The sequence below is a fragment of the Sphingomonas arenae genome (genome assembly GCF_016924655.1).
In the GTDB taxonomy this organism is placed as follows: Bacteria; Pseudomonadota; Alphaproteobacteria; order Sphingomonadales; family Sphingomonadaceae; genus Sphingomicrobium; species Sphingomicrobium arenae.
On record NZ_JAFFJU010000002.1, the window covers coordinates 340985 to 454388 of the forward strand.

Annotated in this window: 110 protein-coding genes and 1 other RNA gene (1 of these 111 only partly in view); 47 read left to right on the forward strand and 64 right to left on the reverse strand. The window is 66.0% G+C overall.

The window, feature by feature from the left end; genetic code table 11:
• The first annotated feature begins 65 nt into the window (after positions 1-65).
• The 8 genes from pspA to JT720_RS07800 are packed head-to-tail and all read left to right on the forward strand — an operon-like array spanning position 66 to position 3191.
• Positions 66-734 carry a phage shock protein PspA gene (pspA, locus tag JT720_RS07765; RefSeq protein WP_205480603.1) on the forward strand — a complete coding sequence of 223 codons (669 nt, stop codon included), beginning with the start codon at positions 66-68 and terminating at the stop codon, positions 732-734.
• 3 nt (positions 735-737) lie between these two features.
• A complete protein-coding gene (gene pspB / locus JT720_RS07770) occupies positions 738-1067 on the forward strand; it encodes an envelope stress response membrane protein PspB (RefSeq protein ID WP_205480604.1) in 330 nt (109 codons plus the stop codon).
• Positions 1067-1456, forward strand: a complete 390-nt coding sequence (gene pspC / locus JT720_RS07775) for an envelope stress response membrane protein PspC (protein ID WP_205480605.1) — start codon at positions 1067-1069, stop codon at positions 1454-1456. The genes pspB and pspC overlap by 1 nt, the downstream gene beginning before the upstream one ends.
• A 15-nt stretch (positions 1457-1471) precedes the next feature.
• Positions 1472-1783: a hypothetical protein gene (locus tag JT720_RS07780; protein ID WP_205480606.1), complete on the forward strand. Its 312-nt coding sequence runs from the start codon at positions 1472-1474 to the stop codon at positions 1781-1783.
• 8 nt (positions 1784-1791) lie between these two features.
• On the forward strand, positions 1792-2070 hold the full coding sequence (locus tag JT720_RS07785) for a hypothetical protein (RefSeq protein WP_205480607.1): 279 nt from the start codon (positions 1792-1794) through the stop codon (positions 2068-2070).
• The gene (locus JT720_RS07790) at positions 2067-2315 is read left to right on the forward strand and encodes a hypothetical protein (RefSeq protein ID WP_205480608.1); all 249 of its coding nucleotides are present in this window, start codon (positions 2067-2069) and stop codon (positions 2313-2315) included. Before JT720_RS07785 ends, JT720_RS07790 begins: the two co-directional genes overlap by 4 nt.
• Before the next feature lies 1 nt (position 2316).
• A complete protein-coding gene (locus JT720_RS07795; protein ID WP_205480609.1) occupies positions 2317-2769 on the forward strand; it encodes a SufE family protein in 453 nt (150 codons plus the stop codon).
• Entirely contained in the window at positions 2766-3191 is a 426-nt protein-coding gene (locus tag JT720_RS07800; RefSeq protein WP_205480611.1) for a hotdog fold thioesterase, read from the forward strand. Before JT720_RS07795 ends, JT720_RS07800 begins: the two co-directional genes overlap by 4 nt.
• A 3-nt stretch (positions 3192-3194) precedes the next feature.
• On the opposite strand, the gene JT720_RS07805 is transcribed toward JT720_RS07800, so the two are convergent.
• The 9 genes from JT720_RS07805 to JT720_RS07845 all read right to left on the reverse strand — a co-directional run bounded on the left by JT720_RS07805 (position 3195) and on the right by JT720_RS07845 (position 10856).
• A complete protein-coding gene (locus JT720_RS07805) occupies positions 3195-3728 on the reverse strand; it encodes a J domain-containing protein (protein ID WP_205480612.1) in 534 nt (177 codons plus the stop codon).
• 41 nt (positions 3729-3769) lie between these two features.
• An RNA gene (gene rnpB, locus JT720_RS07810) (RNase P RNA component class A) lies at positions 3770-4145 on the reverse strand.
• A 121-nt stretch (positions 4146-4266) separates the two neighbouring features.
• Positions 4267-4950 carry an N-acetylmuramoyl-L-alanine amidase gene (locus JT720_RS07815; protein WP_205480614.1) on the reverse strand — a complete coding sequence of 228 codons (684 nt, stop codon included), beginning with the start codon at positions 4948-4950 and terminating at the stop codon, positions 4267-4269.
• 57 nt (positions 4951-5007) lie between these two features.
• Positions 5008-5853 carry a CheR family methyltransferase gene (locus tag JT720_RS07820; RefSeq protein WP_336511967.1) on the reverse strand — a complete coding sequence of 282 codons (846 nt, stop codon included), beginning with the start codon at positions 5851-5853 and terminating at the stop codon, positions 5008-5010.
• Entirely contained in the window at positions 5844-6938 is a 1095-nt protein-coding gene (cheB, locus tag JT720_RS07825) for a chemotaxis-specific protein-glutamate methyltransferase CheB (protein ID WP_237219837.1), read from the reverse strand. The genes JT720_RS07820 and cheB overlap by 10 nt, the downstream gene beginning before the upstream one ends.
• Positions 6939-6948: 10 nt before the next feature.
• Positions 6949-7314, reverse strand: a complete 366-nt coding sequence (locus JT720_RS07830) for a response regulator (RefSeq protein WP_205480616.1) — start codon at positions 7312-7314, stop codon at positions 6949-6951.
• A 60-nt stretch (positions 7315-7374) separates the two neighbouring features.
• On the reverse strand, positions 7375-7812 hold the full coding sequence (locus JT720_RS07835) for a chemotaxis protein CheW (protein WP_205480618.1): 438 nt from the start codon (positions 7810-7812) through the stop codon (positions 7375-7377).
• Complete coding sequence (locus tag JT720_RS07840; protein WP_205480620.1) at positions 7809-10154, reverse strand: chemotaxis protein CheA; 2346 nt, start codon at positions 10152-10154, stop codon at positions 7809-7811. Before JT720_RS07840 ends, JT720_RS07835 begins: the two co-directional genes overlap by 4 nt.
• Before the next feature lie 57 nt (positions 10155-10211).
• The gene (locus tag JT720_RS07845; protein ID WP_205480622.1) at positions 10212-10856 is read right to left on the reverse strand and encodes a histidine phosphotransferase family protein; all 645 of its coding nucleotides are present in this window, start codon (positions 10854-10856) and stop codon (positions 10212-10214) included.
• 86 nt (positions 10857-10942) lie between these two features.
• Between JT720_RS07845 and JT720_RS07850 the strand changes: the two genes are divergently transcribed.
• From JT720_RS07850 to JT720_RS07860, 3 genes are all read left to right on the forward strand, one after another.
• Complete coding sequence (locus JT720_RS07850; protein WP_205480624.1) at positions 10943-11896, forward strand: RluA family pseudouridine synthase; 954 nt, start codon at positions 10943-10945, stop codon at positions 11894-11896.
• Positions 11897-11958: 62 nt separating this feature from the next.
• On the forward strand, positions 11959-12864 hold the full coding sequence (gene rpoH / locus JT720_RS07855; protein WP_205480626.1) for an RNA polymerase sigma factor RpoH: 906 nt from the start codon (positions 11959-11961) through the stop codon (positions 12862-12864).
• A gap of 143 nt (positions 12865-13007) precedes the next feature.
• Positions 13008-13499 carry an NUDIX hydrolase gene (locus JT720_RS07860; protein WP_205480628.1) on the forward strand — a complete coding sequence of 164 codons (492 nt, stop codon included), beginning with the start codon at positions 13008-13010 and terminating at the stop codon, positions 13497-13499.
• On the opposite strand, the gene JT720_RS07865 is transcribed toward JT720_RS07860, so the two are convergent.
• Entirely contained in the window at positions 13476-14780 is a 1305-nt protein-coding gene (locus JT720_RS07865) for a YihY/virulence factor BrkB family protein (RefSeq protein WP_205480629.1), read from the reverse strand. The two genes, JT720_RS07860 and JT720_RS07865, sit on opposite strands and share 24 nt — an antisense overlap.
• A gap of 148 nt (positions 14781-14928) precedes the next feature.
• Here JT720_RS07865 and JT720_RS07870 point away from each other — a divergent pair, with 148 nt between their 5' ends.
• On the forward strand, positions 14929-16956 hold the full coding sequence (locus tag JT720_RS07870; RefSeq protein WP_205480630.1) for an elongation factor G: 2028 nt from the start codon (positions 14929-14931) through the stop codon (positions 16954-16956).
• Positions 16957-17043: 87 nt separating this feature from the next.
• Here JT720_RS07870 and JT720_RS07875 read toward each other — a convergent pair whose 3' ends face one another.
• Positions 17044-17835 (reverse strand): TIGR01459 family HAD-type hydrolase, encoded by a 792-nt coding sequence (locus JT720_RS07875; RefSeq protein ID WP_205480631.1) that lies wholly within the window; start codon positions 17833-17835, stop codon positions 17044-17046.
• A gap of 81 nt (positions 17836-17916) precedes the next feature.
• On the opposite strand from JT720_RS07875, the gene JT720_RS07880 reads away from it, so the two are divergent.
• Entirely contained in the window at positions 17917-19242 is a 1326-nt protein-coding gene (locus JT720_RS07880) for a dicarboxylate/amino acid:cation symporter (protein ID WP_237219836.1), read from the forward strand.
• Here the strand turns inward: JT720_RS07880 and JT720_RS07885 are convergent.
• From JT720_RS07885 to speB, 3 genes are read right to left on the reverse strand one after another with little or no spacing between them, the layout of a single operon-like run.
• The gene (locus JT720_RS07885; RefSeq protein ID WP_205480632.1) at positions 19239-20519 is read right to left on the reverse strand and encodes a M24 family metallopeptidase; all 1281 of its coding nucleotides are present in this window, start codon (positions 20517-20519) and stop codon (positions 19239-19241) included. The two genes, JT720_RS07880 and JT720_RS07885, sit on opposite strands and share 4 nt — an antisense overlap.
• Positions 20506-21129 (reverse strand): glutathione S-transferase family protein, encoded by a 624-nt coding sequence (locus tag JT720_RS07890; RefSeq protein WP_205480633.1) that lies wholly within the window; start codon positions 21127-21129, stop codon positions 20506-20508. The genes JT720_RS07885 and JT720_RS07890 overlap by 14 nt, the downstream gene beginning before the upstream one ends.
• A complete protein-coding gene (gene speB / locus JT720_RS07895) occupies positions 21129-21923 on the reverse strand; it encodes an agmatinase (RefSeq protein ID WP_336511968.1) in 795 nt (264 codons plus the stop codon). Before speB ends, JT720_RS07890 begins: the two co-directional genes overlap by 1 nt.
• Positions 21924-22017: 94 nt before the next feature.
• Between speB and JT720_RS07900 the strand changes: the two genes are divergently transcribed.
• Positions 22018-23283 (forward strand): multidrug effflux MFS transporter, encoded by a 1266-nt coding sequence (locus tag JT720_RS07900; protein WP_205480634.1) that lies wholly within the window; start codon positions 22018-22020, stop codon positions 23281-23283.
• Between the two features lie 138 nt (positions 23284-23421).
• Here the strand turns inward: JT720_RS07900 and recA are convergent, their stop codons facing one another.
• From recA to dapA, 7 genes are all read right to left on the reverse strand, one after another.
• The gene (gene recA, locus JT720_RS07905) at positions 23422-24495 is read right to left on the reverse strand and encodes a recombinase RecA (RefSeq protein ID WP_205480635.1); all 1074 of its coding nucleotides are present in this window, start codon (positions 24493-24495) and stop codon (positions 23422-23424) included.
• A gap of 288 nt (positions 24496-24783) precedes the next feature.
• A complete protein-coding gene (locus tag JT720_RS07910) occupies positions 24784-25137 on the reverse strand; it encodes a response regulator (RefSeq protein WP_205480636.1) in 354 nt (117 codons plus the stop codon).
• A gap of 39 nt (positions 25138-25176) precedes the next feature.
• Positions 25177-27564, reverse strand: a complete 2388-nt coding sequence (locus JT720_RS07915; protein WP_205480637.1) for a hybrid sensor histidine kinase/response regulator — start codon at positions 27562-27564, stop codon at positions 25177-25179.
• Positions 27565-27568: 4 nt separating this feature from the next.
• Positions 27569-29632, reverse strand: coding sequence for a M13 family metallopeptidase (locus JT720_RS07920; RefSeq protein ID WP_205480638.1), 2064 nt, complete (start codon positions 29630-29632; stop codon positions 27569-27571).
• An 18-nt stretch (positions 29633-29650) separates the two neighbouring features.
• Positions 29651-30220, reverse strand: a complete 570-nt coding sequence (locus tag JT720_RS07925) for a DUF2062 domain-containing protein (protein WP_205480639.1) — start codon at positions 30218-30220, stop codon at positions 29651-29653.
• The gene (gene smpB, locus JT720_RS07930; protein WP_205480640.1) at positions 30213-30695 is read right to left on the reverse strand and encodes an SsrA-binding protein SmpB; all 483 of its coding nucleotides are present in this window, start codon (positions 30693-30695) and stop codon (positions 30213-30215) included. Before smpB ends, JT720_RS07925 begins: the two co-directional genes overlap by 8 nt.
• 50 nt (positions 30696-30745) lie before the next feature.
• Positions 30746-31621, reverse strand: a complete 876-nt coding sequence (dapA, locus tag JT720_RS07935) for a 4-hydroxy-tetrahydrodipicolinate synthase (protein WP_205480641.1) — start codon at positions 31619-31621, stop codon at positions 30746-30748.
• A gap of 87 nt (positions 31622-31708) precedes the next feature.
• Here dapA and JT720_RS07940 point away from each other — a divergent pair, with 87 nt between their 5' ends.
• Both JT720_RS07940 and greB read left to right on the forward strand, forming a co-directional pair.
• A complete protein-coding gene (locus JT720_RS07940; protein ID WP_205480642.1) occupies positions 31709-33685 on the forward strand; it encodes a lytic transglycosylase domain-containing protein in 1977 nt (658 codons plus the stop codon).
• A 10-nt stretch (positions 33686-33695) separates the two neighbouring features.
• On the forward strand, positions 33696-34181 hold the full coding sequence (gene greB, locus JT720_RS07945; RefSeq protein WP_205480643.1) for a transcription elongation factor GreB: 486 nt from the start codon (positions 33696-33698) through the stop codon (positions 34179-34181).
• A 608-nt stretch (positions 34182-34789) separates the two neighbouring features.
• Here greB and chrA read toward each other — a convergent pair.
• From chrA to aspS, 3 genes are all read right to left on the reverse strand, one after another.
• On the reverse strand, positions 34790-35962 hold the full coding sequence (gene chrA / locus JT720_RS07950) for a chromate efflux transporter (RefSeq protein WP_205480645.1): 1173 nt from the start codon (positions 35960-35962) through the stop codon (positions 34790-34792).
• A 26-nt stretch (positions 35963-35988) separates the two neighbouring features.
• Positions 35989-36753, reverse strand: a complete 765-nt coding sequence (locus tag JT720_RS07955) for a polyphosphate kinase 2 family protein (protein WP_205480646.1) — start codon at positions 36751-36753, stop codon at positions 35989-35991.
• 69 nt (positions 36754-36822) lie between these two features.
• Entirely contained in the window at positions 36823-38613 is a 1791-nt protein-coding gene (aspS, locus tag JT720_RS07960) for an aspartate--tRNA ligase (protein ID WP_205480648.1), read from the reverse strand.
• Positions 38614-38804: 191 nt separating this feature from the next.
• On the opposite strand from aspS, the gene rnd reads away from it, so the two are divergent.
• Both rnd and JT720_RS07970 read left to right on the forward strand, forming a co-directional pair.
• Positions 38805-39983, forward strand: coding sequence for a ribonuclease D (gene rnd / locus JT720_RS07965; protein ID WP_205480649.1), 1179 nt, complete (start codon positions 38805-38807; stop codon positions 39981-39983).
• Positions 39980-40273 carry an I78 family peptidase inhibitor gene (locus JT720_RS07970; RefSeq protein WP_205480650.1) on the forward strand — a complete coding sequence of 98 codons (294 nt, stop codon included), beginning with the start codon at positions 39980-39982 and terminating at the stop codon, positions 40271-40273. The genes rnd and JT720_RS07970 overlap by 4 nt, the downstream gene beginning before the upstream one ends.
• A 4-nt stretch (positions 40274-40277) precedes the next feature.
• On the opposite strand, the gene JT720_RS07975 is transcribed toward JT720_RS07970, so the two are convergent.
• Genes JT720_RS07975 through JT720_RS07990 form a run of 4 tightly spaced genes read right to left on the reverse strand, consistent with a single transcriptional unit; the run spans position 40278 to position 45757 of the window.
• Positions 40278-41753 (reverse strand): Ppx/GppA family phosphatase, encoded by a 1476-nt coding sequence (locus JT720_RS07975; protein WP_205480651.1) that lies wholly within the window; start codon positions 41751-41753, stop codon positions 40278-40280.
• Positions 41753-43906: an RNA degradosome polyphosphate kinase gene (locus JT720_RS07980; protein ID WP_272873196.1), complete on the reverse strand. Its 2154-nt coding sequence runs from the start codon at positions 43904-43906 to the stop codon at positions 41753-41755. Before JT720_RS07980 ends, JT720_RS07975 begins: the two co-directional genes overlap by 1 nt.
• Before the next feature lies 1 nt (position 43907).
• Complete coding sequence (locus JT720_RS07985) at positions 43908-44528, reverse strand: HdaA/DnaA family protein (protein WP_205480654.1); 621 nt, start codon at positions 44526-44528, stop codon at positions 43908-43910.
• A complete protein-coding gene (locus JT720_RS07990; RefSeq protein WP_205480655.1) occupies positions 44528-45757 on the reverse strand; it encodes a heavy-metal-associated domain-containing protein in 1230 nt (409 codons plus the stop codon). The genes JT720_RS07985 and JT720_RS07990 overlap by 1 nt, the downstream gene beginning before the upstream one ends.
• A gap of 175 nt (positions 45758-45932) precedes the next feature.
• Between JT720_RS07990 and purM the strand changes: the two genes are divergently transcribed.
• Both purM and purN read left to right on the forward strand, forming a co-directional pair.
• Entirely contained in the window at positions 45933-47018 is a 1086-nt protein-coding gene (gene purM, locus JT720_RS07995; RefSeq protein WP_205480656.1) for a phosphoribosylformylglycinamidine cyclo-ligase, read from the forward strand.
• Between the two features lie 108 nt (positions 47019-47126).
• Complete coding sequence (purN, locus tag JT720_RS08000) at positions 47127-48095, forward strand: phosphoribosylglycinamide formyltransferase (protein WP_205480657.1); 969 nt, start codon at positions 47127-47129, stop codon at positions 48093-48095.
• A gap of 23 nt (positions 48096-48118) precedes the next feature.
• Here purN and JT720_RS08005 read toward each other — a convergent pair whose 3' ends face one another.
• Positions 48119-49255 (reverse strand): glycosyltransferase, encoded by a 1137-nt coding sequence (locus JT720_RS08005; protein ID WP_205480658.1) that lies wholly within the window; start codon positions 49253-49255, stop codon positions 48119-48121.
• 79 nt (positions 49256-49334) lie between these two features.
• Between JT720_RS08005 and JT720_RS08010 the strand changes: the two genes are divergently transcribed.
• Positions 49335-50273 (forward strand): polysaccharide pyruvyl transferase family protein, encoded by a 939-nt coding sequence (locus JT720_RS08010; protein ID WP_205480659.1) that lies wholly within the window; start codon positions 49335-49337, stop codon positions 50271-50273.
• A gap of 58 nt (positions 50274-50331) precedes the next feature.
• On the opposite strand, the gene ndk is transcribed toward JT720_RS08010, so the two are convergent.
• The 3 genes from ndk to JT720_RS08025 form a co-directional block, all read right to left on the reverse strand.
• Positions 50332-50754, reverse strand: coding sequence for a nucleoside-diphosphate kinase (ndk, locus tag JT720_RS08015; protein ID WP_205480660.1), 423 nt, complete (start codon positions 50752-50754; stop codon positions 50332-50334).
• A gap of 75 nt (positions 50755-50829) precedes the next feature.
• Positions 50830-51267: a DNA polymerase III subunit chi gene (locus JT720_RS08020; RefSeq protein ID WP_205480661.1), complete on the reverse strand. Its 438-nt coding sequence runs from the start codon at positions 51265-51267 to the stop codon at positions 50830-50832.
• A 100-nt stretch (positions 51268-51367) separates the two neighbouring features.
• On the reverse strand, positions 51368-52834 hold the full coding sequence (locus JT720_RS08025) for a leucyl aminopeptidase (protein WP_205480662.1): 1467 nt from the start codon (positions 52832-52834) through the stop codon (positions 51368-51370).
• Positions 52835-52965: 131 nt separating this feature from the next.
• Between JT720_RS08025 and JT720_RS08030 the strand changes: the two genes are divergently transcribed.
• The 4 genes from JT720_RS08030 to rsmA all read left to right on the forward strand — a co-directional run bounded on the left by JT720_RS08030 (position 52966) and on the right by rsmA (position 58555).
• The gene (locus tag JT720_RS08030; protein ID WP_336511970.1) at positions 52966-55230 is read left to right on the forward strand and encodes an LPS-assembly protein LptD; all 2265 of its coding nucleotides are present in this window, start codon (positions 52966-52968) and stop codon (positions 55228-55230) included.
• 97 nt (positions 55231-55327) lie between these two features.
• Entirely contained in the window at positions 55328-56680 is a 1353-nt protein-coding gene (locus tag JT720_RS08035; RefSeq protein WP_205480664.1) for a peptidylprolyl isomerase, read from the forward strand.
• A gap of 40 nt (positions 56681-56720) precedes the next feature.
• Positions 56721-57731: a 4-hydroxythreonine-4-phosphate dehydrogenase PdxA gene (gene pdxA / locus JT720_RS08040; protein WP_205480665.1), complete on the forward strand. Its 1011-nt coding sequence runs from the start codon at positions 56721-56723 to the stop codon at positions 57729-57731.
• Positions 57728-58555, forward strand: a complete 828-nt coding sequence (gene rsmA, locus JT720_RS08045; protein WP_336511971.1) for a 16S rRNA (adenine(1518)-N(6)/adenine(1519)-N(6))-dimethyltransferase RsmA — start codon at positions 57728-57730, stop codon at positions 58553-58555. The genes pdxA and rsmA overlap by 4 nt, the downstream gene beginning before the upstream one ends.
• Before the next feature lie 51 nt (positions 58556-58606).
• Here rsmA and JT720_RS08050 read toward each other — a convergent pair whose 3' ends face one another.
• The 4 genes from JT720_RS08050 to JT720_RS08065 all read right to left on the reverse strand — a co-directional run bounded on the left by JT720_RS08050 (position 58607) and on the right by JT720_RS08065 (position 62697).
• Positions 58607-59110, reverse strand: coding sequence for a hypothetical protein (locus JT720_RS08050; protein ID WP_237219834.1), 504 nt, complete (start codon positions 59108-59110; stop codon positions 58607-58609).
• A gap of 32 nt (positions 59111-59142) precedes the next feature.
• Positions 59143-60297 (reverse strand): RsmB/NOP family class I SAM-dependent RNA methyltransferase, encoded by a 1155-nt coding sequence (locus tag JT720_RS08055; RefSeq protein ID WP_205480667.1) that lies wholly within the window; start codon positions 60295-60297, stop codon positions 59143-59145.
• A gap of 3 nt (positions 60298-60300) precedes the next feature.
• Positions 60301-61779: an IMP dehydrogenase gene (gene guaB / locus JT720_RS08060; RefSeq protein WP_205480668.1), complete on the reverse strand. Its 1479-nt coding sequence runs from the start codon at positions 61777-61779 to the stop codon at positions 60301-60303.
• Positions 61780-61902: 123 nt separating this feature from the next.
• The gene (locus tag JT720_RS08065; protein WP_205480671.1) at positions 61903-62697 is read right to left on the reverse strand and encodes an HpcH/HpaI aldolase/citrate lyase family protein; all 795 of its coding nucleotides are present in this window, start codon (positions 62695-62697) and stop codon (positions 61903-61905) included.
• A 66-nt stretch (positions 62698-62763) separates the two neighbouring features.
• Between JT720_RS08065 and JT720_RS08070 the strand changes: the two genes are divergently transcribed.
• From JT720_RS08070 to JT720_RS08080, 3 genes are read left to right on the forward strand one after another with little or no spacing between them, the layout of a single operon-like run.
• Entirely contained in the window at positions 62764-63729 is a 966-nt protein-coding gene (locus JT720_RS08070; RefSeq protein WP_205480672.1) for an SPFH domain-containing protein, read from the forward strand.
• Positions 63729-64184, forward strand: a complete 456-nt coding sequence (locus JT720_RS08075; RefSeq protein ID WP_205480673.1) for an NfeD family protein — start codon at positions 63729-63731, stop codon at positions 64182-64184. The genes JT720_RS08070 and JT720_RS08075 overlap by 1 nt, the downstream gene beginning before the upstream one ends.
• 16 nt (positions 64185-64200) lie before the next feature.
• The gene (locus JT720_RS08080; RefSeq protein WP_205480674.1) at positions 64201-66078 is read left to right on the forward strand and encodes a DUF885 domain-containing protein; all 1878 of its coding nucleotides are present in this window, start codon (positions 64201-64203) and stop codon (positions 66076-66078) included.
• A 65-nt stretch (positions 66079-66143) separates the two neighbouring features.
• On the opposite strand, the gene JT720_RS08085 is transcribed toward JT720_RS08080, so the two are convergent.
• From JT720_RS08085 to JT720_RS08095, 3 genes are all read right to left on the reverse strand, one after another.
• Positions 66144-66827 carry an aquaporin gene (locus JT720_RS08085; RefSeq protein WP_205480675.1) on the reverse strand — a complete coding sequence of 228 codons (684 nt, stop codon included), beginning with the start codon at positions 66825-66827 and terminating at the stop codon, positions 66144-66146.
• Positions 66828-67152: 325 nt separating this feature from the next.
• Positions 67153-67575 (reverse strand): hypothetical protein, encoded by a 423-nt coding sequence (locus JT720_RS08090; RefSeq protein WP_336511972.1) that lies wholly within the window; start codon positions 67573-67575, stop codon positions 67153-67155.
• A gap of 43 nt (positions 67576-67618) precedes the next feature.
• Entirely contained in the window at positions 67619-69229 is a 1611-nt protein-coding gene (locus JT720_RS08095) for a phosphoenolpyruvate carboxykinase (protein ID WP_205480676.1), read from the reverse strand.
• 177 nt (positions 69230-69406) lie between these two features.
• Here JT720_RS08095 and JT720_RS08100 point away from each other — a divergent pair, with 177 nt between their 5' ends.
• Genes JT720_RS08100 through JT720_RS14150 form a run of 9 tightly spaced genes read left to right on the forward strand, consistent with a single transcriptional unit; the run spans position 69407 to position 76082 of the window.
• Positions 69407-70129: a response regulator transcription factor gene (locus JT720_RS08100; RefSeq protein WP_205480677.1), complete on the forward strand. Its 723-nt coding sequence runs from the start codon at positions 69407-69409 to the stop codon at positions 70127-70129.
• The gene (locus JT720_RS08105) at positions 70116-71681 is read left to right on the forward strand and encodes a sensor histidine kinase (RefSeq protein ID WP_237219833.1); all 1566 of its coding nucleotides are present in this window, start codon (positions 70116-70118) and stop codon (positions 71679-71681) included. The genes JT720_RS08100 and JT720_RS08105 overlap by 14 nt, the downstream gene beginning before the upstream one ends.
• Complete coding sequence (locus JT720_RS08110) at positions 71678-72115, forward strand: HPr kinase/phosphorylase (protein WP_205480680.1); 438 nt, start codon at positions 71678-71680, stop codon at positions 72113-72115. The genes JT720_RS08105 and JT720_RS08110 overlap by 4 nt, the downstream gene beginning before the upstream one ends.
• Positions 72115-73035, forward strand: coding sequence for an RNase adapter RapZ (gene rapZ / locus JT720_RS08115; RefSeq protein WP_205480681.1), 921 nt, complete (start codon positions 72115-72117; stop codon positions 73033-73035). The genes JT720_RS08110 and rapZ overlap by 1 nt, the downstream gene beginning before the upstream one ends.
• 22 nt (positions 73036-73057) lie before the next feature.
• Complete coding sequence (locus JT720_RS08120) at positions 73058-73465, forward strand: PTS sugar transporter subunit IIA (RefSeq protein WP_205480683.1); 408 nt, start codon at positions 73058-73060, stop codon at positions 73463-73465.
• Positions 73462-73734: an HPr family phosphocarrier protein gene (locus JT720_RS08125; protein WP_205480684.1), complete on the forward strand. Its 273-nt coding sequence runs from the start codon at positions 73462-73464 to the stop codon at positions 73732-73734. Before JT720_RS08120 ends, JT720_RS08125 begins: the two co-directional genes overlap by 4 nt.
• A 50-nt stretch (positions 73735-73784) precedes the next feature.
• Positions 73785-74585 (forward strand): TrmH family RNA methyltransferase, encoded by an 801-nt coding sequence (locus JT720_RS08130; RefSeq protein ID WP_205480686.1) that lies wholly within the window; start codon positions 73785-73787, stop codon positions 74583-74585.
• Between the two features lie 10 nt (positions 74586-74595).
• Entirely contained in the window at positions 74596-75384 is a 789-nt protein-coding gene (locus JT720_RS14145; protein WP_205480687.1) for an META domain-containing protein, read from the forward strand.
• Positions 75385-75434: 50 nt separating this feature from the next.
• Positions 75435-76082 carry an META domain-containing protein gene (locus tag JT720_RS14150; RefSeq protein ID WP_205480689.1) on the forward strand — a complete coding sequence of 216 codons (648 nt, stop codon included), beginning with the start codon at positions 75435-75437 and terminating at the stop codon, positions 76080-76082.
• Positions 76083-76086: 4 nt separating this feature from the next.
• Here JT720_RS14150 and JT720_RS08145 read toward each other — a convergent pair whose 3' ends face one another.
• Positions 76087-77493: a DNA recombination protein RmuC gene (locus JT720_RS08145; RefSeq protein ID WP_205480690.1), complete on the reverse strand. Its 1407-nt coding sequence runs from the start codon at positions 77491-77493 to the stop codon at positions 76087-76089.
• Between the two features lie 110 nt (positions 77494-77603).
• Here JT720_RS08145 and JT720_RS08150 point away from each other — a divergent pair, with 110 nt between their 5' ends.
• Entirely contained in the window at positions 77604-77996 is a 393-nt protein-coding gene (locus tag JT720_RS08150) for a four-helix bundle copper-binding protein (RefSeq protein WP_205480692.1), read from the forward strand.
• Here JT720_RS08150 and def read toward each other — a convergent pair.
• Both def and recR read right to left on the reverse strand, forming a co-directional pair.
• Positions 77993-78550, reverse strand: coding sequence for a peptide deformylase (gene def, locus JT720_RS08155; RefSeq protein WP_205480694.1), 558 nt, complete (start codon positions 78548-78550; stop codon positions 77993-77995). The two genes, JT720_RS08150 and def, sit on opposite strands and share 4 nt — an antisense overlap.
• A 163-nt stretch (positions 78551-78713) precedes the next feature.
• Positions 78714-79310, reverse strand: a complete 597-nt coding sequence (recR, locus tag JT720_RS08160; RefSeq protein ID WP_205480695.1) for a recombination mediator RecR — start codon at positions 79308-79310, stop codon at positions 78714-78716.
• Between the two features lie 46 nt (positions 79311-79356).
• Between recR and fmt the strand changes: the two genes are divergently transcribed.
• Both fmt and truA read left to right on the forward strand, forming a co-directional pair.
• The gene (gene fmt / locus JT720_RS08165; RefSeq protein ID WP_205480697.1) at positions 79357-80268 is read left to right on the forward strand and encodes a methionyl-tRNA formyltransferase; all 912 of its coding nucleotides are present in this window, start codon (positions 79357-79359) and stop codon (positions 80266-80268) included.
• Entirely contained in the window at positions 80265-81029 is a 765-nt protein-coding gene (gene truA / locus JT720_RS08170; protein ID WP_205480699.1) for a tRNA pseudouridine(38-40) synthase TruA, read from the forward strand. Before fmt ends, truA begins: the two co-directional genes overlap by 4 nt.
• 97 nt (positions 81030-81126) lie before the next feature.
• On the opposite strand, the gene trxB is transcribed toward truA, so the two are convergent.
• The 4 genes from trxB to tpiA form a co-directional block, all read right to left on the reverse strand.
• The gene (gene trxB, locus JT720_RS08175) at positions 81127-82092 is read right to left on the reverse strand and encodes a thioredoxin-disulfide reductase (protein ID WP_205480700.1); all 966 of its coding nucleotides are present in this window, start codon (positions 82090-82092) and stop codon (positions 81127-81129) included.
• Between the two features lie 145 nt (positions 82093-82237).
• Positions 82238-83872 carry a CTP synthase gene (locus JT720_RS08180; protein WP_205480701.1) on the reverse strand — a complete coding sequence of 545 codons (1635 nt, stop codon included), beginning with the start codon at positions 83870-83872 and terminating at the stop codon, positions 82238-82240.
• Positions 83873-83952: 80 nt separating this feature from the next.
• Positions 83953-84375 (reverse strand): preprotein translocase subunit SecG, encoded by a 423-nt coding sequence (gene secG, locus JT720_RS08185; protein WP_205480702.1) that lies wholly within the window; start codon positions 84373-84375, stop codon positions 83953-83955.
• A gap of 66 nt (positions 84376-84441) precedes the next feature.
• Positions 84442-85191: a triose-phosphate isomerase gene (gene tpiA / locus JT720_RS08190; protein ID WP_205480703.1), complete on the reverse strand. Its 750-nt coding sequence runs from the start codon at positions 85189-85191 to the stop codon at positions 84442-84444.
• A gap of 109 nt (positions 85192-85300) precedes the next feature.
• On the opposite strand from tpiA, the gene JT720_RS08195 reads away from it, so the two are divergent.
• Genes JT720_RS08195 through JT720_RS08210 form a run of 4 tightly spaced genes read left to right on the forward strand, consistent with a single transcriptional unit; the run spans position 85301 to position 88887 of the window.
• Positions 85301-87232, forward strand: a complete 1932-nt coding sequence (locus tag JT720_RS08195; RefSeq protein WP_205480704.1) for a peptidylprolyl isomerase — start codon at positions 85301-85303, stop codon at positions 87230-87232.
• Positions 87233-87240: 8 nt separating this feature from the next.
• Entirely contained in the window at positions 87241-87828 is a 588-nt protein-coding gene (locus JT720_RS08200) for an anthranilate synthase component II (protein WP_205480705.1), read from the forward strand.
• A gap of 52 nt (positions 87829-87880) precedes the next feature.
• A complete protein-coding gene (lexA, locus tag JT720_RS08205) occupies positions 87881-88540 on the forward strand; it encodes a transcriptional repressor LexA (RefSeq protein ID WP_205480707.1) in 660 nt (219 codons plus the stop codon).
• A gap of 2 nt (positions 88541-88542) precedes the next feature.
• Positions 88543-88887: a VOC family protein gene (locus tag JT720_RS08210; protein ID WP_205480709.1), complete on the forward strand. Its 345-nt coding sequence runs from the start codon at positions 88543-88545 to the stop codon at positions 88885-88887.
• Here JT720_RS08210 and JT720_RS08215 read toward each other — a convergent pair.
• The gene (locus tag JT720_RS08215; RefSeq protein WP_205480710.1) at positions 88841-91009 is read right to left on the reverse strand and encodes a ComEC/Rec2 family competence protein; all 2169 of its coding nucleotides are present in this window, start codon (positions 91007-91009) and stop codon (positions 88841-88843) included. The genes JT720_RS08210 and JT720_RS08215 overlap by 47 nt on opposite strands.
• Positions 91010-91065: 56 nt before the next feature.
• Here JT720_RS08215 and gltX point away from each other — a divergent pair, with 56 nt between their 5' ends.
• Positions 91066-92484 (forward strand): glutamate--tRNA ligase, encoded by a 1419-nt coding sequence (gltX, locus tag JT720_RS08220; RefSeq protein ID WP_205480712.1) that lies wholly within the window; start codon positions 91066-91068, stop codon positions 92482-92484.
• Positions 92484-93776, forward strand: a complete 1293-nt coding sequence (locus tag JT720_RS08225; protein ID WP_205480713.1) for a citrate synthase — start codon at positions 92484-92486, stop codon at positions 93774-93776. Before gltX ends, JT720_RS08225 begins: the two co-directional genes overlap by 1 nt.
• Before the next feature lie 3 nt (positions 93777-93779).
• Here JT720_RS08225 and JT720_RS08230 read toward each other — a convergent pair whose 3' ends face one another.
• Genes JT720_RS08230 through JT720_RS08240 form a run of 3 tightly spaced genes read right to left on the reverse strand, consistent with a single transcriptional unit; the run spans position 93780 to position 97296 of the window.
• Entirely contained in the window at positions 93780-95066 is a 1287-nt protein-coding gene (locus tag JT720_RS08230) for a sensor histidine kinase (RefSeq protein WP_205480714.1), read from the reverse strand.
• Positions 95059-96057, reverse strand: a complete 999-nt coding sequence (locus JT720_RS14155; RefSeq protein WP_205480715.1) for a DUF2336 domain-containing protein — start codon at positions 96055-96057, stop codon at positions 95059-95061. The genes JT720_RS08230 and JT720_RS14155 overlap by 8 nt, the downstream gene beginning before the upstream one ends.
• Positions 96058-96111: 54 nt before the next feature.
• Entirely contained in the window at positions 96112-97296 is a 1185-nt protein-coding gene (locus JT720_RS08240; protein ID WP_205480716.1) for a hypothetical protein, read from the reverse strand.
• Between the two features lie 74 nt (positions 97297-97370).
• Here JT720_RS08240 and JT720_RS08245 point away from each other — a divergent pair, with 74 nt between their 5' ends.
• Positions 97371-99662 (forward strand): coiled-coil domain-containing protein, encoded by a 2292-nt coding sequence (locus JT720_RS08245; protein ID WP_205480717.1) that lies wholly within the window; start codon positions 97371-97373, stop codon positions 99660-99662.
• Here the strand turns inward: JT720_RS08245 and JT720_RS08250 are convergent.
• From JT720_RS08250 to nuoF, 14 genes are all read right to left on the reverse strand, one after another.
• On the reverse strand, positions 99659-99919 hold the full coding sequence (locus tag JT720_RS08250; protein ID WP_205480718.1) for a DUF1467 family protein: 261 nt from the start codon (positions 99917-99919) through the stop codon (positions 99659-99661). The genes JT720_RS08245 and JT720_RS08250 overlap by 4 nt on opposite strands.
• Positions 99916-101553 (reverse strand): ribonuclease J, encoded by a 1638-nt coding sequence (locus JT720_RS08255; RefSeq protein WP_205480719.1) that lies wholly within the window; start codon positions 101551-101553, stop codon positions 99916-99918. Before JT720_RS08255 ends, JT720_RS08250 begins: the two co-directional genes overlap by 4 nt.
• A 46-nt stretch (positions 101554-101599) precedes the next feature.
• On the reverse strand, positions 101600-102385 hold the full coding sequence (locus JT720_RS08260; RefSeq protein ID WP_205480721.1) for a type III pantothenate kinase: 786 nt from the start codon (positions 102383-102385) through the stop codon (positions 101600-101602).
• A gap of 61 nt (positions 102386-102446) precedes the next feature.
• Positions 102447-103142, reverse strand: a complete 696-nt coding sequence (locus tag JT720_RS08265) for a biotin--[acetyl-CoA-carboxylase] ligase (protein ID WP_336512001.1) — start codon at positions 103140-103142, stop codon at positions 102447-102449.
• Entirely contained in the window at positions 103139-104569 is a 1431-nt protein-coding gene (gene nuoN / locus JT720_RS08270; protein WP_205480723.1) for an NADH-quinone oxidoreductase subunit NuoN, read from the reverse strand. Before nuoN ends, JT720_RS08265 begins: the two co-directional genes overlap by 4 nt.
• Positions 104569-106122: an NADH-quinone oxidoreductase subunit M gene (locus JT720_RS08275; protein ID WP_205480725.1), complete on the reverse strand. Its 1554-nt coding sequence runs from the start codon at positions 106120-106122 to the stop codon at positions 104569-104571. The genes nuoN and JT720_RS08275 overlap by 1 nt, the downstream gene beginning before the upstream one ends.
• A gap of 115 nt (positions 106123-106237) precedes the next feature.
• On the reverse strand, positions 106238-108280 hold the full coding sequence (gene nuoL / locus JT720_RS08280; RefSeq protein ID WP_205480727.1) for an NADH-quinone oxidoreductase subunit L: 2043 nt from the start codon (positions 108278-108280) through the stop codon (positions 106238-106240).
• Positions 108281-108283: 3 nt separating this feature from the next.
• Entirely contained in the window at positions 108284-108589 is a 306-nt protein-coding gene (nuoK, locus tag JT720_RS08285; protein ID WP_205480728.1) for an NADH-quinone oxidoreductase subunit NuoK, read from the reverse strand.
• Positions 108586-109197: an NADH-quinone oxidoreductase subunit J gene (locus JT720_RS08290; protein ID WP_205480729.1), complete on the reverse strand. Its 612-nt coding sequence runs from the start codon at positions 109195-109197 to the stop codon at positions 108586-108588. Before JT720_RS08290 ends, nuoK begins: the two co-directional genes overlap by 4 nt.
• 15 nt (positions 109198-109212) lie before the next feature.
• On the reverse strand, positions 109213-109698 hold the full coding sequence (gene nuoI, locus JT720_RS08295) for an NADH-quinone oxidoreductase subunit NuoI (RefSeq protein ID WP_205480730.1): 486 nt from the start codon (positions 109696-109698) through the stop codon (positions 109213-109215).
• Positions 109695-110747 (reverse strand): NADH-quinone oxidoreductase subunit NuoH, encoded by a 1053-nt coding sequence (nuoH, locus tag JT720_RS08300; protein WP_205480731.1) that lies wholly within the window; start codon positions 110745-110747, stop codon positions 109695-109697. The genes nuoI and nuoH overlap by 4 nt, the downstream gene beginning before the upstream one ends.
• Complete coding sequence (gene nuoG, locus JT720_RS08305) at positions 110744-112756, reverse strand: NADH-quinone oxidoreductase subunit NuoG (RefSeq protein ID WP_205480732.1); 2013 nt, start codon at positions 112754-112756, stop codon at positions 110744-110746. Before nuoG ends, nuoH begins: the two co-directional genes overlap by 4 nt.
• A complete protein-coding gene (locus tag JT720_RS08310; protein WP_205480733.1) occupies positions 112749-112973 on the reverse strand; it encodes a hypothetical protein in 225 nt (74 codons plus the stop codon). The genes nuoG and JT720_RS08310 overlap by 8 nt, the downstream gene beginning before the upstream one ends.
• Positions 112970-113404: the 3' end of an NADH-quinone oxidoreductase subunit NuoF gene (gene nuoF, locus JT720_RS08315; RefSeq protein ID WP_205480734.1), read on the reverse strand. Its footprint extends 873 nt past the window's final position; only the last 435 of its 1308 coding nucleotides appear in the window; its start codon lies beyond the right edge, outside the window; the stop codon is at positions 112970-112972. The genes JT720_RS08310 and nuoF overlap by 4 nt, the downstream gene beginning before the upstream one ends.

Consider the following 113404-nt stretch of genomic DNA (forward strand, 5'->3'; position numbering starts at 1 on the left):
AAATGGCACGAACCCTGCATAGTCTTTCATCGACAGGACCCTTCTGCCTTGCGAGGTACGAATAGATGAGCATCTTTTCCCGGACACGGGACATCATGGCAGCCAATTTCACGGAGCTGCTCGACCGGTCGGAAGACCCCAGCAGGATGATCCGCATGATCATCCTGGAAATGGAGGAGACGCTGGTCGAAGTCCGTGCATCGGCCGCGCGCTCCATTGCGGATGCCAAGGAAATGCGCCGGGCGATCTCCCGGCTCGACGGGCTGACCGAAAGCTGGACCGAGAAGGCCGAACTGGCTCTGAGCAAAGGCCGCGAGGATCTCGCGAAGGCGGCGCTGATCGAGCGTCAGAAGGCCGCCGACATGGCCAAGGGGCTCGAAGCCGAAATCAAGGTCGTCGACGACACGCTGAAGAGCTATGAAGCGGACATCGCCAAGCTCCAGTCGAAACTGCGTGAGGCGCGGGCTCGGCAGAACGCATTGGCGACCCGGATGGAGAGCGCCGTGACCCGCGCCAAGGCCCGCGAAGTGCTGAACGGAAGCCGGACCGAAGACGCGTTCAGCCGCTTCGAGCTGCTGGAGCGCCGGGCGGACTTCGCAGAAGGGCGGGCCGAGGCTCTCGGAATGACTGGACCCAAGAGTCTCGAGGAAGAGATCGCCGAACTTCGTGCCGAAGAAGCGGTCGACGCGGAACTGGAAGCATTGAAGGCCAAGCTGGCCGGCAAGGGGAAGTAAGGTATGGAAACTGGGGAATTTCTCGCCCTGTGCGTCACATTGGGCATTCTCTTTATCGGTCTGCCATGGCTGATCTTTCACTACATCACCAAGTGGAAGACCGCTGCGACGCTCACGTCCGGGGATGAGAAGCTGCTCGACGACCTCCACGACCTCGCCCGGCGGCTGGATGACCGGCTGTGCTCGATCGAGCGCATCATGACTGCCGAGAACCCGAACTGGCGTCAGCAGTGCCTGCCGGAATCCTCTCGCTTGCTCGGGACGGATCGCAGCCTCGACGAGGATCTGGGCAGGATCCGCACCAACGCACCCACTAGCAGGGAGTATCGCTGATGCCGACCCAGCCTCCGAGCAGGACGCGCTTCTACCTCGACAAGCGCAATGGAAAGGTGATGGGCGTTTGCTCCGGCGTCGCCGACTATACCGGGTTCGACGTCACCCTCGTCCGCATCATCTTCGTTGCCGCGGTGCTGATGGGCAGCGGTATGCCGCTCCTCATCTACCTCATCGCCGGCATTGTCGCGAAGGACAAACCTTCTGAACTGCGGAGCGGCGATCCGGAAGAGGAGCGCTTCTGGCAGGGCGTGCGCCAGTCGCCGGCCCGCACCGCTCGCGACATCCGCTCCCGTCTTCGCGACATCGACCGGCGCCTCGGGGATGTCGAGCACTACGTCTTGACCGAAAATCGCTCGCTCGCCCGCGAGATCGAGCAACTGCGTTAAGGAAGGGCACGACCAATGTTTCCATTCGAGACCTTCGCACCCGTGGCTGCGATCGTAGGCTTGGCTGCAGTGATTGGCTGGGTCGTCACGACCTGGATGCGGATCAAACACGGTTATCCGCTGGAGGGTTCGTGGGGCCAGCAGGTTCACCCGAGCAGCAGCAAGGAATCGCAGGAGCGGATCAAGCTGCTCACCCAGGAGAACGCTCAGCTGAGGGCGGAGATCAGCTCGGTCAAGGACCGGCTCGCCACCGTGGAGCGGATCGTGACCGATGAGAGCCACCGCCTGGCTCGCGAGATCGACAGCCTCGCCATCACCAAGAACTGAGGTCGGCCATGAACAATATCGCCAGCTGGATCTGGGTCCTCATCCCCTTGGCTGCAATCGGCATCGCACCGTTTCGCATGTGGCTCCGCCTCAAGGAAAAACAGCTTGATCGGCAATCCGATCTGGCGGCGGAGAAGGCGGCGCAATATGCTTCGCATACGGCAGAGCTGGAGCAGCGGGTCCGGGTGCTCGAACAGATCGTCACCGACCGCGGCTTCGACACCGCCGCCCAGATCGAGGCCCTGCGCAGCACGCCGGCCCGCAAGACGGAAGAAAGCGTAAGATGAACCCCTTCGAGTTCGTACTTGTCCTGATGCTGATGATCTTCGGCTTCACGATCATCAAGCACCGCATGGGCATCACGTCGCGCGGCGACAAGGCCGATCGCATTCCCGCCGGTCCCGACCCCGAGAAGCAGCAACTCCTGCAGGAGGTTCGCCAGCTCAAGGAACGCGTGCAGGTGCTCGAGCGGATCACGGTGGAGAAGGAAAACTCCCTCGCGAGGCAGATCGAAGAGCTTCGCGACCGTTAAGATGGGTGACGCTGCAGGCGAGAGCGACTATCTCGCCCGCGTGACCACCCTCCCCCGCCTCCCCGACGTCCTCGACGATTATGAGCTGCTCGACAGCGAAGAGCGCTACCGGCTCCTGATCGACCTCGGCCGCACGCTCGAACCCATGCCCGATGCGCTGAAAACCGACGCTACCAAGGTGCGCGGCTGCTCGGCCTCCGTGTGGGTCTATCCGACGCGGCTCGACGATGGCCGGCTGCACTTCCTGGCCGACAGCAATGCGGCGATCACCAAGGGCATCGTGGCGCTGGTCCTGAGCGCCGTGCAGGACCGAACCCCTGAAGAGATCGCGACCACCGACATCGCGCAGCAACTCGCGCCGTTCGAGCTTTCCCGTCAGCTGTCGTCCAACCGCACCCAAGGCGTCCCCAACATGATCGCCCTCATCCAGGACACGGCGAAGCGCTACCGGTGAGCGAGGGGTTCGATCCGGAGCGCTTCTTCCAGCTGGCGCGGAAAGTTGGGCACGGCAGGGCGCTGGGCCTCGAATATCATTCCAAGGGTGACAACTGGGTGGAACTCGCGCTTCCCTGGCGCGAGGAATTGGTCTCCCTGCCGGAAACCGGCGTGATGGCCAGCAGCGCCATCGTCAGTCTGATCGACACGTGCAGCGGCACTGCCGTGTGGCAGCGGCTCGGCGGATTTCGCCATATCGCGACCATGGACCTGCGGCTCGACTACCTTCGGCCGTCGGTCCAGGGCGAAACGGTGATCGCCCGCTGCGAGTGCTACAAGCTCACCCGCCGGGTCGCCTTCGTCCGTGGCGTGGCCCACGGCGGTGATCCGGATCGGCCCATCGCACATAGCGCCGCGACCTTCATGATCCGCGACGACTAAGCCCTACTTGTCGCTTCCGCGGCGCTCCTCCGCCTTGCGAAGAACGTCATATGCGGCTTGCACCTTCTGGAAACGTGACGCGGCCTCTTCGTCGCCCGGCGTCAGGTCCGGATGGTTCGCCTTGGCGAGCCGCCGGTGCGCAGCCTTGATGTCGTCGAAGCTCGCATCACTTTCGAGCTCCAGCGTATCCAGCGCCCGCATCTCGTCCCGGCTGCGGCTGCCGTCCCCCGGTCCGCCCCATGCCCAATGGGCGGAATGGCGAAAGCCGTTCGCACTGGCCCGCTCGCTGCGTTCCCGCTCCTCCGCGTCAGCGGCGCCCAGCCCTTCGAAATAGTTCCAGTTCTTGTTGTACTCGGCGGCGTGAGCTTCGCAGAAGTGCCAGCGGTCGGGGCTGTTCGGGGCCTTGGGCGCGGGACGGTCGCCCGGGAGGTCACAACCCTCCCGATCGCACAGACGAACCCGCGTCGCCTCGCGAGAAGCGCCGTATGCCCGCCACCGCGGAAAACCCCAGTCGTTGGAACGTGTCTGCCTGGCCATTGCGTCCTAACTAATAAGCCGCCCCTCCTGATGCGAGGGTGAATGCCAGAGGGCCTGTAAGCCGGGTTCTGTCCAGCGCATTGCTGCACCTGGGCGACCATTCCTCTAGGCCTGCCGTTGCCGACAGGCTCAAGCGACCAACCCGGGCGACGAGCCGGAACCAGCCCATGTGCCGCCCCTATTCGGTCTTGCACCCGGTGGGGTTTACCATGCCGCCGCCGTTGCCGGAGACGCGGTGCGCTCTTGCCGCACCCTTTCGCCCTTACCCGACCGAAGCCGGGCGGTATCCTTTCTGTGGCACTTTCCCTGACCCCTCGACACGCTCGGGGCCGCCGGGCGTTACCCGGCACCGTTGTTCCGTGGAGCCCGGACTTTCCTCGCGCCCCCGAAGGAGCCCGCGGCCGCCCAGCCCTCTGACGGGGTGCGGTATAGCTTAACTAAATACGCAAACCAATGCGCTCATCCTGAGCTTGTCGAAGGGTGTTGGAGACCACGCTTCCTCAGCACCCTTCGACAGGCTCAGGGTGAGCGCTCCTGTTCACGGCTCCCCCATCGGCCTTGGCAACAGGAGCGCCAGCAACTTCGCCCGGCACTCCCCATCGATGATCCCGTCGATCCGCTCCGGCCGGAATCGCCGCTGAAAGGCGATCACCGCCTTCCAGCTGTCGGTGACATCATAGCCGAACCGCTCCAGCGCCAGCAGGAAGGCGGCGTCGGACCAGAACGGATCGATCAGGTTGCGGGTTGGGCTCGGGAGCGCCAGCCGGCGCTTCGCCAAGGCCTCCCAGGGGAACAGCTCACCCGGATCCTCCTTGCGGGCCGGCGCGATGTCGGAGTGTCCCACCACATTGCCGCGGCCGATCCCGTGCCGCTCCTTGATGTCCGCAACCAGGGGTATGAGCGCTGCGATCTGCTCGTCAGGGAAGGACCGGTAGCCGAACTCGTGCCCCGGGTTGACGATCTCGATGCCGACGCTCGCCGAATTGACGTCGCGGATGCCGCGCCAGTAGCTCTTGCCCGCGTGCCAGGCGCGGCGCTCCTCGTCTACGAGCTGATAGACTGTGCCGTCCTCATCGATGCAATAATGACTGCTGACCTTGGCTTCGGGCGAGGTCAGCCGGTCCAACGCCCCCTGGCAGTCCGGCATTCCGGTATAATGCAGCACGATCATCGTGACCGGCAGCTGGCGCTCGTCGTGATTGGGCGAAGGAAGATCGATCATGTCCACGCTTCCGCATGAGGCACATGGGCCAGCGGACGGGTCAAGCCTTCAGGCGGATCAAGCCGTCTTGAGCAGATCGCCTGTGGCGCCCGCGTGACGGTATAAGCCGCGCTTCTCACGATCCGCCTCAAGCCGGTTCGTCTGGCCGATCACCGTCTCCCCCGCACCCAGCATCAACCACCCATCAGGGGCAAGCGCCGCGGCAAGGCGGTCGAACGCCTTCGCCCGGGTCGTTTCGTTCAGGTAGAGCAAAACGTTGCGGCACAGGACGATGTCGAACTCGCCCGGGTGCGGCGGCGGCTCCAGGAGGTTGTGGACCTGGAAGCGGACCGTGCGACGCAGCGCCTCGACCGCGCGCCAGCCTTCGGCGGATTCCTCGAACCACTTGATCATCTGCTGGATGCCAAGTCCGCGCTGGACCTCGAACTGCGTGTAGGCGCCGGCTCGCGCCCGGTCGATCACGGATGCGGAAACGTCGGTGCCGAGGATGTCGATCGTCCAGCCGGCCCACTTCTGCGGCTGCTCCGCAAAGAGCATCGCCAGCGAATAGGCCTCCTGCCCCGTCGAACAGCCGGCCGACCAGACGCGGATCCGACGGGTCTTGGCGCGCCGCTGAGCCAGGGCCGGAAGCGCCTGCTGCGTCAGCAGGTCGAACGGCAGGCGATCCCGGAAGAAGTAGGTCTCGTTGTTCAACAGGGCCTCCACCACGCGTGTGGCCAGACTAGGCTCTCGCCCCATGACGAGGATGGTGATCAGCTCGTCGATGCTGCTGATTGCCCGCTCGCGCAGGATGCCGGACAAAGCGGTCTCCAGGCGCCAGCGTCTGCTCATCGTCAGTTGCTGACCAGTCCGCGCCTCGAGCAGGCCGGCGAGGATGCGGCAGCTGCTGTCGCTTATTTCCACGCAACATCCCCGGCTCGGGACGCAACACGCCGGGCGATCTTGTCGGGCGGCAGGATGGCACAGGCGAGCCCCGCCTCGGCTACCGCGCGCGGCATTCCCCACACGGCGCTGGAGGCTTCATCCTGGGCGATCACCGCACCGCCGCAGGCCACCAGCTTGGCGGCACCCTCGGTGCCGTCGCGGCCCATTCCGGACAGCACCACGGCAACTGCTGCAGTGCCGTAGATCGGGCCGAGTGAGGCCAGCATCGGGTCCAACGAAGGAAGGCAGCCACTCGACACGCTCTGCCGCATCAGATGCACCTGCTGGCAACCGCCAACGCTCTCGACAGTCAGATGGGCGTCCCCTGGCGCGATCAGGATCTGGTCCGGCAGGAGTTCCATCCCTTCCTGTGCAATCCGGGCTTCCCGGCGTGCGCTGGTGCCGAGCTGGCGAGCGAATACCTCCATGAAGGGGACCGGAAGATGCTGGGTCACCAGGATTGGCACTCCCAGGACCGGCGGAAGCGCCTGGAAAAAGGTTCCGAGGGAGTGGATACCGCCGGTGGATGCACCGATGGCAAGAACGCCGAGGGCATCGTTGCTCATCGCCCGCAGCGGGGTCGAAGGTGACTGCTTGGAGCGGGCCGGTTCCACCCGGTCCTCGGCATGGCCGAGTGCCCGCAGCTTCGAGAGCAGGACTTCGGAAAAGCGGCCATTGAACCGCCCGGTGCCCGGCTTCGGGAGCGTATCGGCAGCGCCGAGCGCAAGGGCCGCGATCGTCTCTTCCGCGCCTTCCTCGGCCAAAGAGGAGACGACGATCACCCGTGCGCCGCGCGCGGTTGCGAGAATCTTCGGGATCATGGTCAGGCCACCCGCCCCCGGCATCTCCAGGTCGAGCAGGACGACGTCTACCCGGACGTGAGCCAGCGCGTCGACGGCATGCTCGGCCGTGCCGGCCACGGCCACGATCTCGAACCCGCCGTCACTCTCGATCATGCGCGACAGCACTGCCCGCGCGACCATCGAATCATCGACGATCATCAAGCGGATCGGTCGGGTGGGCCTGTGGACTCCCTCCCGCCTCGTGGCGAGCGCCGGGCTCATCGGCCGGGCCTTACGCTACGCCGACGAGTTGGAGCTTGATGTGCAGGGTTTCGCGGTCGAATGGCTTCATCACATATTCGTCGGCGCCGGCCTCGAGCGCGGCGCGGATGTGCGCCATGTCATTCTCTGTCGTACAGAATACAACCTTGGGCTGGTCGCCATGTCCGCGCTGCCGCAGCAGCTTCAGGAATTCCATCCCGCTCATCACCGGCATGTTCCAATCGAGCAGGACCACGTCCGGCATCTTGTCTTCGCACCGCTCCAGAGCCTCGCGGCCGTCACCAGCCTCTTCGACGGTGAAATCGAGTGTTTCGAGGATGTGCCGGGCAACCTTCCGGATGACCTTTGAGTCGTCGACGATCAGACAGGTTTTCATGGACACGTAATTCCTTGGGTTCGGCAGCCGATTTGTAGATTGCGAAGGGTAACGAAGAGCTTAAGCCGCTCGGGCTTCGGCAGCGCCCAGGACCAACGCCGCCACGTCCACCAGCAGGAGCGCGCCTTCTTCGGTCTCCACCATCCCGACGGACACACGTTCCCAGCCCGGCCCCATGGCAGCGCGAACGGGGGACGGATCGGAAAGCGCCTCCACCACGTCTTCGACGCTGTCGACGATCAGGGCATAATGGTGGCCGTCCACTTCGACGACCGCCGCTTCGACCAGGCCCTCGGTCCGGCTCACGCCCAGTTCAAGGCTTCGCATGCAGTCGATCACCGTCAACACCCGGCTCCGAAGAGCGGACAGGCCGGCGACATGGGGAACCGCGCGCGGCACGGGGATCAGCGTGTCCAGCTCGACGACGCTCTCCACCGCAGCTGCCGGAAGAGCCACGCGCTGCTCCGCGATCGTCACAATCAGCAGGAGTTCGTTCACTTGACCCCTCCAGCGGCAGTCTTGAGCGCCATCATCAGCCCGGCGCGATCATAGCGATAGATGCTGCGCGGATCGGCGTCGGCCGCCTCCGGATTGCTGCGCAGCCACAAGGTTCGCTCCGCCTCCTGCGCCGGCGGCTCGCCCGGATCGGATGCGATGATGAGGTCCGCTTCGACGTCCCCCTCCCCGCTCACGACCACGTAGCCGGCAGCTTCGACGATGGGCCGGAGCATGTGCTGCATCCAGGCGTCGCCTTCGGGCAGGCGACAGACCGGCTGCCGGCCGGATGCAATTGCCGGATTGCTGAACCTCGCGAACAGCCAGTGCGCGTCGATCAGCTCGGCCGGCTGACCATCGATCAGCGTGACGCCCTGAACCAGCCCCGGCGACTGCGCCGGAATGACCTCGGCCGCGATCTGCGACAGATCGATGACCTCACGGAAGGCCAGCCCGATCTCCATCATCCCATCGTTGAGGCGGAAGATCCGCGTCTTCTCGCCAGGGGGTGGCGGTGTTTCCATTCCGGCCAGGGGAAGGATCGCTTCACCCAACTGAACCCGCAGCTGACCCGCGCCGATCTGGATCGCCTCGGACGGCACCTCCTCGATCCGGTCGACGACGGCCAGGCGAATGGCACGGCGTGCCCCATCCAGGCTGCGGAACAGCAGCACGGACACCCCGGGCTTGACCGAGGCTCCACTCTCCTCCGCGACGCGGCTGCTGCGTTCCTGAGCCTCCAGCCGCACACCCCCGACACGGGCAAGGCCTGCCGGGTCGAACAGCAGGATCGGCGACCCGTCGTCGGCGAGCGTCGTTCCGGCATAAAGCCCCGTTGCCATCACCGCCGGCGCGGCTGGCTTGACCACCAGTTCTTCGTGGTCATGCACCCTATCCACGGCCAGCGCATAGACGTCCCCACCCGCAGGCTTCAGCACGATCAGCGTGCGCTCTTCATCGGACAGCGGGCTCGGCAGGCCGAGCACGTCCGCCAGCGCGATCTCCGGAACGCGACGGCCCCGGATCGTCGCAACCCCCGCCCCGCCGATGCGTGACAGGGCGACACTCTCCCCGTTCGCGCGAACGATCTCCTCGATCGCCGAGCGCGGGATCGCGAAATGCTGGTTGCCGATAGAGACGGTCAGCGCCGGAATGATCGTCAGCGTCAGCGGCACGCGCAAGGTCATGCGAGTGCCCTGTCCCGGCCTCGACTCCAGCTCGACGATGCCGCCGATGCGTTCGACGTTGGAACGCACCACGTCCATGCCGACGCCCCGCCCCGAGATCTGGGTCACCCGCTGCGCAGTCGACAGGCCGGGCTCGAAGATCAGCTGCAGCCGCTCCTTGGCCGTCAGCTTGGCCGCGTCCGCAGCCTCGAGGATGCCGGCCGCGACCGCCTTCTCGACCAGCTTCTTGCCATCGATCCCGCGGCCGTCGTCGGCGATGTCGATGAGGATCTGGTTGCCGGACTGGCGAGCGGAAACGCTCAGCATCCCGATCTCGCGCTTGCCGGCCTTTAGCCGGTCCACCGGCTTCTCGATGCCATGGTCCACCGCATTGCGCACGATGTGGGTGAGCGGATCACGGATCATCTCGATCATCTCGCGGTCCAGCTCGACGTCGCCGCCGTCGATGTCGACCAGCACCTGCTTGTCCAGCTCTCCACACAAGTCCCGGACCATCCGCGGCAGGCCGACGAACAGGTTCTCGATCCGCTGCATCCGCGTGCGGGTGATCGCATCGCGCATCTCCGCGATGATACCGCTCAGCCGCTCGAACGCTCCGTCCACCGCCACGTCGGAATTCCCGTCGCGCAGCCGGCGGGCGAGTTCGTTGCGCGCCAGCACCATGTCGGAGACGCCGCTCATTACGCGGTCCAGCAACTCGACCGAAAGGCGGATGGTACGCGGGGCAGCGGCCTGGGCACCCTTCGCCGTGTCCCCGACCACGGGAGCGGCAGGCGCTTGGGCAGCCTCCGCCCCTTCGGCTAGCGCCTCGATCAGGGCGCTGTCGTCTCCCTCCGGCAGCTTTTCGCCCCTGGCGATGACATCCACCATCTCGCCGATCCGGTCGATAATCGCGAGCACGGCACTGACCAGGGGCGCATCGGCGCGCCGGCGGCCCGCGCGCACATCGGCCAGGGCATCCTCGGCCGCATGACTCAGCTGCTCAAGCCGAGGGAAGTCGAAGAAGCCGCAATTGCCTTTGACGGTATGCACGAACCGGAAAATGTTATCGAGCCGCGCCCGGTCGTCCGGTTGCGCTTCCCAGGCGACGATCTCACCGCCCAGGCTCTCGAGCATTTCCCGGCATTCGGCGACAAAATCGGCAATCAGATCGTCCATCGGCCCCAACCCGGCTGCAGTTGCAAGCGGAGTAGCGGGGCAGAAGTTAAGGCGGCGTTATCCTTGCCGCTTCGGAAGATCGGCACCGATCAGAAGGACCTGCTCCTCGGGACCGGCAACCTTGATCGATCCTCCTGCGCCTGCCGCCAGGCTATGGGCGAGCCAGGCGCCGGCCGCTCGGGGCTCAATCGTTCCTGCTGACGATCCGCGCTGGAGGGTTTCGCGCAAGCTCGGGTCGAGCAGCAGCCGAGGCCCCTCGGCCCGGATCACCAGCTCAATGCCCCTGTCCGATCGCTCCGTCCCGATGTCCAGGCGGCCGCCTCGGACCAAGGCATCTCCGGCGATCAGCGCCAGGTTCAGCAGCAGCTTGATGGCATCCTTGGGCAGCCGCTCATCGGCCACCAGCCACCCCAGCTCGATTTTCTTCTCCCCCCCGAACAGCCCCTCGAGGGCGCTGCGGGCCTCCCGGGTGTCGATCTCCTCGCCGAAACCGCCGGCTGCTCCGAACGCCAGCCGAAAGAACTTGAGCTTGTTGGCGGACGCCCGCGCGCTCTCGCTGAGCAACTCTAGACAGCGCTCCCGCATGTCCGGGTCCTGCTCATCGGCCAGCAGTTCGATGCCATTGTTCAGCGCCCCGACCGGGGACAGCAGGTCATGGCACAAGCGGGAGCAAAGCAGACTGGCGAGATCGATCGCGTTCATGCGCGCGTTGGTGGAGGATTAGGACTCTGCGTGCAAGCCCGGGAACCATCTTGAAAGCGTCGGCGATCTCCCCATCTCTCCCTCTCATGGCCGGGGGGCAACAGATCATCGACGTGGCTTTACGGCCGGAGCATGCGGGATGGCGGCTGGACCGCGCGCTTGCCGACTCCATTCCGACGCTCTCGCGGGAACGGCTGAAGGCGCTGGTCCAGTCAGGCGCGCTTGAGCGGAACGGCGCCCTGTTTCGCGATCCTAGCCTGAAGGTCCATGGCGGCGAAGCATTCCGACTGTCCGTGCCGGAGCCTGCGCCCGCCCACAATGAGGCGCAGGACATTCCACTCACGATCGTGTTCGAGGACGAACATCTGCTCGTGGTGGACAAGCCGGCCGGGCTGGTCGTCCACCCCGCCGCCGGCAACGCCGACGGAACGCTCGTCAACGCGCTGCTGCACCATTGCGGTGGAGGCCTGTCCGGGATCGGCGGAGTGGCGAGGCCCGGGATCGTGCACCGGATCGACAAGGACACCTCGGGCCTGCTGGTCGTAGCGAAAACCGACGTCGCACATGAAGGGCTCGCCCGGCAGTTCGCGGCCCACAGCATCAACCGTCGTTATCTTGCGGTCGTTGCCGGAGTTCCGACGGAGGCGGAGGGAATTGTGGACGCGCCCCTCGCCCGCTCGGCCACCGACCGCAAGAAGATTGCGATCGTGCGTGGTGACCGGGGGAAGCGCGCGGTGACTCACTGGCGGCGGCTGAAGAACTGGCGTGACGCGGCTCTCGTCGAATGCCGGCTGGAGACCGGGCGCACCCATCAGGTTCGGGTGCACATGGCCTCCATCGGCCATCCGCTGCTGGGCGACCCGGTCTATGGTCGGTCTGGCAAGCGCTTGAAAGACGTGCTGAATCGGCTCGGATTCAAGCGGCAGGCGCTTCATGCGGCGGTGCTCGGCTTCACGCACCCCGTAACGAAAGTCCGTCTGTCGTTCGAAAGTGCCGTCCCGGAGGATATGCAGGAACTGTTCACGGCACTTGGTGTATAGGTTTTGGTTCGGCTAGGGACGCTGCTCAAGACGGCCCGGCCCAGAGAGGACGCGAACTCATCATGGCACAGGCGAAGGCAGTATCGATCCCCGCAACCGGCGGTGAGGCAGGCCTCAACCGTTATCTGTCGGAGATCAAGAAGTTCCCGATCCTCGCGCCGGAGGAAGAGTATATGCTCGCCAAGCGTTGGCGCGAGCATAACGATACGGATGCGGCCGCGAAGCTGGTCAACAGCCACCTGCGACTCGTGGCGAAGATCGCCATGGGCTACCGCGGCTATGGCCTGCCCGTCAGCGAACTCATTTCCGAGGGCAACATCGGCCTCATGCAGGGTGTGAAGAAGTTCGAGCCCGACCGGGGTTTCCGCCTGGCGACCTATGCCATGTGGTGGATCCGCGCTTCCATCCAGGAATTCATCCTGCGCTCGTGGAGCCTGGTGAAGATGGGCACCACTGCCGCGCAGAAGAAGCTCTTCTTCAACCTGCGCCGGATGAAGAACCAGATTGACGCCTTCGAGGAAGGCGACCTCAAGCCCGAGGACGTAACCAAGATCGCTACCGATCTCGGCGTCACCGAGGACGAGGTCGTGTCCATGAACCGCCGCATGGCGATGGGCGGCGACACCTCCCTCAACGCTCCGCTCAAGGGCGACGAGGGCGCGGAAAGCCAGTGGCAGGACTTCCTGGTCGATAACGGCCCGCTCCAGGACGAGATCGTCGCGGAGGACGAGGAGCGCCGCGTCCGGCACGAACTGCTCCAGCACGCGATGGAGTCGCTCAACGACCGGGAAAAGCACATCCTGATGGAACGCCGCCTGGCTGACGAGCCGAAGACCCTGGAAGAACTCAGCCAGGTCTACAACGTCAGCCGGGAGCGCATTCGCCAGATTGAGGTCCGGGCCTTTGAGAAGCTGCAGGCCGCGCTCCTGCGCAATGCTGGCGAGCGGAAGCTGCTCCCGGCCGCCTGAGTTCTCGATTTGGCAAGAGATTCCGCTCGTCCCGAGCGGACCCCGGACTTGATCCGGGGGAAGTCGAGGGGCGTTTGCGTGAGCCAGCGCCCTTCGAATACGGCTTTTTGAGCCTCCGCCCAGGACGAGCGGTTGCTCCCGCGATGACGCTCCTCTCACCCCTCTTCCGGTTCCTCTACACCATCGAAGTCCCACGCGACCCCACCACGCGCCGCCCGCTTCAGACCGGAGTGGTTCCCTGGCGGCCAACATCAAGCGGCGTCGAAGTCCTCCTCGTCACCAGCCGCTCGTCCGGTAAATGGATCATCCCAAAAGGCTGGCCCATGCTCTTCCGCACCTTGGCCGACGCGGCCGCCTGCGAGGCCTATGAGGAAGCCGGCATTCGCGGTCGCACCTCGGTCGAACCTCTCGGTCGCATCGACGCACCGAAGACCTACCGTTTTGCCGGCACCATCGACTGGTTGCTGGTGGTCCATGCTATGCAGGTCACGGAAGAACTCTCCGCCTGGCCCGAGCAGCACCAGCGCCGCCGCGAATGGCTCAGCATCGACGAAGCCGCGAAGCGCATACGGCCGAAGGCGCTCGCCCCGCTGATCCGCGCCCTGCCGAGTTTAGTCGCGCCGCAGCAACGCTAGGCCCGCCGCTGTCGCCAGCAGCGCCGCGCCCGTCCCCGCCTTGCCCTTCTTGCGCAGGAACCCGAGCCCGAACGTCGCCAGCGCCGAGCTGATCATCCCGATCTTCTTCGCCCCGACCAGACGGTCCACCCGGTTCGCGACCCGGGAGACAAGATAGGGATGCTCACCGCCTTGCTCCTCCCTGTCGTGCCCACGACGGGGAGACGGCAGCGCGCCAGCGGCGGCTCGGCCCGCGCGCCCCGCCCCCACATTCTGCTCCGGTGTCGCCCCAGCCTGCGCCGGCTTGTCCGCATCCGTCTCACCGGCCGCCACATGGTCCGCCGACCAGGCGCCCCGGGCACCCAGCGGCTTGTCGCTCGGCTGGGCGGTCGTATCCTTCGCCGTCTGATGCTCGATCTCGCTGTTGAGCTCGGCGGCGAACAGCAGCACGTAGCTCGACAGGTACAGCCAGGTGAGCAGCACCACGATCGCACTCAGCGAGCCGTAGGTCGCGCCATAGTTGCCGAAATTCGACACGTAGAAGCCGAAGCCCAGCGTCAGCAGGATCCATGCCGCCGCGAAGATGATCGAGCCCGGCGTCAGCCAGGTCCACTTGGCCTTCTCGCGCGAAGGTCCGTACCGGAACAGCGTCGCCGCCGCAGCCGCTGCCGCCGCCCCCAGGAGCACGTAGGTCACGATCCGCCAGAACAGCGCACCGATCGGTCCCATGTCCGGGAACAGGTGCTGGATGTAGCCCAGCACCGCCATCGCCGCACCGGCCAACAGCGCCAGCAGCACCGCGCCAACCGTCATGCCGATCGCCAGGAGGTTCGTCTTGATGAACCCGCGCTTCTCTTCCTCTTCATAGGCGATGTTGAGCGCGGTCACGACGGAGCTCGCAGCGTTCCGCGCCCCCCAGATCGCAACGGCCAGCGCGATGACCAGCCCCAGCCCTTTCTTCCCGCCCGAGGTCTGCACCACGTTGATCAGCTGCTCGCTGATCAGCTGCCCACCTTCGCCCGGCACCATGCTGGTGATCGACCCCGCATGCCGGAGCACCGTCTGGGGCTCCACGAACAATCCGTACGTCAGGACGATGGCGCCCAGCAGCGGCACCAGGGCGAGGAAGCCGTAGAAGGCAACGCCCGCCGCCACGATCCCGATATTGTCCTTGCCACCCTCCTTCCACGTCCGAAGCGCGATCTCCTTCCAGCCCTGCGCCGGAATCTCGGTCGGCTTGTCGGCATTCTGGCCGCTTTCCAGCGGCCGGGTTCGGGTGGGCGGCGGTAGCCATGGACGCATTCACTCCTTTGCGCGCCCAACTGCCCGGAAGTCAGGGCGTTCCCCTCTTGCCAACTCCGGCGAACAGTCCGACGCTCCTGTTGTCAGTGGCGCGTTGAGGCGCCTTGCCAGCGACTCGCCGCCCGAACTTCGGACGAAGGAGAGTCGCATGCGCGAGGCTGTATCTGGCACCCGAGCAATCGCGCTGGTCGGACCGGCCGGCGCGGGAAAGACCTGCCTTGCCGAGGCGCTGCTGTTCGCCGCCGGCACCATCGATCGCCTGGGCTCCACGGGGGCCGGCACCAGCGTCGGCGACCATAGCCCGGAGGCACGGGCCCGTGGTGGCTCGACCGAACTCAATCTCATGCACTTCGACTATCTGGGCGAGAAGTTCGCGTTGATCGACGTGCCCGGCTCCACCGGCTTTGCCGCGGACGGGGCGCGTGCGCTGGCGGTTGCCGACCTCGCCATCGTCGTGGTCGACCCCGATCCGGCTCGCGCTCCCCTCGCCGCTCCGGCCTTGCGCATGTTGGACGAATTAGGCCTGCCTCACGTCGTTTTTGTGAACAGAATCGATCAAGCACGGGGCTCGATACGTGCACTTTTGGGCGCACTTGAGCCACTCAGCGTGTCACCATTGATCGCTCGCCAGATCCCCATTCGCCAAGGCGACAAGGTTACCGGCTTCGTCGACGTCGCCCTGGAACGCGCCTTCCGCTACGTGCCCGGCAAGCCCTCCGAGCGCATCGAGATCCCCACCGAAGTCGCCGAACGCGAGCAGGAGGCCCGCACCCACCTCCTTGAACAGCTCGCCGACCATGACGACGCGCTGCTCGAACAATTGCTGATGGACGAGACGCCCGAACCGCAGGTCGTCTTCGGCGATCTCGCCCGCGAAACTCGCGAAAATCTGGGGGTTCCGGTGCTGTTCGGCTCGGCCGCCAACAGCTGGGGCGTGCGCCGGCTCCTCAAGGCGCTGCGCCACGAAGCACCCGGCCCGGACAGCACCGCCACCCGGCTCGGCGTCACCAATTCCGCGCTGTTCGCCTTCAAGGTCAGCCACGGCAGCAACATGGGCCGGGTCGCCTTCGCCCGCCTACTCGGTGGCAACATGGCCGAAGGGGCCGAGGTCCACGACGCCGACGGCCGCACGACGCGGCTAGGCGCGCTCTTCGCCGTGCAGGGCGAGAAGATGACCAAGCTCGCCAGGGCTGACGACGGCGACGTGCTGGCGCTTGCCAAGCTCGACAGCGTCAAGGCGGGGCAATGGCTCGGCGCCGGTACCCTCCCGCCCCCGCCGGACGTGCCCATGCCCGCCCTCAACTGCGCCATTGCGATAGAGCCCGCCGACCGCAAGGACGACGTGAAGATGTCCGGTGCTCTCGCCAAGCTGCTGGAGGAGGACCCCTCGCTCAAGCTCGAGCAGGACGAGGCCAACCACGAGATCCGGCTACGGGGCGTCAATGACGAGCAGCTGCAGAACGTCATTTCCAAGCTGAAGCGCCGCTACGGCGTGGAGGTGCGTCACCGCTCGCCCACGATCGGCTATCGCGAGTCCATCCGTCGTTCGGTGACCCAGCGCGGCCGCCACAAGAAGCAGTCGGGCGGCCACGGCCAGTTCGGGGACGTGGTGATTGAAGTGCGGCCGCTCGGACGCGGCGAAGGCTTCCAGTTCGACGAGAAGATCCACGGCGGCGCCATCCCGCGGCAGTACATTCCCGCGGTGGAGCAGGGCATCCGCGACGCCCTGCTGAAAGGGCCGCTCGGCTTCCGGGTGGTCGACGTGGCAGTCACCGTGACCGACGGCAGCTACCATAGCGTCGACAGCTCGGAGATCGCCTTCCGCACCGCCGGCCGCATCGCCATGCAGGAGGCGCTCGCCGCCGCGCAGCCGCACCTGCTGGAACCGGTGCACCGGGTGACGGTGGTCTCCCCGACCTCTGCCACCAGCCGCGTCAGCTCGGCCGTGGCGTCCCGCCGCGGGCAGATGCTCGGCATGGGACCGCGCGACGGCTGGACCGGCTGGGACCGGGTGGAGGCGCTGATCCCCGAAGCGGAACTCAGCGGCCTCGAGGCAGAGCTGCGTTCGCTCAGCCAGGGCCTGGCCACATACGAGGCCGCGTTCGACCACCTGGCCGAGCTGAACGGCACGCTGGCCGAGAAAGTGATCAAGCAGCGCGAGCCGGAGCACGCCTGAAAGCCGCCGTCATTGCGAGCGAAGCGAAGCAATCCAGCAGCCCCCTGGATTGCTTCGTCGCTGTGCTCCTCGCGATGACGAACGGGGTCACAGTCCAGCGACCGTCGCGATCGGCGCCCAGTCACCCGTCCCGTGCCGCTGCCCGAAGTCGCTCGGGAAAGGCTCGCCGGCATGGACACCGCTGGTGACGTAGACCGCGTCTATGCCCTGCAGCGCCGCGCCGAGCATGTCGGTGTGCAGCCCGTCCCCGACCGCCAGCACCTCGCTCTTGTCCGGGTAACCCGCCAGGCGGAACGCCTCGCGATAGACCTCGGGGTAAGGCTTGCCATACCAGTGTACCGTCCCACTGAGCCGCTGATACTCGTCGGCCACCGCCCCTGCACACACCATTCGCTGGCGGCCGTGGATAACGATGCGGTCGGGGTTGAGACAGTGAAGGACAACCCCCTGCGCTGCCCACTCCCGCAGCTCGCCAGCAAAGTCGGCAACCTCCGGCCGCTCCTCGGTCAAACCCGCGCAGGCGACCTCGTCGAAGCCGTCGTCGATCAGCGTCAGCCCGCGCTCCACCAGGTCTGCCCGGTCTGCCTCCGTGCCCATGAAGCCGACAGGCCGCCCGCGCAGCTCGGCGACGCCCGCCTCTCCGGCGGTCATCACGCCGTCGAACAGCTCTGCCGGGACTCCAAAGCGGACCAGTTCGCGCGAAACGATGCCGGGGCTGCGCGGAGCATTGGTCAGGAACAGCACCGTCCGCCCCTCTCCCTTCCACCGCCGCAGCCGCTCGATCACGCCGGGAAACAGGGTGTAGCCGTCGTGCACTACCCCCCACAGATCGCACAGGATGACGCGATAGCGGCGCGGAAGGTCGGGAAAGCTCTGCATACCGGTGTCCCATGCCGCGAGGGTTGACGCCTGTCGAGCTAAGCGCCACCCCGGCGCCAAAGCTTAGGGGAAGAACACAAGATGGACGAAGTGCAGGCGAAGGGCCTCGGCCTGCAATGGCAGATGCTGATCGGCTTCGTTGTCGGCCTCGCGGCAGGCCTGATCGCCAATGCGGCCGGCGGCGGTGACGCCGCGTGGGTGGAGTTCCTGACAACCTACATTACGGGTCCAATCGGGCAGATCTTCCTCCGTCTGCTGTTCATGCTCGTCATCCCGCTCCTGTTCTCGGCCCTGGTCGTCGGTATCGCCGAAATGGGCGACATCCAGGCGCTCAAGCGGGTCGGCTTGCGTACCCTGTTCTTCACCGTCCTCGTCTCTGCGCTCGGCGTGGTGATAGCACTCACTTATGCCAACGTGCTCAAGCCCGGCGTCGGCTTTGATCAGGCGCTCGTTGCCGAACAGATGGCGGGAGCACGGGAGCGCGCGGGAGCGATCCTCTCCAGCCAGGCCGACAAGCCTACGGGCGTCGACGCCGTGCTGGCGATCATTCCGTCCAACGTCATCACCGCGATGAGCCAGAACGACATTCTGGCGGTAATGTTCTTTGCGCTGATCTTTGGCATCGGTCTGCTGATCACCAACAGTCGGCCCGCCGAGCAGCTGCAGAGCGCGATCGAGGGCGTGTTTCACGTCACCATGCGGCTGATCAGCCTGATCATCCGTGCCGCACCGATCGCGGTCGCGTGCTTCATGTTCAACCTGGCGGCAGTCTTCGGCTGGGACCTTCTGATCCGCCTGGCCATCTATGTCGGCGTCGTGCTGCTGGCGCTCGGCACCCACATGTTCGTGGTCTATCCCATCCTGCTGCGGCTGTTCGGCGGCGTCTCCCCGATCTGGTTCTTCCGGCAGAGCCAGGAGGCGATGGTGATGGCCTTCTCCACCGCATCGTCGAACGCGACACTTCCGACCGCGTTGCGGGTTGCCGAACAGAAGCTGCACCTGCCGCCTCGGATCGCCCGATTCGTTCTCACAATCGGCGCGACGGCCAACCAGAACGGCACGGCCATTTTCGAGGGCGTGACGGTTCTCTTCCTGGCGCAGATCTTCGGCGTGGACCTCAGTCTGGGGCAACAGGCCGTCGTGCTGATGATCTGCATTCTCGGCGGGATCGGCACAGCCGGAGTGCCCGCAGGCTCCTTGCCGGTCGTTGCGCTGATCCTCGGCATGATCGGAGTGCCGCCGGAGGGCATCGGCCTGGTGCTCGGCGTAGACCGGTTCCTCGACATGTGCCGCACCACGCTGAACGTCACCGGCGACCTGACGCTCGCAACACTGGTTTCCCGAGGTGAGTCCACCCCGGGCGAAGCGGCCGACGACCGGCCCGACCTCCCGCCTCAGCCGGTCTAGTCGAAGGGCCGGTCGATCGATGGCGGCGGCGTGGTGAACCACTTCGGCCCGCTCGCCGTCATGAAGAAGCAGTCTTCCAAGCGGACACCGAACTGCCCCGGCAGGTAGATGCCTGGCTCGTTGGAAAAACACATGCCCGGTGCGAGCGGCATCGTCTCCCCGTGGACCAGGTTCACCGGCTCATGCCCTTCCATGCCGATGCCGTGACCAGTGCGGTGGGAAGTGCCCGGCAGTTTGTAGCGCGGCCCATAACCCCAGGCCTCGTACGTCCGCCGCACCGCGTCGTCGACGGACCCTGCAGGCGCTCCGATCTTGGCGGCCGCCATCGCGATGTCCTGCCCGCGCCGGACCTGCTCCCAAACCTTGCGCTGCAGCGGTGTCGGCTCCGCACCCCAGACGAACGTCCGGCTGATGTCCGCCTGATATCCGCGGAAACCGCACCCGCAGTCCATCAGGACGACACTGCCGTGTTTCACCTGCTGCGGCTTGCCCGAGCCGTGCGGCAGCGCGGACGCCTCGTCGATCAGCACAAGGCTCCAGGGCTCTTCTCCACCAAGCGCAGAGACATTCTTTTCGAAGCGCTGGCCGATCTCAGCGTTGGACATTCCCTCACGCACCTCGGCGTGAGTCTGTTGGAGCGCATCTCGAGTGATGTTGGCGGCATGCTGCATCAGGGCAAGCTCCGCCGGCGACTTGATCATGCGGGCGGCCCGGACCACCGGGTTTCCGCTGACCACCCGAGCATTCGGAAGCGCCTGCTTCAGCCGATCGAGGATGAAGTAGCGGTTCGTTTCTTCGAGCGCGATTGGCGCGGTGGCAAGGCCTCCTGCGGCAAGGAAAGCCGCAACCAGCCTCAGCGGGTCCTCGTCTTCCTCCCACGTGCGGATTTCGGCCGAAACATCCAGCGTCTCTTCGACGCTGGGCCGCTCAAAGAACGGCGTGATCACGAGCGGATTGCCACGGACCGGGATCAGCACTCCCGTCACCCGCTCGCTCCGCCACCAGCGAATACCGGTGAAATAGTCGAGACTGGGGCCAGACTCGATGAAGGTGGCGCCGATACCATGCTCGGCCATCAGAGCGCGCGCTCGACCAAGCCTTGCCAGCCGCTCTTCCCGGCTGATCGGCGCTGGCGGGGACCCGGCCGGCATAGGTGAGCGCGTGACCGCTTCCTGCAGAACAGCTGCCGTGACACTCGGCCCAGTGACAAACGACACAGCGGCTCCGGCCAGTGCGCCACCCATTAGGCCACGCCGGCTGAATTCACGCGAAATCATACTTTCCCCCGACCTTCAGCGCGGCCTTGTAGGCAGGCCTCGCATGGATGCGCTCCAGCCAGTCCCAGAGGTGGTGATATTCAGGTGTCAGGCCCGCCCGCTGCTTCGCCGCCTCCAGCGGGAAGCTCATCATGATGTCGGCTGCGGTCAGCTCCTGGCCGGCAAAGTAGGGTCGGCCACTCAATTCCGCGTCGCACCATTCCAGATGCCGGTGGAACATGGAGAGCAAGGGCTTGCGCGCGGGACGGCCGAGCAATCCCAGGCGGCGAACCACCAGCAGCGCGAGCAACGGCGGCATCAGCGACCCTTCCGCGTAATGGAGGAACGTACGGTAGCGAAGCGTGCCGCATTGATCGGCTGGCGCGCCAAGCCGGCCACCAGCCTTCTCGACCAGATACTCCACGATCGCTCCGCTTTCGGCGATCACCAGCTTGTCGTCCTGGATCACCGGAGACTTGCCGAGCGGATGCACCCGCCGCAGCTCCGGCGGCGCCAGCATGGTGCGGGGGCACCGCGCGTAGCGTTTCACCGTGTAGGGAAGCCCGAGTTCCTCCAGCAACCAGAGGATGCGCTGGGAGCGACTATTCTCGAGATGGTGGACAATAATCATCAGCGGCTTCCTTGTGCCGCAAGCGCGGCCAGTTCCTTGACTAGCTTCGCCGCAAGCGTTGCCGTCATCCCGTTGATATCGCGAGATGGATTCAGCTCAACCACGTCCGCGCCCACGATGGGAGTCCGTATCCTGCGTATTACCCGCAAGACTTCGCGGGTCGTCATGCCCCCCGGTTCGTGATGCGAAACTCCCGGCGCGTAAGCCGGATCGATTCCGTCAAGATCGATGCTGATGTAGAGGGGCGCTTCCGGGATAGCGACGTCATCGGGAGAAAAATCGCGCATCTCCACGATTTCGACCTTGTAGCGCCCGGCTTGCTCCCGACAGTGAGAATTCAGGGTCCGGATGCCGACCTGAACCAGCCGCTTCGCCAATCTGTGTTCCATGATCCGGGCAAAAGGCGAGGCATGGCTCAGCGGATCGCCGTCGAAGTCCTCGTAGAGGTCCGGATGCGCGTCGAAGTGCAGGATGTTCACCGGTCCATGGACTTTCGCGACACCCGCGACGGCAGGGTAGGTCACCATGTGGTCGCCCCCCAAACAAATGGGCACGTGACCGTCAGCCGCAGCATCTTCCACGGCCCTGCGAATGCGCTCGACGTCCGTGGCGCCGCCGTCAAGAGCAACGTCGCCACCGTCCTCGAGAGCGATGTCCCGTCCAAGCTCCAGCCCATCCTCCGTAGCCATGTTGCTGTGATCACTGCGTAGCGCCCGACGAATGGCATCGGGACCTTCGGCGGCCCCGCGGAGGAAGGAGCTATGATGATCAGTCGGAAGACCGATCAGCTTCACGCTGGCGCGAATAGGAAGGATGGATCCCTCGTCCGGTTGCGATTGGTTCGGAACAAGTGTTGCACGCAGCGCTTAGAGACGCCAGCACCCAGCCATGCCCTTCACCTCTCGCCACCTGCCCGGTTCCGGGCCGCGCCCTGGATCGCGTGAAACCGTCGCCCTGCTAGCAGGGCTGATGGCGCTGAATGCTTTTGCGATCGACGCCATGATTCCTGCCTTGCCGGCAATCGGCGCCGATCTGGGCGTCGCCGACGATAACCGTCGTCAGTTGGTGGTGGTCGCCTACATGTTTGGCTTCGGGTCTACCCAGCTGATCTGGGGACCGCTTGCGGATCGCTTCGGGCGCAAGCCGATCCTCGCGGCCGGCATCGGCCTCTACGCGGTGTTTGCGACCTTATGCGCGCTGGCCTGGACCTTTCCACTCCTGGTCCTTGCCCGCGCCCTCCAGGGCGCCTCTGCTGCGGTCACGCGTGTCCTCGTCGTCGCAATGGTCCGCGATCTGTTCGAGGGGGAGGCCATGGCAAGGGTGATGAGCCTTGTGTTCATGGTCTTCATGCTCGTGCCTGTTCTTGCGCCCAGTGTTGGGCAGCTGATTCTTCTGGTTGGCGAGTGGGAGGCGATCTTCGGCGTGCTGGCGGCCTATGCGCTGATCATGCTGCTCTGGTCATTGCGGCGTCTGCCCGAAACGCTCCATCCCGAGTATCGCAGGAGCCTGTCCTTTCGCGACATCGGACAGGCGATGCGGCTGACGCTGACGGAGCGGCAGTCGCTTGGCTATACCCTGGCGCTGACCGCGGTGTTCGGTGGTCTCACCGCCTATATTGCGTCCATTCAGCAGATCGTGTTCGACGTGTTCGATGCGCCAGCAGCGATCGGCCTGGTGTTCGCCGCCGTTGCTGCTCCCATGGCAGTGGCGTCGTTCATCAACAGCCGCGTGGTCGGGATCTTCGGTTTACGGCGCGTCGGCCACGCGGGAACATTCGCGTTCGCCATTGTCACGGTGAGCCACGCTCTGATCGCGACGGCTTCGGGGGAACCGCTATGGCTCTTCACCCTGATGCAGGCACTGGCGATGTTCACATTCGCCTTCTGCTCGTCAAACATGGGAACTCTGGCCATGGAGCGCATGGGGGCCATCGCAGGAACCGCCTCGTCCGTCCAAGGTGTTATCGGAACCATCGGCGGTGCCATGATCGGGCTCGTCATCGGGCAAAGCTTCAATGGCACGCAGCTGCCGTTTCTATGGGGCTTCGCCATCTGCGGAGTGATCAGCGCGGTTCTGGTCGTCGCAACGGAACCGCGCCGCCTGTTGGAACGCATCCCGCCGAAGGTCGCCGGCGAAGAACTCCCAATCGGTTAGCGAACCCCCGGGGGCAAGCTGCGCCGCCTAAGGCTGCTCTGCCCCCAAGTGCGGCCCATCGAATAGCCGACCGTCGTGCTGAAGCCGCGCCTGGGTCGAGACCTGTCTCGGCCCCAGACCCAAGCGCGGCTTCAGCGATCAGGCGTCGTCCTCGCCGCTGGGGCCAACCATCAGAGCTTCGCCCACCTCATCCTTGGACTTGCGGATCGATTGCTCAAGCCGCGCTGCCATCTCCGGGTTCTCGCGCAGATAAGTCTTGGCGTTTTCTCGGCCCTGCCCGATGCGCACCGAATCGTAGCTGAACCACGCGCCCGATTTCTCGACCAAGCCCGCCTTCACACCCAGGTCCAGGATCTCGCCGACCTTGGACACCCCTTCGCCATACATGATGTCGAACTCGACCTGCTTGAACGGCGGCGCGACCTTGTTCTTGACCACCTTCACGCGGGTCGTGTTGCCAACGATATCGTCCCGATCCTTGATCTGGCCAGTCCGGCGGATGTCGAGGCGCACGGAGGCATAGAACTTCAGCGCGTTGCCGCCCGTCGTCGTCTCCGGGTTGCCGTACATGACGCCGATCTTCATGCGAACCTGGTTGATGAAGATGACCGTGCAGCGCGAGCGGCTGATCGAGCCCGTCAGCTTGCGCAGCGCCTGGCTCATCAGGCGGGCTTGAAGGCCGACGTGGCTGTCGCCCATCTCGCCCTCGATCTCGGCCCGCGGCACAAGCGCGGCAACCGAGTCCACCACTAGCACGTCGATGGCGTTGGAGCGCACCAGCGTGTCCACGATCTCCAGCGCCTGCTCACCCGTGTCGGGCTGGGAGACGATCAGCTCGTCGATGTTGACGCCGAGCTTCTTCGCGTAAACCGGGTCGAGCGCATGCTCGGCATCGACGAACGCCGCGGTCCCACCAACCTTTTGTGCCTCCGCAATGGAGTGCAGCGCCAGAGTGGTCTTGCCCGAGCTTTCAGGCCCGTAGATCTCGATGATTCGTCCGCGCGGGAGTCCTCCGACGCCAAGCGCAATGTCAAGCCCAAGGCTGCCGGTCGACACCGTCTCGATCTCGATTTTCTCGCGGCTGCCCAGCTTCATTGCCGAGCCCTTGCCGAACGCCCGATCGATCTGCGCCAGAGCTGCCTCCAGCGCCTTCTGCCTGTCCATGTTTCCTGCTTCCCCGCCTGATCCGACGACCTTCAGATTCGTTGCCATGACCTCACTCCCAAGCCTCGTCAATCGGACGGCTTCGGCTTCCCGCCCCGACATGGACGTACGATATATGTTCTCATGGAACAAGAGAAGAACATCGTTAATGTGCAATGCGGCGGGTAGGAGCCAAGGCCACCAAAGCGGCCAATTCCGTCCAGTTGGCCCGAGCAAATGCAAGAGTTATCGAGCACGACCGCCTGCCGCCAGTGACCTCCGGGTCACAGCGCGGATAATTGTCTCACCTCATCAGAGTCCCTCAGCGCCACCCCCGGGAGAGCGGCATCCGACCACTCAGGCGGTAACCCGCTCCAGGACGGGTGTGATCCGGTCGATGGTGTAAGGCTTTTCAAGCATCGGAACGGAGGCGAACTCGGCCGGAGGCGGCTCGACGTGACCGCCCGATGCGATCACGAAAGGAACACCCTTTTCCTGCAGGCGCTTTGCGACCGGCCAGACCGCTTCCCCCTTCAGGTTCACATCCAGGATCGCGACGTCGAACCCACCGGACTCGCACGCGCCCAGCGCCGCCGAAACGTTGTCGCAGCTCGCATGAATGCGATGACCCAATGTCTCGAGGAAGTCCTCAAGCATCATCGCGATCAGTGGCTCGTCTTCAACGACGAGAATGTTACGCCCCTCGCTCACTTCGCGTTGCATAATCGGCGGAGCCGCCCGCGCAAGTTTTTATTTTGCGGAGAGCACCTTACGGGCTGCCTCGGCCAGTTCCTGGACCGAGAAGGGCTTGGGAAGAAACGCACAATTGTCGATGTCGATCGACTTGCGCAACTGCTCCTCGGCGTAGCCGGACATGAACAGGATCGGGAGTTCCGGACGGGTCTTGCGCGCTTCGCGGACCATGGTGGGTCCATCCATGATCGGCATCACCACGTCCGAAATGAGGAGGTCGATCGGCTCGCCCCGGCCGATTACCTCCAACGCTTCCTCGCCATTGTTCGCGGTCACGACCGTGTAGCCCTGCCGTGTCAGAGCCCGCTCCGCCACCGTGCGAACCATGGGCTCGTCTTCCACCAGCAAGACCGTCCCGGTGCCCCAGAGATCCTCCTTCTTCGGCGCGGGCACGACAGGTGCCGGACCCTGCCCCTTCTCTTCCTGATGGACGGGAAGGTAGATCACGAAGGTCGTTCCCTGACCGACCTTCGATTCCGCGAAGATGAAGCCGCCCGACTGTTTCACGATGCCGTACACGGTCGACAGCCCGAGGCCCGTGCCCTTGCCGACCTCCTTGGTAGTAAAGAACGGCTCGAACACCTTGCCGAGAACATTCGGGGGGATCCCAACCCCCGTGTCGGTGATCGAGAACGCGACGTAATCCGCGATGGGCAGGATTTCGCTGCCCAGTTCGGCGACCTGGCTCGCACTCACCGCATAGGTCTGAATGGTGAGATCCCCACCACCCTTGGCCAACATGGCGTCCCGGGCATTGACCGCCAGGTTGACGATCACCTGCTCCAGCTGTCCGGGATCGGCTCTTACGGATCCCAGGTTTCTACCGTGCTTCACGGTCAGGGTGACGGTCTCACCCAGCAAACGCTTCAATAGGTGAGACACTTCCGAAACCACGTCGGGAAGCTGCAGCACTTGTGGCCGCAACGTCTGCTGCCGTGAGAAGGCGAGCAGCTGCCGGGTCAGGCCGGCGGCACGGTTCGAATTCGACTTGATCTGCTGGATGTCGTCATAGTCGCTGTCGCCGGGCGTATGGCGCATCAACATCAGGTCGCAGTGACCGATGATCGCCGTCAGGATGTTGTTGAAGTCGTGGGCCACGCCGCCAGCGAGCTGACCGACTGCCTGCATCTTGGTCGCCTGTGCGATCTGACGCTTGAGCTTGGCTTCCTCGCTATTGTCCTTCAGCAGCAGCAGCACGGCTGCATCGCCCAGCCCGCGAAGTCCCGCAATGGTCAGCGCCACCGGCTCGGTCGGCTGGTGGCCAAGTCGCACCGCCAGGTCGCCCGACATCGCTGGTCCGCGCGCATTGCGCCGAACCGCGTCGGCCACCGCCGCCTTGTCCTCCTTGACGACAAGGTCGCTCGGAAAGGCCGGCCGAGTTCCTTCCACGATCCCGCCAGCGACGCGGAAGGCCTTGTTGGTGGTCAGGAATCGCCCGTCCCGGTCGACGAGCGCCAGTCCGATCGGAAGAATATCGAGCAGCGCCTGAAGATTCGTGGGCTCCGTGATGTCGGCCGCTTCGGTCGTGTCGAACAGGAGAACTTGGGCAGAACTCACAGTTCCACCCGAGCCGAGTGGCACGTGCAGCAGCCTCAGCGGACGCGCAGATTCCCCCTCCGACAAGAACCGAACGCGTCCATCCTCGGAGGGCAGCAAGAGATCGGACAGAGTTGGCCCAGGCGCCCCTTCCTCCACGTTCAGTCCCGTGCGCTCTGCCATCAGGCTGTTGATGGCGAGCAGTCGGCCCTCTCCATCAATCACGGCCGCGAGCACGCCGCTCTGAGCGAGGATTTCCCCTTCTGCGCCTCGCATCCTGCGTGCGGCAATGCGGGTCCGATCGGGCTGCGGCCGCGGGAAGCGCCACAGCAATTGATCGCCGCGGGAACCGACCCGCTCCACTCCGACCGCCACCTGGCCCGCGGACGTCGTGATTCCCGCGGCGCAGCCTTGTCCATCCCGCCAGGCGAGCGATCGCGCCAGCCCGAGGGCAGCGCTGGCTTCCTCGTCGATGCCGATCCCGGTCGGAGCCGGCGCACCGGCGAACCGTTCCCGATATGCAGCGTTCGCCGTAATGAGGCGTCCGTCACTGTCGGTGAGGACGGCCGGGTCCGGGCACAGGCTGAGACTGGATGCGACCAGGGCGTAATCAGGGCTGACCGCCGGAAAGACGGTGCGAGAGGCAGCAGTGGGTCGAGCCGAGAGGATCGCCGCTCCGCCGGAAAGCAAAGTGCCCAGGCCGAGCAGCAAAGCAATCCGTGGGTGGCCAACAACAAACGCCAGCAATGCTCCGCTGACTAGCGCCAGGACCACCAACAATGGGATCAGCCAGGACTCGCCGCGAGGAAGCGGTTGAGCGTCAATCGCAGCGAGCCGGCTGTGGATCATCACCTCACCATACGCGGACACGCTGCTCCGGCGCCAGATAGAGCTTCTGCCCTGCCTGGACATTGAAGGCGGGGTACCAGGGGTCGAGATTGCGAACGACGAAGGTGCGCTGCTCGGACGGGCTGTGCGGGTCGGTGATCAAACGCTGGCGGAGATTCGCCTCACGATAGTTGCGACGCCACACCTGTGCCCAGCCGAGGTAGAAGCGCTGATCGCCGGTCGTGCCATCGATGGTCGGCGCGGCCTTGCCATCGAGGCTGTGCTTGTAGGCGTCATATGCCACCGTGAGTCCCGCCAGATCCCCGATGTTCTCGCCTAGCGTGAAGGCGCCCTTCACGTTTGCGCCGGGAAAGATCTCGTAAGCATCATATTGCGCAACCAGCTGCTTGGTCGCAGCCTCGAACGCCTGCTTGTCGGCAGCGGTCCACCACTCGTTCAAGCGCCCGTTCTCGTCATACTTTGAGCCCTGGTCGTCGAAGTGGTGGCTGATCTCGTGGCCGATAACGGCTCCGATCCCGCCATAGTTGACCGCCGGGTCGGCATTCGGATCGAAGAACGGCGGCTGGAGGATCGCCGCCGGGAACACGATCTCCTGCATGCCGAAGTTCGCGTAGGCATTCACCTCCATCGGAGTCATGCCCCATTCCCAGCGATAAATCGGCTGCCCCAGCTTACCGACGTTCCACGCATAATCGAACCGGTTTGAGCGCATGGCGTTGCCGAGCAGGTCATCCTGCCGAATTTCCAGCGCGGACATGTCGCGCCAACGGTCCGGATAGCCGATCTTTGTCGTGAAGTTGGCGAGCTTGGCGCGGGCGCGCTGCTTCGTCTCCGGCGCCATCCAGGCAAGCCCGTCGATCCGCCGGCCCATCGCCGCAACGACTTCCTTGACCAGAGCATCGGCCGCCGCCTTTGTCTCGGGCGGGAAGTAGCGCGACACATAGAGCTTACTGACGTCATCCTGAAGCACGCCCACGGTGAAGTTCACCGCGCGCTTCCATCGGGCTTCCTGCTCGGGCGTGCCCGACAGGGCCGTGCCGTAGAACGCAAACTGCTCCTTATCGAACTTGCTCGGCAGGAACGGCGCATAAGCGTCCAACGAGCGAACCAGCAGCTGATCCTTGAGCACGCCAAGCGGCGCGGCGCGGATCGCCGAAGAGATGCCGGCGATCGCGCTAGGCTGCGCAACGATCAGGGAGTCGCCACGGACGTCCCGCTCCTGCAGCAAGCGAGCGAAGTCGAACCCCGGCGCACGCTTCTGAAGCTCTGCGACGGAAAGCTTGTTGTAGGTCTTGTCAGCGTCTCGGCTGTCCACCCGGTTCCAATGCGCCTGCGCGACCTTGGTCTCGAACGCGACAATGGCTTTCGCCCGCGCCGCGGCGTTAGCTTCGCCCGCCAGGTTCAGCATATTGGTGAGGTGCTGGAGGTACTTGGCCCGTGTTTCCGCGATCTTGGCGTCCTTGGACAGGTAATAATCCCGATCTGGCATGCCGATGCCCGCCTGATACATCGACAGGATGTACTGATCCGGGTTCTTGTCGTCCTGACCCACGTAGGTGGCGAACGGAGTGGGTACGCCGATCTTGGCCGCCTCTCCATAGATGGCAGGCAGGTCCGACTTGCTGTCGATCGCCCGGACCTGTCCAAGCCACGGCTCGAACGGCGCCAAGCCCTTCGCCTCGACCGCTGCCTCATCCATGAAGCTGGCGTAGGTCGCGCCAATCCGGCTGTCGTTTTCCTTGGCCTGCTCCTCGATCAGCGTCTTGGTGCGCTCCTTCGACAGGTCGTCGAGCATCGTGAACATGCCGTAGTTCGACTTGTCGGCCGGGATCGGAGTGTTCTTCGCCCAGGTGCCGTTCGCGAAGCCATAGAAATTGTCACCGGCTTGCACTGTGGTGTCCATGCCTGCCGTGTCGAAACCATAGGTGCCAAGCTGCGGCTTTGGCTTGGCAGCTTCGACCGGCACGGGTGCCTGCTCGGCGGCGGCGGCGGTCTCGACGGGAGTGGAAGTGGTGGAGCAACCGGCCAGAGCGGTCGAGGCGACGAGGAACAAAACGATACGCTTCATGATCTTGGCAGACTCCGATCAGGAACGATGGGAAAAGAGTTCAGGTCGTGTTCGCCTGCGCCACTTGCGGTGCACCCACCAGCGCCAAACGACAATCGACACGCCATATCCGACGAACGCACATCCCAGCGCGATGATGAACAGGCCGGACATCATGGCTGGCGCCGCGTCCGACAGCAGCCAGCGCAGCCACTGCCCCGCGCTCGCACCGCTCGCATAGAGCGCGTTGAAGGTGTCGAGGTCCGCGTGGAATCCGAGCTTGTTTCCGACCAGGATGGACGCGGCCAGGAAAAACGGGGTCGTCGCCGGGTTGGACAGGAAGGTCATGGCAGCAGCGATGGGGATGTTGCCCCGCAACGGCACCGACATGAGCGCCGCGCCAACGATCTGAAGCCCCGGGATCATCAGGAAGATGCCGATGAACAGGCCCGCGAAAACCCCGCGAGGAACCGACCGGCGGGTGAATCGCCACAGGTCCGACTGTCGGATGCGCTTGCCGAACGGCTTCAGCCAGCGGCTCTCGAGCACTTCCTCGCGAGAGGGCGTGTGCTTGGCCGCGAGCCGGGAGAAGAAGTTGCCCTCAGCCATGGCTGCGGAGCAGTCGCCCCTGTTCACGCTTCCAGTCGCGTTCCTTGATGGTCTCGCGCTTGTCGTGCACCTTCTTGCCCCGCGCGACCGCCAGTTCGACCTTCGCGCGTCCCTTGCCGTTGAAGTAGATGGACAAGGGTACGATCGTGAGCCCCTGCCGCGTAATCGCTCCCTGCAGCCGGGCGATCTCCCGGCCCTTGAGGAGCAGCTTGCGGCGGCGCCGCGGCTCGTGGTTCATCCAGCTGCCCGCCCCATATTGCGGAATGGAGGAGTTGATCAGCCAGACCTCGTCACCATCGACGGTGGCATAAGCCTCGGCAATGGATCCTTCGCCCGAGCGAAGCGCCTTCACTTCGGTGCCTTGGAGCGCGATCCCCGCCTCCAGCCGGTCCTCGACGAAATAGTCGAACCGTGCGCGCCGGTTCTCGGCAACGACCTTCTGCTTGTCGAATGGTGTGGGCAGCGGTTTGGACATCGGCAGGCGCCACTTAAGGACTGCACCGGCCTGTGACTAGCGTGTTTGCGTCAGGCGAGCCCCGCCACCTCTAGAGCGGCATCCACTGCCCGCTTCGCCGTATCGCTCGGCTCCGTCAGCGGCAACCGGAGCTCCTGCGGGAAGCCGGGCCGCACCCGGCCAAGGGCGTACTTTGCGGGCCCCGGCGAGGCATCTGCGAACATCGCCGTGTGCAGGGCGAAGAGGCGATCCTGCAGACCAAGCGCCTTGTCCCAGTCCCGCTTCAATGTCGCCGCCTGGAACTCGGCGCAGAGTCGCGGGGCCACGTTCGCGGTGACGGAGATGCAGCCGACCCCACCCATGGCGTTGAAGCCGAGCGCCATGTCATCGTTGCCGGAGAGCTGGCAGAAGTCCTCGCCACAGGCGAGGCGCTGCGCCGTCACCCGCGCCAGGTTGCCGGTCGCATCCTTGATTCCCACGACCGTGGGCAGCTTGGCTACCTCCGCCAGCGTCTCAACGCTGATATCGGCCACCGTTCGGCCCGGCACGTTATACACAACGATCGGCAGGTCCGAGGCTTCCGCTAGAGCCCGAAAATGGGCCGCAATGCCCGTCTGGCTCGGCTTGTTGTAGTAAGGCACGACCACCAGCGCCGCTGCCGCCCCGGCCTCTTTCGCCACCCGCATCTTCTCGGCCGAGGCCGCCGTCGAATAGCTCCCGCACCCCGCGATGACCGGCACCCGTCCCCTCGCCTGCTCGACGCAGAGGCGCACGACGCGGGCGTGCTCCTCGGCCGAGAGTGTCGCCACCTCGCCCGTGGTCCCGCATGGCACCAGGGCACTCGACCCCTCGACAATCTGCCATTCGACGAGGTCCCGGAACGCGTCTTCATTGACGCGGCCTGCGGTGAACGGTGTCACAAGTGCGGGGATTGAGCCAGAAAACATTGCCTTACCCCCTTCACCGGGATTCACCCGTCACGTACCAACAACGGTTAACGGCGTTCAGCACTTGATAAGGACCAGCAAGCGAACATGTCCAGCATGAGGCGAGTAAGCTACCTCCTTCCGCTGGTCCTCGGGTCCGCGGCCATCGCGAGTTCGACCCAGCTGGTGCCGGTGCGGACGCAACCTGCGGCAGCTTACCCGGCCCTTGGTGCCTATGACGTCAACGCCGCGCTGGCCGATTGGCGGCGGCTACGGAGCCAGGAAGGCTGGGCCTTCGCGGACTACGCCCGCTTCCTGCTCGCCTACCCCGACTGGCCTGGCGAGAGCGGGATGCGCCGAGCGGCCGAGAAGTCGATGCGCCCCGGCGAGAACCCGGCGACGGTGATCACTTTCTTCCGCACGGACAAACCCCTGACTGCCAACGGCTATGCTCGCCTTGCAGACGCCTACGCAGCGCAAGGGCGGACCGCGGACGCGGTGCAAGCGGCCCGCGATGCATGGAGCGCCCCGGGCCTCTCAGCCACGGACGAGATCGCGCTTTACCAGCGCTTCGGCTCCAGCTTTACGAGCGCGGATCACGACCGCCGGATCGATCGACTGCTGATCGATCGCGACCCGCAGGATGCTCAGCGCATGCTCCCGTCGGCAAGTGCCGCTCGCCGCCCGGCCTTTGCGGCCCGTGTCGCGATGCAGCTCCGCTCGCCGGACGTCGAAGCGCTCTATGCTGCCGTCCAGAACCAGGTGACCGCCGACGCCGGCCTGATGCAAGACCGCGCGCGCTACCTGCGAGAGGCGGGCTGGCACATCCCGGCGCGGCAACTGCTCGCACGGCCGCATACTTTTACCTACCGGCCCATCGACGTCGACAAATGGTACGAGTTGAAGCTGCTTCACGCGCAGGAAGCGGCCGCCGCGGGTCAGTACAGCCTTGCCTACAACATCGCCCGGCAGGTGGACGATGCCGTCAACTTCGGCGCCGATCTCAGCCTTCAACCCCTTGGTATCCGGGACAAGTATACGTCACTGACCTGGCTGGCAGGCACCCTCGCCTTACGTTCCCTGAACCGACCAGCGGACGCGGTGGCGCTGTTCGATCGCTACTCCAAGGGCGGCCGCTCGCTCCAGGTTCTCACCAAGGGCGCCTACTGGGCCGGTCGCGCGGCCAGCCAGGCGGGTCGATTCCAGGAAGCGACGGCTCACTTCAACCGGGCAGCGGCCTATCCCGACCTCTTCTACGGCCAGCTTGCGCTCGAGCGCGTCGGGCGGCAGGTTCCGGCGCCCAACGCAGCACCGGTCATCGCACCCACGCCCGACCAGCGGCAGGCTTTTCAGCAGAGGGGCCTTGTCCGTGCGGTCCGGCTGCTCGGGCAGCAGGGGCGGCGCGACGAGCAGGCCCTTTTCGTCCGCGCCCTTTCGGAAGCGGTCCACGACGATGCTGGACGTTCCCTCTCCATCGAGCTTGGCAACCAGATTGGCCGCCAGGACCTGGCCGTCTGGACCGCCCGCTCCGCCCGCAACGATGGCTCGCCCTTCTACTTCCGCTCTGCCTTCCCCACCATCGGGGCCGGCTTGAGCGATCAGCGGCTCTGGAGCCTCGCTCACGGGATCACGCGGCAGGAAAGCTCCTTCGACCGAACCGCCGTCAGCCATGCCGGCGCACGCGGAATGATGCAGCTCATGCCCGGCACCGCCCAGGAACAGGCCGGCAAGATGGGCGTCGGCTACGACTACGGCCGGCTCACATCCGACCCGGCGTACAATGTCATGCTCGGCTCCGCCTACTTCCGCCGCCTGCTCGATCAATGGGACGGCAACTATCCGCTGGCTGTGGCGAGCTACAATGCGGGCGCTGGCAACGTCCGCAAGTGGGTGCGCAACAATGGCGACCCGCGGCGGCCCGGAGCGGACATCGTCAGCTGGATTGAGGACATCCCGTTCAGCGAGACTCGCGGCTACGTCCAGCGAGTGCTCGAAAACACGGTGGTGTACGAGCGGCTGAACCCGCAGCCGCAGACCCAGCCGCGCCAGCTCAGCCACTTCCTCGGCAAGCCGCGGCTGGGCTAAGCGGGTCGGCATGTCCGGCCTCCCGCCCCGCTTTATCACGCCCGACGGCTTCGCCCGCCTGCGCGCCGAATACCAGCAGCTGTTCGGCGAGGAGCGGCCGAAGCTGGTCGAAACGATCAGCTGGGCCGCGGGCAACGGCGACCGGTCGGAGAACGGCGACTACATCTACGGCCGCAAGCGCCTGCGCGAGATCGACCGACGCATCGGCTATCTGTCGCGCATCATGAAGGCCGCCAAGGTGGTGAACCCGGCCGAGCAGCCCGACAAGGACGTGGTCCGCTTCGGCGCCACGGTGGAGCTCGCCGACGAGTTCGACGCGCGACGGGTGGTCACCATCGTCGGCGACGACGAGACCGACGCCTCCGCCGGCCGCATCGGCTGGTCCGCCCCTCTCACCCGCGCGCTTGTCGGAGCGCGAGTCGGTGACGAACGGGTGGTGCGGCTCCCCGCGGGCGAGAAGTGGTATGAGGTGGTGGGGATTAGTTATCCGGGGTGAGGCAAGTAATGTATGCTTGCGACCCATTGCGGACGTCTAACGCTAGGTTAAACAGAGCCGCATGGTAAGACAGATCTCGGCTTTCTTGCTGCTGTGTCTCGCGTCGGCTTGCGACACCGACTTGTATTATGACACATCAGCTTGTCGCGATGGAGACGCGAATACTGTCTGCCCCATTGATGGCTCAAGACAAGGCGACGACAGTGCCAAACCGAGCCACTTCGCTTCGGGGGAAAAGAATCCGGAGCTCTTGAAACGGATACAGAACTCGGTCGAGGGGACGATCAGCTTCGCAGGTCACTACTCTACTGCCTACGTCCCATGCGGCACGGGATGCGGCAGCTACTGGTTTGTAGACCGCCGCAATGGAGCGGTCATTCCTGCTCCGGATGAGGCCGCCGAGGGACAGATGGCTTGGGAAATCAACACAGGCCACGACACCGACTTAGTGGAAGTAATCTACGGTCCGCGGGACGGCACCAACACTGGCGGTTGTGCTAAGCAAGTATTCCGCTGGACAGGAACGGAATTTGCTGCGGCAAGGTCAAAGGAGCCTACGACTTGCCCCCGTTAAAGTTCGCTTCCACCCATAACAGACGTACGCAGTCCTAGCCGCCAAACAACCACCAGCCCGCCACCGCCGCCCCAGGCAGCACGGCCAGCACGTTGAACTTCGACCGCCAGAGGTAGAGCACCACGAGCGCCGCGCCGAAGATCGCGACGGCCGCCCACAAAGGCTCGGCCGTTCGCGCGGTCGTCCTCGCCAGCTCCACGAACGTCGCGGCGACCAGCCCGACCACTCCCGCCGCCACGCCGGCCAGCACGTCGTGCAGCCGCGTGTCCTCCACCACCCGCTCCAGTCGGTCGAAGAACAGCAGCGTCATGCCGAACGCCGGCACGAACACGCCCGCGGTGATCGCCAGCGCTCCGGCGAGGCCTCCCGCCTGGTAGCCGACGAAAGTCGCGAAGATGACCAGCGGCGCGGGGATGAGGCCGGACAGGGCCAGCCCGTCGAGGAACTGCCCATCGCTCACCCACCCGCGCCCCACCGCCGCATCCCGCACGAACGGAATGGCGGTATAGGCCCCGCCAAAGGTCAGCAGCCCGGCCTGCAAGCCCACCAGGAACAGCAGCCAGGCCGACGCGGGTGCTCCGCTCGCCATGACCGCCGCGACGGCGCTCCCGCCACCGATGGCGCTCGCTGCCACCGCCAGCGCCAGCAGCAGCACCGCCGCCACTCGCCACCCTCGCCGGGCAGCGACATAGGCCAGCCCGCCGGCCGGCAGCACGACCCAGAAGGGAGCTCCCAGCACCGACCCGCCGGCTGCGACCAGCGCCACGGCCCACAGCCAGGCGTCGGTCAGCACATGCTCGCCAATCCGGTGCACCGCCCGCACGATTACGGCCAGCACCGCCACCTGCACGCCCAGCAGCAGCGCGGGCCAGGGCTCCGCCTGCAGGTTCAGCCGCTGGTACGCCCAAGCCAGCAGCAGCATCAGCAACAGCCCCGGCAGCATGAAGCCGAGCCCCGCCAGCAGGCCCCCGATCCGGCCCCGCTGCATCATTCCCAGGTGCACGCACAACTCGTGCGCCTCCGGTCCTGGCAGCGCCTGGTAGACGGCGAGCAGGCGATTGAACCGCTGCGGATCGAGCCAGCGCTCCTCCTCGACCAACTCCCGCTTGATCATGGCGATCTGCGCCACCGGCCCGCCCCAGGCGAGCAGGCCGAAGCGCAGGAAGCGCCCGAACAGCGACAGCAGGGTTGGCGGCGCGCCGGTCATGCTTAGCTTTTAGCGGAGGTCCCGCGTCAGGCGAACTGCTCGACGGGCTTGCTCGCGTCACCTTCCGCCGGCGGCTCGGCGGGCACTGCTTTCGCCAGTGCTGCAGCGACCGCCTCCAGCGAAGCGATCACGCCGGCCTGCATGTCTCCCGCGTCGATCGCGGTCCAGGGCGCCCACCGCGTGTCGGTCTGGGCGAAGCAGTCGGTCCAGGCGGCCATGTAGGCGTTGCGGGCCGCCAGGCTGCGCAGGTCCTGCTGCGTCATGAGGTGCCGCGCCCACGGGTCCTCGCCCCGGGCATGCAGCCGCGCCGCCTGGGTCACGGCATCGACGTGAAAGAACAGCTTCACGATGGTCGTGCCATGCTCGGTCTGCTGGTTCTCGAACTCATTGATGGCGTCGCAGGCGCGCAGCCACTCCTTCGGGCTGGACCGGCCGAGCGCCTTGTCGTCCACCGCTCGCCGGTACCAGCTGCGATAGTGCAGCGCGACAGACCCGGCTTCGGGGAGGGTTGACCAGAAGGGTGCAAGCCAGTGCCGCGACGCCCCCACCTCGTCCTCCGCCAGCGTGCAGTAGGTCGCCACATAACACGGGTCGAGCGCCGCCGCTAAAGCCTTCAACGCCCGCCGCTTGCCCGCGCCCTCCCACCCTTCAAACAGGATGATGGCGCGCTTGCGATGGACCACAAGCGCGAGGTGAAGCTCCGCCAGCCGCTGCTGCAGCACCCCGAGGCTTGCGGCGAAGTCGCCGGTAAACGGCAGCCCGCGTTCAAATTTCGTTAAATCGACCTGCACGCAGGCAGAGCTAACCGCAAAGCCGCGGGTCAGCAATCCGGGCGGAGCAGCTGTGCCGGGATGGGGCGCTCAGCCGACCGGCTGCGCCGCTCCCTCTCCCACCACCTTGATCGACAGCTCCTTCAGCTGCCTCGCCGTGACCGGCGCCGGCGCGTTCATCATCAGGTCCTCGGCCTTTTGGTTCATCGGGAAGACCACGACCTCGCGGATGTTCGGCTCGCCGGCGAGCAGCATGACGATCCGGTCGATGCCTGGAGCCGACCCGCCGTGCGGCGGCGCGCCATATTTGAACGCGTTGATCATGCCCGAGAAGTTCTCGTCCACCTGCTCCTTCGAGTAGCCGGCGATCTCGAACGCCTTGTACATGATGTCCGGCCGATGGTTCCGGATCGCGCCGGAGCTCAGCTCCACCCCGTTGCACACGATGTCATACTGCCACGCCAGGATCTCGAGCGGGTCCTTGGTCTCCAGCGCCTCCAGCTCCCCCTGGGGCATGGAGAAGGGGTTGTGCGAGAAGTCGACCTTCTTCGCTTCCTCGTCATATTCGAACATCGGAAAGTCGACGATCCAGCAGAATTCGAAGCGGTTCTCGTCGATGAGACCGAGCTGCTGCCCGACCCGCGTCCTTGCCAGCCCGGCGAGCTTGGCCGCTTCCGCTTCCTTGCCTGCCGCGAAGAACAGGCCGTCGTCCGGTCCAAGCCCCAGCTCCGCCGCCAGCTTGTCCATGCCGTCGGTGCCATGGTTCTTGGCGATGGGACCGCCCCACTCGCCGCCCTTGCGCGTTGCGTAACCGAGACCCGCAAAGCCCTCGCTCCGCGCCCAGTCGTTCATGTCGTCGAAGAACTTGCGGCTCTTCTCCGCAGTGCCCGGCGCCGGGATGGCGCGCACCACAGCGCCCTTCTCGACAAGGCCGGCAAACAGGCCGAAGCCGGAGCCGCGGAAATGCTCGCCGACGTCCGCGATGACCAGCGGGTTGCGCAGGTCTGGCTTGTCGCTGCCATACCTCAGCATCGACTCACGATACGGAATGCGCGGGAACGCGCCCTCGGTCACAGAGCGCCCATTCGCGAACTCCCGGAACACGCCGGCCAGCACCGGCTCGATCGCGTTGAAGACGTCGTCCTGAGTGACGAAGCTCATCTCGAAGTCGAGCTGGTAGAACTCGCCCGGGCTGCGATCCGCCCGCGCATCCTCGTCGCGGAAGCAGGGAGCAATCTGGAAATAGCGGTCGAAGCCGGCGACCATCAGCAGCTGCTTGAACATCTGCGGCGCCTGCGGAAGGGCATAGAACTTGCCCGGATGCACCCGGCTCGGCACCAGATAGTCGCGTGCGCCTTCCGGCGACGATGCAGTCAAGATCGGCGTCTGGAACTCGGTGAAACCCTGCTCCACCATCCGCCGCCGGATCGAGGCGATAACGTTCGACCGCAGCAGGATGTTGGCGTGCACCTTCTCACGCCGGAGATCGAGGTAGCGGTACCTGAGCCGGATATCCTCCGGATACTCCTGGTCGCCTGCGACGGGCATCGGCAGCTCGGCCGCCTGGCTTTGCACCGTCACCTCCAGCGCGAACACCTCGATCTCGCCGGTCGCCAGGTTGGCATTGGTCGTTCCCTCGGCCCGCGCCTTCACCGCACCGTCGATCGTGACCACCGACTCCACGCGCAGCCGGTCGAGCACGGGCAGCGCCGGGCTGTCCGTGTCCGCAACGATCTGCGTGATCCCATAATGGTCGCGCAGGTCGATGAACAGCACACCGCCGTGATCGCGCTTGCGGTGGATCCAGCCTGACAGGCGGACCGTCTCGCCGATGTCCGAGGCGCGGAGCTGGCCGCAGGTATGGGTGCGAAAGGCGTGCATGATTTTCTGCTCTTCTCTTTCCGTCATTCCCGCGAAGGCGGGAATCCATCTCCGGCGCGTTTCGCCTGTCTCGAGGTCAGGAGATGGACCCCCGCCTTCGCGGGGGTGACGAAGGGCGGTGATTGCCGGCGCGCTTCCCCTCACCCTCGTGCTTTGTCAACCCGCGCCCGCCCGGCTAAAGCGCCCGCAACATGCAGATTCACCCGCTGATTACCGACTCCGCCACGCTTGCCGCGCTTGTCGACCGCCTCGCCCAGCACCCGTTTGTCGCCGTGGACACGGAGTTCATGCGCGAGAACACTTACTGGCCGGACCTTTGCCTCTTGCAGATCGCGAGCCCCGACGAGGCCGCTGCGATCGACCCCAAGGCGGAGGGCCTTGACCTCCAGCCTCTGTGGGACCTGCTGGTGAACAACGAGGAGGTGCTCAAGGTCTTCCACGCTGGCGGCCAGGATCTCGAGATCGTCCACAATATGACAGGCAAGACGCCGCACCCGCTATTCGACACCCAAATCGCGGCCATGGCGCTCGGGTTCGGCGAGCAGGTCGGCTACTCCAACCTTATCGAGTCCATGCTCGGCCACACGCTCGACAAGGGCGCGCGCTTCACGGATTGGAGCCGCCGTCCACTCGACAAGCGCCAGATCGATTATGCCATCGCAGACGTCACTCACCTCGCGACGATTTTCCCGCGGATGGTTACCAAGCTGAAGAAGACCGGCCGCGGTCAGTGGCTCGACGAGGAGATGGAGCGACTCGCTGACCCGTCTTCCTTTGCGTTCGAGCCGGAGGATGCGTGGAAGCGCCTCAAGCTGCCCAGCCGAAACCCAGCGGTGCTTGGGCGCTTGAAGGCCATCGCCGCCTGGCGTGAAGTGGAGGCCCGCGGCAAGAACCTGCCCCGTGGCCGGATCATCAAGGACGACACGCTCAACGACCTAGCGGCCCATCCGCCCAAGACGCAGGACGATCTGGGCCGCGTCCGCGGGCTGTCGGCCGGTTGGCGCAACAACGACATCGGCGGACGCCTCATGGCGGCGATCGGCGAAGCGAAGCCGCTCGATCCAGAGGAAATGCCTGACCGCGAGCCCCGCCGGCCCGGACTGACCAAGGACGCGGCCCTGGTCAGCGACCTCCTCAAGCTGCTCCTCAAGATCCGGGCCAAGGAAGCTGGAGTGGCTGCCCGCCTCATCGCTAGGTCGGACGAGCTGGAAGCCTTGGCTGCCGGCGTACGCAGGAACCTCAATATCCTGGCGGGATGGCGCTATGAAGAGTTCGGCCGCGACGCGCTCGATCTGGTCGAGGGTCGACTCGCCTTCGCAACTGAGAATGGCAAGCTCAAGATGACCCGCACGCTGGAGATTGTGGAATGACCCGCCTTCTGTTCCTTGCCCCAGCCCTGCTTCTGACCGCCTGCGCAACGGCAGCCGCCGAACAGCCACAGGTCGTCGGCAGCGGCGGCGAATGCCGCAACGACGGCCTGGCACAGTTCACCGGTCAGCTCGCTACGGCAGAGGTCGGCGCCGAAATTCTGCGTGTTTCGGGTGCTCGCACACTGCAATGGATCGAGCACGGCATGATGGTGACCATGGAGTTCAATTCGTCGCGGGTGCGGGTTCAGCTCGATGCCAGCAACCGGGTGGAGTCGGCGCGCTGCGGCTGACCTCTCAACCGATCTCCACGACCGGGTTCAACTCCAGCGCCGTTGCCAGCTGCCGGAACCGCTTCGCCACCGTCTCGGAATAGAGCCCTTCGTCGCTCTTCCGGAGTGACAGCACGAGATGCTCACCCCGCGGTGCGAGAGCCGTACGCTTGAGGATTGAAGCTGTCCCGCCACTGAGCCGCTGCGCCAATCGGATGGCGCGCCCCCATCGGTCCGCATGCTCGAGCACCCGCGCTTCGACCAACGCGCCGACATTCTCGTCATAGGCACCATTGCCGCCGAACGCGCTCGATAAGGCCTTGCCGAGGATTGCGCGCCCTTCCGAATCGATTCCGACCCAGTTTCCATGGACGCCCATGTCGACAGCCCACTCTGCCCGGAAATCCGGATGGGCGTTCCAGGCGACGTCCGCGAGGAGGCAGGCCGCAAGTCGCAGTCGGCTCGCTGGGACGCTATCGTCCGGGAATAGCGGCGCGATCCACTGGTCCAGCAGATGGCCATGATCGCCGAACCTGCCCAGCCGCTCACCAACCTCCAATGCGGCAGAAAGCAGAGGATCAATCTGACGCTGGTCGGCATCCAGGTCGTCGAACAGAATTCCCTCACGTAGGCCGAAGGCGCTGGTTACGATCCGGGCCGGCTCGAGAACCCGGCACAATGCGTCGAGCACAGCGGCAGCTGCGGGGAGGGTCTGAAGGCGCAACGTCGCAACCGACGCCCGCCGCCGCAGTTCGTCGGCGGAAGTCGATCGGACAAGCGCCCGCAACTCGCGTACCCGTTCGGGAGTGACGCAATGCTGGTGCACGATGGGCAAGGGGTGCCCTGAAAGGCGCAGATCTAGCTGGGCGAAAGCGCGGAAAGAACCTCCAACCAGATAGAGGCTCGAACCCCTTGCGGCGGCGAGCACGCTTTGCGGGATGCCCGTACGGATCTGGTCGGCCAGCCCGCGGGCGGTCGTCTTTTCGGCCACGCGAAGCACGCCGATCGGCAGCGATACGCCCTGCTCCACGTCTCCATCCGCCACCGGCGTCAGCTCTAGGCTTCCCCCGCCGAGGTCGGCAACCACTCCGCGGGCGTTGGGAATCGCACTGATGACACCCAGCGCGGAAAGTCGCGCCTCTTCCTCGCCGGGAATGACCTTGGGTTCGATTCCGGCCTTCTTCGCCAGCGCGAGGAATTCCGCCCCGTTACTCGCGTCACGGACGGCGGCCGTCGCAACGGCGTGCAGCTTCTTCAGCCGCATCTCCTTCGCCAGCAGCCGGAAGCGCGCGAGTGCCTCCACCGCCATCTCGATCGCTTCGGGGTGGAGCAGCCCGCTCGTGGCGAGGTCACGACCGAGCCCGGCCATCACCTTCTCGTTGAACAGCATGCTCGGCACCCGCTCCGAGCCGCCATAAGCGACAAGACGAACGGAATTGGAGCCTATGTCGATGATCCCGACGGGCCCAAACGGGCGCACCACGGCAGGTCTGGACGCCATCAACCGACCTGTGTCAGCCGCAATTTGGGAACGCCCTTACCCTGAAGCGCGGCCTGCCCGCGGCCGGACAGCGACGGGTTGGTCATGAAATAGGTATGCAGGTTGAAGCTCCGCTTGCCCGGCTTGATCCGCGTGTACGTGCCATCCGGCTCCAGCCGCCAACTTTGCTCGTTGTCAATCAGGTTGGCGACCATGACCTGGTCCAGCACCTGCGCATGAACCGTCGGGTTCTCCAGCGGCATCGCGCATTCAACCCGCCGGTCGAGGTTGCGCGGCATCCAGTCCGCTGACGAGATGAACACCTTCGCCTTGCGGTGCGGCAGCCGCGCGCCATTCGCGAACGCCCAGATCCGGCTATGCTCCAGGAAGCGACCGACGATCGATTTGACGCGGATGTTCGACGACATGCCAGCCACGCCCGGGCGCAGGCAGCAGATGCCTCGAATGACAAGGTCGATCGACACCCCGGCCTCGCTTGCTTCGTAGAGCTTCTCGATGATCGCCGGGTCGACCAAGCTGTTCATCTTGGCCCAGATCGCTGAAGGCTTCCCGGCCTTGGCGTTGGCGATCTCGGCGTCGATCAGCACCGTCAGCTTCTCGCGGAGACCCGTCGGACTGATCGAAACCAGCTCCAGCCCCTTGGGCGGGACATAACCGGAGATGAAATTGAACAACTTGGCCGCGTCCCGCGCCGCCCGCTTGGACGCGGTAAAGAAGCTGAGGTCGGTATAAACCTTCGCGGTCGTTGGATGATAATTGCCGGTCCCGAAGTGGCAGTAGGTGCGGAACAGGCTGCCTTCCCGCCGGACCACCATCGAGACCTTGGCGTGGGTCTTCCACTCGATGAAGCCGTAGACCACCTGCACGCCCGCCCGCTCCAGGCGCGACGCCCACATGAGGTTCGTCTCCTCGTCGAAGCGAGCCTTCAGTTCCACCACCGCGGTCACGGACTTGCCGGCCTCAGCCGCTGCGACGAGAGCATCCACGATCGCGGACTGCTTGCCCGCACGATAGAGCGTCTGCTTGATGGCCACCACATCCGGGTCGTTTGCTGCCTGCCGCAGGAACGCGACCACCACGTCGAAACTCTCATAGGGGTGGTGAACGATGAAATCCTTGGCCCGGATCGCTGCGAAGCAGTCGCCATTGTGCTCCACCACCCGCTCGGGAAAGCGCGGAAGGTAAGGCGCGAACTTGAGCTCCGGACGGTCCTCCTCCACCAGCTGGCCGAGGTCCGTGATCCCGATGAACCCCGCGCTCTCGGCGATCAGAGCATGCTCCGCCTTGAGGCCAGCGCGGACGAGGTTCTCAAGATCCTCCGGTGTCGAGGTGCTGAACTCTAGGCGGATGACCCGCCCGCGCCTGCGCTCCTTCAAGGCCGAGCGGAAATGCCGGACCAGATCCTCGGCATCTTCCTCGATCTCGATGTCGCTGTCCCGCAGTACCCGGAAGGCCCCCGCTCCCAGCAGCACGAAGCCGGGGAACAACAGGTGCAGGCTGGCGGTGATCGCCGCATCGATGGTGACGAACCGGGCCGAAGCCCCCGGCAGTCGGATGAAGCGCGGCAGTGACGATGGGATCACCACCACCTCCTGCACATGCTCTCCGTCGCTCGGATCGACCATGGAGAAGACCAGGCTGAACCCGCCGTTCGGAATGAACGGGAACGGGTGCGACGGATCGATCGCCTGGGGTGTGAGGACGGGCAGGATCTGTTCCCCGAACCACCGCCCCAGCCATTCGAGATCTTCCGGACCCAGCGCACGAGGCTCGACAACCTCGATCCCGGCCTCCGCCAGCAGTTCGGCAAGCTGGATCCACGTCGCCTGCTGGTCAACCACCAGCGTGTCTGCTTCGGTCGAGATCAGGGCCAGCTGCTGTGACGCCGTCAGCCCATCGTAGCTGAGCTCCTCCACGCCTTCGAGCTGCTGCTCCTTCAGCCCGGCCACTCGGACGGAGAAGAACTCGTCGAGATTGTTGCCGCAAATGGACAGAAAGCGAAGCCGCTCCAGCAAGGGGTGAGCGGGGTTTGTCGCCTCCTCCAGCACCCGACGATTGAAGGCGAGCCAGCTGAGCTCGCGATTGAACATGCGCTGCACCCGCGACTCGGTGGTCCGAGCTTTTGACACTTTGATGTCAGCCGGTGCGTTCAGCTCATCCTCCGTCGTAGATCAGTCCTGCCGCGACCAGCGCCCGCTTTACCGTCGGCACCGTCAACCGCGCCCGCTCGGCAATCGCGTGCCGGTCGATCGCTTCCACGACCCGCTCGGCGGTCCAATAGTCGCGCATTACCCTTGATACCACGTAACGCAGGGGCTCGTCGGGAAGATGCAAACCGCGGTCCGCGAACAACCGCTGGATCAATGCCGCGAACAGCGCATCGTCGGGCTGCTCGATCTTTACCACCGGCGTAACGGCCAGTCGCGTCCGCAAATCGGGCAGCGTCGGCTGCCAGGCGGGCGGCGCCTCGCCCGCGACCAGCACCAGCGGCCGTCCCGTGTCCTGGGCCTGATTCCAGGCGTGGAACAGCGCCTCTTCATCGTGCCGCTGCGCATCGTCGAACAGCCGGCCTCCGACTCGGGTCACGAAGTTCCGCGCGAGCAACGATCGCCCGGAACGGCGCGGACCCACCAGTATCGTCGAGCGTACCGGCCAAGTCGTCCAGCGCTGAAAATGTTCAAAGGCGACCCGGTTCGCGTCCGAGACAATGAACCGGCTTTCGTCGCTCCCCTGGGGCCAGTCGAGCGGAAGCGCGATCTGGTCCGTCGCCTTCATCAGGGCTGCGCCCCTCCGGCATCGACGCTGTTCGCCTGCGGCTCGGCAGGCGGCGCAGGCTGCGGTTGGGCCGGAGCGGAATAGCCGGTGATCCGGAAGACACCGGTGCTCGTATCCGATTGCCACCCCCGCGCAGCCAAGGCCGACTGGAGCTGCCCCGGGGTCCCCTGGTAGGTTACCACCAGCACCGCTGAGCCAATCTCCTGCACCGAGGAGACGCCGGGGATCGACCGCAGCCACCCCACGGGGGAGTACGGTGACGCTACCACGACCTGAATTGTCCGCGCGGTCACCTGCTGTTGCTCTTCATCGCCCTCCTCTTCGGGCGGCGGCGCTGGCTCGGGAATGATCAGGCTTGGATCGGGCGTCAGCATCCCGGCCGCGAGCGCCCGCGTGAACAAGGCGTCCATCCGCTCGACCCCGAGGTTCATCATCTGCGGAATGGCGGCACTGTTCGGTGCCGTGATCTGGAACGAGCCGACCGGTTCCCGGTCAGGACCATGGTAGCCGATGAAGGTCGCAACGGCCGGTCCGCCCGGATAGACGCGGCGGATCTGCACCTCGGCTACGAGGACATCGGCGGCACCATAGAGGTCGATGAGGTTGCGCCACCAACCACGTCCAGGCCGATTGATCTGCGCGGCGTTGACCAGCAGCGGATCGATACCAAGCCCTGAAACCCGCACGTAGTCGACCGGACTGGTTGCTGTTCGGAACTCGGCCCAGGCGCGCTGCCACGGGTTGCGCAACTCCACGGACGTCGGCGTTCCGCCACTCACGATGACAGGGATCAGCAGCATTGGCGCGGATCGCCGCGCCTGACCCTGCAGCCCGAGCAATGCTCCAGCCCGAGCCCGGTCGAACAGCACCCCAAGCGTCGCGACGTAACGTGTCGGCCCGATCCTCTCCTGCTGGACGATGATCGAGCTCACGAGGCTGTCCAGGGTCGAATCGGGCAAGGTCGGCGCCTCACCGATTGGGCGCTTCTGCATCTTGGCCCAGAGTGCCTTGAAGCCCTCGCGCTGGGCGATACGCCAGCCGGCGTAGCGAGCAGCTTCGGCATCCTTGCCCGCCACGTCGACCTTGATGCCGGTGATCTCCAGCGTCGACGAGCTGTCGATCGGCAGGATGCCCCGCTCGCCGGATTCGATCTGCGCAAGCCCAGCGGCCGCCGCTCCCGCCAGCAGCAGGGCAAGGCCAAGGGTACGCACCGGGCGGCTCGTCAACATGGCGCGCCTTGTGGCGACTGTTCGGTGGATTTCCAAGACACTTGTGGGCTAGAGGCGCATCGTCCTTCGATACGCCGCTTCAGCGGCTACTCAGGATGAGCGCGCATCACTCCGCTCATCCTGAGTAGAGGCTGAGCGCAGCGAAGGCTCGTATCGAAGCACGGACGGATCGCAGATGGGGCTCACTTACGAACAGGCCGGCGTGAACATCGCCGCCGGAAACGCGCTGGTGAAGGCCATCGGCCCGCTTGCCAAATCCACCAGTCGCCCGGGAGCGGACGCGGAGCTTGGGGGCTTTGGCGGCTTCTTCGACCTCAAGGCCGCCGGCTATACCGATCCACTGCTGGTGGCCGCGAACGACGGTGTGGGGACCAAGCTCAAGCTGGCGATCGACACCGGCAAGCACGGCGGCGTCGGTATCGACCTCGTCGCCATGTGCGCCAACGACCTTGTCGTGCAAGGCGCGGAGCCTTTGTTCTTTCTCGACTATTTCGCCACCGGCAAGCTGGACAATGCCGTTGCGGAGCAGGTGGTAGCGTCGATCGCCGACGGCTGCCGTCAGGCTGGCTGTGCGCTCATTGGCGGGGAAACCGCCGAGATGCCGGGCATGTATGCTCCCGGTGATTATGACCTTGCCGGCTTCTGCGTCGGCGCCGTGGAGCGGGGTCAGGCTTTGACCGGCGACACGATCCAATCAGGGGACGTCATCATCGGGCTCGCCAGCTCCGGCGTTCACTCGAATGGCTACAGCCTGGTCCGCAAGATCATCGCCGACCGCGGGTGGCAACTCGACCGGCCCGCCCGCTTCGACCCGGAGGTTCTACTCGGCGATGCCCTGCTGGAGCCTACCCGCATTTACGTTCGCTCGCTCCTGCCGGAAATCCGTGCTGGCCGCATCAAGGGGCTTGCGCACATCACCGGCGGAGGGCTGCTGGAGAACATCCCACGAGTCCTGCCGGACGGTGCGCATGCTGTCGTAGACGCCGACAGCTGGGAGCTCCCGCGCCTGTTCGCGTGGCTCCAGGCCGGCGGCGGGATCGAGCCGGAAGAACTCGCCCGCACCTTCAACTGCGGAATCGGCATGATAGCGATCGTGCGGCCGGACGCGGCTGACGAAGTCACCGCCAATCTCCAGGCGGCCGGAGAAACCGTCTACGATATCGGCCGCATCGAGCCGGGCCCCCGCGGCTGCACCGTTCGCGGCTCCGACGAAACCTGGAGCGCCCGCGGCGTCTGGAGCGCCACCCACAATCATGGGTGAGGTGCGATCTAACCGCGTGCGTCCTTCACCGCTCGTCCCGAGCGCAGTCGAGGGGCGCTGGCCTGAACTCCCGTCGAACGCCCCTCGACTTCGCTCGGGACGAGCGTTGTGAGGAACAAGGCCCGCGTCGCTATCCTGATCTCCGGCACCGGCAGCAACATGGCCGCCCTCCTCTACGCCAGCCGTGCGCCCGACAGCCCGTACGAAGTCGTTCTCGTGACCGGGGACAACCCCGATGCACCCGGCTTGGTCCTGGCCGATGCGGAAGGCGTCCCAGTCGCTCGCTTCCCCGCGCCGACCAAAGCCACCCGCCCCGACTTCTTCGCCGCCCTCGACCGTGCGCTGCATGAGGCGGAAGCCGACACCGTTGCTCTCGCCGGCTTCATGCGCATCCTCCCCGCCGACTTCGTGGGGGCGTGGTCGGGCAAGCTCCTCAACATCCATCCCTCGCTGCTGCCGAAGTACAAGGGCCTCGACACCCACGCCCGCGCGCTCGAGGCCGGCGACAATCACGGCGGCTGCTCGGTTCACCTCGTCACGCCGGAGGTCGACGCGGGCGAAGTGCTCGGTCAAGTTCCCGTCGCGATCCTGCCGGGCGACACGCCGGACACCCTGGCCGACCGCGTCAAAATTGCCGAGCACCAGCTCTACCCCCGCATCCTCGCCGGCTATGTCTCGCGTTATCAGGACGCAGCGTGGATCGAAGCACAGGTCGACGCCCTCACTAGCCGCCTCCCGGAGGTCACCCGCAAGACCAGCCACGGTTCTCCCGGCTGGCAGGTCGGCGGCGAGAAATCCGGCAAGCTCTTCGCGATCCTCGCCGACCGCCACCACGGCGAGGACGCTATCGGCCTATTGGTAAAGGCAAGCGGACCGGACGAGATGACCGGCCTTATCGAAGCCCAGCCTGAGGCTTACTATTGGCCCAAGTACTACGGCGCGAGCGGCTGGCTCGGCGTGAAACTCAACCGCCGAGACCTCGACTGGAGTCAGGTCGCCGACTGGCTCGAACGCAGCTGGCGTGCCAGCGCCCCCGCCAGGCTGACGAAGCTGATGAGGGCAGCGGACGAATTCTGACTCGTGCTGGCAGCGCACCCCAGTTACCCGACTGACCTCCATGCCTGACGAGGCTGCTCGAGCAAGCCTCCGAACACCGCGGCATGCTCATCTAGCGACGCATTGATCCCATAAGGAAGGCTCGCCTCGGGCGGCACGGGCCGCAGCCGACCGTCTAGTGCTTCCTGGATCGCGCTCGCCAGACCGGTCTCGTCCTCCACCTTCACGGGCTTCCGCGCTCCAACCTCGTGGAGCAGGTTTACCAGCCCGCTCGAGCTGGCAGTCGCGACCACGGGGCAGCCGCAAGCGATGGCTTCGAGCACCGTCGCCGGAAGCCCTTCCCACCGGGATGCCTGCACGGACACTGAGGCGCGCAGATATTCGGGGATCGGGTCGCTGACGAAGCCCGCGAACTCCACCCGCTCCGCAATCCCCAGTTCCGCCGCGAGCTCCCGCAGCATCGGCTCGTCGGGCCCCACGCCGCATAACCGGATGCGCCAGTCCCGATCTCTCAATCGCACTGCAGCGCGGAGAAGAAGCGCCTGGTTCTTCTGCTCGGATAGCCGACCGACCGATAGGATGACCGGAGGATTCGCGGGCTTCCGCTCGGCCGCTCGGCCCAGCATGGCATCGCTCACATAGGGATTGTGGATGAAGCGCGCCCGCCCGCGAAGTGACCTGTCCACCGCCGCCACTTCGTCCACACCAGCGGGCGACAGCACCAGGATCCCCTGTGCTCTCCGCAGCACATTCCGATATTGGAGCTTGCGGGAGCGCCGCTTCCACCAACTGGTCTTCTTTCCCACCAGCGGATTGGTGATCTTCGGCACGAACACCCCGCCGAAACCCGCAAGCTCCACGGCTCGGCCCGCGGGACGGATGGTATGGTTTCCCGGCGCGTGGAACAGCCTCGGCGAGTGCTCGGCGAGATAGTCTGCGACCTTGGGCACGGCCGCGGCCATCCGGTCGCGCCGTTGCTCGGCGGCAAGCTGCGGGAGCACCCGCACCCGGACTTCCTCGGTGACCAACTCGCGGGTCGGTCCGTCATCTTCCAGCACCAACATCTCGATGCCAAAGCCACGACGCGCCAGCCCGCTCGCCACCAGGCACGCGACGCGCTCCACGCCTCCAGGTCCAAAGCGGTCGAGCAGGATCGAGATGTCAGGTCGGCTCGCCGGCAAAAGCAACTCCTCGTGGTCTTGGACGCGGGCGATTTATGACGATAGGACGCGTCGCTCAACCGACGCCGAGGGGAGTGAGTTGCGAGTTCTGCTGCTGGGTCATTTCTCGACTGTCGGCGACATCGAATCCTTGGAATGGGCTGAAGCCATTCTTGCTGGAGAAGGATTGCGGTTCGATGTCGCCTCGTTTTCGGAGAAAGTGGCCGAGGGACGCCCCGACCTCCTCAAACTCGATCAGGTGGACCCACGCCGATACACTCACCTGGTGATGGTCTGCGGTCCCCTTTGGCCCGACTTTCTCCGGCGCAAGCGGCTGAACCTGGACCGTTTCGGCCATTGCACCCGGATCGGCTTGAACCTCACCATGGTGGAGCCGACCGCCGAGTGGAACCCGTTCCACGTCCTCCTGGAACGGGACTCGGACCGCGCCAGTCGCCCGGACCTGACTTTCCTCCGGTCCACGGCACGGACACCGGTCGTCGGCCTGTGCACCATCGCCCGTCAGCGGGAATATGGGTCCGCCCAGCGGCACAGCCAGGCGCTCGACCACCTTCGGCAGCTCGTCGACAAGCGCAATCTCGCGGTGGTCGAGATCGACACCCGCTGGCCCGCAAGCCGCAACTCCGGCGGTCTCGGCTCCCCCGCCCAGGTGATTTCCGTGATCGAGCGAATGGACGTCCTGCTGACCAATCGCCTTCATGGCCTCGTCTTCGCCATGAAGGCCGGCGTACCCGCACTCGCAATCGACCCGGTCGCGGGCGGCAACAAGATCACCGCGCAGGCAAGAACGATCGGCTGGCCCGCGGTTCTCTCGGCCGACGAGCTCGCGCCGGAACGCCTGGATGGGCTCCTCGACTGGTGCCTTTCCGAAGAAGGGCAGACCGCGGCCAGGCAGATCGCTGGAGATGCCCAGGCCAAGCTGCAATCGCTGGACCAGGAGTTCCGCGACGCGCTGCGGCTGCCGCCCCCCACGCCCTTGCCGCGACCCCGGTCTTTCCTGGACAGGTTCCGCCGCTGAACCGAAAAGGGCCGCCGGATCGCTCCAGCGGCCCTCATAATTCGCGATCCCGCGGGGCTTAGCCGACGATCTCTTCCGGCTTGAAGAAGAAGTCGATCTCGATCTTCGCATTCTCGTCGCTGTCCGAGCCATGGACCGAGTTGGCCTCGATCGACTCCGCCAGCTCCTTGCGGATGGTGCCCGGCTCGGCGTTCGTCGGGTTGGTTGCGCCCATGATGTCGCGGTTGCGCTTCACGGCGTCCTCGCCCTCGAGCACCTGCACGACCACCGGGCCGCTGGTCATGAAGGTAACCAGATCGTTGAAGAACGGCCGCTCGCGGTGAACGCCGTAGAAGCCCTCGGCCTGCTCGCGGGTCATCTGGATGCGCTTGGAGGCGATGACGCGCAGCCCCGCTTCCTCCAGCATCTTGGTGACCGCGCCGGTGAGGTTGCGGCGGGTGGCGTCGGGCTTGATGATCGAAAAGGTGCGCGTCACGGCCATGACCGGGCGGTCTCCTGTTGATGGGGTGGATGGATTGGCGCGCGCCCTAGCGGTGGGCGCGACAAAGGGCAAGGTTCAGGCCTTCTCGGTCCAGCGCCCGTCCTCGCGAGCCCAATAATGCCGTTCGACCCCGTCGCGACCGGCAAGCAGCTTCCATGCCAGCCGAGCACCCCTGAGCGTGTCCTCGTCAAACAAGTAGAACGCACGATCAAACGCCAATGCCGCGTCGCGCCACTGCCCATCGGCGATCAGGATGTTGCGGGCCCGATTGGGCGTATCGGGCGTGGTCGACAGCAGGATGGGCTGCCGGGCATCATCGGCACCGCCCGAGATCCCGTGCGGGATGAAGCTCGTGGGCCCCTGGTCCCACAATTGCCGGTCCAGTCGCGCAAGTAGCGCCGGATCCTCCGCCACCACCAGCAACCTTGCTTCTTCCGACAACAGCTTGCCGGCAAGAGCGGTGATGACGCTCTCCACTGAGGCGCCGGCAAGCTGGTAGAAGTCTACGCGCATCTGCCTTCCCGTGCTTCGATACGCACATAAGCAAAGCTTATCGGCCAGTCCGCATCAGCGCTCATCCTGATTGGCCGCGAAGCGGCGTATCGCAGGATGCTCACGCCTCCGCCGTGCTCTCCACGAACTGGTCGAGCACCCGCACACCGAACCCCGTGGCACCCTTGTCGAACGTCGTGCCGGGCTTGTCGCTCCACACCACGCCCGCGACGTCCAGGTGCGCCCAGCGCACGCCTTCGTCGACGAAGCGCTGCAGGAACTGTGCGGCCGTAATGGAGCCACCCTCACGCGGACCGACATTCTTGATGTCCGCAATGGGGGAGTCGATCAGCCGATCGTAGGCCTCGCCCAGCGGCATGCGCCACAGCTTGTCACCGCTCTTCGTGCCCGCCGCCTGCAGCTCCGCCGCAAGACTGTCGTCGTTGGAGAACACACCCGCATATTCATGGCCAAGGCTGATCACCATCGCACCCGTCAGGGTGGCAAGGTCGATCATCGTCTTGGGCCGGAACGTGCGCTGGGCGTAGGTCATGACGTCGGCCAGCACTAGCCGGCCTTCCGCGTCCGTGTTGATCACCTCGATGGTCTGGCCATTCATGGAGGTGACTACGTCTCCCGGTCGCTGGGCGCGCCCGTCCGGCATGTTTTCGACCAGCCCGCAGAGGCCGACGACGTTTGCCTTCGCCTTCCGTTTGGCGAGCGCAAGCATGGCCCCCGCCACAGCGCCAGCGCCGCCCATGTCCCACTTCATGGACTCCATCCCGGCGGCGGGCTTGATAGAGATGCCACCGGTGTCGAAGGTGACGCCCTTGCCGATCAGGGCGAGAGGCGAGGTGCCCTTGGCGCCTCCGTTCCACTTCATGATCAGCAGCCGTGGCTCCCGCATGCTGCCCTGGTTGACGCCGAGCAGGGCGCCCATGCCAAGCTCACGCATTTCGGTCTCGCCCAGAACCTCGATCTCGAGGCCCGTTCCCTCCGCCGCCGCACGCACGCGCTCCACGAAGGTCTCGGCGTAGATGATGTTGGCTGGCTCCGTGACCAGCTCCTTCGTCAACGCAACACCTTCAACCAGCCCCGCATAGCGCTCGTTCCAACGGGACTCCGCACCGTCGGCGCCGACGATCACGATCTCGGTCAAGGTCGGCTTCTGCTTCTCCTTGAGCTTCGTGCGGTACAGGTCGTAGCGCCAGCTGCGCAGCGCGGCGCCGAGTGCAACCTTGGCGGCCGCGTCCGCGTCGTAACCCAGCCCGCTGAGATCGATCACCGCCTTGGTTACTCCCGACGTCAGCAGCTTTGCCACCGCCGTCCCGCCCAGCTTCTCGGCGCTGTCGGCCGGCTGCCCTCCCCCGGTGCCGACCAGCAGGATCCGGCGAGCGCTTCCATCCGCATGGCTCCACGCCTCCGCGGAGCCGCCAAGCTCACCCTCGAACCGCTGCGCCTTCGCCGCGCCCTCGATCGCTGCCCGCTCAGCACCCAACGATTGCAGAGCCGACCGCTCGGACCCCGCAACGGGAAGAACAAGTGCGAAGCTGCCGGCGGGCCGCGCTGCGGCGAAGGAAATCTGCATCAACGGGTCCTCAAATCACAAACGGTTGCCGCGCCTTTAAGCGGTGCCGCCCACTTCTGCAAAGCAAGTTGCCGCCTGCTTCCGGAGGTGCGATAGGCCCCCCTTCTCAAGCGAGCGAAGCGGCGGGGTTGGTGTTCATCAGGCGAGTGATAGGCGCAACGGCGCTGCCGCTGGTTCTGGCGCTCGCCCATCCCGCGGCCGCGCAGGATGCCCTGTCGACGCCGCCGGCCGCTCCCGCCGGCACGCCGGTTGTCGCTCCTGTGCCGGTGGCCGACCAGGAGGCCGTCAGCTTCAGCGCGGACGCGGTGGAATATGACACCCACTCCGAGGTCGTCACTGCGACCGGCCAGGTACGGCTGAATCGCGACGGAAACTATGTTGCCGCGGACCAGGTGAGCTGGAACCGCAACAGCGGCCAGGTCGTCGCGACCGGCAATGTCGTGGTGGTAAACCCCGAAGGGGACAAGCTGGTCGGCGAACGCGTGGTTCTCACGGACGAGCTGCGCGACGGCACCATCGAGAACCTTCTGGTGGTGCTCGAAAGCGGGGGCCGCATCGCTGCCGAGAAGGCTACCCGGACCGACGGTGTGACGACGCTCGACAACGCCGTCTACTCGCCGTGTCCGGTCACCTGTGCCGATGGACAGCCGAAGAAGCCCAGCTGGCGCATCCTGGCGGCGCGGGTCGTCTACGACGCCAACCGCGACCGGATCCGCTTCGATCGCGGGCGGCTCGAGATCCTGGGGATCACCCTTCCCCTGCTTCCGATCTTCTCCGTGCCCACCGGTTCGGGCACCGGCGGCGGTACCGGAGTGCTCTTCCCGGACGTGAGCATCAGCCGCCGCAACGGGCTGGAGCTTGCCCTTCCCTGGCACTGGCGCATCGCTCCCAATCGGGACCTCACGCTGACGCCGCACATCTACACGGGCGTTCGACCCGCGCTCGAGGCCCGTTACCGCGAACTGAATTCACTGGGTGCATTCCACCTCGGCGGCTTCGTCACTTATGGGGAACGCACGACCTTCGAAGGGTCGTCGACGAATCTCGTCAGTGTCGATCAAGGATCGGGCATCCGCGCCTTTGTCGAGGGATACGGCAAGTTCCAATTCGACCCGCTCTGGAGCCTCACCACGCAGATCCGCCGCGCCACCGACAAGACCGTCGCGCGACGCTACGACATCACCCGCGACGACAAGCTACGAAGCTTCTTCAACGTCGAGCGAATCGATCTGGACAGTTACATCTCCTTCGCCGGCTGGTCCTTCCAGGGTCTTCGGGCAGCGGATGACCAGCAGCAGATCCCGATTGCCTTGCCGGCATTCGACGCACGCTGGCGCCTCGACACGCCCGGCATCGGCGGCCGGGTCGAGCTTCACGCTAACAGCCTCGCCATTCTACGCCGGGATGGGCAGGACACGCAGCGGGCGTTCGTCGGCGCGCGCTGGGATCGACGTCTCCTGACCCGCATGGGGCAGGAACTGCTGCTCACGGGCTTTGCTCGCGCCGACGCCTACCACACGGATGAAACCGGCAAGACTGACACGGTCCTTTACCGCGGCACGGAGGGCTGGAACTTCCGCGGGATCGGGGCCGTGGCCGCCGAGGCGCGCTGGCCCCTGATCGGCGCGTTGTTGGGCGGGACCCAGCGATTAACCCCGCGTGTTCAGCTGGTGGTGACGCCCAAGACCGAAAACCTCGACATCCCCAACGAGGATGCCCGGGCCGTCGATCTCGAGGACAGCAACCTCTTCGCACTCAATCGCTTTCCAGGTTACGACCGCTGGGAAGACGGCTCCCGGGTAACCTACGGGCTTGACTGGAATCTCGACCGACCTGGCGTCGCGGTCGCCACCACCATCGGGCAGAGCTACCGGCTGAACCGGCGCGAGCAGATCTTTCCCGACGGCACCGGCCTGACTGACCGCTGGTCAGACATTGTCGGCCGTACGCGCGTGCAGTTCGGCCGCTTCCTTGACCTCACCCATCGCTATCGCATCGACAAGGACAGCTTCGCCATCCGTCGTAACGAGCTCGACCTGACCGTCGGTACGACCGAAACCTACGCACGCATCGGCTACCTCCGCCTCAACCGCGACATCGACACCTCGTTCGAGGACCTTCGCGACAAGGAAGAACTGCGGCTCGCCGGTCGATGGAAGTTCCACCCGAATTGGGCGGTCTTCGGCGCGACGGTACTCGACCTGACAGATGAAGAGGAGGACCCGCTGTCGCTCGCCGATGGTCTCGACGCGGTACGTCACCGGCTCGGCCTCGATTATGAGGACGATTGCTTGGCGATTGGCATCCTCTGGCGCCAAGACTATGAGCGGATCGGCGACGACCGGGAGGGGAGCCGAGTCCAGTTTCGCCTGACGCTGAAGGGCCTGGGACGATGAGCCTGCTCATCCGGCGTTCAGCGGGAACAGGTAAATCGCTGAGACCAAACACCCCGGCATAACAAGGGATTAGAGACACGTGGCAGGGCTTAAAGGGATGATTTCGGCGAAGGCGCGCACGGGGATCGCGGCTGTTGCCCTGACTGCGGCGACGATCGCGACGGCGCAGACCGCGAATGCTCCGGCGCAAGACACGGGCCGCAACAGCACGAGCGCTCTCAACCTGCCCCAGAACCCCACGGTGTTCGGAACGCCCATTCCCTCGGTCGTCAAGGCCAGCGCGATCGTGAACGGCGAGGTCATCACCCAGACCGATATCGATCAGCGCCTCGCGCTCCTCGCCATCGCGAACGGAACCGAAATTCCGAAGGAAGAGGCCGAGCGCCTCCGGGTTCAGGTACTGCGCAACTTGATCGATGAATCGCTGCAGATTCAGGCGGCGAAGGCTGCAGAGATCGAAGTTACCGACGCGGATATCGACCGAACCGTCGCGCGAGTCGCACAGAACGTGAACCAAAAGCCGGAAGAACTGGCGAATTTCCTCAAGTCCCGCGGTTCATCGATCCGCTCCATTCGCCGTCAGATCCAGGGCGAAATCGCCTGGTCCCGCCTCCAGCGCGCCAAGATCGAGAGCCAGGTCAGCGTGGGCGACGAAGAGGTGAAGGCGGTCATCGACCGACTGACCGCGTCCAAGGGCACGCAGGAGTATCGGGTCGGTGAGATCTTCCTCGCCGCTACCCCTGCCAACCAGGCGCAAGTTCTTGCGAACGCCCAGAAAATCACTGCGGCCCTGCGGCAGGGCGGATCGTTCGTCGGCTACGCACGCCAGTTCTCCGAAGCTTCGACGGCGGCCGTGGGCGGCGACCTCGGCTGGGTTCGTCCGGAACAGCTGCCGGAACAGCTATCGGCTGCGGTCCGGCAGATGGGTCCCGGCCAGCTCAGTGAGCCTATCCCGGTTTCCGGCGGCTTCTCGATCATTGCCGTTCAGGACACCCGCAGGATCCTGACCGCCGACCCGCGCAATGCCGTGCTGAGCCTCAAGCAGGTCTCCATCAACTTCCCGCGCGGTACGACCAACCCACAGGCGCAGTCGACCCTCGCCCGCTTCAGCCAGGCGGCGCAGAACGTCGGAGGGTGTGGCGGCGCGGAGAAGATTGCCGCGGACTTCAATGGCGACGTTGTCCAGTCCGACCAGGTCAAGCTTCGCGACCTGCCGCCTGCCCTTCAGCAGATGATGCTGCCGATGCAGGTCGGCCAGGCGACCCGGCCCTTCGGCAGCCTGGAAGAAGGTGTGCGCATCCTCGTCATCTGCGGACGCGATGAGGAGAATGCGGACAACGCTCCAAGCGCCGACCAGGTGTTCGCACAGCTCACGGAGGAGCGCGTCAACATGCGCGCCCGCCGCTACCTGCGCGACCTGCGCCGCGACGCCGTCATCGACTTCCGTTAAGCTTGTTTCCGCCCGAACGGGCAGAGTAAGGGGGCGGAGCATGGCTTCGTCCCCTTCTCTTTTGCCCCTCTCGGTGTCTCTCGGTGATCCGGCCGGGATCGGGCCCGAGGTCGTCGCGAAATGCTGGGACCTGCGAGACCAATTCAACCTCCCGCCCTTCGTTGCGGTCGGCGATCCGCGCTCCGTTGCAGCGGTCTGGGATGGAGAGATTGCGGTGCTCGACGATCCACGGGATGTGGAGTCCGCATTCGATCACGGCCTGCCGCTGCTTGCCGTGCCCGCGGCCGAGGCAGGAGTGCCAGGCTGCCCGTCCGTCGCGGGGGCCCACTGCTCCCTGGACTCGCTCGAGATCGCCGTGGGCCTCGCGCGTTCGGGCTCGGTGGCGGCGGTGGTGACGGGGCCCGTCAGCAAGCAGCAGCTCTATGGGATCGGGTTCACCCATCCGGGGCAGACGGAGTTCGTTGCCGAACGCTGCGGCGTCGCGAGCACGAACGTGGCCATGATGCTGGCTGGCCCCACGTTGCGCACGGTGCCGGTCACCACGCACCTCCCGCTCGCCGATGTTTCCTCCCATCTGACATCGAGCCTGATCGAGGCACGCGGACGGGCTGCTCTTCGTGGTCTTCAGCGGAACTTCGGCGTGGCCAACCCCGTCCTGGCTGTCTCTGGCCTCAATCCGCACGCTGGCGAGGGCGGCGCGCTCGGTCGCGAGGAGCTGGACATCATCGTGCCGGCGATCGAGGCGCTTCGGGCCGAGGGCTGGACCGTCACCGGCCCCCATCCGGCGGACACCATGTTCCATACCTCTGCCCGCGCCCGGTACGATGCAGCCCTCTGCATGTACCATGACCAGGCCCTCATTCCCCTGAAAGCTCTCCACTTCGACGATGGGGTGAACATCACTCTGGGTCTGCCGATCGTCCGAACATCACCCGACCACGGGACGGCGTTCGACATCGCCGGAGAGGACCGCGCCGATCCGCGGGCGATGGCGGCCGCAATCCGTGTCGCCGCCGGCTGTGCCGCGCACCGGGCCGCCGCGACCGCGTGAGCCTCCCTCCACTTCGTGAGGTCATCGCTCGGCACGGACTCAGCGCCAGCAAAGCGCTCGGCCAGAATTTCATCCTCGACCGCCAGCTGCTTGCGCGTATCGCGGCCATCCCCGGCTCGCTGGAGGGACAGACCGTCTATGAAGTCGGCCCAGGCCCCGGCGGTCTCACCGCCGCTGCGCTGCAGGCCGGCGCGGGTGTCGTGGCTGTCGAGCGCGACTGCCGCTGCCTGCCTGCGCTCGCGGAACTCGAAGCTCACTTCCCCAGCCGCCTGACTGTCGTCGAAGCGGACGCCCTGCGCATCGATGAGCCTGCGCTGGTTGGACGCGGCGCGCATGTCCTCGCCAACCTACCCTACAATATCGGTACCGCGCTCCTGCTGCGCTGGCTCGGAGCGGACTGGCCGCCGTGGTGGCGATCACTCACTCTCATGTTCCAGAAGGAGGTAGCCGAGCGGATCGTGGCCCAGCCCGGGACCGACCACTACGGCCGGCTCGCCGTCGCATCCCAGTGGCGCGCAAACCCGCGCATCGCGATGGTGGTCAACCGTTCCGCCTTTGTCCCGCCCCCCAAGGTCACCTCCGCCGTCGTGCACATCGTCCCGGGTGAGATGCCGCCGGGGGTGGACCCACGCATCTTGGAGCAGCTCACCGCCGCCGCCTTCGGCCAACGCCGCAAGATGCTTCGCCAAAGCCTCAAATCCGTTCCCGCAGCGCTCGATACTCTGGCGACCCTCGGCATCGCTGCCGAGCGACGCGCGGAGACCGTCGACGTGGCGGAATGGGTTGCACTAGCGAGAGCGCTGACCGGCACGCGCTCGCCCTGACTCCGTCGAGGGCAGTCCTGCTTCGAACCTCAGCAGTAGGCGTCGGCTGGCCTAGTTGGTCTTCGGCGTGGTGTTGGTCTTCGCGGCCACCGCCGGTCCCTTGGCGATCGCAGCCGCCAGGGTCGTCCCTTGCGGGCAGGCCGTGGTCCCGCAGATCTTGCGCACCTTGAGGAGGTTCTGCTGCGCGCGCGCAACCGCTCCCATCTCGACCATCGCCTCGCCCTGTACCGCCAGTGCGTTGAGGTCGTTCGGCTCCAGCGCCAGTGCCTTGTTGGTGTAGCGGATCGCCTGTCCGTAGAGCTTCTGCTTCTGCGCGACCTTCGCCAGCGTCACGAACGCCTGCCGATTACGCGGATCGATGACCAGCGCCAGCTCCAGCGCATCGTCGGCTGCCTGGAAGTCGCCGGACGCGAGCGCCGCCTCCCCTTGCCGGGTGAGTTGCACGCTTTGTGGATTGATCTGGCTGTCCGCCCGTGGCGCCTGGCTGTTTGCTCCGGAGCTGGCCATCAGCGCCGCTCCAAGTCCCGCAACAATCCCAATCGGCAACAGGCGCATCGTCATCTCCAGCCACTTGGCCCGTGTTTCTATCATCCTGCCACGAACCGCGCGATGAAAAAGCCGTCGGTGCCCTCGTGTCCCGGAGTGAGAAGCTTCCCGACCCCATCTGAACGCCCGGCGGCCAGTCCCGTATCCGTAGCGCGAAAGGATGAATGGCGCCTGAGGAATGCGTCGGCTTGGCCCGCGCCTTCCCGCGCCAGCAGCGAGCAGACCGCATAGACGAGCTTTCCGCCCGGCTTCACCAGCGGCGTGGCGAGGTCGAGCACGCGGGCCTGCAAGGCGAGCAGTCGTTCGAGCCGCTCGGGCGTCAACCGCCAGCGCCCCTCCGGATTGCGCCGCCACGTTCCACTGCCGGAGCAGGGGGCGTCCACCAGCACGAGGTCGCAGCACCCCTGAAGATTAGCCAGCGCTTCCGCCTCGTTAGGCGCGTTCAGCAAGCGGGTCGCCATGGCGGCACCAGCCCGCTCCGCCCGCGGCTGCAGCCGTGACAGGCGTTGCCGGTTGGTGTCGCAAGCGGTGATCTCGGCTCCCGGTGCGGCAGCCGCAAGCGCAAGCGCCTTGCCGCCGGCTCCGGCGCAGAGATCGACGATCCGCTGTCCCTCGGCGGGCTCGCAGGCGAGCGCCACGAGTTGGCTGCCCTCGTCCTGCACCTCGACCAGGCCGGACGCGAATGCCGGGTGACCGCTGATCCTGCTATCAGAAGGCAGGCGCAGGCCCCATGGGCTGAGCCGCGTCGGCTCCCCACCAAGCTCCGCTCGGATCGCTTCCCGGCTCGCGCGGGCGACATTTACCCGCAGATCAAGAGGTGCCCGCTCGATCAGCGCCGGCAACTCCCCCTCCAGGACTAAGGGCGAAATCTCCGCGCCGAGCCATGCCGGCACGATGCCCGGAGCAGCCGGTTCCTCCCCATGAGCCAGCATCGCTGGCCCGTGCGCGGAACCGTCGAACAGCTGCGGTGCGATCGCCAGCATCGCGGATCGCCCGTTCGATGGGCGCTCCGCCGCATGCCGGACCGCCCGGAACACTAGCTCGCGCACCGCTCGCCGGTCCTTGGACCCGGCGTAGCGCCGCGCCTTGAAATAAGCCGTTACGATCGCGTCGGCTGGGGGACCATCGTCACGAGCGGAGGCGATCACCTGGTCCAGGATCTCCACTGCGGCCTGCACCCGCGCCGCGGGCGTCATGCGCTACCGACCCGAATAATTTGGCGCTTCCCGCGTGATCGCCACGTCATGCACGTGGCTTTCACTCAGCCCAGCATTGGTGATCCGCACAAACCGCGCGCGTTGCTGCAGCTCCGCAATCGTGCGCGAGCCCGTGTAGCCCATCGCCGCCTTCACGCCGCCGACCAGCTGGTGGACGATATCCGCCACATGCCCCTTGTAGGGCACCTGCCCCTCAATCCCTTCGGGAACCAGCTTCATCTGGTCCTTGATGTCCTGCTGGAAGTATCGGTCCGCCGACCCGCGGGCCATGGCGCCGACGCTGCCCATGCCGCGGTACGACTTGTAGGCACGACCTTGGTAGATGAACGTTTCGCCCGGAGCCTCGTCCGTCCCGGCCAGCAGCGAGCCGACCATGACCGTGGAGGCACCGGCCGCCAGCGCCTTGGCCATGTCGCCCGAAGTCCGGATGCCGCCATCCGCAATCACCGGCACGCCCTTGGCCTTCGCCGCGGCCGCCGCGGACATGATCGCCGACAGCTGCGGCACGCCCACTCCCGCCACGATGCGGGTCGTGCAGATGGATCCCGGACCGATGCCAACCTTGATTGCGTCCGCGCCCGCATCCGCCAGCGCCTTGGCCGCATCCGCCGTCGCCACGTTCCCAGCGATGACCTGAACACGGTTCGAAGCGGCCTTCACCCGCTCGACGGAGCGCGCCACGTCCACGTTGTGACCGTGCGCCGTATCGATCACGATGCAGTCGCAACCGGCGTCCATCAGAGCCTGGCTCCGCTCCCAGCCCTTGTCGCCGACCGTCGTCGCCGCGGCTACCCGCAGCCGGCCTTCCGAGTCCTTGGTCGCGTTCGGCGCCGCAACGGCCTTCTCGATGTCCTTGACGGTGATCAGCCCGACACAGTGATCCGCCTCGTCCACCACAAGCAGCTTCTCGATCCGCCGCTGGTGAAGCACGCGCTTGGCCTCTTCCTGGCTGGTCCCGACCGCCACCTTGGCCAGGTTCTCGCGCGTCATCCGCTCGGCGACGGGCTGGTTCGGGTTCTCTGCAAAGCGCACGTCGCGGTTGGTGAGGATACCGCACAGCTTTCCCGAGGCCTCCACAATTGGGATGCCGCTGATCCGGTGCAGGCGCATCAACTCCAGCGCATCGGCGATCGTCTGGTCCGGCGTCATCGTGATCGGGTTCACGACCATGCCGCTCTCGAAGCGCTTCACCGCACGCACGGCCGCCGCCTGCTCTTCGACCGAAAGGTTGCGGTGGAGGACGCCGATACCACCCAGCTGCGCCATGGCAATCGCCATGTCCGCCTCGGTCACGGTGTCCATCGCCGATGAGAGGATCGGGATGCACAGCGAGATCTCGCGGGTCAGTTGCGTGCGCGTGTCAGCCTGGCTCGGCAGCACGCTCGATTCCAGCGGCTGCAAGAGGACGTCGTCGAAGGTCAGACCCAGGGGGATGTCGGGAGCGTCGAGGATATCGGCCATGCGGGCCTTTGGCCGCAGGGGAGCGATTCGGCAAGGGGGGACTGACGGGCGTGCTTGCGCTCACCCTAAGCCTGTCGAAGGGTGTGTAGCCAACGCTTCGACAGGCTCAGCGTAAGCGCACCGTTATCGACCTAACAACCGCTCCGCAGCTTCCACATGCATCCGCTCGATCATCTCGCCCTCGAACCGCTCGGCGCCCCCGCTCGCGGCGGCAACCAGCCGCTCCGCCCGAGCGAGCTCCGCCTCAGTCGGCGCCCAAGCCGAATGACAGGGCTCGACCTGGTTCGGGTGGATGAGGCTCTTGCCGTCGAAGCCGAGCAGCCGCCCTTGGCGAGCCTCCGCTGCGAAACCCTCAGCATCCTCCAGCCCGTTAAAGACGCCATCGAACGCCGGCACCCCACCCGCTCGCGCTGCCAGCACCACCATCTGCAGCGAGGCCGAGATTTGCTCCCGCCCCGCCCCAGTCGGCAGCCGCAGCGACGCCCGCAAGTCGTTCGTCCCCGCGATCAGGGCCGCAGCGACCGCCGCGATCGCCTCCGCGCGCAGCACCCCCAGCGGGGTCTCGATCATCGCCGCCACGGGCTTCGCCGTCACGGCCCGGACCTCCTCGATCACCGCCGCACCCTCGACCCGTGGCACCACGACGAAGTCGGCGCGAGAGGCCGCGACCGCCTCCACGTCCGCGCCGTGCCAATCACTCGCGAACCCATTGACCCGGATCGCCACCGGGCACGGCCAAGGTCGCGAGACCGCCTCCACCGCTGCAGCGCGCGCGACTTCTTTGTCGGCCGGCTTCACCGCATCCTCAAGGTCCAGGATCACGAGATCGGCCCCGCATTCGCGAGCCTTCGCGATCGCCCGCCAATTACTCGCCGGCAGGAACAGCATCGAACGGCGTCCGAACAGGCTGGGGCTCATGCGGATTTCGCTTCGCTTGGGCGCGCGCCTGACGCATCATGGCGCGGGAAGATTTCGGGGGAATGCATGCTAACCACCTTCATGGCCGTTGTTGCCGCGCTGGTTCTCTTGTTCGTGATGGCGAGCATCAAGATCGTCCATCAGGGCTATCGCTTCACCATCGAACATTTCGGCCGCTTCGTGCGCGTCGCGGATCCCGGCTTCAACTTCGTGCCCGCCTTCTTCTACCGCGTCGGCCGCAAGATCAACATGATGGAGCAGGTACTCGATATCCCCGGGCAGGAGATCATCACCAAGGACAACGCCATGGTCGCGGTCGATGGCGTGGTGTTTTTCCAGGTGCTCGACCCGGCCAAGGCCGCCTATGAGGTGAGCGACCTCTACACCGCTATCCTGGCGCTCTCGACCACCAACCTGCGCACGGTCATGGGCTCGATGGATCTCGACGAGACCCTGTCCAAGCGCGACGAGATCAACGCCCGCCTGCTGTCCGTCGTCGATCACGCCACCGAGGCCTGGGGTGTGAAGATCACCCGTGTCGAGCTGAAGGACATCCGCCCGCCGGCGGATATCGTCAACGCCATGACCCGCCAGATGAAGGCTGAGCGTGAAAAGCGCGCCGCCATCCTCGAGAGCGAAGGCATGCGCGCGTCCGAGATCCTCCGCGCGGAAGGCGAGAAACAGTCCCAGATCCTTGAAGCCGAGGGCCGCCGCGAAGCCGCCTTCCGGGATGCCGAAGCCCGCGAACGCGCCGCCGAGGCCGAAGCCGCCGCCACCAAGTCGGTCAGCGACGCAATCCAGGACGGAAATACGCAGGCTATCAACTACTTCATCGCCCAGAAGTATGTCGAAGCACTCGGCATGTTTGCAAATTCGCCTAACGCCAAGACGATCCTGTTCCCGGTCGAAGCGACGCAGCTGATCGGCTCGCTCGGCGGAATCGGGGAGCTTGCGAAGTCGGCCTTCGGCACTGACGCGACCGGCAAAGAGGCGCCCTCGTCCACGACCGGCGTCCCGAGGGTTCAGGGCTGATGCCGAGCGATCTCGAACCCGGCTGGCTGTGGCTGATTGGCGGAGTCCTCCTGCTGATCGCGGAGATCGTCGCACCTGGCTTCTTCCTCGTCTTCGTCGGCGCCGCCGCCATCGCGACGGGCGTGTTCGTGGTCCTGTTCGATCTCAGCCTCGCGCCGGCACTCGCCTTGTTCGCCATCTACACGGCGCTCGCGGTTTACGTCGGGCGGAAAGTCTATGCGAATCGACCGGTGCCCGCATCCACGCCGCACCTCAACGATCGCTCGGCCCAGCTGATCGGCCGGTCGGTGACCGTGGTCGAGGCGATCGACCATCATGGCGGCCGCGTCCGCGTTGGCGACAGCGAATGGACAGCCCGCGGGGGTCCTGCAGAGCCCGGGGCCCGGGTACGGGTGACCGCCGTCGAAGGCAATTGCCTGCTGGTCGAAGCGGAGCATGGCCTGCCGCGGGCTTGACCCTTAAGGAACTCCCATGAACGCCCCTGCCCTCTCCCGCCGTCAGGCGGTCGCCGCCCTGACGTCCACCGCCGCTCTACCCCTGGTCGCCAGCTGCAGCACCACAACGGCCGCCGCCGCAGCACCCACCGCTGTCGTTACCGTCGCCACCGGCAAGCCCAAGCTCGACGAAGCGGGCGCCAAGGCCATCATCGACACGGTCACCGACCACCTGCTCGCACTCTCTCCCGAGAGCGCCACCAGCAACAACATCGACAAGGGCAAATATGCCGCCCTCCGCTCCCAGCTGAGCGACCGCAGCCAGGCCGGACAGGAACGCTTCGCCGCCACGCTGCAAAGCGACGTGGCCCAGATCGACCGCTTCGACATCTCCGCCCTGAGCCACTCCACGCGCACCACGCTGGAGGTTATCCGCAGCGCCTATCGCACAGGGCTCATCGGCTTCTCGCAATCCTATGGCGACGTCGCCGTCGGCGGCTGGCGCAATACGCCCTACGTCGTCATCCAGAACGTCGGCGCCTACCTCGACACGCCCCGGTTCCTGGACACCGACCATCTGGTCGAAAATACCGCCGATGCCGAAGCTTACCTTGCCCGCCTGTCGCAATACCCACGTCAGCTCGATGGCGAGTTGGGCCGGATGCAGGCGGCTGCCGCTTACGGGCTCATCCCGCCCGGCTTCCTGATCGACAAGGCCGTCAAGCAGCTCCAGGCGTCTGCCACCGACGCCGCCAAGGGTGGCAGCCTCGTCGACTCGCTTGTTCGCCGGACCAGGGACATTCCGGGCAAGTGGGGCGAACGGGCCCGCGCCATCGCGGTGAACGAGGTCGCACCTGCCCTCCAGCAGCAGATTGCCGAGCTCCAGCGCCAGCGCCCCCGCGCAACCGATCTCGCCGGGATGTGGGCGCGCCCGGGCGGCGAGGCCTATTACGCCTATGCTCTCCGCGCGAGCACCACCACGGACATGAGCCCGGAGGAGATCCACCAGCTTGGTCTGCACACCCTCGACGATCTCCATGGCCGGATGGACCCGATCCTCCGCAAGCTCGGCTACACGAAGGGCAGCGTGGGTGAGCGCATGCAGGCCCTTGCGAAGGACCCCGCCTACCAATTCAGCGAAGGTGACAAGGGTCGCGCCGAAATCATGGCCTTCATCCAGGAACGGCTGAAGATTATTCGAACGCAGCTGCCGCGGGCGTTCAACACGCTCGTGAAGGGCAACCTCGAGGTGAAGCGCCTGCCCCCGGAGGAAGAACCCGGCGCACCGGGCGCTTATGGCGGCGCTGGCTCACCGGACGGGAAGATCCCGGGCAAGTTCTGGATCAACCTGCGCACGACCGACCTGCACAGCAAGTACAGCCTGCCGGACCTCACCCATCACGAGGCGATCCCGGGTCACGTCTGGCAGGGCGAGTACACCTTCCACCTGCCGCTCATCCGCACCCTGCTCGCCTTCAACGCTTATTCCGAAGGTTGGGCGCTCTACGCCGAGCAGCTCGCGGACGAGCTGGGCGTCTACGACGACTTCGAGGTCGGCCGCCTCGGCTACCTCCAGTCCATCGCCTTTCGCGCCTGTCGACTGGTGGTCGACACCGGGCTCCACGCCAAGCGCTGGACGCGCGAGCAGGGTGTCCAGTTCTTCGTCGAGCGCAACGGCTCCAACCCGCTGGAAGTCGCGAGCGAAGTCGACCGCTACTGCAGCTGGCCCGGCCAGGCCTGCGGCTACGAGGTCGGCCACCAGGAGATCAACCGTCAGCGTGAAAAGGCGAAGACGGCGCTGGGCGCCAAGTACGATCTTCGCACCTTCAACGATGCCGTTGTCCTCGGCGGAAACGTCCCAATGGACGTGCTGGCGCTGAACGTGGACGAGTATATCCGCACATCAACCACGTAAGACCGGCGCGACGGTCGCTGCAGAGGCTTAGGCTAAGTTATCTCTGTTCTTAACCCTTGCGAACACTAGCGTTCGTCGAACAGGACCCTGCCCGTGAGTGTTGCGAGCGTTGCTCCCACGAGCTGCGACGCAACGAATACAGGCACATCTTGTAGAGCAATGCCCGCGAAAGTGTCAGACAGGCTTCGCGCAATGGTGATCGCGGGATTGGCGAAGCTCGTGGACGAGGTGAACCAGTACGCGGCGGTAATGTAGAGGGCCACGCTTGCGGGTACCCACTCGCGCCGATGTCTCACGGTGCCGATGATTGTGAGAATGAGTCCGAACGTAGCGATGGCTTCACCCACCGCCTGGCCCAGTCCAGTGCGAGCCTTCACGGAAAGCTGCAGGGTTGGCAGTTCGAACATGAGGTGGGCAGCCCAAACGCCAGCTATACCGAATGCCAATTGCGCGAGTGAGTAGGCGGCCGCATCGCGCCAGCTCAACTCACCGCGTGCAGCAGAAACGACACTGACTGCAGGGTTCATGTGAGCGCCTGAGACCGGTCCGAGCATGGTGATGAGAACGAACAAGATCGCGCCGGTAGCAATTGTGTTGCCCAGCAGTGCGATGGCGTCATTCCCTTTGGAGAGGTGAGCGGCCATAATGCCGGAGCCGATAACGGTAGCGAACAGAAAAAAGGAACCCAGCCCTTCGGCGGCAATCCTTCGTCCAAGAGGTGGAGCATTGGCGGGCGTTTCGATCTTCATAGTAACCTTCGCATCGTTACCACCCGCTCCATGACGGTCCCACGACACCATGAACGTGGTTCTGCTTCCCACACCGATCGGACCTGCAGCTGAGCTTGAACAGTAGGATTGCGCTGCTCCAATCCGCGGCGCGGCTCGCCGCAGGCTCTTTCTCAACCCCAGCAGCACAGCACGGCTGGACTCCGCACGACCGTGAACATTGGGAACATTCGCGACGGAGATCGCTCCCGCCAGCAGGGCAGGGGCGCTGGCGGGCGCGAAAGCCGGCCTCTTCGGAGAATTTCTTTAGAGACTTCCTAAGGTTCAGCCCAGCATCCGACAGCCATCATTGCCGGGCTCCCCAATTCTTGGAGACTTGCGGCAGCGGTTGCAGGTCGGGCTTCACGAAGCGTCGCCTCGCCTCGACCGAGAACAGTCGCTCCCGCGAGTAGAAGCGAAGCGGCCACTCTCGTGACCCCACTTCGGAGAGCAGCAGGGCGTTCACCTGCTCGATCAATCCGGCGCAGCGCTTCTCCCGAACGAACCAGCGTACACCCGCCAGGTACGTCCGGGTGATAGTGTCATGATAACCCTGGCGATCATCGTTCACCCCGCCGACCGCCTCATTGTACCCCCGAATAATCGCCGGGAGTTCGGCGTCGAGATCAATATCCGGCCGCCGCACGATCAGGTACAAGGTCGCCGCGAGATGCGCCTCGTGCGTCCACTCCTCGCGCGGCAGGGTCCGGGCGAGCAGCCCTTCCCCCACCCGCTGGATGGCGGCTTCCGTATCGAAGAGCCTTGGCGAAAGCTCAGGCGGCTTGAACGGCCACCTGTGGCTGGCACTGCTTCACACCGTCGTCCACATAGGCCTCGAACTGCGCGAAATTGTCGCAGAACAGGTCCACCAGCTTTGCTGCCGTCTGGTCATACTCGTCCTTGTCCGACCAGGTGGAGCGCGGGTCGAGAATGGCGGTATCCACGCCCGGAACCGCGACTGGCACCTCAAAGCCGAAGTTCGGATCCTTGCGGAACTCGACCTGGTTCAGGCTGCCGTCCAGAGCCGCATTCAACAGGGCCCGCGTCGCCTTGATCGGCATCCGCTTGCCGACGCCATACTTGCCGCCGGTCCAGCCGGTGTTGACCAGCCAGCAGCGCACTCCGCCCCTGGCGATCCGCTCCTTGAGAAGGTTGCCGTAAACCGACGGATGACGAGGCATGAAAGGCGCACCGAAGCAGGTGGAGAAGGTCGCCTCAGGCTCGGTCACGCCGATCTCCGTGCCCGCGACTTTGGCGGTGTAGCCCGACAGGAAATGGTACATCGCCTGATCCGGGGTCAGTCGCGCGATGGGCGGCAGCACGCCGAACGCATCCGCAGTCAGCATTATGATGTTCTGCGGGACCGGACCCATGTTCGCTTCGGACGAGTTCGGAATGAAATCAATCGGGTAGGCGCCCCGGCTGTTCTCGGCCAGCGAGTTGTCGTCGAGGTCGAGCTCGCGGGTCTCCGGATCGGCGACCACATTCTCCAGAACCGTTCCGAAGCGCTTGGTCGTCGCGTAGATTTCCGGCTCGGCTTCAGCCGACAGGCGGATCATCTTGGCGTAGCAGCCGCCCTCGAAGTTGAAGATCGCCGTGTCCGACCAGCCATGCTCGTCGTCGCCAATCAGGGTCCGGCTCGGGTCCGCAGATAGGGTGGTCTTGCCGGTGCCGGACAGGCCGAAGAACACGGCCGTATCGCCCTTCGGGCCGATGTTGGCCGAGCAGTGCATCGGCATGATGCCCTGCTCCGGCAGGAGGAAATTGAGCAGCGCGAACACGCTCTTCTTCATCTCGCCGCCATACTGGGTCCCGCCGATCAGGATCAGCTTTTTGCTGAAATTGACTGCGATCACCGTCTCCGAGCGGCAGCCGTGCCGCTCCGGATCCGCCTTGAAGCTGGGCAGGTCGATGATGGTGTAGTCGGGCACGAAGCTCGCCAGCTCCGCCGCCTCGGGCCGCACCAGCATCGTGCGGATGAACAGATTGTGCCAGGCCAACTCGTTGATCACACGCACCTTGACCCGGTGCTCAGGCTGCGAGCCGCCGAAGAGATCCTGAACAAAAAGGGTCGACTTCTCGCCAAGGGCGGCAAGAAAATCCGCGTGCAGCCGATCGAACGCACCCGGGTCCATCGGCTTGTTGGACTTGCCCCACCAGACGGCGTCCTCCGTCAGCGCATCACGAACAACGAAGCGATCCTGGGCGCTCCGGCCGGTGTGCGCGCCAGTCTTCACCACGATCGGCCCGTCCTTGGCGAGCACACCTTCGCCGCGGCTGACTGCCTGCTCTACGAGAGGGGCGGTCGTGAGGTTCCAGTAGAGCTCGGCATCCGAGCGGATACCCTGAGCCTCCAAACCAAATGCCGGAACCCGATTCACCACGTCACTGACCCCTTTCGCTCATAGGCAAACGGCGGCGTGGCCCTCTGGTGAGAGCCGCCGCCGCATACGTATGCGGTGAATCGCCTATGACGCGAAAAGGTTGCGTGGTCAAAACGGAGCGCGGCTTGTGTCCCGTTGTGGCGCTGGCTAATCGGTCCTTGCCCAAGGGAGGGGCGCTTGAGCCAGGTAATCGCGCTGGTCGACGACGACCGGAACATCCTCACCAGCGTTTCCATCGCGCTGCAGGCCGAAGGCTTCATCACGCGCGTGTACACGGATGCGGCGACCGGGCTGAAGGCGTTGACGGACAATCCGGCGGACCTCGGCGTGTTCGATATCAAGATGCCGGGCATGGACGGCATGGAACTGCTGCGCCGCCTTCGGGAGAGCGGAGCCCCGGTCAGTGCGATGCCCGTGATTTTCCTAACCTCGAAAGATGACGAGCTGGACGAGGCCCTTGGGCTCGCCATGGGCGCTGACGATTACATCGCCAAGCCGTTCAGCCAGCGCCTGCTGATCGCGCGAATACGAGCAATCCTCCGACGTGCGGACATGGCCAGGGGCACAGGTTCGACGGCTTCCAATGAACCAGAGCCGGCGCTGATCGAACGCGGCCGCCTGGTGATGGACCCTGCTCGTCACAAGGTGACCTGGGACGGCAAGGACGTGACTCTCACCGTCACCGAATTCCTGATCCTGGAAGCACTTGCGCAGCGGCCAGGTGTCGTGAAGTCACGCAACCAGCTGCTGGACATCGCCTATCAGGACGACGTCTACGTCGATGATCGCACCATCGACAGCCACATCAAGCGCGTGCGTCGCAAGTTCCGCAGCGTTGACCCTGAGTTCGACGCCATCGAAACCCTCTACGGCGTCGGCTACCGCTTTGGCGAGGAGTGAGGGCGAGAACGATCTGGCGCTCCGCTGGTCGGGGCGCTGGTCGCTGACGCGCCGCATTCTGGCCGTCAACGTGCTCACGCTCGTGGTCATCGGCTTGTCGATCCTGTTCCTGGACAGCTTCCGCAACCAGCTTCAGGACGAGCGGAAGGATCAGACGCAGATGGAGGCGGAACTCGCCGCCGCCGCTATTCCCACGCTCACTCCCGAAGCCCAGGCAGGGCTGCTAGCGAGTATTGGACAGGCGACGGACAGCCGCTTTCGCATCTATGGCCGGGGTGGCAGGCTCCGGTTCGACAGCTGGCAGGCCAGTGGCCCAACTTACCGCCTCCGCGACCCGGCGGAACAGCCCTGGACGAAGTCCATCGCCAGGTTCCTGGACCGAGCGTTCAACGCCATCGTGGGCGAGCCGACGCCGCCCGACTTCGAAGAGCCCGCGGTGGATCGCCTATCCGCCTGGCCGGAGGCGCAGGAAGCCCAACGTACCCGCCGTGCGGTCACGATGGTTCGCAACGCGCCCGATCTTACGCCGGTGCTGTCGGCAGCGGCTCCGGTTCGCAACGGAGAGGTTGTGCTGGTCACGTCGAACGACCGCAACTTCACGCGCACCGTCCGTAGCGAGCGCCGGAAGTTGGGAGCCGGTCTGCTCGTGGCGACCGTGCTGTCGCTGCTCCTCTCCCTGTTCCTTGCGCGAACGATCGCGCGGCCGCTCCGTCGACTGGCCCTGGCCGCGCACCGGGTCCGGCAAGGCCGCGCAAGGGAGGTCAAGGTGCCTCGCCTGCCCTCGCGCCGCGATGAGATCGGCCTGCTTGCCCGCTCTGTGAGCGATATGAGCCAAGCACTCCGTCAGCGGATCGACAACATCGAAGCCTTCGCGGCCGACGTCACCCATGAACTCAAGAACCCGCTAGCCTCGCTGCGATCAGCTGTCGACGGGCTCGAACGAATTGGTGACCCCACCCTCAAGGCCCGGCTGCTCGAGGTCGTCCGCCAAGACGTACAGCGGCTTGACCGTCTGATCGGTGACATCGGGGAAGCGGCCCGCACGGACGCCGAACTTGCCAGAGCCCGGTTCGAAGCGGTCGACCTCGGCGGTTTGATCGGACAGCTCGTCGGAGGCTGGGAACACCGGCGAACCACTGGCGACGTTCGACTGGCCTTCGCGCGCCCGCGAAAGAACAGCGCGCTGGTGCTCGGAGAACCAAGCCGACTCGCGCGTGCGATCGACAACATCATCGACAATGCCATCAGTTTCTCACCGGCCGGTGGCCTCGTCGAAGTCGCGGTGACCCGCGTGGGCGACGAGGTGCTTATCCGCATCGACGACGAGGGCCCCGGCGTTCCCCCGGGCGTACGTGAAGCGATCTTTAACCGCTTCGTTTCAGTAAGGCCCGAGGGGGGCGAATTCGGTCGCCACTCGGGACTGGGCCTCGCCATCGCCAAGGCGATCGTAAAGGGCCATGACGGGGAGATTGATGTGGCCGACCGTGACGATGCGCCATCGGGCGCCCGCTTCACCATTCGTCTGCCTGCCGCACCGGAGACCCAGCCATGAACCTGCGCCTGTCGAGCGAAACCATGCACGCGAGCTGCGTCGCGATCGACGGCAGGGCCGTTCTGATTGCCGGGCCGTCGGGCGCCGGCAAGTCTGACCTTGCATTACGCCTGATCGACCGAGGCTTCACCCTGGTCAGCGACGATCAGACGATCGTCCGCAAGGAGAACAATCGACTGATCGCGAGCGCGCCCGCCACGATCGCCGGGAAACTGGAAATCAGAGGCATTGGCATCGTGAACATGGACACCGTGAGCGATGTGCCCGTGGCGTTGACCGTGGACCTCACCAGTGAGATCCAGCGTCTTCCCGACGACAGTCGCGAACGAAAGATACTCGGCATCAGTATCCCGCTGATCAGTGTCGATGCGATGACCGCGTCGGCGCCATCGAAGGTGGCTTTGGCCCTTGACCGCTTGGGACTGACGGTCTGATGTCCTCGGCGCGGCGGCAGCCGGCTCGCCTGCCGCGCCTTCTGCTGGTCACCGGCATGTCCGGGGCAGGCAAGTCCACGGTGCTGGATGCGCTGGAGGACATGGGCTGGGATTGTGTCCACAATCTCCCAACGGCCCTGCTCCGCGACTTCGTCCATGGCCAGGGCGGCCGGAAGGCGAACCTCGCCGTCGGCATGGACGCCCGGAGTCGCGGCTTCGACGCCGGAGCTATCCCAGAGCTGCTGCACTCGATCGAAGGGGTTCGGCCAGAGATCCTGTACCTTGATGCGTCCGGCGCCGAGCTGATTCGCCGCTACGACGAGACCCGGCGGCGTCACCCCCTTGCGACCGATCGTCCAGCGGAGGATGGCATCGCCAGGGAGCGGAATCTCACCTCGGCCCTGCGCCTCGCCGCCGATTCCGTCCTGGACACGACCGATCTCAAGCCGTCCGAACTACGGGACGAACTGCGTCGTCGATATGGCGGCGATCGCGACGAGCCGGTGGTCACCATTACAAGCTTCGGCTTTGCCCGCGGGATCAGTCGGACTGCTGACCTTGTCTTTGACCTTCGCTTCGTCCCCAATCCGCATTGGATCGAGAATCTGCGCCCCCTGACGGGACAGGATGCGCCGGTCCAGGCGTTCGTACGCACCCAGGCGGGTTGGAAGGAGACACTGGATCGAATCGAAGAGCTGCTGTGCGACCTGATTCCCCGCTACTGGGCTGGCGGAAAGTCCTATGTCGCCGTGGCTTTCGGCTGTACCGGAGGGAGACATCGGTCCGTCGCCGCTGCGGAAGAGATGGCGTCACGGTTGCGCGCGCGTGGCTTTTCGCCGAATATCAGGCATCGCGATCTCACTCTGAAGCCCAGCGATTCCATCGAGGAACATCCGGTGTTCGAGCCTGGAGCGCGTTAGTGGTTACGACAGGTACAATTGAATGATCGGATTGGTTCTGGTGACACACGGCCGTCTGGCGGCCGAGTTCATCATCGCAATGGAACATGTGGTGGGTCCGCAGGATGCGATTGAAGGCATCTGCATCGGCCCTGACGACGACATGGAAGCGCGGCGGCAGGATATTGCCGACGCCATCGGGCGCGTGGATCGGGGCACCGGGGTCATCATCCTCACCGACCTGTTCGGCGGAACTCCGTCCAACCTCGCCATCAGCTTGATGAAGAGCGGCGACATCGAAGTCATCGCCGGGGTCAACCTGCCGATGCTGATCCGCCTTGAAGGCGCTCGCAAGGTTATGGGCGTTCGCGCGGCCGTTGCAGCGGCCCGTGAGGCCGGACGCAAGTACATCTCGGTCGCATCTGAAATCCTGGGTGAGGCCGCGGCTTGAGCGGGGTCAGTCAGGCCGTTCGGATCGATAATCGGCGTGGCTTGCACGCGCGTGCCAGCGCCAAGTTCGTCAGTCTGGCGAGCACTCTCCCTGCCCAGATCGAGGTTGCCAAGGACGGGAATTGCGTTTGCGGTACGTCGATCATGGGCCTGATGATGCTCGGCGCTGCAATGGGGGACACGATCGAGATCCGGGCCAGCGGCGACGGAGCCGATGATGCACTTCGTCGGCTAGTGAGCCTGGTCGAGGAGCGCTTCGGGGAGGACTAGGCAAGACAAGCGGATTGCCTCGCGGCTCCGCTCCTTCCATGACGACGACGATGCCGCGTCAGATTACCTCTTTCTCGAACGAAACGGTGAAGCGCCTGAGGTCGCTTCGTGAGAAGAAGTCCAGGCGTGAGCAAGGCCTCTTCCTCGCCGAAGGTTTGCGGATCATCGCCGAAGCCCGCGACAGCGGCACGCTTCCCGAGATCATCGCTTTCTCGTCCGTCGGCGGAGTCCACCCGTTGGCAGCGGAGATCATCGAGTCCACCGAAGCACGCGGTGGCGAAGCGATTGAGACCACCCCTGATATCTTGGCGAAGATGAGCGGGAAGGATAACCCGCAGATGTTGCTCGGCGCTTATCGCCAACCCGCTGTTGCCCTGAGCGAAATCGACCGCTCCGCGTCTCCGCTCTGGATGGTTGCACAAGCTCTTCGCGACCCGGGCAACATCGGCACCATCCTGCGGACGGGTGACGCGGTCGGTGCAGGCGGTCTGATCCTGATCGACGACAGCGCCGACCCGTATTCCGTCGAGGCGGTCCGTGCCTCCATGGGAGCGATCTTCACCCAGAAGGTGACCCAGGCGCGCTGGCCCGACTTCCTGACTTGGCTACGCTCAGGGCCCGGCCAACTCGTTGGAACCAGTCTCAAGACCGAACAGGATTATCTCACGGCCGTCTATGAGCAGCCCTGTTTCCTCCTGATCGGCAACGAGCAGGCAGGGTTGCCGGCCGAATATGAGTCCGCGTGTGACCTCCTGGTAAAAATCCCAATGGCCGGGCGAGCCGATAGTCTCAATGCCGCCGTGGCTGCCGCGGTCATGGCCTTTCAGGTCCGAGCAAGCTGGCAACGATAGAGGTACGTGAGTGAAACGAATTGCTCTCCTTGCCCTGCTGCTTCTCGGCGGTTGCGGACAATCCGCCGACCGGCTCACCGATGAAGAGGCGCTGGCCGACGCTCCGGACGTCCCGGTCAATGAGCCAGTCGAGAACGTCGACTATGAATCACCGTCGATCGTGGAGCCCAGCAGCGAGGTCCTCTACCGGGCTGTGGGGAACGAGCCGGGATGGGCGCTGCTCATCCGGCGCGACGGCATGCTCTACCAGGGGCGTTATGGCACCGTGAGGATCAGCGAAGTCACTCCGCCGGGCTTCCGTCCCGAGCCCGGAACCTACCGGTCGGGTCGCCTAACGATCACGATCGCGCCCGGACCTTGCAACGACGGAATGAGTGACAAGGCCTACCGCGACATTGTCACCGTCGTCGCGGCAGGGGAGAGCGCGAAGGGCTGCGGCGGAGGTGAGGTCGACGTTAATCAGATCGATCGATCGGAATGGACGGTCATCGCAATCAACGGTCGCCCGACGGAGGCAGACTCCGGCTATGTACTCAACTTTCGCAATGGTGTGACCTCGGGGCGGTTTGGCTGCAACAATTTCCAGGGCAGTTACAGCAACAACGGCGACCACCTTTTCGTCGAGCAGCTGGTCGCTACGGAGATGGCATGCGGGTCGCCGGCGAGCGAGTTCGAACGCGAGGGTCTGGCGGTCCTTGCAAGCAACATGCGAATGGAGCGGGTCGCGGGCAAGCTGCGCCTGGTCAGCGAGGCTGGCTCCATCGATCTGGCACCCCGCAGGCGGGAGAACGGCGAATGACGCGTCCTTGGCTCTTGATGCTTTCGTGCGCCACCTTGCTCGCGGGATGCGTGACCGCTCCACCTCCTCCGCCGCCACCACCGCCCGGGGATGTGTACGTTGCTCTCGGCACGGAGCCGTTCTGGAGGCTGACCATCAACCAGCAGGAGATGGTCTTCACCGAGGCGAACGCGCCCGGCGTTCAGATCATGCAGCCGACCCCCCGCGTGATCATCGGGATTGCAGGCGAAATCTACGAAACGCCGCGCATCGGGATAAACATTGTGCACGCGCGCTGCAGCGACGGGATGAGCGATCGCGTCTACCCCGACAAGGTGCAGGTCCGGATCGACAATCGCCAGTTCAACGGATGTGGTGGAGAACCAATGGCCCCCACGGCGATCGAGAACACCGGTTGGAGCGTGGTGTCCGTCAACGGAAAACCCGCGCAAGGCGGGGAATCCTACTCCGTGCAGTTCCAGAACGGCCGGCTAAGCGCTCGCTTCGGATGTAACTCCATGGCGGGCAGCTATCATCTGGACGGCCTGACGCTGACCGCAGGCGCTCTGGCCATGACACGAATGGCGTGCCCGGACATGACCATGGAAGCCGATGCCGCCAAGATCCTCTCGCTCCCGGTTCAGCTGAAATGGGACCCTAGTAATCGCCTGACGCTTTCAAACAGCGCTGGCGTCATTGTCTTGAGGCGCAACTACTGACGCCTTACTCCGCGGCGAGCTGAGGTGTGTCCTCTGCGGAGCCATAGCGCGGCAGCGCTTCGACGGGCGGGACATTCTCGATTTCGCGGGCGCCCGGCTCGATGTTGAGGTCGCGGAACTTGCGGGCCGTGACGAGAGATCGGCTCTCGAAGCTCGAAACGAAGCTGTTGTAGTTATTCACTGCGGTGGACAGGCCACTACCAACCTTGCGGAGGTCGCTGGCAGCCTTGGCGAGGCGATCGTACAACTCCTTGCCGAGTTCCCCGATCTGCCGTGCTTCCTTGGCTAGCTTCTCCTGCCGCCAGACGGCGGCGACGGTGCGTGCAATTGCAATGAGATTGGTCGGGGTGGCGAGGAGCACCCTCTTGTCGAACGCGAAATCCCACAAGGACGAGTCCTGCTCCAGCGCCGCGGAGAGGAAGTGCTCTCCGGGGATGAACATCACGACGTAATCGGGCGCGTCGGCGAACTGAGACCAGTAAGCCTTGGCACCCAGCGCATTCACGTGCGCCCGGATGGCTGCGGCATGCGCAGTCAGGTGAACGGACCGCTCGCTCTCCTCGGTGCAGCCGAACGCGTCCTGGTAAGCGTTCAGGGACACCTTGGCGTCGATCACCAGGCTTTGCCCGCCCGGAACCCTCACCACGACGTCGGGGCGGAGACGAGCGCCCTCGTCATTGGCGACGCTCACCTCTGTCGCGAAGTCGCAATGCTCACTCAAGCCACAGGTCTCGAGCACGTTGCGGAGCTGCTGCTCGCCCCACCGGCCCCTCGCCTTGGGCGCGTTACGAAGAGCGTTGACCAGTTTCGCGGCCTCCTGGGACACGCGCTCGGTGCCGCTTCGCATGGCTTCGATCTGCCCGGTCAGAAGACCGAATTCCTTGCGGCGATCCTCCTCCGCCTTGCCCACGACTTCTTCGTATCGCTTCAAGCGTTCGTGGACCGGCTGGAGGAGCGCCTTCAGGTTCTGACCGCTGCTCTCCTCCGATTGACGGAACCGCTGATCGGCGCGCTCTAGGAACTGCTTTTGCGCCTGCTCGAGCAGCTTGTTTCCGACCTCGGCGAACTGAGCGGCGAGCGCTTCCTTCGCCTCTCTGAACTCCGCCATCCGCGCCTCGAAGTTGCGAGCGTCAGCCTCGAGCGAGGCTTTCTCCTGCCGGGCCGCGTCGCGCTCCTCCGTCACCAGTCGGAGCATCTCCTCCGTCTGCGGAAGGCGCCGAGCCTGCTCTGAGGCAACGGCGAGATCCCGCTCCACGGCCCCGCACCGTTCGCGCAAGCCTTCCGCCTCGGACTTCAGCGCCTCTGCCGCAGCCTTGTGCGGCGCGGAGGTGCGCATCCCAAGTGCGACACCGACGGCCAAGCCGGCCACCAGCGACAGCACCAGCCCGACCACGATCATCAGCGCGTCCATCGCACACCCCCATACGCCCTAGAACAGAATAGGAACTCTATCCTCCCATGTCGGCTTGCTCAAGCGGAACCTTGCGACCAGTGTGGCGCTTCGCTTCGGAGGAGAACAGCATGTCCATTCGCAAGATGATGTCCCTGCATCCGAATGCCCGCGAGCATGTGAACCAGCCGCTGGGCGATGCGGTGCACCACCTGATGTATTGCGCCAAGATGTGCCTCTCGTGCGCGGACGCGTGCATGGCGGAGCGTGGGCACGACATGACGCAGTGCATCCGGCTGTGCCTCGACTGCTCTGACATTTGCGAGGCGACCGCCCGGCTCGGCTTGCGGAAGACGGGGGACGACACGGGCATGCTAGTAGAGCTGCTCGAGCTGTGCGCGCGCATGTGCGATGCATGCGCCAGTGAGTGCGAGCGGCACGATCATGAGCATTGCAAGCTGTGCGCCCAGATCTGCCGGGAGTGCGCCGCGGATTGCCGCCGCGCGGCGGAAACCTTCGCCTAGAGAACAGCCGCCTTTTCGCGATCCCGGCGGGACTTCACCACCTTGCGAACGATCATGTCGCGCTTCAGGCGAGACAGATAATCAATGAACAGCACGCCGTTCAGATGGTCTACTTCGTGCTGGAGGCAGACGGACATGAGCCCGTCGAACTCGCCTTCCTGGCTCTTGCCGTGCTGGTCGAGCCACTTCAGGCGGATGACGTCCGGTCGCTCGATTTCGGCATATTGCTCAGGAATGGAAAGGCAGCCCTCGTTGTAGACCTTCCGAGCGTCGGAGCGATGGACGATTTCGGGGTTGATGAAGACGTGGGGGCGCTTGACTGGCGGCCCCTCTTCCTCACCTTCGGCGACGGGTTCGGGATCCTGCAGGTCGATCACGACCAGGCGGCGCGGAACCGCGACCTGCACCGCGGCGAGGCCAATGCCTGGCGCTTCGTACATGGTGTCGAACATGTCCGCGATCAGGCGCTGGAGGTCGGCATCGATGCGCTCCACCGGCGCAGACTGGCTGCGGAGGATCGCGTCAGGCACTTCGATGATCGGGAGCAGGGACATGGGATCGCCTTAGTCCGTCGGTCGCGCGGCTATCAAGGTGAGCCGGCGGCGAATGTTCACAATGTTCACGGTCGTGCAGCGTCGAATGCCGTTTCCGCGACCTGCCTGAAGCTGCTCACATGAGAAAGATCGATGGCCAGCCTCGCAGGCGAAATCCTATTGTTCAAGCGACGGGACGCCGCGCCCTCAGCGCCTGTGCCAGCGTGCCCTCGTCAAGGTAGTCGAGTTCGCCTCCCACGGGCAGGCCGTGCGCCAGCTGCGTCAGCCGCACAGGGAACTTCTCCAGCCGCTCCGCGAGGTAATGCGCGGTCGTCTGGCCTTCGAGAGTAGCGTTCATGGCGAGCACCACCTCGTCGATGCCCCCGGCCGCGACACGTTGAATGAGACTTTCGACATGCAAATTTTCCGGCCGAACGCCTTCCAATGCGGACAATCGGCCGCCGAGCACATGATATTTGCCCGGAAACAGCCGCGAACGATCGAGCGCCCAGAGGTCAGAGACTTCCTCGACCACGCACAGGCTGCGCTCGTCGCGTCGCGGGTCACGGCAGATGGCGCAAGGGTCGGAGGTGTCGACATTGCCGCAGGTAGAGCAGGTCGACAGGCGCTCCGACACGGTCTGAAGCGCTGACAGCAACGGCTGCAACGCGGCCTCGCGGCGCTTCATCAGGTGCAGCACGGCGCGGCGCGCGGAGCGCGGCCCGAGTCCGGGCAAGCGGGCGAGCGCCCCGGCCAGTGCTTCGATTTCCTGGGATGCCATGGGGTTCAGATAGGAATTTCCCGGCTTCTAGGCCATAGGGCCCGCCATGCGGGTCATCTTCATGGGATCACCGGCCTTTGCCGTCCCGACACTCGACGCACTGGTGGAAGCGGGCCACGACATCGCCGCTGTCTACTGCCAGCCGCCGCGGCCGGCGAACCGGGGCAAGAAGCTGCAACCGACTCCCGTGCAGACGCGCGCGGAGGAGTTGGGCCTTGAGGTGCGCACCCCTGCCCGCCTGCGCGACGAGGAGGAGCAGCAAGGGTTCGCGGCGCTGCAGGCGGATGTGGCAGTGGTCGCCGCTTATGGCCTGATTCTTCCGCAGCCGATCCTGGACGCGCCGCGCATGGGCTGCGTGAACGTCCACGCATCGCTGTTGCCACGATGGCGCGGCGCGGCGCCGATCCATCGTGCGATCCTGGCGGGGGACGCGGTGACAGGGCTCACCATCATGCAGATGGAGGCCGGGCTAGACACCGGACCCATGCTGCTGACCGGCGAGGTGCCGATCAACGGCAAAAACGCCGCGGAGCTGACCGACGAGCTGGCCCGGTTGGGGGCGGAGCTGATGGTCCGTTATCTCCAAGAGCCGGAGCGCTACGTCCCCGTGCAGCAGCCCGAGCAGGGCGTGACCTATGCTGCCAAGATCGACAAGGCCGAGGCTCGGATCGACTGGCACCGAAGCGCGGCGGAAATCGAGCGTCAGGTACGCGCCTTCGCGTCGGCGCCGGGCGCCTGGTTCGAGGTCGCGGGTGAGCGAATCAAGCTGCTTAGAGCTGAGGAGATGGATGCCCGCCTTCGCGGGCATGACGGAGAGGTCTTGGATGACGGGCTGCTCATTGCGTGCGGCGAAGGCGCGCTCCAAGCGACGTTGGTGCAGCGCGCGGGACGCGGGCCGATGAGCCCGGATGAGCTGTTGCGTGGCTTCCCCATCCCGAAAGGCACCGTGCTGGCGTGACCCGGTGGAAGCTGATCCTGGAGTGGGATGGCGGGCCCTTCATGGGCTGGCAGCGGCAGGACCATGGCCCGTCGGTGCAGGCGGCGCTCGAGCGGGCTGCGCAAGCCATGACCGGTGAGGCGGTCACTGCCCATGCCGCCGGCCGCACCGACGCCGGAGTGCATGCGCTCGGCATGGCGACGCACATCGACCTGGCCAGGGAGATGACGCCTCATCGGCTACGCGAGGGCTTGAACGCGCTGATGCGGCCCGATCCGGTGGCGGTGCTCAGTGCGGAGCCCGCCCCGAATGACTGGCATGCCCGCTTCTCCTGTGTAGGGCGGCGCTACCTGTACCGGATCGCCAACCGACGGCCGCCGCTGACGCTGGAGCGCGGGCGAGCGTGGCGCATCCCCCTGCCGCTTGACGTTCGCGCGATGGAAGAAGCGGCCGCCATGCTGGTTGGGAAGCACGATTTCACGACGTTCCGCTCGGTCCATTGCCAGTCCGAGAGTCCGGTGAAGACGCTTGATCGGCTGGAAGTCCAGCAGCACGGTGAAGAGGTCCACATCCATGCCGCCGCACGGAGCTTTCTGCATCACCAGGTCCGATCCATGGTGGGATGCCTGGCCCTGGTCGGACAGGGGCAATGGGGTCCAGAGCAGATGCGGACCGCGCTTGAGGCGCGGGATCGGGCGGCGCTGGGGCTGAATGCGCCGGCGCAGGGGTTGTACTTCGTGGAGGCGGTTTATCCCACTGGTGGGGAAGAGCGCTCGTCCTGAGCGGAGGACCGCAGGTCCGTAGTCGAAGGCCGTTAGTCGAGAAGAGCGCCCTTCGACTTCGCTGCGCCACGCTCAGGACGAGCGGAGTTGTACGGCCCTACTCCGCCGCGATGGCCTCATACTCCTGCGCGGCAAGGTACTTTTCCGCATCGAGCGCCGCCATGCAGCCTGTGCCTGCAGCCGTCACGGCCTGGCGATAAACCTTGTCCATGACGTCTCCGCACGCGAAAACGCCGGGGACGCTGGTCCGCGTCGAGCCGGTCTCCACCTCGATATAGCCCTCGCTGTCGAGCTTGAGCTTGCCCTGGAATAGCTCGGTCGCGGGCTTGTGACCGATCGCCACGAAGGCGCCGTCCACGTCTATGTCCTGCGTCGTGCCGGTGAGGCGGTCCTTCAGGCGCAGGCCGGTCAGCGCTTCGGGCTGCCCACCGGAGAGGAACTCCTCGACCTCGTGGTTCCAGATGACCTTGATATGCGGGTTGGCGAACAGCCGGTCCTGCAGGATCTTCTCGGCGCGCAGGCTGTCGCGCCGGTGGATGAGGGTGACGTCCTGGCTGTGATTGGTGAGGTACAGCGCCTCTTCCACCGCCGTATTCCCGCCGCCGATCACCGCAACTTTCTTGCCCCGGTAGAAGAAGCCGTCGCAGGTCGCGCAGGCGCTGGCCCCCTTGCCCTTCATATGCTCTTCGGAGGGGAGGCCGAGCCACTTGGCCTGTGCGCCCGTGGCGATCACCAGAGTGTCGGCGAGGTAAACCGTGCCACCGTCGCCCAGAAGCCGGATTGGCCGCCGCGAGAAATCGACCTCGCTGATGTGGTCCCAGACCATGCGGGTGCCGACATGCTCGGCCTGCGCCTGCATCTCCTCCATCAGCCAGGGGCCCTGGATGACGTCGCGGAAGCCGGGATAGTTTTCGACATCCGTGGTCGTGGTCAGCTGGCCGCCGGGCTGGATGCCCTGGATGACGATCGGCTGGAGCCCTGCGCGCGCGGCATAGATGGCGGCGGTGAGGCCGGCGGGCCCGGAGCCGAGAACTGCCAGACGAGTGTGGATGGTGTCGGTCATCATGGGGACTTAGTATCCGTTAGCTGGAGCGACAATGTCTGCGCTCGTCCTGAGCGGAGCAACGCGAAGTCGAAGGGCGCTCGCCGTCACCAACGCCCTTCGACTTCGCGCTGGCGCACTAAGCTCAGGACGAGCGAACACCCTGTCAGACAAGCCTCGACTGCTTCACCGCCGCCGAGATGAAGCTGGCGAACAGCGGGTGCGGCTCGAACGGCCGGCTCTTCAGCTCGGGGTGGAACTGGACGCCGATAAACCAGGGGTGGTCGGGGCGCTCCACGATCTCGGGCAGTCGGCCGTCCGGCGAGAGGCCAGAGAAGACCAGCCCACCCTGCTCCAGCGGCTCGCGATAGTGGGCGTTGACCTCGTAGCGATGGCGGTGGCGTTCGCTGATGTTGGTCGAGCCATAGATGGCCGCGACATGGCTGTTGCCGCCAAGGACGGCGTCATAGGCGCCCAGCCGCATCGTGCCGCCGAGATCGCCGCCGGCCGCCCGCTCCTGCAGGCCTTCCTTGCTCATCCACTCGGTGATGAGGCCGACGACGGGCTCCGACGTTTCCCCGAACTCCGTGGTGGACGCATCGGCGATGCCCGCGGTGTTCCGGGCGCCCTCGATGCAGGCCATCTGCATGCCGAGGCAGATGCCGAAGAACGGCACCTTGCGCTCCCGGGCGAACTTCACCGAGGCGATCTTCCCCTCCGAGCCGCGCTCACCGAAGCCACCGGGCACGAGCACGGCATGCATGGGCTCGAGTTCCGCGGCGAGGTTCGCATCGCCCTGCTCGAACAGCTCCGCGTCGAGCCACTTGATATTGACCTTGACCCGGTTCGCTATCCCGCCGTGGACCAGCGCTTCCCGCAGCGACTTGTAGGCGTCCGGCAGGCCGACATACTTGCCGACGACACCGATCGTGACCTCCCCTTCCGGGTTGTCGAGGCGGTCCATGATCTCCTCCCAGCGGGAGAGATCGGGAGCCGGAGCATCGGTGATGCCGAAGGCGCGCAGGACTTCGTCGTCCAGGCCCTCGCGGTGGTACTGAAGCGGCACATCGTAGATGGAGCGCGCGTCCAGGGCCTCGATCACCGCCGACTTGGGCACGTTGCAGAATTGGGCGATCTTGGCCTTGTCGCTGTCCGGGATCGGCATTTCCGCACGGCAGAGCAGGACGTCAGGCTGGACGCCGAGGCTCGAAATCTCACGCACCGAGTGCTGCGTCGGCTTGGTCTTGAGCTCGCCCGCCGCCTTGATCCAGGGGACGAGGGTCGTGTGGACGCTGACCGTCTGGCCGCGGCCGAGGTCGTTGCGCAGCTGGCGAAGCGCCTCGATGAAGGGCAGGCTCTCGATGTCGCCGACCGTTCCGCCGATCTCGCAGATCACGAAATCGAGGCCGTCCGTCTCCGCGAGGGCGAACTCCTTGATAGCGTTGGTGACGTGCGGGACCACCTGCACCGTCGCGCCGAGGTAATCGCCGCGCCGCTCCTTGGCGATGATGTCGCGGTAGATGCGACCGGTCGTGATGTTGTCCGACTGCCGCGCCGAGACGCCGGTGAAGCGCTCGTAGTGGCCGAGGTCGAGGTCCGTCTCCGCCCCGTCGTCGGTCACATAGACTTCGCCATGCTGATAGGGGCTCATCGTGCCCGGGTCGACGTTCAGATAGGGGTCGAACTTGCGGATGCGGACGGCATAGCCGCGCGCCTGCAGCAACGCCGCAAGCGATGCCGAAAGGAGACCTTTACCGAGCGAGGAGACCACGCCGCCGGTGACGAAAACGAACCGCGCCATGGGAGTCGGGCCTTAAGTCGTGCGCGCAAGAACAGGCAAGCGGAATCCGCTCGCGGCGAAAAAAGCTGGCCAGCTGTGGCTTACTGGGCGAGCGGAACGGCGCCGTTGTCGGCCGGCGCAGCAGGCTGCTGCGCGCCCGGAGCGGCGTTGTTCGGGGGAGCCGTGTTCGGCCCTGCCGGAGGAGCTGAGAGCGGATTACCGCCCTGCTCCAGCGGGCTGAGCGGCGCTGCCGGAGCGGTCTGGTTCACAAGGCTGGTATCGACCCGCTGCGTGTCGCCCCGCGTGCCGGCCACCGCGGCCAGCACGATGCAGAGCACCACGAAGATCCCCCCGAGGATGGAAGTCGCGCGCGTCAGGAAGTCCGCTGCACCACGCGCGGTCATCAACCCGGCCGAGCTGCCGCCAACGCCGAGACCGCCGCCTTCCGAGCGCTGCATCAGGATGACGGCGCAAAGGGCGAAGGCGACCACGGCTTCGAGGATCAGCAGGAAGGTGAACAGCATGGGGGTCTTTCGGGATCGGAGTTGGCGCGCACTTAGCGTCGGCGGGCCCGCAGTTCAATCACCTGCTCAGGTCGCTGCGGCCTCGACGATGGGCAGGAAGTCACTTGCCTTGAGGCTTGCTCCGCCCACCAGCGCGCCGTCCACGTCGTCGATGGCGAAGATCTCGGAGGCATTCGAAGGCTTCACGGACCCGCCATAGAGGATGCGGACGGACTGGCCCTCCGCCCCGTAAGCGGCAATCAACCGCTCCCGCAAAGCCGAGTGCATCTCCGCGATCTCTGCGGTCGACGGAATCTTGCCGGTGCCGATGGCCCAGATCGGCTCGTAGGCCACGGAGAAGTTCGATCCCGCCGCTCCTTCACGAGGAAGGGATGCGTCGAGTTGCCGGGAGACCACCTCGACCGCGCGGCCGGCACTCCGGTCGGCATCGCTTTCGCCCACGCAGAGGATGACGGAGAGGCCGGAGCGAAGACCGGATTCGGCCTTGGCGCGGACATGCTCGTCCTCTTCGCGGTGCGCATCGCGGCGCTCGGAATGACCGACGATCACTAGGCTCGCGCCGGCATCGTGCAGCATGGCCGCGCAGATATCGCCGGTGTGGGCACCCTTTTCCTGGTGGTGCAGGTCCTGGCCGCCGATCGGAAAGCCGGGAACGGCGTCCGATGCACGATGGATCAGCGTCGCGGGCACGCATAGCGCGACGTCGACCCTGCCCTTCAGGCGCTCCGCGGCGTCGGCGATCGCCCGAATCTCATCCAGGTCGGCGGACGTGCCGTGCATTTTCCAGTTGCCAGCCACGAGCTTGCGCCGAGTCATTCGATTCTCCCCTTGTTCAGCCAAGGGCGCCTAGCAAGCGGACTGCCTTGATGGGAAGGCAACGCGCCCCTAAAGCGCGCCATACCATTTCCAGCGAGATCGTCGCCGCATGCTTTCCTCATTCCGCAAGCTGTCCAAATCCAAGGCAGGACCGATCTTCGCGGTGACCTTCCTGCTCCTGATCCTCGCGAGCTTCGCGCTGGCGGACATCAGCAACTTTCGGCAGGGCGGCGGCCTGTCCAGCGGGACATTGGCCCGCGTGGGCGGGGTGAGCCTTACGGAAGCCGAGGTGCAGGACGTCATCGACCGCCAGGTGCAGCAACTCCGGCAGACGAACCCCAACGCCACGCGCGCCGACATCGCGGGTGAGTTCGACGCCATCGTCAACGCGCTGCTGCAGGAGCGGACCCTCCGCGCTTATGCCGAGAAGCACGGTTTCCAGGTGTCGAAGCGACTGGTCGACGCGGAAATCGCGAAGATCCCTGCGGCGCGAGGCCTGGACGGTCGATTCAGCGAGCAGGCGTACCAGCAGTTCCTGCAACAGCAGCGGCTGACGGACCAGCAGATCCGCAACGAGATCACCACTCTTCTTCTCCAGCGCTTGATGCTGACGCCAGTCGCGGCGAACGCGCGGATCCCGCTGGGCGTGGCACGGCCCTACGCGTCCATGCTGCTCGAGGGACGTGAGGGCGAGGTTGCCCTGGTGCCGACCCGCGCCTTTGCCGGCGGGCCCGCCCCGACTGAAGCAGAGCTGCAGCGTTTCTACCAGCAGAACCAGGCCCGCTACACGGTGCCGGAGCAGCGTCAGCTGCGGATCGCCAGGATCGGTCCGGAGCAGCTCGGCAATGTGGCTCCGACGGAGCAGGAAATCGCGGCTTATTACAATGCCAACCGCGCGACCTATGGCGGTACCGAGCAGCGGGTGATCAGCCGTGCCGTGGTCCCCGACCGAGCTGCGGCGGAGCAGATCGCTGCTCGCGCCAAGGCCGGTGGAACCTTCGCGGCGGCGGCAGCGCCGGCGGGCTTCAGCGCGGCGGACGTGTCGGTCGGTCCCCAGACACGGGAGCAGCTGACGCAACTCGCCGGGGCGCAGGTCGCCGCTCAGGTCTTCGGTGCCGCCTCGGGTACGGTGATCGGCCCTGTGCAGTCGGACCTTGGATGGAATGTCGTCAAGGTCGAAGCGATCAACCAGTCGGCCGGCCGAACCTTGGCCCAAGCCCGGGCGGAGATCGCCGAGCGGCTGGCCGCCGAGAAGCGCAAGAACGGCCTTGCGGACCTCGTCGCCAAGGTGGAGGACGGGATCGCCGACGGCCAGAGCTTCAGCGAGGTCGCGCAGGCCAACCGCCTGCCGATGCTGGAAACGCCGCCCCTGACTGCTGGTGGGATCGCGCCGTCCAATCCCGCTTTCCGTCTCCCGGCCGAGTTCGCGCAAATGCCGAAGTTCGCCTTCGAAATCGATCCTGACGACGATCCGGTCGTTGAGCCGCTGCCGAACGAAGGCGGCTATGCACTCCTCGCGGTCGGTGAAACCCGTGCGGCGGCGCCTGCGGCTTTCGCCTCGATCCGTGACCGGATTGCGGCCGACTTCATCGCCAAGCGCGCGTCCGACGGTGCTCGGGCCGCTGCCAATGCGGTGACGACTGCGCTCAACAAGGGGGCGAGCTTTGCCGACGCGCTGAAGCAGGCCGGCCGGCCCCTGCCCGCACCGGAGCCCCTGCGCGTGCGCCGCCTCCAGCTGCAGCAGTTCCAGGGCCAGGTCCCGCCTCCGTTGCAGATGCTGTTCAGCCTTTCGGCCGGGAAATCGCGGGTTGTCGCCGCGCCGGAGGGCCAAGGCTATTTCATCGTCAAGTTGAACCGGATCGTTCCGGGCGATGCGTCCACCCAGCCGGCGCTGGTTGCCCGGGTCCAGTCGGACTTCAACGAGACGGGCTCCCGCGAGCTTGCCCAGCAGTTCATCAATGCGGCGCAGGCGGAGCTCGGGGTCAAGCGGGACGAAGCCGCGATCGCTGCGGCGAAGAAGCGGCTTACGACCGCCCAGTAAGGGCGACGATGCCCTCGGTCCTGGTCCTCGACAATGTCGACAGCTTCACCTTCACGCTGGTCGACTATCTGCGGAGCCTGGGCGCCGAAGTTCGGGTGGTCCGCAGCGACCAGTTGTCGGTGCCCGAAGCGCTCGGGTCGGGAGCAAATGGCTTCCTGATCTCGCCCGGGCCGGGGCGGCCCGAACGGGCCGGGATCTCGGTCGATCTCGCCCGCGCCTGCATTGATGAGCGCCGGCCCCTCCTAGGCGTTTGCCTCGGGCACCAGGCGATCGGGATTGCCGCAGCTGCGACCGTGGCCAAGGCGGCGCCGATGCACGGCAAGACGGTGGAGCTTTCTCACAATGGCAGCGGGCTCTTCAACGGCCTCCCCTCGCCGTTCCAGGTCACCCGCTACCATTCCCTCGCCTTGTCGGATGTTCGGCCTCCCCTGGTTCCGAACGCGTGGAGCCCGGAAGGCGTGGTCCAGGGGGTGCGTCACCTGAGCGCGCCCGTGCACGGGGTTCAGTTCCACCCCGAGAGCATCATGTCCGAACATGGGCACGCCTTGCTCCGCTCGTTCGTAGCCCTCTGCGACAACGGCTCGCGTCACGGTTGACGGCTGCCTGCACGTTCGATACACGTTCTCCGTCTGTTCACGGGGGACCGGGATGCTTACCGCCAAGCAACGCGAGCTTCTGCTCTTCATTCGCGATCATCTCCATTCGTCGGGGGTCAGCCCCAGCTTCGACGAAATGCGCGAAGCGCTGGACCTCAAGTCCAAGTCCGGGGTGCATCGCCTGATCTCCGCACTCGAGGAGCGGCAGTTCATCCGGCGCTTGCCCAATCGCGCCCGGGCGCTGGAAGTGTTGCGCTTGCCGGATGGCGCTTCTCCGGCCGGGTCGGAGGTCCCAGCTTCCGCCGCGAAGCCGGTTCCCATCGCAGCCAACGACACGATCGACATTCCGCTGCACGGACGTATCGCCGCGGGCACCCCGATCGAGGCTCTGCAGGGGTCGGAGAATTTCACCGTGCCGGCCGCGCTGCTCGGGCCGGGGGAGCATTACGCGCTGGAAGTGTCCGGTGATTCCATGGTGGAAGAAGGCATTCTCGACGGCGACTTCGCGCTCATCCGGAAAGTCGACACGGCCCGTGATGGCGAGATCGTCGTCGCGCTGATCGACGAGGCCGAAGCCACCTTGAAGACTTTCCGGCGGGAGGGGCAGATGGTGCGGCTCGATCCGGCGAACCGCAGCTACGAAGCGCAGCGCTACTCGCCCGACCGGGTGCGGATCCAGGGCCGTCTGGCCGGGCTCATCCGGCGCTACTGAAGATGAGCGAGCCTCGGATCGATTATGTCGAACTGCCATCCGCCACGGCGCATGAGCTGACTCGGGCATTTTATGCGAAGGCGTTCGGGTGGGCGTTTACGGACTATGGCCCGGACTATGCCGCAACCACCGACGGCAGCGTTGACGTCGGCTTGAACGGCCAGCCCGAAGACGCCCTGTCAGCTCCGCTACCGGTCATTCGAGTCGATGACTTGCAGGCGGCCTTCAACGCAGTGGCAAAGGCGGGCGGGACCATCGCCAAGGCCATCTTCTCATTTCCGGGCGGTCGCCGGTTCCACTTCATCGATCCGGGCGGAAACGAACTTGCGGTGTGGCAAGCGGATTAGCCTGCGGGATTGCCGTGTTCTGCGCCCACGGGTGCTGCCCCACGCGGTCAGCGACGCTGTCGATGACAGGCTCGCTGGCGAGACGGATGCTGATCCCCCCGGTGCGGGCCAGCGTAGCGCGGTCGAGCTTCAGCCAGCGCGGGGTGCACCCTCGCGGCAGACGGCGTTCGGACACGACGATGTCCGCAAGCGCGCAGGCGCGGATCAGTTCGACCCAATCCAGCGTCTGCACCGAGCGCGTGGCCAGCACCGTCCAGGTCCGGCCCGCGCGGTCGATCTGTGCCACGCAAGCGTCGGCGCTGCACTGGCTGCCGGGTGCGGCGTCCACGGCCGGCAGCTCGCCGTCGAAGCCGGCGCTCTCCGCAAACGTGTCGCGCATGAAGTCGCCGGCGCGCTCGCGCAGCAGGAATGGGGTGCCGTCCTCGGCGACGATCGCCAGGTGCCGGCCGTCTCCTGTCACCAGCAGGTCGGCGCGCGGCGCTGACAAAGCAGCCAGGCTCCCCACGGCAAGCGGCACAATCCCAAGCAGCCGCACACGGGACGCCCAGAACCAGAGCCAGGCGAGTCCCAGCACGAGCAGGGCGAAGGCCCACTGCGGCATGGTCGGCAACAGCGTCACGGCACCACTCGCGCCTGCCACCAGGTGAGCGATCCACAGCAGCACGCCAATCGCCCACCCCGCGGCCGTCCACAGCCAGCCACCAAGTCCGACCACGTCCAGCAATAGAGCGCCTGCTTCCAGGGGCATGATCACGAAGGTGGTGAGCGGAATGGCAAGGAGGTTGGCGGCCACTCCGTAGAGACCAGCGCGGTGGAAGTGGTAGAGCGCGAACGGCATCAGGGCGAGCTCGATGGCCAAGCCGGTCACCAGCAGCGAGCCGACTGCCCGGAGCGACCGGAGGACGAAGCCCTCCTCCCGCCGCTCGAACCATCGACGGAACCAGCCCGCGCCGTAGAGGGCGACAAGGGTCGTGACGGCCGCGAAGCTGAACTGGAAGCTTGCGCCGCCAAGCGCCTCCGGGCGGAACAGCAGCACGGCGAGCCCTCCAACCGCCACCAGCCGCATGCTGAGCGCCTCACGCCCGAGCGCCAGGCCGATCAGGACCAGCACGGCCGCGACACAGCTGCAGACCGTCGGCACCTGCGCCCCGGTCAGCAGGGTGTAGGCAATGCCCGCCGCAGCGCCGACCCCGGCGGCCACAAGGACCAGGTTGACCCGCAGCGCCAGACGCTGGGACAGCGCGAGCACGCGCAAGGTCAGCAAGAAGGCCGCGCCCACGGCCGCCGCGATATGGAGTCCGCTGACCGAAAGCAGGTGCGCCAGTCCCGACCGGCGCATCGCCTCCGCATCCTCCTCGGGCAAGCTGCCCTGATCCCCGGTGGCAAGCGCCGCCGCGATGCCGCCCTCCGGCCCCGGTGCGGACTTGCGGATGTGGTCGTTGAGCCGGGCCCGCCAGGCGTCGAGGCCGCTGGTTGCCGCCGGCTGAAGCACCTGCACGGGCCCGAGCGACCGGCCGGTCCCCCCGACGCCTTTGAACCAGGCATCGCGGGCGAAGTCGTAGTCGCCCGGCAAGGTCATGGCCATCGGCGGGGTGAGGCGGGCGCGGATCTGGATCAGGGCACCCGTTCCAAGGCCCGCCGGTGCGTCCTTCTCGGGCACGGTCACACGGATGCGCGGAGGCAGGTCCGCCGCATTGGGCGAGAGGGTGAGCCGAATGCTGTCGCGCGCCACTTGAGGCTCGGCGGCTTCCACCCGGGCCTGGAAGGCGATGATCACGGGTCGTTTGATCCGCGGCGCCGCGACATCGACGCTGCGCCACCAGATGAGGCCCGCGCCAAAGAGAGCGGCAAGCGCGAAGCCGCCGACGGCGCTACCCAGCCGGCCTTGGATCACCGTCCACCCGACCAGCGAGGCCCCGGCAGCAAGCAGCATGAACGCCGCCCAGCTGCGCGCGTCGGGCAGGGACAGCCATGCCGCTATGCCGCTCGCCAGGCCGACCACCAGCCACAACGCCAGCTGTTCCCGTTCGCGCTCCAGCAAGGCTTCGAGCCCTGTCCGGATTGCGGACAGATCGATGGCAAGCCGGAACGCGCCACGCTGTGGAAGCGCGGCTATTGTCATGCTAGGGGCCCCTGCCCGCTCGATCCGGCGGCGACCAGACAAAGAGGAAAGCGCGCTTGAGCGCAAGCAACAATTCACGACCCGTGGTCACACGGTTCGCCCCCTCCCCCACCGGTTTCCTGCATATCGGCGGTGCCCGCACGGCCCTGTTCAACTGGCTGTTCGCCCGCCACCACGGCGGCAAGTTCCTCCTGCGCGTCGAGGACACGGACAAGGCGCGCTCCACCCAGCCGGCGATCGAGGCGATTCTGGACGGAATGCGCTGGCTGGACCTCGATTGGGACGGTCACGAGTATTACCAGTCGCAGTTCTGGGCGCGGCACGCGGAAGTGGCGCATGAGCTGCTGGACCGGGGCGCTGCCTATCGTTGCTACATGACGCAGGAGGAGCTGGCGGCCGAGCGTGAAAAGGCCCAAGCGGAGCGCCGGCCGTTCCGCATCAACAGCCGCTGGCGGGACTGTGCGGATGCCCCATCACCCGACGCGCCCTTCGTCGTGCGGCTGAAGGCTCCACGTGAGGGCGAGTCCGTCATCGAGGACCGGGTGCAGGGACGAGTCACGGTCCAGAACAGCGAGCTCGACGATTTTATCCTGCTTCGGTCCGACGGCACGCCGACCTACATGCTGGCCGTCGTGGTCGACGATCACGACATGGGCGTCACCCATGTGATCCGCGGCGACGACCACCTCAACAACGCCTTTCGCCAGCGCGCGATCATCCACGCCATGGGCTGGCCGGAGCCGACCTATGCCCATGTTCCGCTGATCCATGGGTCGGATGGCGCGAAGCTGTCCAAGCGGCATGGAGCGCTCGGGGTTGACGCTTATCGTGACGAGCTGGGTATCCTGCCGGAAGCGCTGTCCAACTATCTGCTGCGCCTCGGCTGGGGGCATGGCGACGACGAGATCATCAGCCGCGAGCAGGCGATCGAATGGTTCGACATCGACCATGTGGGCAAGAGCCCCAGCCGCTTCGACACCAAGAAACTCGAGAACCTGAACGGTCACTACATCCGGGCTGCCGACGATGCGCGGCTCGCCCGGCTGGTCGCGGAGCGCCGGGGCGGCCTGTCGGACGATCAACTCGGGCTGCTCCAGCGGGCCATGCCGGAGCTGAAGGCCCGGGCCAGGGACCTCAACGAGCTGTCGGCTGCGGCGGATTTCCTGTTCGCCGAGCGGCCGCTGGCGATGGAGCCCGCAGCCGCCGCGCTGCTGGAAGGGGATGCACGCGAAAACCTGGCCCGGCTCCATGCAGCGCTGTCCTCCCTTCCTAAATGGGACAAGGAGACTACGGAGGACGCCGTCCGGCAGGTGGCGGAAACGACCGGGCTGAAGTTGGGCAAGCTGGCGCAGCCGTTGCGGGCGGCGCTGACCGGGCGGACGACTAGTCCGGGCATCTTTGACGTGCTCGTGCTTCTGGGGCAGGGCGAAAGCCTCGCGCGCATGCAAGATCAGATGAAGACGGAGTTGAATTGATGTCTGAGACGAACGCCACCCTGCACCTGGAGGACAAGGATACCAGCCTGCCGGTGCTGTCGGGCAGCGTGGGTCCGGACGTCGTCGACATCCGCAAGCTGTATGGCGCGACCGGCGCCTTCACCTACGACCCGGGCTTCACCTCGACGGCGAGCTGCCGCAGCGCGATCACCTACATCGACGGCGAACAGGGCGTGCTGCTGCACCGCGGCTATCCCATCGATCAGCTCGCCGAGCAGTCGAGCTTTACGGAGGTCGCGTACCTTCTGCTCCATGGCGAGCTGCCCAGTGCGGACGAGCTGGAGAAGTTCAACTACACGATCAGCCGCCACACCATGCTGCACGAGCAGCTGGCGATGTTCTACCGGGGCTTCCGCCGGGATGCACACCCCATGGCGATCATGTGCGGCGTCGTCGGGGCCCTGTCGGCATTTTACCACGACAGCACCGATATCACCGACCCCAAGCAGCGGATGATCGCGTCCCACCGGTTGATCGCCAAAATGCCGACGATCGCGGCCATGGCGTACAAGTATTCCGTCGGGCAGCCGTTCCTCTATCCGGACAACTCCCTGAGCTATACCGGTAATTTCCTCCGAATGACGTTCGGCGTTCCGGCCGAGCCCTACGAGGTGAACCCGATCGTCGAGCGGGCGATGGACCGGATCTTCATACTCCACGCCGACCATGAGCAGAATGCTTCCACGTCGACCGTTCGACTGGCCGGCTCCTCGGGCGCCAACCCGTTCGCCTGTATCGCGGCTGGCATCGCCTGCCTGTGGGGTCCGGCGCACGGCGGCGCGAACGAGGCCGCACTCAACATGCTGCGGGAGATCGGCCACACCAGCCGGATTCCCGAGTATATCGCCCGCGCCAAGGACAAGGACGATCCGTTCCGGCTGATGGGCTTCGGCCACCGTGTCTACAAGAACTTCGACCCGCGGGCGAAGGTGATGAAGCAGACGGCGGACGAGGTCTTGAAGGAGCTCAACATCTCCGACCCGGTGCTCGATGTCGCCAAGGAACTGGAGCACATTGCGCTCAACGACAGCTACTTCATCGAGAAGAAGCTGTATCCCAACGTCGATTTCTATTCGGGCGTGATCCTCAACGCGATCGGCTTTCCGACCGAGATGTTCACTGCGCTGTTCGCGTTGGCGCGCACGGTGGGCTGGGTCGCGCAGTGGAACGAGATGATCTCGGACCCCGAGCAGAAGATCGGCCGCCCGCGCCAGCTCTATACGGGGTCACCGCAGCGGGACTACGTGCCCGTCGGCCAGCGCAAGGGTTAAGCCTCAGCTCAGCGGCAGGGCGAGGGTGAAGCGAGCGCCCTCCCCTTCGCGGCTGTCGAGACGGATGTCGCCGCCGAGCGATCGGGCAAGGCGACGGGAGATGGCGAGCCCGAGGCCAGCGCCCTCGCCGCGCGGCTCGGCCTGTTCGAACTTTTCGAAGATCCGCTCCCGGTCAGCGTCGGCGACGCCCGGGCCTTCATCCGAAACGGTAACGTGGGCCATGTCTGCGGCGCTGAGGATCACTCGTACGGTGCCGTTGGGCGGCGAGTGTCGAACGGCATTGCCGATGAGGTTGACGAGGATCTGCGTGACAGCGCGTGACTGGCCACAGGCGGCAAGCTGCTGCGGCCCCTCCTGCTCGAGCGAGATCCGCTGCTCGGATGCCTGGGTCTGGACCAGTGCTATCGCCTCCCGGGCGAGTTCGGCGAGGTCGACCCGGTCGTGGTCCTCGACCTCGTCGGTCCCCATGGAGCGCAGGACTTCGAGGAGGTGGCGGCCGGCGGAGGCGATGTCGCTGGCGTAGGCGGCATAGTCGCTTCGGAGCGGGCCTTCGGCGCGTTCGGCGATCTGCTCGGCCTCGTGGATGATGCTGTCGAGTGGCTCGCGCAGGAGCTCGTCGAACGCAGGAGACGACACGTTGAGTGACAAATCAGCGTCCTTTTCGAACCGCATTTGTCCCCGATAACCCGCGAAATCCGCGTCAGATTGCCCCAAAGGCTCGCCTGAAAGCAGCAAGACGACGTCGGGGTCGGCGTGCAACCGTGCACGCTGCCCTGAAAAGGACGTCCGGCCGGCAAGCGCGGTGAGCAGCGGGAGATTGCCGTCCCCATCGGCTTCGAGCCGAACGAGTCGGGTCAGGGGCTGACCGGCGGGTTGTTCGAGCCGGCGGACCAGGTCGGGGGCGAGCGCCGTCACCTGCAACTGGCCGTCCATCTCGAACCAGTCTTCGGGCGCCTGGGCCTGCTCCTCGGCCGGGCCGTCGGGCCAGCGGCGCGGTTGCATGGGCCGCTCGGTCCAGCGTTCGATGGTCAGGCGGACGGAGCCGTCCTCCGGCTCGGCGCGCACCCAGAGGTGGAGGTCCGCGTTGCGGGTGCCGGCCAGGGCGTGACGGGACACCGGGATGCCGAGCTTCTGGACGAGTCGGGCGATGGCCGCGAGCTGGGGAACCGCCAGGCTGCCGCCGATCCGCGCACCGGCCTCCTCCTGCAAGCGCGCGAGCAACGTGTCGGCGGCAACGAGACGGCCGTCAGGATCCACGAGGCCGGTGGCGGGAGCGGTGAAGTCAGCCATCGCGGCCCAGCGCCTCCAGCGCGTGCCGGTAAGCCGCCGGCCTCTTCAACTGGTGCCGCGAGCCGGTGACGAGATCGTCGGTCAAGGCGTCGAAGCGGTCGATCTCGGCGGCAGGGTCGATGAGGCCGATCGCCGGCCCGATACTGACAAAGATCGCGGCGGCCGTGGACCGAGGCTGACCCGCCATGCGGAGCAGCAACGCGAGCCGTCCGTCTCCCGGCTGCATCAGCAGCTCCCAGGCCGAGTCGGCGGGCACATCGGCCAGTTGCGCCAGCGTGTGAGCCAGCAACGATGCCTCGCCGCGGGCGCTCAGGGAGAGGACCAGCGCATCGTCGACCCGGCCCGCTTCCTGCAGGGCGGCGACCAGCCGTCGCTCCGTGGCGTCGAGGCCTTGGGCGTTATCGTGACGGTCGAGCAGCTCTGCGCCGGCGGCAGGAAACTCCGGGCTTGTCGGGTCGGAGCGCAGCGCGAGCGCCGCGGCGATCCCGTGCACGAGCCGCTCGGCTGCGGATCGCGGGAGATCATCCAGCCCGACCCCAAGCCTGATCCGGTCGCGTCTGCGGCCACGGGCCAGCGCCAGGGCCATGGCCGCTGCCGCGACGGCCGGGTCGCTGTCGGAGACCAGTCGGCTCAGCATTTGCTTGGCGGCCGCCTGGTCCCCTGCCTGGCCCACTCGCGAGGCGTCCGCCCGCTTCAGCAGAACCGCGACCAGCGGCTCTTCGGCCAGAAGGCCGGCACGGGTCAGGTCCGCCATGATCGCGACCGGATCGCACTCGGAGGCACGGGCCACGTGGTCCGGTACGCGGACGCGCAGTTCGTCGGCAAGGGAGCCGATCAGACCCTGGAGCATGGCGGTCATCAGCGCCCGCTCCTGCTCGGTCAGCCGCAGCGCGGGGTCCAGGAAGAAGTCGGTCAGGGCCGTGCGGAGCCGACCGCCGCCGCTGATGCGCGCGCGCTCGACCATCCGGTCGGCTGCCACCGGGGCAGCCACGGGCCATTCCTCCGCCATGCCTGACCCGATTAGACGAACGGAGTTAATTCCGCGTCAATCCCGCGCGATGCGGTGCACCACGTGCTGGACGATGAAGAAGCTGGCGGCCGCATAGAAAGCGAGGACGCCGAGGGCGGCGCTCCACCAGCCGGCAATCGCGAAGGGGACCAGCGCGAAGATGGCCGGGCGGATGCCGAACAGCCATTGTTCCCCGGGCACGTCCCGGCCCTGCCGCTCGATCCGCATCGCCTGCGCGAAGGCGGCGGCGGCCAGACCTGATGCGAGTGCTCCCCACCCCTCGCCGTGGCGGAATTCAAACCAGCTGAGGCCGAGCAGGGCAATGCCTGCCGCTGGCCAGAGCAGGCGTCGGCTCAGCATACCGGCGGGGAGTGGCTGCATCCGAAGCGTGGCAAGACGCTCGGCGATGATGTCCAGCGGGGTCGAGAGGAGGAGAAGCGCGAGCGCAGCCCAGCCGTAGCCCCGGGTGAAGAGCAGGCCCGCCGCCAGCATCAGCGCGAGCGCGGCCTGGATTAGCCATTCCGGCCGCACCGGTGAACGCATCAGCTGCTCGGTGGCGAATTCCTCCACCAGCGGAAGCAGGTAGCGGCTCGGCCAGTCGCGGCGCGCGGTCCGGCTGGCGAGCAGGAGGTGGCGATCGAAGCTCTGGGGATCGGCCTCGGCATGGGCGAGGAATGGGGTCGCGCCGCTCCCGGCCGGGATCCGGATTGCGCCGGCCTGCAGGGTGCGCCGCAGGAGGGTGGACTGCAGGTCCCAGTCGCCGAGCATCGCCGCGGTGGAGGACAGGGTCACGCCGTCGACGAGGGCCACGCCGGCCCAGCGGTGGTCATTGTCGATGCGCTCGAATTCCGCGTGCATCTCGTCGTCGGGGACGGTGGCGACGGCGCGCTGGTCGGCTTCCGCGATACGCTCAACGAGCGTCATGGCCGGTGCGAGGCCGTCGGCAATCTGGAGCACGGGCGTGCCGGGCTCGAACCTCGCCGCGGCTTCGTTGCCGTCCGTGACCGGCACGACACTGATGCCCTCCGCCCGCAGCCGCTCCAGCGCGGCGTTCAAGGCGACCGGCACGCGCTCCACCATGACCACGATCGGCGCAGCACCGGCGGCCGCGGCACAGCGGGCCTGATATTCCAGCAGCGTTCGGCCCGCGAGCGGCAGCAGCGCGCGCAGACCTCCATTTTCATCTTCCTGATAGGCAGCAATCAGGGCGCCCAGCGCCATTCGAGATCCTCCCCTTCCCGCCGGCTCTCCTTGCACGCTTCCGTCGGCGCGCAAAGGTGGTAAACATTACGGTCATGCACCCGACCCGCCAGCGCGCCGTGACCGGCCACGAACCCTTCGAGCTCACCGACGCGTTGCCGGCGGAAGCGGATCCCGTTCCCGAGCAAGTCTTCGAACCCGCGGTCGAACAGGCTTCGGAAACGGGTGCGGGGGGCCGTCAGGTCCTGGGATGGACACTCTCGATCCTGGCGGTCTTGTGGCTCGCCTTTGCGGGCTGGTCCGCAGGCCTGTCCTTGTCCGCCCAGAGCATCAGCGCCCCGGCTCTGGCGCAATGGCTGGCGATTGCCGCCGGGCCGTTGGCACTGCTTGGCCTGGGGTGGCTGCTGTTCGGGCGTACGCGCCGCCGGGAGACGGAGCGCTTCACGCAGGCCGTGGCGGGCATGCGGTCGGAAGCTCGCAGCCTGGAGGGCGTCTTGAGCGTGCTTCGCCAGCGCATCGACGAGGAGCAGGCGGCCCTGTCCCAGATGGCGGAGCGGCTGATGCACCTGGGCGACGAGACCACGCATCGACTCGGCGGGGTCACGCGCGAGCTCGGCAGTGGAGCGCAGACGCTCGCCCAGCACAGCGCGGCCCTGGATCGTGCGGCGGAGTCCGCCCGCAACGACATCGGCGTGCTGCTGGAGGACTTGCCCCGGGCCGAGGCGAGCGCCCGGGCGATGGCGGAAGAGCTGCGCGGAAGCGGGCGTGATGCCACTGCACAGGCGGCGGCGCTGGAAGCGCAGCTTGCGGCGATCACGTCCCGGACGCGGGAGGCGGACGAAGTGGTCGGCGGAGCATCGCAGAGGCTCGTCGCCCACCTCACGCAGATCGAGAGCGCCGGTGCAGCAGCGGCGACCCGGATCAGCGACGTCGCGTCCAATGCGACGAGCGAGATCGACACCTTGCTGGAGCGCACGGCACTGGCGCTGAGCGAGATCCGCCGCGGGATCGATACCCAGTCGGCGGCGGTCAGCGCCCTGGTGGAACAGAGCGCAGCCGGGATGGGGCGCAGCAGCCTCGATGCGGCGGATGCATTGGCGATGCGCCTCGGAACGGCTTCGAGCGCGCTGGACCAGCTGTCGGCGCGGCTGGCGGAGCAGGACCGCGCCTCCCAGCGCCTGATCGCCGACGTCGAGCGCGGGCTGGCGGACCTCGATCACCGCTTCGTCGACCTCGCCGCCGAAGGCGACCTCCGCGCGGATGCCATTGCGAAGTCCGTCGGACAGGTGCGGAGCGAGCTCGATCAGCTGGCCCGGCAGGCGGCGTCCAGCGATGGATCGCTCGAAAGCCTCGCGGATCGGACGGCGGCGCTGCGGGAGGCCATCTCAGGATTGCAGGCGGATATCGGCAACTCGCTGTCGGGCGCCCTGGGCGAAGCGGAAGGCGGGGCGGAGCGGCTGCTTGCGGCGGTTCAGGCGTCGCGGCCCGAGATCGAGTGGATGCGGGAGGCGGCCACCGAGGCGAGCGAGCGGCTGGCACTCAGCGCGGACAATGTGGCGGCCCAGCAGGACCGGCTGGCGGCGCTGCTCGCGACCCTCGACGATGGGGTGGGATCGGCCGAGCAGCGGCTCGCCAGCCTGCGCGAGGCGATCGCCAGCGCAGAGGCCGACGCGAGCCGAGTACAGGCCGAGACCGCACCCGCCCTGGTGCAGGCCATGGTGCAGGTGCGGGAGGCCTCGGCCCATGCCGCGGAGCGGGCGCGCGAGGCGCTGGCAGCGGTCATCCCGGATAGCGCCGCGCAGCTGTCGGAAGCGACGCGCGAGGCACTCGAACGCGCCATCCGCGAAGGGGTGGAGCAGCAGTTGCGCGAGGTGGAGAGTGTGGCCACCCGTGCGCTCGAGGCGGCCCGCTCGGCGTCCGAGCGCCTGACGGCGCAGATGCTCAGCATCGGGCAGACCGCGGCGGCGCTGGAAGCGCACATGGAGCGCACGTCCGAGGCGCAGCAGGCGGCAGACAGCGAGGCCTTTGCCCGCCGTGTCGCCATGCTGATCGATTCCATGCACTCCGCATCGATCGACGTGGGCAAGATCCTCAGCGACGAGGTCGATGAGAAGGCCTGGAGCGCTTATCTGAAGGGCGACCGGGGCGTGTTCACCCGGCGGGCCGTTCGCCTGCTGGGCAACAGCGAAGCCCGGCAGCTATCGGCCCAGTACGACATCGACGGCGAGTTCCAGACCTCGGTCAATCGCTACGTCCACGATTTCGAAGCGATGCTGCGCCGGGTCGCGGCGGAGCGGGACGGCGGGATGCTGGCCGTGACGCTGATGTCGAGCGACATGGGGAAGCTGTATGCGGCCCTTGCTCCGGTCGTGGAGCGCCGGCGCTAATTGTACCAGTCGAGGTCCTCGGCGGTGATCCAGCCGTTGACGTAGTTCAGATAGTAGAGCGCGAACACCACGGCGGCGACGAGGGCCGAGCGCAGCAGATGCTTGCGCAGGTCGAAGCGGTGCGGGGCGCTCTCCGCCTGGCCGGGGACGCGGGGAGCGCCGACCTCCTCATCGGTCCTCACCCCGAAGGGCAGCAGGAGGAAGGCCACCCCGACGAAGAACAGGAAGTAGATCGCCAGGGCGGCCTGCCAGCTCATTCTGCGCGCACCACCATTACCTCGACCACCGGTTTCTTGCCGGTCCATAGGGTGGCGCAGCGGCGGACCGCGAGCCGGACGTTTTCCCGTAGGCGGTCCTCGTCCAGGCCTGGATCGACGGCACGGCTGGCCATGTCGACCGCGTCGCGGATGAAGTCGGCGCGGTCTTCCTCGACGGGAACACCGACGGGCCGGACGACGGGGGGAGCGATCAGGCGCCCTCCCCGGCCCAGCGCGATGCTGACGGCGATGACGCCCTGGTAGGCGAGCTTTCGGCGTTCGTTCATGGTCGAGCCGTCCGCCGGCAGGATGACGTCGCCGTCCAGCACCAGCCGGCCGACCCGCTCCTCGCCGATCTTCCGGGGCTCGCCGGGCGCGAGGCGGACGAGGTCGCCGTCCTCCTGTACGAGTGCCTGGGGGACGCCCTGGCTCACGCCGAACCGGGCCTGCTCCCGCAGGTGGCGCGGCTCGCCATGGACGGGGATCAGCAGCTGGGGGCGGATCCACTTGTACATCTCGGCGAGTTCCGGGCGAGCCGGGTGGCCGGACACGTGCACATGGGCCTGGCGGTCGGTGATGGTGACGACGCCAAGCTCCGACAGGGCGTTCATGACCCGGCCGACCGCCGTCTCGTTGCCGGGGATCTGGCGGGACGAGAAGATGACGCGGTCGCCCTCCCCAAGCTTCAGCTCGTGCTGGCCGGACGCGATGCGGCCCAGGGCGGCGCGGGGCTCGCCCTGCCCGCCGGTGGAGATGATCAGCAGGTCGCGGCGCGGCAGGCGCATGGCTTCGTCGAACCGGACGGGCTCAGGGAAGTCGCGCAGGTAGCCGGTGGCCTTGGCGACCTTGAGGTTGCGATCGATGGAGCGTCCGGCCAGGCAGACCCGCCGTCCGCTCTCGACCGCGACCCGGCCGAGCGTTTCGAGCCGGGCCACGTTGGATGAGAATGTGGTGACGAGCACCCGGCCGGGTGCTTCGCCGATGGTACGGAGCAGGCCCTCGTAGACGCTGGCCTCGGACCCGGACGGGGTTTCGACGAAGGCGTTGGTGGAGTCGCAGACCAACGCCAGCACGCCCTCGTCACCAATGGCGGTTAGCGTATCCGCACTGGTCGGGTTACCGAGCACCGGCGTGTCGTCGAGCTTCCAGTCCCCGGTGTGGAAGACGCGGCCGTGCGGCGTCTCGATGAGGAGACCGTTACCCTCCGGAATGGAATGGGCGAGCGGGACGTAGCGGATGCGGAAGGGACCGAGGTCGAGCTCGCCTCGCCGCTCGACGATCTTGAGCTGGACCTGGCCGGTCAGGCCTTCCTCCTCCAGCTTGCCTGCAACGAGGCCGGCCGTGAACGGTGTGGCGTAGATCGGGACCTTCAGGTCGGCGGCGAGGTAGGGGATCGCGCCGATGTGGTCCTCGTGGCCGTGCGTCAGAACGAGGCCGACCAGATCGTCCCGCCGCTCCTCGATGAATTGGAGGTCCGGCAGGACCAGTTCGATCCCGGGATATTCATGGTCGCCGAACGTCAGCCCGCAATCCACCATCAGCCATTTGCCGCGGCAGCCGTACAGGTTGGCGTTCATCCCGATCTCGCCCGAGCCGCCGAGCGAGAGGAAGAGCAGTTCGTCCCCTGGAGTCATATCGTTGCTTTACTTTCCCTGGCGCAGTTCGCCTTGGCGATGACGTTCAAGCGGCCGGAACGCTCCGTCGATACAGAAGCGACAGGCCCTGAATGGTGAGATCGGGCTCGATGGCGTCGAACACGTCCGTGTTGGCGTCGAATAACGTGGCGAGCCCGCCGGTGGCGATCACGGTGACCGGGAGCGCCACCTCGGTCTTCAGCCGGGCGACGAGACCTTCGATCATGGCGACATAGCCCCAGTAGATGCCGGACAGCATCTGCGACTGGGTCGTGCGGCCAATCACATGCGGGTCGTCGGGCGCCTCGATGGCGATGCGCGGCAGTTTGGCGGCCGCGGCGACCAGGGCATCCAGGCTGAGGTTGATGCCCGGCGCGATGATCCCGCCGCGGTAGGCTCCGTCGGACGCGACGACATCGAAGGTGGTCGCCGTGCCGAAATCGATCACGACGAGCTCGCCCGGGTACTTTGCATGGGCCGCGATGGCGTTGAGCGCGCGATCCGCGCCGACGTTGTGCGGCTCGTCCACGTCCAGCGCGATCGGCCACTCCGCCGCGCCCTGTCCGGCGACGAGTGGCTGATGCCCGAAATACTTGGTGGCCAGCACCTCCAGGTTATGAAGGGCACGCGGCACGACCGTGCCGATGATCACGCCGGTGACGTCGGGGCGGCCATAGCCTTCCAGCTCGAGCAACTGGTGGAGCCAGACGGCATATTCGTCCGCCGTACGCCGCGGGTCGGTAGCGATGCGCCAGCGCGTGCGGATCCTGTGCTCCTCGTCCACCAGCGCGAAGACAAGATTGGTGTTCCCGGCATCGATCGCGAGCAGCATCGTGGCTGCCTAGCCGCAAGCCGGCGCGACCGCCAGCCTGCCGGTTGCGGTTCGCGTGCGACTAGCCGAGCGTCACGTCGGCGGCGCGGATGACCCGCAGCTCACCGCTGTCCAGTCGCAGGCGCAGGGCTCCGTCCGGTTCGAGCCCGGCAAAGGTGCCCGTGACCGTCTCCTCCGCGCTCGCGTGAACGCGGAGCGGTGTGCCGACGGGATGCGCGCTTTCCAGCCACAGTCCTACGAGACTGGCTAGATCCGAACGCCAACGCTCCAGCTCTCGGTCGAAGGCGGCCGCCAGCAACGGCGCGAACGCTTCCGGGCTGACGAGAGCGACGGAAGACAAAGCAGCCGTGGGGCGGTCCGGCAGCGAGGGGGCAGACGCGAGGTTCACGCCGAAACCGGCGACGACCCGATCGCCCGACCGTTCCAGGAGAATTCCGCCGAGCTTGCCGGGTCCGAGCAGGACATCGTTCGGCCACTTGAGCATCAGGCCGGTCGCCGGGGCAGCGGCCTCGACCGCGCGGATGAGCGCGAGACCTGCGGCCGATGCGAGACTGGCGGCCGGCGGGTCCGTCGGGCGGAGGTCGACCACCGTGCTGCCGTGGAAGTTGCCCTCGGGGCTCAGCCAGGTCCGGCCCTGCCGCCCGCGTCCATCGTCCTGGTGTCGAGCGACCAGCCAGCCGCCCTCGACAGCCTCGGCGCTCGCCAGCAGGTCGCTGTTCGTGGAGCCGGTCCGCTCGACGAACCTCAGCTTGCTCAGAAGACGCTCGCCGCGTTGGCGCTCAGCCGTCCGAGCGGTCCGATCAGCAGGTAGCCGAGCGGGCTGACCAGGATGGCCGCGAGCGCGATCAGTGCCGTTTCGACGGGTGCCCGGACCCGCGCATACGGCTCGCCCACGGGCGCGTCGAAGTACATGATCTTGACGATCTTGATGTAGTAGTAAGCGCCGACGACCGTACCGATGATGCCGGCCACGGCCAGCGCGATCAGACCGGCGTCGACCGCGGCGGTGAACACCATCAGCTTGGGCCAGAAGCCGAACAGCGGTGGGATACCGGCCAGGCTGAACATGAAGATGGCAAGCGCGGCCGCGAGGCCCGGGCGGGTCTGAGACAGGCCGGAAAGGCTCTCCAGGCTCTCGACCGGGCGACCATCCACGTCGCGCATCCGCAGGACGCAGAGGAATGCACCCAGCGTCATCACGACGTAGACGGCGCTGTAGAACAAGACGGAGGTCCCACCGCCCTCGCCACCGGCCGCGATGCCGATCATCACGAAGCCGACGTTGTTGATCGAGGAATAGGCCAGCAGCCGCTTGATGTTCGTCTGACCGTAAGCGGCAACCGCGCCCAGGAAGATGGAGGCAAGCGCCGCGAAGATCACGATCTGCCGCCACGCATCGGTCGCCGGTCCCATTGCCTCAAGGCAGACCCGCGTGCCGAGCAGCAGCGCCGCGATCTTGGGACCCGAGGCGAAGAAGGCCGTGACCGGCGTGGGAGCACCTTCGTAAACGTCCGGCGTCCACATGTGGAACGGAACGGCCGCGATCTTGAAGGCGATGCCGGCCAGCGTGAACACCAGGCCGAAGGTCAGACCGATCGAGCCCGCGTCGGTGCGGAAGGCCGCGGCGATACCGTCGAAGTAGGTGGTGCCGGTGAAGCCGTAGAGCAGGCTGATGCCGTAGAGCAGGATGCCGGACGCGAGGGCGCCGAGCACGAAATATTTAAGGCCGGCCTCGGCGGACCGCTCATCGCTGCGGCGGTAGGAGGCCAGGACATAGGCGCTGAGCGACTGCAGCTCGAGCCCGACATAGAGCATCATCAGGTCGGTGGCGCTGACCATCACAGAAGCGCCGACGCTGCTCAGCAGGATCAGCACCGGATATTCGGCGCCATGCTCGAAATCCTGGTCGAACCAGCCGTGGGCCGCGACGATGGCGACCGCGGCCGACAGGTAGATGATGACCTTGCCGAACGCCGCAAAGCCGTCCGCCGCGAACATGCCGCCGAAAACGCGTCCGGCCTCCTGCGGCGCGCCGATCAGCGCGAAGCAGGCGGCAATCAGGATGCCGATGGCCGCCCAATGGGTGATGAGCGACGCACGACGCACGAAGGCGGCAACCATCATCAGGATGATGGCGCCCAGACCGACGATGATCTCGGGCAGGATGGGGGCGATATAGGACATCAGTGCGCGGCCTCTTCAGCGCCGTGGGCGGCGGCGCCATGGGCGGGAGCTGCGGCGGCCGGGTTGCCGGCAGTCGGGCGGGAGTCCCCAGCCGGGGTGACCCGCTCCGTCCGCTCGAGCAGACGGCCGACATCGGCGCGCATGGGGGCTAGGAACGGCTCGGGATAGACGCCCATCCACAAAACGGCGGCGGCGATCGGCGCCAGGAGGCCCCACTCGCGAACGCTGAGATCCCTCATCGCGCTCGCCTCGGCGGTGCGTGCCGCGCCGTAGGCGATCCGCCAGTACAGGTAGAGCATGTAGGCCGCGCCCAGGATGATGCCGGTGGTCGCGAAGATCGCGCCCCAGGTGGACACCTTGTAGGTTCCCATCATCGCCAGGAACTCACCGACGAAGCCGCTGGTGCCAGGAAGGCCGACGGCTGCCATGGTGAACAGCAGGAACAGGACCGCATAGCCGGGCATGTTGTTAGCCAGCCCGCCGTATTTCTCGATCTCCCGCGTATGCATGCGGTCGTAGATGACGCCGACGCACAGGAAGAGCGCGCCGGAGACCAGGCCGTGGCTGAGCATCACGATCAGCGCGCCCTCGATCCCCTGCCGGTTGAAGGCGAACAGGCCGAAGGTGACGAAAGCCATGTGGGCGACCGACGAATAGGCGATAAGCTTCTTCATGTCCCGCTGAACGAGCGCCACCAGGCTGGTGTAGACGATCGCCACCGAGCTCAGGATGAAGACCAGGGGCACGAACTGCGCCGAGGCGTCCGGGAACATCGGCAGCGAGAAGCGGACGAAGCCGTAGCCGCCCATCTTGAGCAGAACGCCGGCAAGGATCACCGACCCTGCGGTTGGCGCCTGCACGTGGGCGTCCGGAAGCCAGGTGTGGACGGGCCACATCGGCATCTTGACCGCGAAGCTGGCGAAGAAGGCCAACCAGAGCCACGTCTGGAGCGAAGGCGCGAAGTCATACGCGATCAACGTGGGAATGTAGCCGGTCCCAGCCTGGTTGATCATCACCAGCATGGCGATGAGCATCAGCACCGAGCCGAACAGCGTGTAGAGGAAGAACTTGTAGCTCGCCTTGATCCGCTCGGCGCCGCCCCAAATGCCGATGATCAGGTACATCGGGATCAGGCCGCCCTCGAAGAAGATGTAGAAGAGCAGCAGGTCCTGGGCGGCGAACACGCCCAGCATCAGCGCTTCCATCAGCAGGAAGGCCGACATGTATTCCGGCACGCGCTTCTCGATCGAGCGCCAGCTGGCGCCGATGCAGATGGGCATGAGGAAGACGGACAGAAGGATCAGCATCAAGGCGATGCCGTCGATGCCGAGCTGCCAGTTCAGGTAGGTGCCTCCCAGCGGCAGGTTCTCGACGAACTGCCACTGCGCCCCGCCATTCTCGAAATTGGCCCAGAGCATGAGGCCGAGGGCCAGATCGACGAAGGTCGCGATGAGGGCCAGCCAACGCGCGCCCTCGGCCCGCAGGAAGAGGCAACCCAGCGCCGCGAGCAGCGGCACCGCGATCATGACCGAGAGGATGGGGAAATCCGTCACGCGGACCTCCTCTTGCGCTCACGCTGAGCCTGTCGAAGCGCGAGCGCTCCGGCCTGAGCGGAACACCCTTCGACAAGCTCAGGGTGAGCGCTGGAGATCGGTTTCAACATCTTCATCAGCGTGTCATCGCCCAGGTCGCCGCGGCGACGAGGCCAAGCAGCATGATCAATGCATAAGAATTGAGGTAGCCCGACTGCAACCGCGCGGTGATCCGGTTCCCGACGCCGACGGCATAGGCGGCGCCGTGCGGGCCGAAGCGGTCGATCGTCTGCTCGTCACCGCGGTGCCAGAAGAAGCGGCCGATGGCCAAGGCGGGGCGAACGAAGATCACGTCGTAGATCTCGTCGAAGTACCACTTCTTCATCAGGAACGTGTGCAGGGAGCCGGTCGCCGCCACGATGCGCGACAGGGCTGACGGATCGCGGATGTAGTTGTTCCACGCGATCAGGAAGCCGACGATCATCACGGCTGCCGGGGTGAGCTTCACCCACAGCGGAACCTCGTGGATGGCGTGCATCAGGTGCGTGTCGAAGAACAGGCTACCGCCCCAGAAGTGGGCGCCCCCCTCCGCGTCGATGAAGGCATGGTGGAAGGCCATGCCGGCGAACACCGCGCCAACCGACAGCAGCGCCAAGGGCACGAGCATGGTCCACGGGCTCTCGTGCGGATGGTAGCCGGCGGTCCCGACCTGCGGCGTGGCGACCGCGTGGCTGCTGTCCCCATGCTCCTCGTCGGGATGGTCGTGGTGGTCACCGTGAACGGCATGCTGGATGTGCTCGGACCCGGCCCAGCGAGCCTTGCCGAAAAAGGTCAGGAAAATGAGCCGCCAGCTGTAGAAGCTCGTCAGCAACGCGGCGAACGCGCCCACGGTGAAGGCGATGGTTCCAGGGACCGAGCCGGAGGCAAACGCGCTCTCCAGGATCGCGTCCTTGGAATAGAAGCCGGCGAAACCGAAGACGCCGAGCACGCCGACGCCGGTGATGGCCAGTGTGCCCATGATCATGGCCCAGAAGGTCAGCGGGATCTCCTTTCGGAGGGCGCCGTAGTAACGCATGTCCTGTTCGTGGTGCATGGCGTGGATGACGGAGCCCGCCCCCAGGAACAGCAGTGCCTTGAAGAAGGCGTGCGTGAACAGGTGGAACATGGCCGCGCCGTACGCGCCGACGCCGGCCGCGAAGAACATGTAACCCAGCTGCGAACAGGTGGAGTAGGCGATCACGCGCTTGATGTCGTTCTGGACGACGCCCACCGTCGCCGCGAACAGCGCGGTCGCGAGGCCGACGTAGGTCACGACGCTGAGTGCCGTCTCCGACTGCTCGAACATGGGCGACAGCCGGCAGACCATGAAGACGCCGGCAGTCACCATCGTCGCAGCGTGGATCAGCGCCGACACGGGCGTCGGGCCCTCCATCGCGTCCGGGAGCCAGGTGTGCAGGCCCAACTGCGCCGACTTGCCCATCGCGCCGATGAACAGCAGCAGGCACAGCAGGGTCATCGTGTCGACCCGCATTCCGGCAAAGCCGATGGTGGAGCCGGCCATGCTAGGCGAGGCCGCGAGGATCGCTGGAATCGACACGGTGCCGAACACCAGGAACGTGCCGAAGATGCCGAGGCTGAAGCCGAAGTCGCCGACGCGGTTCACCACGAACGCCTTGATCGCGGCCGCGTTCGCGGACGGCTTGTGGTACCAGAAGCCGATCAGCAGGTAGGAGGCGAGGCCCACCCCTTCCCAGCCGAAGAACATCTGGATGAGGCTGTCGGCCGTTACCAGCATCAGCATGGCGAAGGTGAACAGCGACAGGTAGGCGAAGAACCGCGGCTGGCTCGGGTCCTCGGCCATGTAGCCCCAGCTGTACAGGTGCACGAGACTGGAGACAGTGGTCACGACCACCAGCATCACGGCCGTCAGCGCGTCGACGCGCAGCGCCCAGTCGACCTGCAGGTCGCCCGAGTTGATCCAATGGAGGACCGGGACGACCGTCGCTTCGGCGCTGCCATTCAGGAACGCGATGAAGATGGGCCAGCTGAGCGCGCAGCTGATGAACAGCGCGCCGGTGGTAATCAGCTTGGCGGCGGTGTTGCCGATAGCTCGGTTGCCGAGGCCCGCAACGATCGCGGCCAGCAGCGGCAGGAAGACGATGAGGGTGATGCTCTGCATGGTTTAGCCGCGCATCCGGTCGGCCGCGTCGACGGCAATGGTGCCCCGCCGGCGGAAGAAGATGACGAGAATGGCCAGCCCGATCGCCGCCTCCGCTGCCGCGACCGTCAGCACGAACATGGAAAAGATCTGGCCCTTCATGTCGCCCAGAAAGGCGCTGAACGCGACGAAGTTGATGTTCACGGCGAGCAGCAGAAGCTCAATTGCCATGAGCATCAGGATGACGTTGCGGCGGTTGAGGAAGATGCCGAGCACGCCGATCACGAACAGGATGGCGGCGACGGTCAGGTAATGGACGAGACCGATCACAGCTCCACTCCCTGCCCGACCTGCGGCTTGGCAATCTTCACGGCATCCTCCGGACGGCGAGCGATCTGACGGCTGGCGTTCTGACGCCGGCCATCGCCACGGCTCCGGTGGGTCAGCACGATGGCGCCGATCATCGCGACCAGCAGGATCAACCCGGCGAGTTCGAACGGCAGAAGGTACCGGCTGTAAAGCTCATGGCCGAGCGCCTCGATGTTCGGCACGGCGTTCGCGGCCGGCGCAGCGGCGCCCCGCTCGAACACGGGGCCCGCCCGGTACGCACTGACGGCGATCACGATCTCCGCCAGCAGCACCAAGGCGATCAACAGGCCGAAGGGCAGGTTGCGGGTGACGCCGGAGCGGAGCTGCGCGAAGTCGATGTCGAGCATCATGACCACGAACAGGAACAGCACCGCGACCGCGCCGACGTAGACGATCACCAGCAGCATGGCGATGAACTCGGCACCCGTCAGGAGCATCAGGCCGGCCGCGTTGAAGAAGGCGACGATCAGCCACAGGACACTGTGCACCGGGTTGCGAGCGAACACTACGAGCACCGCGGAAGCGATGGTGAGCGTCGCGAACAGGTAGAAGGCGAGGAGTGCGATCATGGGTTGGCGGGCCGCTTAACGGTAGGGCGCGTCAGCGGCAAGGTTCGCCGCGATGGCCGCCTCCCACCGATCACCATTGGCCAGCAGCTTGGCCTTGTCGTAGAGCAACTCTTCCCGGGTTTCCGTGGAAAACTCCAGGTTCGGCGTCTCCACGATGGCGTCCACCGGGCAGGCCTCCTGGCACAGGCCGCAGTAGATGCACTTTACCATGTCGATGTCATAGCGCGTGGTGCGGCGGCTGCCGTCCTCGCGCGGTTCGGCCTCGATTGTAATCGCCAGCGCCGGACACACTGCCTCGCACAGCTTGCAGGCGATGCAGCGCTCTTCGCCGTTGGGATAGCGACGCAGCGCATGCTCCCCCCGAAAGCGCGGCGACATGGGCGTCTTCTCGTAGGGGTAGTTGATCGTCGCCTTGGGCTTGAAGAAATACTTCAACGTGAGGGCGTGACCCTTCACGAGCTCCCACAAGGTGAACGACTTGATGAACTGCGCGGGGCTCATGCCACGGCTCCATAGCGGGTCAGCATCAGCCAGCCCGAGATCACGAACACGAACACCAGGCTGAGCGGCAGAAAGATCTTCCAGCCCAGCCGCATCAGCTGGTCGTAGCGGTACCTCGGCACGGTCGCGCGGACCCAGCCGAAAATGAAGAAGAACAGCAGCATCTTGACGAACAGCCAGATGATGCCGGGGATGGCATAAAGCGGCGCCCAGTCGATCGGCGGGAGGAACCCGCCCCAGAACAGGATGGCGTTCAGCGCGCACATCAGGATGACGTTGCCGTACTCGCCGAGCCAGAAGAGCGCGAAGCTCATCGAGCTGTATTCCGTCTGGAATCCGGCCACGAGTTCGCTCTCCGCCTCGGTCAGGTCGAACGGCGTGCGGAAGGTCTCGGCCATGGACGAGATCAGGAACACCACCGCCATCGGGAACAGCAAAGGATTGAAGCCGAAGCCGTTGAGGATGCCGAAGATATGCCCCTGCTGCGCCATGACGATCTGCGTCATGTTGAACGTGCCCGCATAGAGCACGACGCAGATCAGGACGAAGCCGATGGAGACCTCATAGCTCACCATCTGCGCAGCCGCGCGGAGGGCCGAGAAGAAGGGATACTTCGAGTTGGACGCCCAGCCGGCGATGATCACGCCGTACACACCGAGCGAGCTTGCCGCGAGGATGTAGAGCAGGCCGACGTTGATGTCGGCGAGCACCACGCCGACGTCGAACGGAACCACTGCCCAGACGATCAGCGCGACCGTGAAGCTGATGATCGGCGCGACCAGGAACAAGCCCTTGTTCGCGCTGGTCGGGATGATGGTCTCCTTGAGGAAGACTTTAAGGCCGTCGGCGAAGCTCTGCAGCAGGCCGAAGGGGCCGACCACGTTGGGACCGCGGCGCAGCGCGATGGCGGCCCAGATCTTGCGCTCGGCGTAGATGATCATCGCCACCGCCAGCATCAGCGGCAGGGCGATCACGAGGATGCCGATGAGCATGGACCAGAACCAGGCCCACTCGTAGCTCGCGCCCCAGGATTGGAAGAGAGCGGTCATTCCGCGGCCTCCGCGATCGTCTCGCCATGGAGCAGCTCGGCCGAGCAGCGCTGCATGGTCGGGCTGGCGCGGGTGATGGCGTTGGTCAGGTAGAAGTCCTTGATCGGCAGCGTCACCGGGCCGCTCGCATCAGCGGGGAGCGACGGCGGCGCCCAGGGCAGGTCGATGAGGCCGTCGATGCCGAGCGCCGGCACTTCCGCGACCATCGCGGCGCGCAGCTGGTCGAAGCGGTCGAACGGCAGGGGCGTGCCCAGCAGGTCGGACACGGCGCGGAAGATCGTCCAGTCCTCGCGCCCGTCGCCGGGCGGGAAGCTGGCCTTCTCGCCCCGCTGCACCCGTCCTTCCAGGTTGACGTAGGTGCCGTGCTTCTCGCTGTAGGCCGCGCCCGGAAGCACGAGGTCGGCCTGCCGCGCGCCAGCATCGCCATGGTGGCCGATGTAGACCTTGAACGCGCCCGGGAAGCGCTCCGCCGCCACCTCGTCCGCACCGAGCAGGAGCACGACTTCGGGGCCCGCGGCCTCCAGGTCGGCGATGCCGCCCTTCTGGGCGTAGCCGAGCAGCAGGCCGGCCATGCGCGACGCCGCCGTGTGGATGACGTTGAAACCGTTCCAACCCTCGCGGACGACGTTCAGGCTGGCGGCGGCTGCTAGTGCCGCGCCGAGCGCGCCCGCTCCAAGGGCACCCGGACCGACGATGATCGCCGGGCGCTCCGCCGCGGCGAAAGCCTCGGCCACGTTCGCCGGCAGGTTGCCGAGCAGCGAAAGGTCGTCGCCGATGTTGGTGACCGGGTAAGCGAGGTCGACCAGCGGGCCGATGCTGAACACCTTCGCGCCGTGACGGCGAGCCGCCTTGCGAATGCGGGTATTGATCAGCGGCGCTTCCCAGCGCGGGTTGCTGCCGACGAGCAGGATGGCGTCCGCCTCCTCGATGCCGGCGATAGTCGAGTTGAACGCGACGGCGCTGAGCGACGACACGTCGTAATTAAGCCCGGTCTGCCGGCCTTCGAGCATCGCCGAGCCGCGGGTCTCAAGCAGCTTCTTCGCCACGAACATGGTTTCGGCGTCGAGCAGGTCGCCCGCGACTGCCGCCACCTTGGAGCCAGCAGCGCGCAGCTTGTCCGCGAACACGTCCAGCGCCTCGCCCCAGGTCGACTCCTGCAGCTTGCCGTTCACCCGCACCCATGGCCGGTCGAGCCGGCCCCGCACCAGCGCGTCGGCGTGGTGGCGCGTCTTGTCGGAGCACCATTCCTCGTTCACGTCCTCGTTGATGCGCGGCAGGATGCGCATCACCTGCGGTCCGCGCAGGTCGAGGCGGATATTGGTTCCGACCGCGTCCATGACGTCGATCGACGGCACCTTGCGCAGCTCCCACGGGCGCATCTCGAAAATCTGGGGCCGTTGCAGCAGCGCACCGACGGGACAGAGATCGGCGAGGTTGCCGGACAGCTCGCTGGTTAGCGCGCGTTCCAGGTAGGCGGTGATCTGCAGGTCCTCGCCGCGGTACAGCAGGCCGAGCTCCGGCGTACCCGCCACCTCGTCGGCGAAGCGGACGCAGCGCGTGCACTGGATACAGCGGGTCATGGCCGTCTTGATGACCGGACCCATGTACTTGTCGTCGACCGAGCGCTTGTTCTCGTCGAAGCGCGAGTAGCTACGGCCATAGGCCATGGCCTGGTCCTGCAGGTCGCACTCGCCGCCCTGGTCGCAGATCGGGCAGTCGAGCGGGTGATTGATGAGCAGGAACTCCATCACCCCTTCGCGCGCCTTCTTCACCATCGGCGTGTCGGTGCGGATGGTCTGGCCGTCGGCAGCCGGTAGCGCGCAGCTCGCCTGCGGCTTCGGCGGCCCGGGGGCCACCTCGACCAGGCACATGCGGCAGTTGCCGGCGATGCTCAGCCGCTCGTGGTAGCAGAAGCGCGGGATCTCCTTGCCGGCAAGCTCGCACGCCTGCAGCACGGTCGCGCCCGCGGGGACCTCGATTTCCTGTCCGTCGACAGTGACTTTAGGCATCGTGAGACCTCAACGCGCCCGCCCCATAGACGCGATCAAAAAGCAATAAAGCAAGGGCCAGCGCGGCAGGTGCAGTGAACACTGCAATGGCTCCAGCCCAGTACCAGGTACCGACCCCAAGGCCCTGCTGAATAGCAATACGAACCGCGAAAAGGATCGCGTTCAGTACCGACAGGACCAGTGCGACTTGAAGCAGGAGGCTGACAAGACGTGTCACTCGGCCGCCTCCAGCATGCCGCCGCTGCGCTCGGCGATGCGGCGCTCGAGTTCGGGGCGGAAGTGGCGGATGAGGCCCTGGATCGGCCAGGCCGCGGCGTCGCCCAGCGCGCAGATGGTGTGGCCCTCTACCTGCTTGGTGACGTCGTACAGGCGATCGATCATCTCGGGCGCAGCGTCGCCTTCGCGGAGGCGTTCCATGATCCGCCACATCCAGCCGGTGCCCTCGCGGCATGGCGTGCACTGGCCGCAGCTTTCATGCTTGTAGAAATAGCTCAGGCGAGCGATCGCGCGGACGATGTCGGTGGACTTGTCCATGACGATGACCGCCGCCGTTCCGAGGCCGGAGCCGAGCGCCTTCAGCCCGTCGAAATCCATCGGCGCGTCCATGATCTCGGCCGCGGGGACCAGCGGTACCGACGATCCGCCCGG

Coding starts and splice junctions, on each gene's coding strand:
- pspA (WP_205480603.1), top strand. CDS start 66: ATGAGCATCTTTTCCCGGACACGGGACATCATGGCAGCCAATTTCACG.
- pspB (WP_205480604.1), top strand. CDS start 738: ATGGAAACTGGGGAATTTCTCGCCCTGTGCGTCACATTGGGCATTCTC.
- pspC (WP_205480605.1), top strand. CDS start 1,067: ATGCCGACCCAGCCTCCGAGCAGGACGCGCTTCTACCTCGACAAGCGC.
- JT720_RS07780 (WP_205480606.1), top strand. CDS start 1,472: ATGTTTCCATTCGAGACCTTCGCACCCGTGGCTGCGATCGTAGGCTTG.
- JT720_RS07785 (WP_205480607.1), top strand. CDS start 1,792: ATGAACAATATCGCCAGCTGGATCTGGGTCCTCATCCCCTTGGCTGCA.
- JT720_RS07790 (WP_205480608.1), top strand. CDS start 2,067: ATGAACCCCTTCGAGTTCGTACTTGTCCTGATGCTGATGATCTTCGGC.
- JT720_RS07795 (WP_205480609.1), top strand. CDS start 2,317: ATGGGTGACGCTGCAGGCGAGAGCGACTATCTCGCCCGCGTGACCACC.
- JT720_RS07805 (WP_205480612.1), bottom strand. CDS start 3,728: ATGGCCAGGCAGACACGTTCCAACGACTGGGGTTTTCCGCGGTGGCGG.
- JT720_RS07815 (WP_205480614.1), bottom strand. CDS start 4,950: ATGATCGATCTTCCTTCGCCCAATCACGACGAGCGCCAGCTGCCGGTC.
- cheB (WP_237219837.1), bottom strand. CDS start 6,938: ATGAGCCCGGCGCTCGCCACGAGGCGGGAGGGAGTCCACAGGCCCACC.
- JT720_RS07830 (WP_205480616.1), bottom strand. CDS start 7,314: ATGAAAACCTGTCTGATCGTCGACGACTCAAAGGTCATCCGGAAGGTT.
- JT720_RS07840 (WP_205480620.1), bottom strand. CDS start 10,154: ATGGACGATCTGATTGCCGATTTTGTCGCCGAATGCCGGGAAATGCTC.
- JT720_RS07845 (WP_205480622.1), bottom strand. CDS start 10,856: ATGAACGCGATCGATCTCGCCAGTCTGCTTTGCTCCCGCTTGTGCCAT.
- JT720_RS07850 (WP_205480624.1), top strand. CDS start 10,943: ATGGCCGGGGGGCAACAGATCATCGACGTGGCTTTACGGCCGGAGCAT.
- rpoH (WP_205480626.1), top strand. CDS start 11,959: ATGGCACAGGCGAAGGCAGTATCGATCCCCGCAACCGGCGGTGAGGCA.
- JT720_RS07860 (WP_205480628.1), top strand. CDS start 13,008: ATGACGCTCCTCTCACCCCTCTTCCGGTTCCTCTACACCATCGAAGTC.
- JT720_RS07865 (WP_205480629.1), bottom strand. CDS start 14,780: ATGCGTCCATGGCTACCGCCGCCCACCCGAACCCGGCCGCTGGAAAGC.
- JT720_RS07870 (WP_205480630.1), top strand. CDS start 14,929: ATGCGCGAGGCTGTATCTGGCACCCGAGCAATCGCGCTGGTCGGACCG.
- JT720_RS07875 (WP_205480631.1), bottom strand. CDS start 17,835: ATGCAGAGCTTTCCCGACCTTCCGCGCCGCTATCGCGTCATCCTGTGC.
- JT720_RS07880 (WP_237219836.1), top strand. CDS start 17,917: ATGGACGAAGTGCAGGCGAAGGGCCTCGGCCTGCAATGGCAGATGCTG.
- JT720_RS07885 (WP_205480632.1), bottom strand. CDS start 20,519: ATGATTTCGCGTGAATTCAGCCGGCGTGGCCTAATGGGTGGCGCACTG.
- JT720_RS07890 (WP_205480633.1), bottom strand. CDS start 21,129: ATGATTATTGTCCACCATCTCGAGAATAGTCGCTCCCAGCGCATCCTC.
- JT720_RS07900 (WP_205480634.1), top strand. CDS start 22,018: ATGCCCTTCACCTCTCGCCACCTGCCCGGTTCCGGGCCGCGCCCTGGA.
- recA (WP_205480635.1), bottom strand. CDS start 24,495: ATGGCAACGAATCTGAAGGTCGTCGGATCAGGCGGGGAAGCAGGAAAC.
- JT720_RS07915 (WP_205480637.1), bottom strand. CDS start 27,564: ATGATCCACAGCCGGCTCGCTGCGATTGACGCTCAACCGCTTCCTCGC.
- JT720_RS07920 (WP_205480638.1), bottom strand. CDS start 29,632: ATGAAGCGTATCGTTTTGTTCCTCGTCGCCTCGACCGCTCTGGCCGGT.
- JT720_RS07925 (WP_205480639.1), bottom strand. CDS start 30,220: ATGGCTGAGGGCAACTTCTTCTCCCGGCTCGCGGCCAAGCACACGCCC.
- smpB (WP_205480640.1), bottom strand. CDS start 30,695: ATGTCCAAACCGCTGCCCACACCATTCGACAAGCAGAAGGTCGTTGCC.
- dapA (WP_205480641.1), bottom strand. CDS start 31,621: ATGTTTTCTGGCTCAATCCCCGCACTTGTGACACCGTTCACCGCAGGC.
- JT720_RS07940 (WP_205480642.1), top strand. CDS start 31,709: ATGTCCAGCATGAGGCGAGTAAGCTACCTCCTTCCGCTGGTCCTCGGG.
- greB (WP_205480643.1), top strand. CDS start 33,696: ATGTCCGGCCTCCCGCCCCGCTTTATCACGCCCGACGGCTTCGCCCGC.
- chrA (WP_205480645.1), bottom strand. CDS start 35,962: ATGACCGGCGCGCCGCCAACCCTGCTGTCGCTGTTCGGGCGCTTCCTG.
- aspS (WP_205480648.1), bottom strand. CDS start 38,613: ATGCACGCCTTTCGCACCCATACCTGCGGCCAGCTCCGCGCCTCGGAC.
- rnd (WP_205480649.1), top strand. CDS start 38,805: ATGCAGATTCACCCGCTGATTACCGACTCCGCCACGCTTGCCGCGCTT.
- JT720_RS07970 (WP_205480650.1), top strand. CDS start 39,980: ATGACCCGCCTTCTGTTCCTTGCCCCAGCCCTGCTTCTGACCGCCTGC.
- JT720_RS07975 (WP_205480651.1), bottom strand. CDS start 41,753: ATGGCGTCCAGACCTGCCGTGGTGCGCCCGTTTGGGCCCGTCGGGATC.
- JT720_RS07985 (WP_205480654.1), bottom strand. CDS start 44,528: ATGAAGGCGACGGACCAGATCGCGCTTCCGCTCGACTGGCCCCAGGGG.
- JT720_RS07990 (WP_205480655.1), bottom strand. CDS start 45,757: ATGTTGACGAGCCGCCCGGTGCGTACCCTTGGCCTTGCCCTGCTGCTG.
- purM (WP_205480656.1), top strand. CDS start 45,933: ATGGGGCTCACTTACGAACAGGCCGGCGTGAACATCGCCGCCGGAAAC.
- ndk (WP_205480660.1), bottom strand. CDS start 50,754: ATGGCCGTGACGCGCACCTTTTCGATCATCAAGCCCGACGCCACCCGC.
- JT720_RS08020 (WP_205480661.1), bottom strand. CDS start 51,267: ATGCGCGTAGACTTCTACCAGCTTGCCGGCGCCTCAGTGGAGAGCGTC.
- JT720_RS08025 (WP_205480662.1), bottom strand. CDS start 52,834: ATGCAGATTTCCTTCGCCGCAGCGCGGCCCGCCGGCAGCTTCGCACTT.
- JT720_RS08035 (WP_205480664.1), top strand. CDS start 55,328: ATGATTTCGGCGAAGGCGCGCACGGGGATCGCGGCTGTTGCCCTGACT.
- pdxA (WP_205480665.1), top strand. CDS start 56,721: ATGGCTTCGTCCCCTTCTCTTTTGCCCCTCTCGGTGTCTCTCGGTGAT.
- JT720_RS08050 (WP_237219834.1), bottom strand. CDS start 59,110: ATGCGCCTGTTGCCGATTGGGATTGTTGCGGGACTTGGAGCGGCGCTG.
- JT720_RS08055 (WP_205480667.1), bottom strand. CDS start 60,297: ATGACGCCCGCGGCGCGGGTGCAGGCCGCAGTGGAGATCCTGGACCAG.
- guaB (WP_205480668.1), bottom strand. CDS start 61,779: ATGGCCGATATCCTCGACGCTCCCGACATCCCCCTGGGTCTGACCTTC.
- JT720_RS08065 (WP_205480671.1), bottom strand. CDS start 62,697: ATGAGCCCCAGCCTGTTCGGACGCCGTTCGATGCTGTTCCTGCCGGCG.
- JT720_RS08070 (WP_205480672.1), top strand. CDS start 62,764: ATGCTAACCACCTTCATGGCCGTTGTTGCCGCGCTGGTTCTCTTGTTC.
- JT720_RS08075 (WP_205480673.1), top strand. CDS start 63,729: ATGCCGAGCGATCTCGAACCCGGCTGGCTGTGGCTGATTGGCGGAGTC.
- JT720_RS08080 (WP_205480674.1), top strand. CDS start 64,201: ATGAACGCCCCTGCCCTCTCCCGCCGTCAGGCGGTCGCCGCCCTGACG.
- JT720_RS08085 (WP_205480675.1), bottom strand. CDS start 66,827: ATGAAGATCGAAACGCCCGCCAATGCTCCACCTCTTGGACGAAGGATT.
- JT720_RS08110 (WP_205480680.1), top strand. CDS start 71,678: ATGAACCTGCGCCTGTCGAGCGAAACCATGCACGCGAGCTGCGTCGCG.
- rapZ (WP_205480681.1), top strand. CDS start 72,115: ATGTCCTCGGCGCGGCGGCAGCCGGCTCGCCTGCCGCGCCTTCTGCTG.
- JT720_RS08120 (WP_205480683.1), top strand. CDS start 73,058: ATGATCGGATTGGTTCTGGTGACACACGGCCGTCTGGCGGCCGAGTTC.
- JT720_RS08130 (WP_205480686.1), top strand. CDS start 73,785: ATGCCGCGTCAGATTACCTCTTTCTCGAACGAAACGGTGAAGCGCCTG.
- JT720_RS08145 (WP_205480690.1), bottom strand. CDS start 77,493: ATGGACGCGCTGATGATCGTGGTCGGGCTGGTGCTGTCGCTGGTGGCC.
- JT720_RS08150 (WP_205480692.1), top strand. CDS start 77,604: ATGTCCATTCGCAAGATGATGTCCCTGCATCCGAATGCCCGCGAGCAT.
- def (WP_205480694.1), bottom strand. CDS start 78,550: ATGTCCCTGCTCCCGATCATCGAAGTGCCTGACGCGATCCTCCGCAGC.
- recR (WP_205480695.1), bottom strand. CDS start 79,310: ATGGCATCCCAGGAAATCGAAGCACTGGCCGGGGCGCTCGCCCGCTTG.
- fmt (WP_205480697.1), top strand. CDS start 79,357: ATGCGGGTCATCTTCATGGGATCACCGGCCTTTGCCGTCCCGACACTC.
- trxB (WP_205480700.1), bottom strand. CDS start 82,092: ATGACCGACACCATCCACACTCGTCTGGCAGTTCTCGGCTCCGGGCCC.
- JT720_RS08180 (WP_205480701.1), bottom strand. CDS start 83,872: ATGGCGCGGTTCGTTTTCGTCACCGGCGGCGTGGTCTCCTCGCTCGGT.
- secG (WP_205480702.1), bottom strand. CDS start 84,375: ATGCTGTTCACCTTCCTGCTGATCCTCGAAGCCGTGGTCGCCTTCGCC.
- tpiA (WP_205480703.1), bottom strand. CDS start 85,191: ATGACTCGGCGCAAGCTCGTGGCTGGCAACTGGAAAATGCACGGCACG.
- JT720_RS08195 (WP_205480704.1), top strand. CDS start 85,301: ATGCTTTCCTCATTCCGCAAGCTGTCCAAATCCAAGGCAGGACCGATC.
- JT720_RS08200 (WP_205480705.1), top strand. CDS start 87,241: ATGCCCTCGGTCCTGGTCCTCGACAATGTCGACAGCTTCACCTTCACG.
- lexA (WP_205480707.1), top strand. CDS start 87,881: ATGCTTACCGCCAAGCAACGCGAGCTTCTGCTCTTCATTCGCGATCAT.
- JT720_RS08210 (WP_205480709.1), top strand. CDS start 88,543: ATGAGCGAGCCTCGGATCGATTATGTCGAACTGCCATCCGCCACGGCG.
- JT720_RS08215 (WP_205480710.1), bottom strand. CDS start 91,009: ATGACAATAGCCGCGCTTCCACAGCGTGGCGCGTTCCGGCTTGCCATC.
- JT720_RS08225 (WP_205480713.1), top strand. CDS start 92,484: ATGTCTGAGACGAACGCCACCCTGCACCTGGAGGACAAGGATACCAGC.
- JT720_RS08230 (WP_205480714.1), bottom strand. CDS start 95,066: ATGGCTGACTTCACCGCTCCCGCCACCGGCCTCGTGGATCCTGACGGC.
- JT720_RS08240 (WP_205480716.1), bottom strand. CDS start 97,296: ATGGCGCTGGGCGCCCTGATTGCTGCCTATCAGGAAGATGAAAATGGA.
- JT720_RS08245 (WP_205480717.1), top strand. CDS start 97,371: ATGCACCCGACCCGCCAGCGCGCCGTGACCGGCCACGAACCCTTCGAG.
- JT720_RS08250 (WP_205480718.1), bottom strand. CDS start 99,919: ATGAGCTGGCAGGCCGCCCTGGCGATCTACTTCCTGTTCTTCGTCGGG.
- JT720_RS08255 (WP_205480719.1), bottom strand. CDS start 101,553: ATGACTCCAGGGGACGAACTGCTCTTCCTCTCGCTCGGCGGCTCGGGC.
- JT720_RS08260 (WP_205480721.1), bottom strand. CDS start 102,385: ATGCTGCTCGCGATCGATGCCGGGAACACCAATCTTGTCTTCGCGCTG.
- nuoN (WP_205480723.1), bottom strand. CDS start 104,569: ATGTCCTATATCGCCCCCATCCTGCCCGAGATCATCGTCGGTCTGGGC.
- nuoL (WP_205480727.1), bottom strand. CDS start 108,280: ATGCAGAGCATCACCCTCATCGTCTTCCTGCCGCTGCTGGCCGCGATC.
- JT720_RS08290 (WP_205480729.1), bottom strand. CDS start 109,197: ATGATCGCACTCCTCGCCTTCTACCTGTTCGCGACGCTCACCATCGCT.
- nuoI (WP_205480730.1), bottom strand. CDS start 109,698: ATGAGCCCCGCGCAGTTCATCAAGTCGTTCACCTTGTGGGAGCTCGTG.
- nuoH (WP_205480731.1), bottom strand. CDS start 110,747: ATGACCGCTCTCTTCCAATCCTGGGGCGCGAGCTACGAGTGGGCCTGG.
- nuoG (WP_205480732.1), bottom strand. CDS start 112,756: ATGCCTAAAGTCACTGTCGACGGACAGGAAATCGAGGTCCCCGCGGGC.